This is a genomic window from Luteibacter sp. P1_D3 (assembly GCF_056406135.1).
Map to the genome: position 1 here is coordinate 1 of NZ_JBFUAT010000019.1, position 83259 is coordinate 83259.

General features: G+C 64.9%; 81 protein-coding genes, 1 tRNA gene and 1 pseudogene. 43 read left to right on the plus strand and 40 right to left on the minus strand.

The window, feature by feature from the left end; genetic code table 11:
* From AC1DYM_RS13120 to AC1DYM_RS13145, 6 genes are all read left to right on the plus strand, one after another.
* A partial coding sequence (locus tag AC1DYM_RS13120; RefSeq protein ID WP_477338965.1) for a serine hydrolase domain-containing protein occupies window positions 1-729 on the plus strand: 729 nt, incomplete at its 5' end.
* Between the two features lie 173 nt (window positions 730-902).
* Window positions 903-1553, plus strand: coding sequence for a hypothetical protein (locus AC1DYM_RS13125; protein WP_477338967.1), 651 nt, complete (start codon window positions 903-905; stop codon window positions 1551-1553).
* 176 nt (window positions 1554-1729) lie between these two features.
* A complete protein-coding gene (locus tag AC1DYM_RS13130) occupies window positions 1730-2821 on the plus strand; it encodes a sensor histidine kinase (protein WP_477338969.1) in 1092 nt (363 codons plus the stop codon).
* Entirely contained in the window at window positions 2818-3558 is a 741-nt protein-coding gene (locus tag AC1DYM_RS13135) for a LytR/AlgR family response regulator transcription factor (protein WP_477338971.1), read from the plus strand. The genes AC1DYM_RS13130 and AC1DYM_RS13135 overlap by 4 nt, the downstream gene beginning before the upstream one ends.
* A gap of 128 nt (window positions 3559-3686) precedes the next feature.
* Window positions 3687-4664, plus strand: coding sequence for a TolB family protein (locus tag AC1DYM_RS13140; RefSeq protein WP_477338973.1), 978 nt, complete (start codon window positions 3687-3689; stop codon window positions 4662-4664).
* 73 nt (window positions 4665-4737) lie between these two features.
* The gene (locus AC1DYM_RS13145) at window positions 4738-6210 is read left to right on the plus strand and encodes a mechanosensitive ion channel domain-containing protein (protein ID WP_477338975.1); all 1473 of its coding nucleotides are present in this window, start codon (window positions 4738-4740) and stop codon (window positions 6208-6210) included.
* A gap of 24 nt (window positions 6211-6234) precedes the next feature.
* Here AC1DYM_RS13145 and AC1DYM_RS13150 read toward each other — a convergent pair whose 3' ends face one another.
* Together AC1DYM_RS13150 and AC1DYM_RS13155 are read right to left on the minus strand one after the other, a co-directional pair.
* On the minus strand, window positions 6235-7359 hold the full coding sequence (locus tag AC1DYM_RS13150) for a fatty acid desaturase family protein (RefSeq protein WP_477338977.1): 1125 nt from the start codon (window positions 7357-7359) through the stop codon (window positions 6235-6237).
* Window positions 7360-7367: 8 nt separating this feature from the next.
* On the minus strand, window positions 7368-8438 hold the full coding sequence (locus tag AC1DYM_RS13155) for a ferredoxin reductase (protein ID WP_477338979.1): 1071 nt from the start codon (window positions 8436-8438) through the stop codon (window positions 7368-7370).
* Window positions 8439-8532: 94 nt separating this feature from the next.
* Between AC1DYM_RS13155 and fabR the strand changes: the two genes are divergently transcribed.
* From fabR to AC1DYM_RS13170, 3 genes are all read left to right on the plus strand, one after another.
* On the plus strand, window positions 8533-9183 hold the full coding sequence (gene fabR / locus AC1DYM_RS13160; protein ID WP_046967561.1) for an HTH-type transcriptional repressor FabR: 651 nt from the start codon (window positions 8533-8535) through the stop codon (window positions 9181-9183).
* Between the two features lie 100 nt (window positions 9184-9283).
* Complete coding sequence (locus AC1DYM_RS13165) at window positions 9284-9538, plus strand: hypothetical protein (RefSeq protein ID WP_477338981.1); 255 nt, start codon at window positions 9284-9286, stop codon at window positions 9536-9538.
* A gap of 78 nt (window positions 9539-9616) precedes the next feature.
* Complete coding sequence (locus AC1DYM_RS13170) at window positions 9617-12589, plus strand: sensor histidine kinase (RefSeq protein WP_477338983.1); 2973 nt, start codon at window positions 9617-9619, stop codon at window positions 12587-12589.
* 13 nt (window positions 12590-12602) lie between these two features.
* On the opposite strand, the gene AC1DYM_RS13175 is transcribed toward AC1DYM_RS13170, so the two are convergent.
* Both AC1DYM_RS13175 and AC1DYM_RS13180 read right to left on the minus strand, forming a co-directional pair.
* Window positions 12603-13289: a YoaK family protein gene (locus AC1DYM_RS13175; protein ID WP_477338985.1), complete on the minus strand. Its 687-nt coding sequence runs from the start codon at window positions 13287-13289 to the stop codon at window positions 12603-12605.
* Between the two features lie 5 nt (window positions 13290-13294).
* Window positions 13295-13999: a pirin family protein gene (locus AC1DYM_RS13180; RefSeq protein WP_477338987.1), complete on the minus strand. Its 705-nt coding sequence runs from the start codon at window positions 13997-13999 to the stop codon at window positions 13295-13297.
* A 181-nt stretch (window positions 14000-14180) separates the two neighbouring features.
* Between AC1DYM_RS13180 and AC1DYM_RS13185 the strand changes: the two genes are divergently transcribed.
* On the plus strand, window positions 14181-15308 hold the full coding sequence (locus tag AC1DYM_RS13185; RefSeq protein WP_477338989.1) for a hypothetical protein: 1128 nt from the start codon (window positions 14181-14183) through the stop codon (window positions 15306-15308).
* On the opposite strand, the gene AC1DYM_RS13190 is transcribed toward AC1DYM_RS13185, so the two are convergent.
* A complete protein-coding gene (locus AC1DYM_RS13190; protein ID WP_477338991.1) occupies window positions 15291-15668 on the minus strand; it encodes a hypothetical protein in 378 nt (125 codons plus the stop codon). The genes AC1DYM_RS13185 and AC1DYM_RS13190 overlap by 18 nt on opposite strands.
* Before the next feature lie 176 nt (window positions 15669-15844).
* Here AC1DYM_RS13190 and AC1DYM_RS13195 point away from each other — a divergent pair, with 176 nt between their 5' ends.
* The 3 genes from AC1DYM_RS13195 (at window position 15845) to AC1DYM_RS13205 (ending at window position 19016) form a co-directional block, all read left to right on the plus strand.
* Complete coding sequence (locus tag AC1DYM_RS13195) at window positions 15845-16966, plus strand: sensor histidine kinase (protein ID WP_477338993.1); 1122 nt, start codon at window positions 15845-15847, stop codon at window positions 16964-16966.
* The gene (locus AC1DYM_RS13200) at window positions 16963-17739 is read left to right on the plus strand and encodes a LytR/AlgR family response regulator transcription factor (RefSeq protein ID WP_477338995.1); all 777 of its coding nucleotides are present in this window, start codon (window positions 16963-16965) and stop codon (window positions 17737-17739) included. Before AC1DYM_RS13195 ends, AC1DYM_RS13200 begins: the two co-directional genes overlap by 4 nt.
* 83 nt (window positions 17740-17822) lie before the next feature.
* A complete protein-coding gene (locus AC1DYM_RS13205) occupies window positions 17823-19016 on the plus strand; it encodes a DUF2252 family protein (protein ID WP_477338997.1) in 1194 nt (397 codons plus the stop codon).
* 13 nt (window positions 19017-19029) lie between these two features.
* Here AC1DYM_RS13205 and AC1DYM_RS13210 read toward each other — a convergent pair whose 3' ends face one another.
* A complete protein-coding gene (locus tag AC1DYM_RS13210) occupies window positions 19030-19440 on the minus strand; it encodes a DUF3224 domain-containing protein (RefSeq protein ID WP_477338999.1) in 411 nt (136 codons plus the stop codon).
* Between the two features lie 116 nt (window positions 19441-19556).
* On the opposite strand from AC1DYM_RS13210, the gene AC1DYM_RS13215 reads away from it, so the two are divergent.
* The 3 genes from AC1DYM_RS13215 (at window position 19557) to AC1DYM_RS13225 (ending at window position 23186) form a co-directional block, all read left to right on the plus strand.
* Window positions 19557-20510: a quinone oxidoreductase family protein gene (locus tag AC1DYM_RS13215; protein ID WP_477339001.1), complete on the plus strand. Its 954-nt coding sequence runs from the start codon at window positions 19557-19559 to the stop codon at window positions 20508-20510.
* Between the two features lie 89 nt (window positions 20511-20599).
* On the plus strand, window positions 20600-22702 hold the full coding sequence (locus tag AC1DYM_RS13220) for a catalase (protein WP_477339003.1): 2103 nt from the start codon (window positions 20600-20602) through the stop codon (window positions 22700-22702).
* A 28-nt stretch (window positions 22703-22730) separates the two neighbouring features.
* Entirely contained in the window at window positions 22731-23186 is a 456-nt protein-coding gene (locus tag AC1DYM_RS13225; protein WP_477339005.1) for a nuclear transport factor 2 family protein, read from the plus strand.
* A gap of 15 nt (window positions 23187-23201) precedes the next feature.
* Here AC1DYM_RS13225 and AC1DYM_RS13230 read toward each other — a convergent pair whose 3' ends face one another.
* The 3 genes from AC1DYM_RS13230 to AC1DYM_RS13240 form a co-directional block, all read right to left on the minus strand.
* A complete protein-coding gene (locus AC1DYM_RS13230) occupies window positions 23202-23564 on the minus strand; it encodes a hypothetical protein (RefSeq protein ID WP_477339007.1) in 363 nt (120 codons plus the stop codon).
* A 121-nt stretch (window positions 23565-23685) separates the two neighbouring features.
* Entirely contained in the window at window positions 23686-24693 is a 1008-nt protein-coding gene (cydB, locus tag AC1DYM_RS13235; RefSeq protein WP_477339009.1) for a cytochrome d ubiquinol oxidase subunit II, read from the minus strand.
* Window positions 24694-24700: 7 nt separating this feature from the next.
* On the minus strand, window positions 24701-26125 hold the full coding sequence (locus tag AC1DYM_RS13240) for a cytochrome ubiquinol oxidase subunit I (RefSeq protein WP_477339011.1): 1425 nt from the start codon (window positions 26123-26125) through the stop codon (window positions 24701-24703).
* A 169-nt stretch (window positions 26126-26294) separates the two neighbouring features.
* On the opposite strand from AC1DYM_RS13240, the gene AC1DYM_RS13245 reads away from it, so the two are divergent.
* From AC1DYM_RS13245 to AC1DYM_RS13265, 5 genes are all read left to right on the plus strand, one after another.
* Window positions 26295-26642 (plus strand): hypothetical protein, encoded by a 348-nt coding sequence (locus tag AC1DYM_RS13245; protein ID WP_477339013.1) that lies wholly within the window; start codon window positions 26295-26297, stop codon window positions 26640-26642.
* A 147-nt stretch (window positions 26643-26789) separates the two neighbouring features.
* Window positions 26790-27968, plus strand: a complete 1179-nt coding sequence (locus tag AC1DYM_RS13250; RefSeq protein WP_477339015.1) for an MFS transporter — start codon at window positions 26790-26792, stop codon at window positions 27966-27968.
* Between the two features lie 75 nt (window positions 27969-28043).
* On the plus strand, window positions 28044-28721 hold the full coding sequence (locus AC1DYM_RS13255; protein ID WP_477339016.1) for a helix-turn-helix domain-containing protein: 678 nt from the start codon (window positions 28044-28046) through the stop codon (window positions 28719-28721).
* Complete coding sequence (locus AC1DYM_RS13260) at window positions 28718-29341, plus strand: response regulator transcription factor (RefSeq protein WP_477339017.1); 624 nt, start codon at window positions 28718-28720, stop codon at window positions 29339-29341. Before AC1DYM_RS13255 ends, AC1DYM_RS13260 begins: the two co-directional genes overlap by 4 nt.
* 42 nt (window positions 29342-29383) lie before the next feature.
* Entirely contained in the window at window positions 29384-30265 is an 882-nt protein-coding gene (locus AC1DYM_RS13265; RefSeq protein WP_477339019.1) for a glyoxalase, read from the plus strand.
* A gap of 113 nt (window positions 30266-30378) precedes the next feature.
* On the opposite strand, the gene AC1DYM_RS13270 is transcribed toward AC1DYM_RS13265, so the two are convergent.
* The 4 genes from AC1DYM_RS13270 to AC1DYM_RS13285 all read right to left on the minus strand — a co-directional run bounded on the left by AC1DYM_RS13270 (window position 30379) and on the right by AC1DYM_RS13285 (window position 35902).
* Complete coding sequence (locus AC1DYM_RS13270) at window positions 30379-32592, minus strand: TonB-dependent receptor (RefSeq protein WP_477339021.1); 2214 nt, start codon at window positions 32590-32592, stop codon at window positions 30379-30381.
* Between the two features lie 139 nt (window positions 32593-32731).
* On the minus strand, window positions 32732-33316 hold the full coding sequence (locus AC1DYM_RS13275; protein ID WP_477339023.1) for a fasciclin domain-containing protein: 585 nt from the start codon (window positions 33314-33316) through the stop codon (window positions 32732-32734).
* Window positions 33317-33411: 95 nt separating this feature from the next.
* Window positions 33412-34401, minus strand: a complete 990-nt coding sequence (locus AC1DYM_RS13280) for a zinc-dependent alcohol dehydrogenase family protein (RefSeq protein WP_477339025.1) — start codon at window positions 34399-34401, stop codon at window positions 33412-33414.
* A 202-nt stretch (window positions 34402-34603) separates the two neighbouring features.
* Window positions 34604-35902, minus strand: coding sequence for a carbohydrate-binding protein (locus AC1DYM_RS13285; RefSeq protein WP_477339027.1), 1299 nt, complete (start codon window positions 35900-35902; stop codon window positions 34604-34606).
* A gap of 335 nt (window positions 35903-36237) precedes the next feature.
* Between AC1DYM_RS13285 and AC1DYM_RS13290 the strand changes: the two genes are divergently transcribed.
* Entirely contained in the window at window positions 36238-36765 is a 528-nt protein-coding gene (locus tag AC1DYM_RS13290; RefSeq protein ID WP_477339028.1) for a hypothetical protein, read from the plus strand.
* Between the two features lie 30 nt (window positions 36766-36795).
* On the opposite strand, the gene AC1DYM_RS13295 is transcribed toward AC1DYM_RS13290, so the two are convergent.
* Entirely contained in the window at window positions 36796-37122 is a 327-nt protein-coding gene (locus tag AC1DYM_RS13295) for a hypothetical protein (RefSeq protein ID WP_477339030.1), read from the minus strand.
* A 29-nt stretch (window positions 37123-37151) separates the two neighbouring features.
* Window positions 37152-37874 carry a CHAD domain-containing protein gene (locus tag AC1DYM_RS13300; RefSeq protein WP_477339032.1) on the minus strand — a complete coding sequence of 241 codons (723 nt, stop codon included), beginning with the start codon at window positions 37872-37874 and terminating at the stop codon, window positions 37152-37154.
* Between the two features lie 833 nt (window positions 37875-38707).
* Here AC1DYM_RS13300 and AC1DYM_RS13305 point away from each other — a divergent pair.
* Window positions 38708-40294: an inorganic phosphate transporter gene (locus AC1DYM_RS13305; protein WP_477339034.1), complete on the plus strand. Its 1587-nt coding sequence runs from the start codon at window positions 38708-38710 to the stop codon at window positions 40292-40294.
* 75 nt (window positions 40295-40369) lie between these two features.
* Here AC1DYM_RS13305 and AC1DYM_RS13310 read toward each other — a convergent pair whose 3' ends face one another.
* Complete coding sequence (locus AC1DYM_RS13310) at window positions 40370-41284, minus strand: bestrophin family protein (RefSeq protein WP_477339036.1); 915 nt, start codon at window positions 41282-41284, stop codon at window positions 40370-40372.
* A gap of 14 nt (window positions 41285-41298) precedes the next feature.
* Entirely contained in the window at window positions 41299-41655 is a 357-nt protein-coding gene (locus tag AC1DYM_RS13315) for a 2-hydroxyacyl-CoA dehydratase (RefSeq protein ID WP_477339038.1), read from the minus strand.
* Window positions 41656-41841: 186 nt separating this feature from the next.
* Between AC1DYM_RS13315 and AC1DYM_RS13320 the strand changes: the two are divergent.
* Window positions 41842-41949, plus strand: a pseudogene (locus tag AC1DYM_RS13320) (AraC family transcriptional regulator); the annotation flags it as partial.
* Window positions 41950-41983: 34 nt separating this feature from the next.
* Window positions 41984-43057 (plus strand): alpha/beta hydrolase family protein, encoded by a 1074-nt coding sequence (locus AC1DYM_RS13325; RefSeq protein ID WP_477339040.1) that lies wholly within the window; start codon window positions 41984-41986, stop codon window positions 43055-43057.
* 105 nt (window positions 43058-43162) lie between these two features.
* Here AC1DYM_RS13325 and AC1DYM_RS13330 read toward each other — a convergent pair whose 3' ends face one another.
* From AC1DYM_RS13330 to AC1DYM_RS13345, 4 genes are all read right to left on the minus strand, one after another.
* Window positions 43163-43684, minus strand: a complete 522-nt coding sequence (locus AC1DYM_RS13330; RefSeq protein ID WP_477339042.1) for a hypothetical protein — start codon at window positions 43682-43684, stop codon at window positions 43163-43165.
* Between the two features lie 15 nt (window positions 43685-43699).
* Window positions 43700-44071, minus strand: coding sequence for a BON domain-containing protein (locus tag AC1DYM_RS13335; protein ID WP_477339044.1), 372 nt, complete (start codon window positions 44069-44071; stop codon window positions 43700-43702).
* A gap of 73 nt (window positions 44072-44144) precedes the next feature.
* The gene (locus tag AC1DYM_RS13340) at window positions 44145-44876 is read right to left on the minus strand and encodes a 2OG-Fe dioxygenase family protein (protein ID WP_477339046.1); all 732 of its coding nucleotides are present in this window, start codon (window positions 44874-44876) and stop codon (window positions 44145-44147) included.
* 21 nt (window positions 44877-44897) lie between these two features.
* Window positions 44898-46625 (minus strand): L,D-transpeptidase family protein, encoded by a 1728-nt coding sequence (locus AC1DYM_RS13345; protein ID WP_477339048.1) that lies wholly within the window; start codon window positions 46623-46625, stop codon window positions 44898-44900.
* A gap of 152 nt (window positions 46626-46777) precedes the next feature.
* On the opposite strand from AC1DYM_RS13345, the gene AC1DYM_RS13350 reads away from it, so the two are divergent.
* Together AC1DYM_RS13350 and AC1DYM_RS13355 are read left to right on the plus strand one after the other, a co-directional pair.
* The gene (locus AC1DYM_RS13350; RefSeq protein WP_046968020.1) at window positions 46778-47500 is read left to right on the plus strand and encodes a murein L,D-transpeptidase catalytic domain family protein; all 723 of its coding nucleotides are present in this window, start codon (window positions 46778-46780) and stop codon (window positions 47498-47500) included.
* 52 nt (window positions 47501-47552) lie between these two features.
* Window positions 47553-47888 (plus strand): hypothetical protein, encoded by a 336-nt coding sequence (locus AC1DYM_RS13355; RefSeq protein WP_477339050.1) that lies wholly within the window; start codon window positions 47553-47555, stop codon window positions 47886-47888.
* A gap of 77 nt (window positions 47889-47965) precedes the next feature.
* Here the strand turns inward: AC1DYM_RS13355 and AC1DYM_RS13360 are convergent, their stop codons facing one another.
* On the minus strand, window positions 47966-48616 hold the full coding sequence (locus AC1DYM_RS13360; RefSeq protein WP_477339052.1) for a glutathione S-transferase family protein: 651 nt from the start codon (window positions 48614-48616) through the stop codon (window positions 47966-47968).
* Between the two features lie 92 nt (window positions 48617-48708).
* On the opposite strand from AC1DYM_RS13360, the gene AC1DYM_RS13365 reads away from it, so the two are divergent.
* On the plus strand, window positions 48709-49275 hold the full coding sequence (locus tag AC1DYM_RS13365) for a TetR/AcrR family transcriptional regulator (RefSeq protein ID WP_477339054.1): 567 nt from the start codon (window positions 48709-48711) through the stop codon (window positions 49273-49275).
* Between the two features lie 71 nt (window positions 49276-49346).
* Here the strand turns inward: AC1DYM_RS13365 and AC1DYM_RS13370 are convergent, their stop codons facing one another.
* Both AC1DYM_RS13370 and AC1DYM_RS13375 read right to left on the minus strand, forming a co-directional pair.
* Window positions 49347-50126: a 4'-phosphopantetheinyl transferase family protein gene (locus tag AC1DYM_RS13370; RefSeq protein WP_477339056.1), complete on the minus strand. Its 780-nt coding sequence runs from the start codon at window positions 50124-50126 to the stop codon at window positions 49347-49349.
* A 22-nt stretch (window positions 50127-50148) separates the two neighbouring features.
* Window positions 50149-52689: a mechanosensitive ion channel domain-containing protein gene (locus AC1DYM_RS13375; RefSeq protein WP_477339058.1), complete on the minus strand. Its 2541-nt coding sequence runs from the start codon at window positions 52687-52689 to the stop codon at window positions 50149-50151.
* 151 nt (window positions 52690-52840) lie between these two features.
* On the opposite strand from AC1DYM_RS13375, the gene AC1DYM_RS13380 reads away from it, so the two are divergent.
* Window positions 52841-53989, plus strand: a complete 1149-nt coding sequence (locus tag AC1DYM_RS13380; protein WP_477339060.1) for an alpha/beta hydrolase — start codon at window positions 52841-52843, stop codon at window positions 53987-53989.
* A 2-nt stretch (window positions 53990-53991) separates the two neighbouring features.
* Here the strand turns inward: AC1DYM_RS13380 and AC1DYM_RS13385 are convergent, their stop codons facing one another.
* Together AC1DYM_RS13385 and AC1DYM_RS13390 are read right to left on the minus strand one after the other, a co-directional pair.
* Window positions 53992-55857 carry a beta-ketoacyl-[acyl-carrier-protein] synthase family protein gene (locus AC1DYM_RS13385; protein WP_477339062.1) on the minus strand — a complete coding sequence of 622 codons (1866 nt, stop codon included), beginning with the start codon at window positions 55855-55857 and terminating at the stop codon, window positions 53992-53994.
* 82 nt (window positions 55858-55939) lie between these two features.
* Window positions 55940-56839, minus strand: a complete 900-nt coding sequence (locus AC1DYM_RS13390; protein WP_477339064.1) for an alpha/beta fold hydrolase — start codon at window positions 56837-56839, stop codon at window positions 55940-55942.
* A gap of 182 nt (window positions 56840-57021) precedes the next feature.
* Here AC1DYM_RS13390 and AC1DYM_RS13395 point away from each other — a divergent pair, with 182 nt between their 5' ends.
* Entirely contained in the window at window positions 57022-57405 is a 384-nt protein-coding gene (locus AC1DYM_RS13395; protein WP_477339066.1) for a nuclear transport factor 2-like protein, read from the plus strand.
* A 15-nt stretch (window positions 57406-57420) separates the two neighbouring features.
* Here the strand turns inward: AC1DYM_RS13395 and AC1DYM_RS13400 are convergent, their stop codons facing one another.
* A complete protein-coding gene (locus AC1DYM_RS13400; protein ID WP_477339068.1) occupies window positions 57421-58500 on the minus strand; it encodes a permease in 1080 nt (359 codons plus the stop codon).
* An 82-nt stretch (window positions 58501-58582) separates the two neighbouring features.
* On the opposite strand from AC1DYM_RS13400, the gene selD reads away from it, so the two are divergent.
* Complete coding sequence (gene selD / locus AC1DYM_RS13405) at window positions 58583-59623, plus strand: selenide, water dikinase SelD (protein WP_477339070.1); 1041 nt, start codon at window positions 58583-58585, stop codon at window positions 59621-59623.
* A gap of 17 nt (window positions 59624-59640) precedes the next feature.
* On the opposite strand, the gene AC1DYM_RS13410 is transcribed toward selD, so the two are convergent.
* The 8 genes from AC1DYM_RS13410 to AC1DYM_RS13445 all read right to left on the minus strand — a co-directional run bounded on the left by AC1DYM_RS13410 (window position 59641) and on the right by AC1DYM_RS13445 (window position 70584).
* Window positions 59641-59736, minus strand: a tRNA-Sec gene (locus tag AC1DYM_RS13410).
* A 13-nt stretch (window positions 59737-59749) separates the two neighbouring features.
* On the minus strand, window positions 59750-61681 hold the full coding sequence (selB, locus tag AC1DYM_RS13415; RefSeq protein ID WP_477339072.1) for a selenocysteine-specific translation elongation factor: 1932 nt from the start codon (window positions 61679-61681) through the stop codon (window positions 59750-59752).
* Window positions 61678-63102, minus strand: coding sequence for an L-seryl-tRNA(Sec) selenium transferase (selA, locus tag AC1DYM_RS13420; protein WP_477339074.1), 1425 nt, complete (start codon window positions 63100-63102; stop codon window positions 61678-61680). The genes selB and selA overlap by 4 nt, the downstream gene beginning before the upstream one ends.
* A gap of 11 nt (window positions 63103-63113) precedes the next feature.
* The gene (gene fdhE / locus AC1DYM_RS13425; protein WP_477339076.1) at window positions 63114-64100 is read right to left on the minus strand and encodes a formate dehydrogenase accessory protein FdhE; all 987 of its coding nucleotides are present in this window, start codon (window positions 64098-64100) and stop codon (window positions 63114-63116) included.
* Window positions 64097-64759 (minus strand): formate dehydrogenase subunit gamma, encoded by a 663-nt coding sequence (locus tag AC1DYM_RS13430; protein ID WP_477339078.1) that lies wholly within the window; start codon window positions 64757-64759, stop codon window positions 64097-64099. The genes fdhE and AC1DYM_RS13430 overlap by 4 nt, the downstream gene beginning before the upstream one ends.
* Entirely contained in the window at window positions 64756-65673 is a 918-nt protein-coding gene (gene fdxH / locus AC1DYM_RS13435; protein ID WP_477339080.1) for a formate dehydrogenase subunit beta, read from the minus strand. The genes AC1DYM_RS13430 and fdxH overlap by 4 nt, the downstream gene beginning before the upstream one ends.
* 10 nt (window positions 65674-65683) lie before the next feature.
* Window positions 65684-68797, minus strand: coding sequence for a formate dehydrogenase-N subunit alpha (fdnG, locus tag AC1DYM_RS13440; RefSeq protein WP_477339114.1), 3114 nt, complete (start codon window positions 68795-68797; stop codon window positions 65684-65686).
* A 278-nt stretch (window positions 68798-69075) separates the two neighbouring features.
* Window positions 69076-70584, minus strand: coding sequence for an arylsulfatase (locus AC1DYM_RS13445; RefSeq protein WP_477339082.1), 1509 nt, complete (start codon window positions 70582-70584; stop codon window positions 69076-69078).
* A 159-nt stretch (window positions 70585-70743) separates the two neighbouring features.
* Here AC1DYM_RS13445 and AC1DYM_RS13450 point away from each other — a divergent pair, with 159 nt between their 5' ends.
* The 3 genes from AC1DYM_RS13450 to AC1DYM_RS13460 are packed head-to-tail and all read left to right on the plus strand — an operon-like array spanning window position 70744 to window position 72172.
* Window positions 70744-71133 carry a DUF1622 domain-containing protein gene (locus AC1DYM_RS13450; protein WP_477339084.1) on the plus strand — a complete coding sequence of 130 codons (390 nt, stop codon included), beginning with the start codon at window positions 70744-70746 and terminating at the stop codon, window positions 71131-71133.
* Complete coding sequence (locus AC1DYM_RS13455; RefSeq protein WP_477339116.1) at window positions 71133-71843, plus strand: MarC family protein; 711 nt, start codon at window positions 71133-71135, stop codon at window positions 71841-71843. Before AC1DYM_RS13450 ends, AC1DYM_RS13455 begins: the two co-directional genes overlap by 1 nt.
* Before the next feature lie 14 nt (window positions 71844-71857).
* On the plus strand, window positions 71858-72172 hold the full coding sequence (locus AC1DYM_RS13460; protein ID WP_477339086.1) for an EF-hand domain-containing protein: 315 nt from the start codon (window positions 71858-71860) through the stop codon (window positions 72170-72172).
* A gap of 16 nt (window positions 72173-72188) precedes the next feature.
* Here AC1DYM_RS13460 and AC1DYM_RS13465 read toward each other — a convergent pair whose 3' ends face one another.
* Window positions 72189-73337, minus strand: a complete 1149-nt coding sequence (locus AC1DYM_RS13465; RefSeq protein ID WP_477339088.1) for a hypothetical protein — start codon at window positions 73335-73337, stop codon at window positions 72189-72191.
* 210 nt (window positions 73338-73547) lie between these two features.
* Between AC1DYM_RS13465 and AC1DYM_RS13470 the strand changes: the two genes are divergently transcribed.
* Together AC1DYM_RS13470 and aqpZ are read left to right on the plus strand one after the other, a co-directional pair.
* Window positions 73548-74312, plus strand: a complete 765-nt coding sequence (locus AC1DYM_RS13470; RefSeq protein ID WP_477339090.1) for a bestrophin-like domain — start codon at window positions 73548-73550, stop codon at window positions 74310-74312.
* Between the two features lie 23 nt (window positions 74313-74335).
* Window positions 74336-75085 carry an aquaporin Z gene (gene aqpZ, locus AC1DYM_RS13475; protein ID WP_477339091.1) on the plus strand — a complete coding sequence of 250 codons (750 nt, stop codon included), beginning with the start codon at window positions 74336-74338 and terminating at the stop codon, window positions 75083-75085.
* A 15-nt stretch (window positions 75086-75100) separates the two neighbouring features.
* Here aqpZ and AC1DYM_RS13480 read toward each other — a convergent pair whose 3' ends face one another.
* Window positions 75101-76024: a LysR family transcriptional regulator gene (locus AC1DYM_RS13480; protein WP_477339093.1), complete on the minus strand. Its 924-nt coding sequence runs from the start codon at window positions 76022-76024 to the stop codon at window positions 75101-75103.
* Between the two features lie 99 nt (window positions 76025-76123).
* Here AC1DYM_RS13480 and AC1DYM_RS13485 point away from each other — a divergent pair, with 99 nt between their 5' ends.
* From AC1DYM_RS13485 to AC1DYM_RS13515, 7 genes are all read left to right on the plus strand, one after another.
* Entirely contained in the window at window positions 76124-76552 is a 429-nt protein-coding gene (locus AC1DYM_RS13485; protein WP_477339095.1) for a DMT family transporter, read from the plus strand.
* A gap of 10 nt (window positions 76553-76562) precedes the next feature.
* Window positions 76563-77030 (plus strand): DMT family transporter, encoded by a 468-nt coding sequence (locus AC1DYM_RS13490; RefSeq protein WP_477339097.1) that lies wholly within the window; start codon window positions 76563-76565, stop codon window positions 77028-77030.
* Between the two features lie 137 nt (window positions 77031-77167).
* Window positions 77168-78877, plus strand: a complete 1710-nt coding sequence (gene kaiC, locus AC1DYM_RS13495; RefSeq protein WP_477339099.1) for a circadian clock protein KaiC — start codon at window positions 77168-77170, stop codon at window positions 78875-78877.
* Entirely contained in the window at window positions 78874-79212 is a 339-nt protein-coding gene (locus tag AC1DYM_RS13500; protein ID WP_477339101.1) for a circadian clock KaiB family protein, read from the plus strand. The genes kaiC and AC1DYM_RS13500 overlap by 4 nt, the downstream gene beginning before the upstream one ends.
* Window positions 79209-79541: a circadian clock KaiB family protein gene (locus AC1DYM_RS13505; protein ID WP_477339103.1), complete on the plus strand. Its 333-nt coding sequence runs from the start codon at window positions 79209-79211 to the stop codon at window positions 79539-79541. The genes AC1DYM_RS13500 and AC1DYM_RS13505 overlap by 4 nt, the downstream gene beginning before the upstream one ends.
* 2 nt (window positions 79542-79543) lie before the next feature.
* On the plus strand, window positions 79544-81634 hold the full coding sequence (locus tag AC1DYM_RS13510; RefSeq protein ID WP_477339105.1) for an ATP-binding protein: 2091 nt from the start codon (window positions 79544-79546) through the stop codon (window positions 81632-81634).
* A gap of 148 nt (window positions 81635-81782) precedes the next feature.
* Complete coding sequence (locus AC1DYM_RS13515; protein WP_477339107.1) at window positions 81783-81965, plus strand: hypothetical protein; 183 nt, start codon at window positions 81783-81785, stop codon at window positions 81963-81965.
* Window positions 81966-81986: 21 nt separating this feature from the next.
* Here the strand turns inward: AC1DYM_RS13515 and AC1DYM_RS13520 are convergent, their stop codons facing one another.
* The 3 genes from AC1DYM_RS13520 to AC1DYM_RS13530 form a co-directional block, all read right to left on the minus strand.
* Window positions 81987-82283 (minus strand): hypothetical protein, encoded by a 297-nt coding sequence (locus AC1DYM_RS13520; RefSeq protein WP_477339108.1) that lies wholly within the window; start codon window positions 82281-82283, stop codon window positions 81987-81989.
* A 94-nt stretch (window positions 82284-82377) separates the two neighbouring features.
* The gene (locus tag AC1DYM_RS13525) at window positions 82378-82773 is read right to left on the minus strand and encodes a hypothetical protein (protein WP_477339110.1); all 396 of its coding nucleotides are present in this window, start codon (window positions 82771-82773) and stop codon (window positions 82378-82380) included.
* A gap of 273 nt (window positions 82774-83046) precedes the next feature.
* On the minus strand, window positions 83047-83259 hold a 213-nt coding region (locus AC1DYM_RS13530; protein ID WP_477339112.1), incomplete at its 5' end, for a hypothetical protein.

Consider the following 83259-nt stretch of genomic DNA (forward strand, 5'->3'; position numbering starts at 1 on the left):
CTATCGGCCTATCCGGACGTCACCGTCGACCAGTTGCTTCGTATGGACAGCGGCCTGCCTTTCGACGAGACCGACGGTCCGCTCAACTCGATGACGCGCATGTTCTTCCTGGAAAGCGACATGGCCAGGTACGCGGAAACCGTACCCCTGATCCACACGCCTGGCACCGCATGGGCGTACAGCAATCTCGGCTACGTGCTGCTATCGCGCGTCGCCATGGATGCCGCCGGTGCCCGCGACGCCGTGGCGGCCGAAACCTTCGTTCGCAACGAGCTCTTCGCGCCGCTGGGCATGCGTCACGCGGTCATCGAGACCGATGTGGCCGGCACCCCGGTCGGGTCGAGCCATGTGTACGCGTCTACCCGTGACTTCGCCCGCTTCGGCCAGCTCTATCTGGACGACGGCGTCGTCGAAGGCCGGCGGATCCTGCCCGAGGGTTGGGTGGCATACAGCCATTCGCAGACGCTCGATACCGGCTATGGCGCGGGCTTCTGGACGAACCTGGTCGGGGAGGGCACCGTGCCGGTCTGGGACGCGCCCTGGGGCCTGCCCGAACTGCCGAAGGACATGTTTTTCGCCAGGGGCGCGTTCGGCCAGTACATCGTGATCGTGCCGTCGGAGCACCTGGTGGTCGCGCGCCTGGGCATCAGCGTCAACGGCGGCACCGGCATAGGCGAAGTGGTCGCACGGATCATCGCGGCCCTGCACGGGCGCCGGGCGTCGCAGTAATCCTTGCGACATAGCTCGCCGTATCGGACTTTTGGGTGCTACCGGCGGGGCCGGATCGTCGCTAGGCTCGTCCGTGGCACTTAGCCCGGGGATAAGGAATGAGCAGCGTCGACATTGGCCGGACCTCGTCGAGGGTCGTGCGGCCACCGTTTTACCTTGTCATGTCGCTGGCGATGGCGGCGGTGATCATCGGCGGATTCTCCACGACGGTACCGGACGATGTCGCGGCCGGACCGAAATTTCCGCTGCTTCTCGCCATTCACGGCATGGTATTCACCCTGTGGATCGTGCTCTTCGTCGCGCAACCGGCGATCGTCGCACGCGGCTCGCTCAAGCTTCATCGCCGGGTTGGATGGATCGGAGCAGGACTTGCCGCCGCGATGGTGCTCATGGGGCTGGCGGCGACGTTCTACGCGATCCACTCCAATCACATGCCTTCCTTCTTCCCGGCGCCGCTGTTCCTGGTGATGAACACGATAGGCATCGCGGTCTTCGGCGGCCTGGTTGCGGCTGGCGTGAAGCTGCGCAAGAAAGCCGAGTGGCACAAGCGGCTGATGCTCTGCGCGACCATATCGATTCTTGGCCCGGGCCTCGGAAGGCTGTTGCCGATGGAATCGTTCGGCCGCGCGGCGCCGATGGTGATGTTTGCTGCGATCCTGGCGTTTGGTCTGGCCGGGCCGATCTACGACGTCATCATCCGCCGCCGCGTGCACCCGGCCTACCTCTGGGGCGTCTCGACGATCATGGTCAGCATGGTGATCACCGGGCCGATCGCGTTCACCCCGGCGGCGAGCGGGTGGGTGACCTTCATTCGTTCGCTGTAACGGTAACCGTTCGACACGGGTTTCGGACCGCTCGTCCCTCGGACGGTGCCGTCCATCCTGTCGCGCACGACGCGAAGGGGCGTTTGACGTAGCGTTCGACCATGCACCCGACTGACGGCACTGTTCTCGACGTGGAGCGACTCGCATACTTGGCGCGCTCCGCCGGGAAAAACGTCGTGACCGATCCCATGACATGGCCAACGTGGAAAAAATGGACGCTGGTGTGGGCCGTGTGGACCGTGCTGGCGGTTTCCTATGCGGCCAGTTCGGTCGTCTCCGCCCGCGCTGAAGGCCATCCGGGCGGCTGGTTCCGGCCGCTCGTGTGGACCTTTCTCGACTTCTACCTGTGGATGTTCCTGACCCCCCTGGTCGCCTGGCTCGGTCGGACCGCGGCGCGAGGGAGCTGGGGAAAGTTCTTCGCCATCCATGTGCCGGCAGGGCTGATGCTGGCGACGATACAGGTGTCGCTGACCCTGTCGCTTTACTGGGCGATCTGCGGGCCGTCGGCGTCGATGAAGGACATGACGTTTGCCGCCTTCGTGCGCATGCAGTTCGTCTACAACGCCCATCTGGGCTTCATCACCTACGGCGTCTTGCTCGTGCTGCTTCGCGCGATCCATTCGCAGCAGCGCCTGCGCGATGAGCGACTGCGTAACTCGCATCTGGAGACGCAGCTGGTGCAGTCCCAGCTGCAGACCCTGCGCGTGCAGCTGCAACCGCATTTTCTCTTCAATACCTTGAACGCCATCTCCGCGCTCGCACTTGCCGACCCGATGCAGGCACGACTGATGATTTCGCGCCTGAGCGATTTCCTCCGTCTCACCCTGGAAGAGCGCCACTCGCAACAGGTGCCGCTCTCGCGTGAGATCGAGTTCCTCGAGTGCTATCTCGGCATCCAGCAGGTGCGCTTCCAGGATCGTTTGATCACGCATATGGATGTCGCAGGCAATACCGTTCACGCCCTCGTGCCGAACATGATCCTGCAGCCGCTCGTGGAGAATGCGCTGCGCCATGGGTTGCTGGACAAACCGGAGCGCGGCACCCTGCATATCCTGACGCGCCGGGATGGCGACGATTTGCACGTGCAGGTCGACGACGACGGGCTTGGCCTGCCACCGGAGGGCCCTACAGACGGCATCGGTCTGGGCAACACGCGAACCCGCCTGGACATGCTCTTCGGCGGCTCGGCCACGTTGGAGCTGTCGCGGCGACCCGACGGCGGTACGCGTGTCGAAATGCGCTTTCCGTACCGGGAGCAGGCGGCATGAGCACGCCCGCTATCCGCGCGCTGCTGGTCGACGATGAAGTGCTGGCTCGTCTCGCGCTGCGCCAGGCGCTCGCCTCGCATCCGGACATCGCCATCGTCGGCGAATGTGGCAATGCCGCCGAAGCGAAGCAGGCGATCGCGGCGCTCGAGCCGGAGCTCTTGTTCCTGGATATCCGCATGCCGGGGATGGACGGCTTCCGGTTGCTGCATGGCATGCAACGCAGCAGCCTGCCCATGGTCGTCTTCGCCACGGCGTACGGGCAGCACGCCTTGCGGGCGTTCGATGCGAATGCCATCGATTATTTGCTGAAACCGATCGACCAGGCTCGCTTCGACCAGGCCATGTGCCGGGTGCGGCAGCATTGGCAGGGCCTGAACATGGCGCCGACGCCTGCACCGACGGTGTACCTGCAACGCATCAGCGTTCCCAGCGGCGAGCACATCCGCATCATCGCGACCTCTGACATCGACTGGATCCGTGCCGATGGCAACTACGTACGCATCCATGCGGCGGGTACCTCGTACCTGCACCGCGAGCCACTGACCGGCCTGCTGGCGACGCTCGATCCTGCGCGGTTCCTCCGCATCCACCGTGGCATCGTGGTGAACGTCGATCGCATTGCCGAGGTCCATCCCCTGTTCCAGGGCAGTGCCGAAGTCGTGCTGCATGACGGTACGCGACTCAACCTGAGTCGTCGCTTCCGCGCCAGCGCACGCCATGCGCTCGGCATGAGCTGACCGCTCGCACCACGTTGCCCACCGCTCGTCCCTGACCGCACACCATCGATCACATTGTGCATGCGGAGTCGTTCGTGCAGGCGCATCGTCGACAGGGTCAAACCCACCTTGCGACAAGGAACGCAGTCATGCGATCGAGCACGTACATCCTGACGACCACCCTCTTTCTCGGCCTGATCGGCGCCACGGCGATGGCCGGTGAATTGCTCGCCCCGGGCATCGTTTCCACGGGGCTGCAAGAAACCTCGGCGGCGATGATGCCCGATGGAAAGACCGTGTATTTCATGCGTTCCGACTTCGCCGAGAAGGACGACACGATCCTGGTCTCGCATCGTGACGGGAAACAATGGTCGCTACCGAAGGTCGCGCCGTTCTCCGGTCAATGGCACGATTCCGAGCCGGCGATCTCGCCCGACGGCAAGCGCCTCTACTTCGTGTCGAACCGTCCGGTGAAGGCAGGCGACGCGTCGCTGGTCGCCGAGATAGACGGCAAGCCATTCCCCGGTACCAACCTGTGGTACGTGGAACAGCAAGCCAACGGCCAATGGGGACCGGCCACGCACGTGGATGGCGAGCTCAACGACGGCGCGCAGATCTACAATCCCTCTATCGCGGCAAACGGCAACATCTATTTTTCCGCGCACCGTGCGGACTCGGGCAAGTTCTACCAGGTGTACGTGGCGCGTCGCACGGCGTCGGGATACGCGGCGCCCGAGCGCCTCGATCTGGGCGACGCGACGAAGAATCGCATGGACCCGGGCATCGACCCCCAGGAGCGCTACCTCGTCTACTCCGGGAACGAGGGCGATTCGGTCGGCAGTACGGATATCTACATCAGTTTCCGCGGGGCCGATGGTCAATGGGGCAAGCCCGAGCGGCTGCCGGGCGACATCAACAGTGCCGCCCTGGATATCGCGCCCGCACCCGGCCGCGTGTTCGGTGAGCTGTATCTTTCGAGCAATCGCTCGGACGGTCCGCGCTATCCCAAGGCGCGGGACGACCTGGCTTCGCTGCAGCGCCGCCTGTCCTCACCCGAGAACGGTTCGCGCAACATCTGGCGCTTCGATATTTCACTGACCCTGAGGGATCACGGGCTGGATCACTGAACCATTCCGTGAAAGGATGGCTGAGCCAGTCTCAAGGCACGGACGCCGCCATCCAAGCCCAGGTGCATGACACGTGACCTTCCTCGATAGCGCGATGCTGCTCGGCGTCGGTGTCCTCGTCCTCGACTTCCTGTCGTGGCGCTTCCTTCGCTTTGGTGGCCGCAAGGGACACACGTTCGTACGGATACCGCTGTTTCTCCTGCTGTCCTATGTCCTCTGGACCCACGGCATGGTGCCGTTCGCCGAGGCACCGTGGAAGGACGATCCGTTCCGGCACTTCCTGGCCCAGGTGCTCGAGCTGACCTGGTGGTTGCAGTTCGCGCAGATCGCCACCGCGCTGATGAGCGCCTTCATCCTGCCGCAGGGACTGCGCGAGAAACTCTTTCGTGACGTGGTCCAGGCGCTCACGTTCACCGGCGCGCTGGTGGCCGGCCTGGGCTTCGTCGTCAACATGCCGATCAGCGGCCTTCTCGCCACCTCGGGTGCCGTGGCTATCGTGATCGGCCTCGCCGTGCAGAGCACGCTGGCGGATGTCTTCTCCGGCGTCGTGCTCAGCGCGACCGAGCCTTTCGGCATCGGCGACTCCGTGACCATCGGCGATATCCAGGGCGAGGTCATCGAGAGCAATTGGCGGGCGACGACCCTGCTCAATGGCGACGGCAATACCGTCATCGTCCCAAACAGTTCCGCGGCCAAGTCCAATATCATCAACCAGAGCCGCCCGGAAAAGACGCACGGTGTGGATGTGCCTGTCCAGGTCACCACCCACGCGCGACCGGCGACCGTCATCGCCGCCCTGACGGATGCCGTGACCAGCACTCGCGGCATTCTCGTTACGCCTGCGCCGACCGTCACCGCTGTCGGTCTGCGCGGAAAACACGTCGATTATCGCGTGGTCGTCTACGTCGATGCGATGAGTGCGAAGGTCAAGGTGCGCAATCAACTGATCGACCAGATCCACCGGCATTTCCTCGCCAACGGCATCCCGCTGTCGTCGGGCGAGCCGGTGCACGATCTTTCCCGTGACGCGGTGAGCCTGCTCCGCGAGATCGACATGTTCCGGGCGCTGAGCGAAGCGGAGCTGACGCAGCTCGCCGAAGCGATGGAGCGCAAGCAGTTCGAACCGGGCCAGATGATCTACGAAGTGGGCACAACCTGCCCGGATGAGCGCCGCGCGCTATACATCGTCACGTCCGGCGTGGCCTGTCTCCTGGCCGAGCACGCCGGGCGGTACGTCGAGATTGCGCGCCTGTCGCCGGGTGATGCCGTGGGCAGGGCGGGCATCCTCACCGGTGAGAGCGTGCCCATCAAGCTCTGCGCTATCGGTCATGTCTCGGTCGCCTGGGTGCCCAAGGCGGCACTGACACCGATCCTGCAGGCCAACCCCGCAGCGGGGCAGGACATGCTGGACGGACTCGTCGCCTTCCAGGCGATCGCGTCCGAAGCGTTCAAGGACCTGCCGGTGCATGCGGATTCGCATGCGGATATCTTCCACCGCCTGTTGGCGAGCATGCGTCGCCTGCACAGCCTGACGCCCAGGCATTGATCATGGTCTCTGCCTGGGTAGCGCTCAGCCGCCCTGAAGCGCCGGCTCGCTCGCCCGCAGCTTCCGGCCGGGACGGCTGGGCAGCGCGTGCCGCCAGATGCGCCAGATGACCTGGCCGAACTGACGGGGTAGGGAGCCCGTGTTGTAGTTCTGCCCATAGCGCGCACAGATGTCTTTCACTTCCACGGCGATCGCGGCGTAACGATTGGCCGGCAGGTCGGGGTAGAAGTGGTGTTCGATCTGGTGGCTGAGGTTGCCCGACAACACATTCAGCAGCTTGCCGCCGGCGATGTTGGACGAGCCGCGTAACTGCCGCAGGTACCAGTGGCCGCGCGATTCATTACGAATCGACTCTTTCGGAAACACCTCGGCCTCGGCGGTGAAATGGCCGCAGAAAATGATGACGAAGGTCCAGATGCTGCGCAGGGTGTTGGCGAGCATGTTGCCCAGCAGGACGGGCAGGAAGAACGGTCCGGCCAGCAGCGGGAACACGACATAGTCCTTGAGCAGCTGACGACCCATCTTGCGGCGCACCGGGCGGAAATCCTCGCGCATCTGCGCCGTCGACTTCTTGCCGGCGAACCAGCGACCCACGCGAAGCTCCTGTATGGCCACGCCCCACTGGAACAGCACCATGAAGATCATCGCGATCAACGGCTGCATCAGGTAGAACGGGCGCCACCGCTGCTCGGGGAAGATACGCAGCAAGCCATAGCCGATGTCGTCGTCCATGCCGCGGACGTTGGTATAGGTGTGGTGCTGGAAGTTGTGCGTCTTGCGCCAGTTTTCGCCGGTCGCGACGATGTCCCACTCATACGTATGGCCGTTGAGCTTCGGATCGTTCATCCAGTCGTACTGGCCGTGCATGACGTTGTGGCCCAGCTCCATGTTCTCGAGGATCTTGGACAGCGCCAGCAGTACGACGCCGGCGATCCATGCGGGGATCAGCACGCTGTGCACGAAGGCCCCGAGGAAAAGCAGTGCGCGGCCGGCGACGCCGCACCAGCGCACCGAGGCGACGATGCGTCGGATGTACTTCGCATCGCGCTCGCCGATGTCGGCGGTGACCCGGGCACGGATGGCGTCGAGTTCATCGCCGAAAGCCTGGAGCTCGGCGGACGAGAGGGGGCGGTTGCGGACACGGCTCATAAGGATACTCAGAGGTCCAGGATCAGGTCGGTGCTCGGCGCGCTGATGCACAAGCGCACTTGCGAAGAAGGTTCGCTGCTGAGGTCACCGGTAAGGAGTTGACGCGTGGTGCCGGACTGACGGCCACAGGCGCAGGTATTGCAGATGCCCATGCGGCAGCCGTGGGGCGGACGAATGCCCTGCGCCTCGAGGCCTTCCAGCAGGGACCTGCCGCGAGGCAGGCTGAGCGTGCGGCCACTGCGTGCGAGGTGCACCTGCACCTCGCCTTCGTCACCGTCGACGCGAGCCGGTACGCTGAAGGCTTCGGCTGCGAAATGCGCGACCTGACCCTCGAGGCGGCTGCGAGCCGCCTGTACGAAGCCGCCGGGACCGCAGGCGAGGACGCGACGTCCGGCCAGCGCGGTGATGACATCGAGCGAAACGGTGTCGATACGTGAATCGGGCGAGACGTCGTCGCGGGTGATCAGGTAGCTCACTCGCAGGCGTGGGTGCGCCGCGGCCAACGCGTCCAGCTCGTCGACAAAGCACAACTCGTCGCGTCGGCGCGCCCAAACCATCAGGTCCACATCGACCGGCATACCACGCCCGGCCAGCGAACGAAGCAGGGCGCGCATGGGCGTGATGCCGCTGCCGCCCGCGAGGAGCAGCAGGTTGTCGGTCTCGCTCGGGAGCACCATGTCGCCGAAGGCCGTATCCAGCGAGACCACCGTGCCGATGCGCGCATCGCGCGCCAGATGGCCGCTGACCAGGCCACCAGTGATCGCCTTGACCGTGATGGCCAGGCTGCCGTCGTCCAGGACCGTCGGGCTGTAGCTGCGCTGCAGGCGCCTGCCTTCGATCTCCACGCCAAGATTGACATGCTGGCCGGCATGCATGCCCTGCCAGTGGCGATTGGGCCGCAGCACCAGGGTGACCGCGTCCCGACTGGCCTGCACGCGGGAAACGAGCCGGGCCAGCGGCTGCTCCAGCGTCCACAGGGGATTGATCCGGGTCGACCAGAAGTCGAACAGGGCCGGTGAGACCACGCGTCGGGCCAGGCGGACGGGCCACAGGGGCCGGGGGGCGAGGATCGCATTCATGGGATCACTATACGCATGCACGCACACCTGTGTATACAGTTGTGCATTCTCGGCATCGGGTTATGATTCAGGCCACGCCCGCTGCCGCCCTCCCATGACCTCGATCATCCTGACCCCGTCATCCGACCTCCCGCCGCCGCGGAAAACGGCGATCGCGCGCGAGGACCTGATCGTGGCGGCCCTCAAGCTGATCGGCCCGCATCGCAGCCTGTCGACGGTGAGCCTGCGCGAGGTGACGCGGGAGGCCGGTATCTCGCCTAACAGCTTCTATCGTCAGTTCCGCGACATGGACGAGCTGGCCATCGCCCTGATCGACCTGGCCGGCCGCTCTCTGCGCACGATCATCGGCCAGGCCCGCGAGCGCGCGACGTCCACCGATCGCAGCGTGATTCGCGTCTCGGTCGAGACCTTCATGGAACAGTTGCGTGCGGACGACAAGCTGTTGCACGTGCTCCTGCGCGAGGGCGCGGTGGGCTCGGACGCGTTCAAGCAGGCCGTCGAGCGCGAGCTCAGCTACTTCGAGGACGAGCTGCGGGTCGACCTGATCCGGCTGGCCGCCGCCGAAGGCGCCAGGCTCCATGAGCCCGCGCTGGTGTCCAAGGCGATCACGCGCCTGGTCTTCGCCATGGGCGCCGTGGCCATGGACCAGCCGCCCGAGCGCGATCCGGCGCTGATCGAGGAGATCTCGCAGATGCTGCGCATGATCATCACCGGGGCCAGGGTGCTGGACAGCTCGCTCTCCTGAACCAGGCCGTCGATCCCAGCGCAAATTCGGCAATTTCCCGGAAATGCCTATATCGGGTCCTCCCGCCGACGCCATGATGGCCTAGGGACAGGGAGAACGTATGCCAGAGCAGCAGCGATCACAACGCGACGCCGATCACAAATCGCCGTCGAACTCACTCGACGAGCTGGATGTCGCCACGCTGCGCCAGCTCGACGACACCCGCTTTCTCGCTGTCGGTCACCTGGACTGCGCCGCGTGTGCCCGTCTGGCCCGGCTCGGGCTGGTGGTCAGGGAGGCGGACGAGTACTGGAAGATCACGCCGGCCGGCCGGCGCATCGCCCGCGCCAACCAAGGCGCTCGCGCCAGCAGCTAGTGGCAGACGAGCACGGGAGTGTCCGTGCTCAGCAGGATTAGCCGCTATATTTCAGGGCCGGCTACCCAGAGATCGTCGATGCCCCTGAACGTGCAGGCCCTGGCGAACCGTTCGCGGTTTGTATGGCGGGTGGTCGTGCTCTTCGCCGTCGGTTGCCTCGTTACCACGGGCAGTATCGCTCGACCGTTCCTCTCCCTCGATCAGTGGGCACACACGACCTTTACGACGAAGGATGGCGCGCCCCTGGGCGTTCGCGCCATCGCGCAGGATCGCGACGGCTTCCTCTGGTTCGGCAGCGAGGAAGGCCTGACTCGCTTCGACGGGGTCCGCTTCGTCCGCATGTTTGCCGACCAGCTTCCGGCCACGCCGATCACGGCCCTCTATGCGGCCAGCGACGGCTCGCTCTGGACCGGCGATCGCTACGGTTCGGTAACGCATATCGCCCGGGATGGTGCGGTCACCACGTACGCGCCACCGACCCTTCTGCGCGCCACCGTGATGTACCTGTCGCAGACCCGCGACGGCACGCTCTGGGTGATCACGGTCTCCGGCGCACAAAGCTTCCGAGATGGGACATGGCGGCGTTACACACCTGAGGCGGACGGCACGCCGAAGGAGCCGCTGTTCCAGGTGTATGGCGACCGGCACCAGAGGATCTGGCTGCTCACCGAGCAGAAGGCGTATCGCCATGACCCGGGCGCCGCGCGTTTCGTTCCGGATACGCTGGAGGCGGCGAAGGACGCGATGCTGGACCGGCCCGGAACCTCGTGGCGTCCCACCGACCTGACCAGCGACGAGCAGGTCGATGCCGAGGGTGCCCTGTGGATTCCGACCTTTCGCGGCCTCGTGCGTTTGCACTGGCCGGTGGATACGCCTGCCGCGGAAGCGCCGATCGAGGAGTGGGTCAAGCGCGAGGACGGACTCACCGGCCAGGAAGCCGAGAACGCGTTCGTCGATCGGGACGGTGCGATCTGGGTGACGACAAGCGGGGGTATCGACCGTTTCAGGGTCGGCAAACTGGTTCCCCTGGCCCTCCACCCGGCGGCGTATACGCCGTCCATTCTCGCCGACGCGACAGGCGGCCTCTGGATCGATTCGCTCTCGGACATGCCTGTCGTGCGCTACGAGGAGGCTGCCGAACCTCATCGGGAAGCATCCCGTCGGGACCTCGGTAGCCGCGTGCAGCGACTCGCGGTGGCGACGGATGGGGCGGTCTGGGGTCTCGGGCCTGAGGGGCTGGCGCGCGTGTACCGCGGCGCGGCGACGGCCGTGCCGCTTCCGCCGGACTTTGCGCTGCTCAAGTCCATGCGGGTAGGAAGCAACACGATGGCCGTAACCGACGGTGGCGTGCTGTGGCTCGGCTACATGGGAACCTGGCGCCTGGATCACGGCGCGTGGCTCAGCCAGAAGCAGATTCCCGGACTACCCGGCCACGAGGCGCCACCGACGGCGATGGCTGCGAAGGGCGACACGGTATGGATCGGCTACACGTCGAACCGGCTCGCGCGCGTCAACGAGCCCGGCATGACGGTGTCCGTTCTGGGCCAGGCCGACGGTCTGGCCGTCGGTAACGTCCTGTCGTTGCACCCGACCTCCGCGGATAGCGTCTGGGTCGGTGGCGAGCTCGGCGTGCAGCGGTTGAATCATGGACGGTTCGCCACGCTCACGGGCGCGGGCGGCGAGCGATTCAGCAACGTCTCCGGCATCTGGCAGCGGGCGGACGGCGAACTCTGGTTGAACGCCGTGCGTGGCCTTTACCGGGTCTCCGCGGACGAGATGCGCGCATGGTCCACGTCGCCGACAACGAGGGTGCGGTTCGAGCGCTTCGACGACCAGGATGGAAGGCAGGGCATCACCAAGGCATACAGCGGTCCGTCCCTGGCCAGTACGGATGGCCACACGCTGTATGTGGCATCGGCGCGCGGCGTGTCCCGGATCGACACCCTGCGCGTGGCCCGCAACGATGTCCCGCCCACGCCGGTGATCGATGCGATCAACGAGGTGCCGGTGAGTGCGCAGGCACTGCTCTTGCCAGGCACGACGCGACGCGTGGATATCGATTTCACCGCTGCGGTGCTGGACCGGCCGGGCGAAGCGCGCTTCATGCTGCGTCTTCTCGACTCGGGTTCCGACGCCTGGCAGGAAACATCGGACCGGCGCATCAGCTACGCGAACCTCGCGCCGGGTTCCTATCGCTTCGAGGTCAAGGCGGCCAACGGCGACGGCGTCTGGTCGACGACCGTGGCATCGGCCGATTTTTCGATCGCACCGGCGTTCTACCAGACATGGTGGTTCCGGCTGCTGGGTGGTGTCGTAGCCGCCGCGCTGCTCTGGCTGCTTTACCGCATCAGGGTACGAAGCCTGCGCATCCTCATGAGCGCGCGGTCGATCGAGCGCGAGAGCATTGCGAGGGACCTCCACGACACCTTGCTGCAGAACCTGCATGCGCTGCTCCTGCGCGTGCACCTGGCATCGAAGGCCGTAAGCGACCCCGATGCGCGGTCCAAGCTGCAAAAGGCCATGGAAGTCACCCAACTGGCCGTGGAGGAAGGGCGTGACAAGGTCTCCCGGCTGCGTGACGAGCGAGCGCCCGTCCACGATTTTCCCGAACGTATCCAGCGGCTCGCCGCGGCACTGGGCGATGGCCAGTCGAGCCGGTTGGTTCTCGACATCCGTGGGATCGCGCACGCGCTTTGTGCCCCGGCTGAAGAAGATATCTACGCGATCGCCTCGGAACTGCTGAGTAATGCGTTCCGTCACTCGAATGCGCTCACGGTGACGGTCACGCTGGATTTCCATGCGCGGTACTTCGAGCTATCGGTCCGCGACGATGGCGTGGGCATGCCGGTCGACAGCGGCGAGCCGCAGGATCAGCGATCTGGGTGGGGCCTGGTTGGCATGCGCGAACGAGCCGGTCGACTGGCCGCCGACCTGCGAACCTCGAGCGCGCCAGGGAAAGGCACCTTCGTCCGTCTGCGCGTGCCGGCGCATCTCGCCTACTGGAAACCGCCCGGCATCCTGGCAAGGATCCGGTCGTGGCTGCGCCGCTGATACCTGGTTAGCGTCAACCCTGCACTTCGTCCTTTGCGAGGGTCAGTGTAAAGATCAGTACCGTCGCACCAGCCAGCGCGAGCGGTGGCGCAAGCCCCCATCGCAGCACCATGAAGGCGCCCAGTGCCGCACCGGCGAACAAGGCTAGGATCGCGCGCAACCGGCGACCGAGATTGCGCCCGGGCCCACCGGCGAGACGTGAGTCGGCGGCCAGCCCGGTAATGGTCCGGGTGACCACGGTGGTGGTCAGGTCCGGCACATTCAGCTGGCGCACCGTCGCGTTGCGTGAGCCCATCGCAACGGCGACCAGTGCGATAAGCAGATAGTGCAGCCAGGCGGCGGCGTCCGACGGCGCGGCAAACGCGCAGGCGGCTGCGGTCCACAGCAGACCGGCTTCGACCGCGGCCGCGATGACGAGCCAGCGGCGACGACTGCGCGCGATGGGCGACCTGCCGAGCCGTCCGGACGCCACCGCACCGAAGCCAAAAGCAAGCAGGGCGAGAACGTACAGTTCCCAGTGGAATCCCGGGGCGCCCGCCGCCGCAAAACCCAGGAACACCACGTTGCCCGTCATGTTCGCCACGAACACCTTGCCGAGGCCGAGCACGCTCGTCGCATCGACGATGCCGGTGCTGAGCGACAGCAAGGTGAGCAGGACGACCAGCGGGTCGCGATCGGTCATCGGTGCCGGTGCGGGCATAGGCGTCAGTCCAGTGGCGCCATGTCGAACAGCAGGACTTCGCCGTCGACGCCGTCACTGAACACCACGCGATCCTCGGCGGTGATCTTTGCCGCATCGCCCGCCGACAGCRGATGGCCGTTGACATGCACCGTGCCACGTACCACATGCACGTAGACCAGGCGCTCGTAGTCGATCGTGTGATGCGCGGTTTCGTCCGGACCGAACAGGCCGGCATAGATGCGGACGTCCTGGTGCACGGTCACCGATTCGTGCTCGCCACGCTGGCTGGCGACGAGGCGGAGCTTGCCGCGCTTCTCGCTGTCCGGAAATGTTTTCTGCTCGTAGCCGGGCTTGAGGTGCAGCGCGTTGGGGATGATCCAGATCTGCAGGAAGTGGGTGAGCGTGTCGGCGTGATTTTCCTCGGCGTGCGTCACCCCGCTACCCGCGGACATGATCTGCACTTCGCCGGGGCGGATCACCACCTTGTTGCCCATGGAGTCGCTATGGGCCAGCTCGCCTTCGAGCACGTAGCTGATGATTTCCATGTCGCGATGGGAATGCGTGCCGAAACCGGCACCGGCGGCGACGCGGTCTTCGTTGATGACGCGAAGCGGCCCGAAGTTCATGTGGTCCTCGTCCCGGTAATCGGCGAACGAGAAGCTGTGGTGCGAATCGAGCCAGCCGTGGTTGGCGTGGCCACGGTCGGCGGCATGGCGAATGACGAACATGGGGAGCTCCGGAGCAGGGTGGGGACGGCCGGGTCGTGGCCCAGCATACCTTCCCACGCTAGCGTGGCGCAGCCATAACCTCTTGCACAAAGCGCCACTGACGGCGCTGGGTCGTGACTCACCCGCCCGAGTGTCACGAACCGGGTCTAGACTGGGTCGTCTTTTGCTTCAGGTTGCCCCGGTGACGTCCCAGGAACCGATTGTCTCGTCTGGCGAGCTGACCGCGCTGCGGTTGATCGACATTGCTTACACCATCGACCTCGTGCAGGCCGAAACCCTCTGGGCCGCCCGGGCCAGCAGTGCGTTCAGTCGCTCGCACCTGAGCAGCACACCGCCCAAGGCCGTGGCTTTCGGCGTGGCCCCCCTGTGGCTTGCCCTCGGCCAGACGGAGCTGGCGCTGGGCTCGACGGCGGTGACGCTCGATCTTTCGGTCCGCCTCTACGACTTCGGCGTGGCGGCGCTGGCGGCGCGCGTCAAGGTCAAGGACCAGCCGTGGAACCAGTTCGTTGCCGATTTCGACGGCCTCGACCGCCTGCTCGGCGCCGAGGCGCCGGCCACCTTCTGGACCGATCTGCTCGCCCGTGTACGCGACATCATCTCGCCTGCGCTGGATCGTCCCGCCATCGATGCGTCGCTCGAAGAGGACTACCTGATCGGCACGGTGCATGCGTTCGACGAGCCGATGGACGTCACGGCGCTGAAGGAGCGCGTCGACCTGACCAGCCTGCTCTCCGGCGAGAAGCGACGTCTCTCACCGGCGGCACGCAAGGAACTGATGTCGCGCAGCTTCTCCTACTACGCGGACGACTTGGTGGTGCTTACCTGGGACCGAGCCTTCATCTACGAGCCCCGCCGCGATTCGGACGTCGCCGATGTGATCGAGGTTGCCAATGCCCAGCTGGTCGAATTCCGCTACTACGACACCTTGCTCGACGACGAGCTGCCGCGCATGTACGACCGCGTGGAAAACGCGCGCGGCGCTGCCTCGGTCTTCGCCTCGCGGCGCTTCGCCAACCTGGCGCGCCGGTTGTACACACTCGTCGCCGAGGTCACCGAGTTGACCGAACGCGTGGACAACGCCTTGCAGGTCACCGAGGACGTGTACCTGGCGCGCGTCTACAGCACCGCATTGGGCCTGTTTCGCGTGCCGACGCTCGGCGCGTCGGTGGACCGCAAGCTCGCGATCATCCGCGACACCTACGCCGCGTTGTACGAAGAGGCATCCAGCCGCCGCGTGGAGCTGCTGGAGATCGCCATCGTCGTCCTGATCATGCTGGAAATCACGATCACCCTAGTGCGCGGCTGGTAGGCCGTGGGCGGACAGGCGAAGCCCGGTCGACTTACAGACGTCGATGGCGCGGTAGACCTCGGTTCGTCCGTCACGAAACGTCGCTCGCACATCACGGAGGCAGGCGCCGTCGGGTAGCCGTACCGTGGTCGAGGTGAGCCCGCCCTGGAGTGGCTCGCCCAGATGGATGGGTTGGTAGCCACTGGCTGAATCGTCGGCGATCTCGAGCGCGGTGACGCTGTCGAAGCTGGCATTGACGATGCGAAAGAGGCGGCCAGCCTGTTCGCGGGGCTGGCGGTCGGCGGCCAGGGCTGGTGCCGCCGCAGTGAGGACGGCCAGCGCCATGAGGGCGAAGACGAGTTGGACCGGATACGTGCGCATGAGGGCTCTCCGTGGCTGTGGGAGGCCTCAGGGAACGTTGCCGACGACTCCTCGAAAAGACTTTTGTGATGAATCGTCGTGACGCGCGGACCAATCGTAGTGGGCCATACGTCACGCTTCCCGCCATCCGGGGCGGGGCCTACCATGGGTCGCTATCTCCGCCCGGACGCATCGCCATGAAGGTTCGCCTCGGCAGCACACAGATCGGACTCGCCCGTTACGTCGGCCTATGGACGATCGTGGCGGTGGTCTTCGCGCAGCAGCGCTACCTGCAGGACGAACTCACYGGACACACCTGGGGTGCCTTCGACTATCTGCGCTGGTCGCTCATCCAGTGGTACACCTGGGCCGCGCTGGCGCCGCTGGTCTTCCGCCTGGCGGCGCGCTATCCCATCCGTCCGCCGGTGCGCCTGCGTGGCCTGGGCATGCAACTGCCACTGAGCCTGGGCGTGACGATGCTGGCGCAGGTCGCCGGCGCCTTCGTTTCGATGTTCACCGAAGGAAGCTCGCTGGGCGAGCAGCTGAACCAGTTCGTCGGCCAGCACTTCGCGACGGGCTTGTTGACCTACTGGGCCCTGTTCGCGATCCAGCAGGCCATGCACTACCACGACGAGAAGACGCGCCGTGACGTCGAGGCAGGCCGTCTGGCCACCGAACTCGCGCAGTCGCGGCTGCAGGCTTTGAAGTCCCAATTGCAGCCGCATTTCCTGTTCAACACACTGCATGCCATCGCGACCTTGCTCAAGGAAGACGCACTGTCCGCGGAAGACATGTTGCTGCGCCTGAGCGACCTGCTGCGCGCCTTCCTCGAAGATTACGACGGCCAGGAAATCAGCCTTCGGCGGGAGCTGGTGCTGCTGGATCTTTACCTCGGCATCCAGCAGATGCGTTTCAAGGATCGCCTGACGACGCGCATCTACGTCGCGCCCGACACGCTCGACTGTGCCGTGCCCAGCCTGATCCTCCAGCCGATCGTCGAGAATGCGATCCGTCACGGTATCGGTGAGCGCCTGGGCGTCGACTGCGTCGAGATCGAGAGTCGTCGCGATGGCGACACCTTGCGCATCGAGGTGCGCAACCGCAACAGCACGCTGGAAAAGGACGGGCAGTCCGTCGGCAAGGCGAACGGGCACGGCATCGGGCTGTCGAATACGGCGCTGCGCCTTCGTGAGCTCTACGGCGACGCGGCCCAGGTGCGCCTGGACATGATCTGGCCGGAGGGCGTGGTCTGTCGCATCGCGTTGCCGTATCGCGAGATCGAAGAGATCGACGACGCGCCCGAGGTCGTCACGGCATGACGGTCACCGCCCTGGTCGTCGACGACGAGCCGCTGGCCCGCAGCGCCATCGTGCGGCTCTTGCGAGACGACACGGATATCGAGGTACTCGGCGAATGCGGTGACGGCGTATCGGCGGTCAAGGCGATACGCGAGCAATCGCCGGATCTGGTCTTTCTCGACATCCAGATGCCGGGCATCCACGGCATGGACGTGGTGGCGACCATCGGCGCGGCCCGCATGCCGGCCACCGTTTTCGTGACGGCCTTCGAGCACTACGCCGTCAAGGCCTTMGAAGCGAACGCCGTGGACTATCTCGTCAAGCCCTTCAGCCGGCAGCGTTTCACCGAGACCTTGCAGCGTGCGAAGGCGCGACTCTCTGCTGCAGCCGTCCAGGCGGCAGGAGGCTCCGGCATGCAGCAGGTACTCGACGCACTGCGTCAGCGCGATAACTACCTGGAGCGCATTCCCGTACGTACCGATGAACACGTGGCCTTCGTCGATGTCGGCGATATCGTCTGGATCAAGGCCGATGGCAATGTCGTTCAGATCCACCTTGCCGACCGCCAGTACGAACTACGCGAAACCATGGCCGGTCTTGCCGAACGCCTCAACCCCAACCAGTTCGCGCGCATCCATCGTTCCGCCATCATCAACGTCCGCCGCGTGCAGGCTATCCATCCGTGGTTCAACGGCCACCACGTCGTCACCATGGACACGGGACAGAAGCTGCGCATGAGCCGCTACCAACACGAAGCCTTCCTCCGCCTGGTCTCCACCCGCCCCCCCAACTGATCGCAGCAACTTCACGCCTCCCACGACACGCTTTCTCGTTATCCGCGCTCACCACCGATGCGCAAGAACTTACGAGGCGCGTCATGCCAGCCAAGGGAATCGTCGAACCACAGGACCGCGCAGAAAATCTCACCGCGCTACGCAATCTGAAAATGGCGCGCTCCGCGCACGCCTTCGTCCGCGGCAATACCATCCAGTTCTACGACTGGCTGGAGCAAGCCGGCCGCACGCTGCCAACGGGTCCGGACATCTGGATCTGCGGCGATTGTCACGTCAGCAACATCGGTCCGGTGGCCGACAACAACGGCGGCATCGACATCCAGATCCGCGATCTCGACCAGACCGTCATGGGCAATCCCGCGCACGACATCGTGCGGCTGGCAGTCTCCCTCGCCACCGCCGCGCGCGGCTCGGATCTTCCCGGTGTGATAACGGCACGCATGGTGGAGCAGTTGATCGACGGCTACGAACGGGCCATGGGCAGTGGTCGCAAGGAGTACCGGCTCGTGGCGCGTCCGTCCTGCATCAGCCTGGTCATGAAGGCAGCGACCCGGCGGCGGTGGAAACACCTTGCCGCCGATCGCATCGAAGGCGCAAAACCGACGATTCCGTTGGGCCGCCACTTCTGGCCCGTCACCGACGAGGAGCGCGCCGAACTGGAGACGCTCGCCTCGAGCGACGGCATGCAGAAACTGGTCACCCAGCTCGTGCACCGCGCGGACGATGCCAGGGTCGAACTGGTCGACGCGAAGTACTGGGTGAAGGGTTGCAGCTCCCTGGGACGACTGCGCTACGCGCTGCTGATGCGGGTCAGCGGCCGTAAGGAACTCTGCCTGGTGGACATCAAGGAGGCCCTGCGTGCTGCCGCACCACGAAGCGCGACCGCCGATATGCCGCGAGACAACGCCCTCCGGGTGAAGGAAGGGGCGCTCCATCTCGCCCCCAATCTCGGCCAGCGCATGATGGCCTCGCGTATCCAGGGAAAGACGGTGTTCGTTCGTGAACTGCGCCCACAGGATCTCAAGATCGACCTCGAGCAGATGGCGCCCGACGATGCGATGGAGGTCGCTCGTTACCTCGGCAACGTGGTCGGGCGAGCGCACGCCGCCCAGTTGAGTCGCGAGCAGCGCAAGAGCTGGCTCGCCGAACTGGCACGCAACCGTCCGCAGAATATCGACGCACCCTCGTGGCTATGGCGCAGCGTGGTCGAGCTGGTCCAGGCGCATGAGGGTGGGTATCTCGAACACTGTCGCAAATACGCCGGCGCCCTGGCCTAAGAGCATTTGCCTCCTACAGGGAATAGGCGAACTCATAGTGGTGCTTGCCGTCGGCGATGATGATCTTCATCGAACCGCTGAGCCCCTTCAGCTCGTCCATACCCGATTCGGGAACGACATCGATGGTCCATTCCGTCGGAACGCCGCCGACCATGAGGGCGCGATGGATCATCACGAAGCTGCCCTTGCGGCCGCCCAGCGTGCCGCTGATCTTTTCCAGCGCCACGTAGCCGCCCGCGGTCTTGCCATCACCGGCCGCCAGCATCTCGCCCTGGCTGCTACCGTCGATGTCACCGTGAAACTGCTTCTGCAGGGAAAGGCGAGCCAGCCCGGACCCCTCGGCGGCGGGGTTGTCCGGCGTCTGCGGCTTCACCTCGACGTTGAAACTTCCCCTGGCGTGCTGCAAAGAGGCATGGCTGTTCATGGAATCCCCAGGCGTGGCGATTAGGAATGTTTCCCGGGTTATACGCCGGCCGGGCGCGCGGAGCGACATCTGCCCTAACATACCGCCCACGTCCCGTCACAAGGCTCCGGTCCACCATGCAAGCCCTCCTGTTCGACCGCTTTGGCGGCACCGACGTCCTCCGCTGGGACAGCATCGCCGACCCGGTTCCCGGGCCCGGGCAGGTACTGGTTCGCACGCAGGCCGTGGGCCTGAACTTCGCGGACGTGTATCGGCGTAACGGTACCTACCATCTGTCGGGGCAGGCGCCGTGGATCCTGGGCTATGAAGGCGCTGGCGTCGTGGCCTCGCCGGGCAGCCCCTACCCGCAAGGTTCGCGGGTGGGCTTCGCGGACATGCCGTTCGCCAACGCGGAGCTGGTCGCGGTCGACATCGACAAGCTGATTCCCTTGCCGGATGACATTGCCTCCGAAACGGCCGCGGCGGTCCTGCTCCAGGGGCTCACCGCGCAGTACCTGGTGACCGTTAGCTCCCAGCCGCAGCCGGGGCAGATCGCCCTCGTACACGCAGCGGCAGGCGGCGTCGGTCTGCTACTCGTGCAGATGCTGCGCGCGAAGGGTGTCCTGGTGATCGGTGTGGCTTCGTCGGACGCCAAGCGTGACGCGGCGCGACGCGCCGGCGCGGACATGGTCATGGGCTACGACGACCTCGTCGAGCGCGTGCAGGACGCCACCGCAGGCGCTGGCGTGCACGTGACCTACGACTCGGTAGGCCGCACGCTTGGCGAAAGTCTGGCGGCGACACGTACGGGCGGCACGGTGGTCTTCTATGGCATGGCCGCCGGCGACCCGGACCCTGTCGATCCGCGCCTGTTGATGGACCGCTCGCTCACTCTCACCGGTGGCGATCTGTGGAACGTGCTGGTCAGCGCCGAGGTTCGCCGGCAGCGAGCCGCCGAGTTGTTCGAGCTCATCCGCAAGGGCACCCTCGTGCCGACGATCGCCGGCACGTTTCCACTGCGTGACGGCGCGAAGGCGCATGCTTTCCTTGAAAGCCGCGGTGCCATCGGCAAGGTCGTCATGACGCTCTGATGCGCCATGGCGCGGCCGGTTCACACCGGTGAAGGCTGCTTTGACGGCACATGGTGCATCTTCGGCGTTCAACCTAGCTGAGGTGTGCCATGGCCAAGAAATCCCCGACGGCGGCAGATACTGCCGCGCCGAAAGCTGCCGTTGCCAAAGACCGGCGTGGGCAGGGCGATGAACTCCACCAGACGGCGGGCGGCGAGCACGCGCCGCTGACGACCAACCAGGGCCTGGTCGTCGGCGACAACCAGAATTCGCTGAAAGCCCACGCGCGCGGCCCGACGCTGCTCGAGGACTTCATCCTCCGCGAGAAGATCACCCACTTCGACCACGAGCGGATTCCCGAGCGCATCGTCCATGCGCGGGGCTCGGCGGCGCATGGTTTCTTCGAGCTGACGGCATCCCTGGCGGAGTACACCACGGCGCGTGTCCTGACCGAGGTCGGTGAACGCACGCCCTTGTTCACGCGGTTCTCGACGGTCGCCGGCGGCTCGGGCTCGGTCGACACCCCGCGCGACGTGCGCGGCTTCGCCGTGAAGCTCTATACGAAGGAGGGTAACTGGGACTTGGTCGGCAACAACATCCCGGTGTTCTTCATCCAGGATGCGATCAAGTTTCCCGACCTGATCCACGCGGTGAAGATGGAGCCCGATCGCGGGTTCCCGCAAGCCGCGAGTGCGCACGACACGTTCTGGGATTTCATCTCGCTCACCCCCGAATCGATGCACATGATCCAGTGGGCGATGTCGGATCGCACCATCCCGCGCTCGCTGCGCATGATGGAAGGTTTTGGCATTCATTCGTTCCGCCTGCTGAATGCGAAGGGTAAGTCGACCTTCGTGAAGTTTCACTGGCGTCCGAAGCTCGGCCTGCAGTCGACCGTGTGGGACGAGGCGGTGAAGCTGGCCGGTGCCGATCCGGACTTTCACCGTCGTGACCTTTTCGAGGCGATCCAGGCGGGCAACTTCCCCGAATGGGAGCTCGGCGTGCAGCTCTTTACCGAGGCACAGGCAGCGACGTTCCCGTTCGACCACCTCGATTCGACCAAGCTCATTCCGGAAGAACTCATTCCGCTGAAGATCGTCGGCCGGATGGTGCTCGATCGCTGGCCGGACAATTTCTTTGCCGAAACGGAGCAGGTCGCGTTCTGTCCCTCGCATCTCGTCCCCGGCATCGATTTCAGCAACGATCCCTTGCTCCAGGGGCGTCTGTTCTCGTATCTGGACACGCAGCTGTCGCGCCTGGGCTCGCCCAATTTCCATCAGCTCCCGATCAATGCGCCGAAGTGCCCGTTCGCCAACCAGCAGCGTGATGGCCACATGCAGACGCAGGTCCCCAAGGGCCGCGTCGCCTACGAGCCCAGTTCGTTGCAGGCGGACTCCCCGCGGGAGGACCCGGCGCGCGGATTCCGAAGCGCGGCCGTGCAGGAAGAGGGCACGCGCGAGCGCGTGCGTGCCGATACCTTCGCCGACCACTACAGCCAGGCGCGGCTGTTCTTCACCAGCCAGACGGCCTTCGAGCAGGCGCATATCGCCTCGGCCTTCGTCTTCGAGCTGTCGAAGGTGGATGCGGTGCACGTACGCGAAGCGATCGTCGGCCATCTGCTTCATGTCGATGAGGATCTGGCGAAACGTGTCGCCGCCGGGCTGGCCATGTCGCCCTTGCCCAAGGCGCCGAAAGCGGCCGCGCCGGTCGTGCCGATGAAGCCGTCCCCGGCTTTGCAGATCATCGGCAAGATGAAGGCGACCCTGCAGGGTCGCGTCGTTGGCATACTGGTCAACGACGGCTCGGATGGCGCCGCGGTGGCGAAATTGCGCAAGGCCGTTGAAGCGGCCGGCGCGACCGTAAAGATCGTTGCCCCCAAGGTGGGCGGGGCAAAGCTTGCCGGCGGCCAGCTACTCGTCGCCGACGGACAGCTGGCCGGTACGCCGTCCATCAACTTCGATGCGGTTGCCGTCCTGCTTTCGACGGAGGGTGCCGCTGCCTTGACGAAGGAAGCCGCCGCGATCGACTTCGTTCGCGATGCCTTCGGTCACCTGAAGGCGCTTGCCCTGGATGACGGCGGCCGCGCGCTGTTTGCCAAGGCGGGACTGGACGCCGACGCGGGCGTAGTCAAGGCGTCGGACGCCGAGGCCTTCGTCAAACTCGCGTCGACCCGGCAGTTCGCGCGGGAGGCGAAAGTGCGTACGCTAGCGTGAGCTCCCACCACCACGCCAAGGGTCGCCCATGAAAGCAAGGTCCCTCGCTGCCGTCGCCATGACCGTCCTCGGTCTGGCGACGGCCATGCCCTCGTCAGCCGCCGATACGGATGAACGCGCCGTGCTCGTGCCCGTCCAGGCCTTCTTCGATGGCATGGCGAAATACGACAGCGCCGCCATACGCGCCACGGTGCAGCCGGAGGGCAGCGTGGCCTTGCTGCGCAAGGGCAAAGTGGTGCGCATGACGCTCGGTGAGTTTGCCGACCACATGAAGCCGGCGAAGGATCGCATCGAGGAGCGGATCTACGATCCGCTGGTTCGCATCGATGGTGACATCGCCATCGTATGGGCGCCGTACGACTTCCTGGTCAACGGGCAGGTGAAGCACTGCGGCACCGATGCCGTGAACCTCGTGCGCATCGACGGGCGCTGGCTGATTACCGGCATTGCGGATAACAGTCGGGATACCTGTCCGGCCCGTTAGGCCGGGCACGAGGATTCAGGCGTCGCCGAACACCAGGTCGATCTCGTTGGAGATGGCTACCATGGCCGCACCGTAACCCGGCTGCGGCTCGCTGCCGGGTGGACCGAGCAAGCGGCTGAGTTGATAGGCGGCTTCGGCGATCCCGTCGAAGCCTTCGGGTGCGGCGAGCGACGCGATGCGGCGTGCGCGGAAACGGCTTTCGTCAAGATCGCCCGCCACCGCGGCCTCGTTCATGGCCACGGCGTCGAAAATGATGTCACCCATGGTGAGGCTATCGGTTTCCTGGCGGTGCACGTCGTAAGTCTCTGATTCGGCCCGGGAGAAGGATACAGCGGGCGCGCGGCCGCAGGCGTCATCAAACTGTGAAATGGCCCACAAGGCGATGCTCAGTGCGGTACCAGCAAGCGGAAAAGCCCTGCGACACACGCTACCGCGGCGACGCCTCCCAGATAAAGCGCCAGGAACCAGGCGGCCTGCCGCAGACGCGAACGCTTCGCCATCAGTGGTAGCCCTCGTCCCCCGGCCGCACTTTCCCGCGAAACACCCAGTACGCGAGGACGGTGTAGGTCAGGATGATGGGAATGACGATAGCCGCGCCGACCAGAGTGAACACCTGGCTCGAGCGCGGCGCGGAGGCGGCCCAGATATCGAGCGAGGGCGGAATGATGTTGGGAAAGATGCTGATCAGCAGGCCGCTGTAGCCAAGGAAAACGATGGCCAGGGTGAGCAGGAAGGGCAGTCGCTCCGCGCCGCGCTTTACAGTGACGAGGATGCCGATCACACAGGCAAGGACCAGCAAGGGCACCGGCAGGAAGAACAGCAGGTTGGGCATGCTCAGCCAGCGTGCGGCCACACTGGGCTGGCCGAGCAGGGTCCAGACGCTGACGATCGCCACCGTCGCGGCAAGGCACAGTGTGAGGGGCCGCATCAGCACGGCCATCCGCCGTTGCAGTTCGCCCTCGGTCTTCATCAACAGCCAGCCGCAGCCCAGCGTCGCGTAGGTCAGCAGAAGGCCGATGCCGGTGAACAGGTTGAACGGCGAGAACCAGTCGAAGGGACCGCCGACGAACTTGCCGTCGCGCACGTCGATGCCCTGCAGCAGGCTGCCGAGGATCACGCCCTGGGCGAACGTGGCCACGCCCGACCCGGCGATGAAGGCGAGGTCCCAGAGGTGTTGTGTACGCCGTGCCTTCGCCCGGATCTCGAAGGCCACCCCGCGGAAAATCAGGCCGCAGAGCATGGCGATGATGGGCAGGTAGGTCGCAGGGAGCAGGACGGAATAGGCGACGGGAAACACGGCGTACAGGCAGGCGCCGCCCAGGACCATCCAGGTTTCGTTGCCGTCCCACACCGGGGCCACGGTGTTGAGCATGACCTCGCGCTCGCCTTCGCGGTCGAAGAACGGGAAGATCAGGCCGATGCCGAGATCGAATCCGTCGAGCATGACGTAGAGGAAGACGCCGAAGCCGATGATGGCCGCCCAGATCATGGGCAAGTCGATATTCATGGCGTGGTTACTCGTCGATGGGATCGGTGGGACGAGACAGCGGACGATGGTCGAAGCGATCGCGACCCAGGCCCGTGTCGCCAGAGGACGAACCTTCGGCTTCGTCGCGCGGCAGGTTCGGACCCTTGGCCATCAGCTTGAGCATGTAGTAGATGCCGGTGCCGAAGACCAGGAAGTACACCATGATGAAGATCATCAGCGAGGTGCCGACCTGGTCCACGGTCAACGCCTTCGACACCGCGTCGCGGGTGCGCATCACGCCGTAGACGACCCACGGCTGGCGACCGGCTTCGGTAGTGATCCAGCCGGCCAGCAGGGCGATCAATCCACTCGGACCCATGAGCAGGGCGAAGCGCTGGAACCATCGCGCTTCGTAGAGTCGCGCGTTGCGCCTCAACAGCAGGCCGAGCACGGCGAGCAGGAGCATCAGCAGGCCCATGCCGACCATGATCCGGAAGCTCCAGAAGACGATCGTCGAATTGGGCCGGTCTTCGCGGGGGAAGGATTTCAGCCCCTGGATCTCGCCGTCCCAGGTGTGCGTGAGGATGAGACTGCCCAGGTGGGGCACCTTGATGGCGTAATGCGTGGTCTCGTTCTCCATGTCGGGCCAGCCGACGAGGTTGAGCGAGGTACCGCCGTGTTCGGTCTCCCAGAGACCTTCAATGGCGGCGATTTTCGCCGGCTGGTGTTCGCGCGTGTTGAGGCCGTGCGCGTCGCCCGCGGCGATCTGGATCGGCACGACGACGAGCATCATCCACAGTGCCATGGAGAACGACTTGCGGATACCGGCATCGCGTCGGCCACGCAGCAGATGCCACGCCGCGCAGGCGCCGACGAGCATCGCGGCGACGATGAAGGCCGCCAGCGCCATGTGCACGAGCCGGTAAGGGAAAGAAGGGTTGAAGACGATCTTCAGCCAGTCGACCGGGACGATCCGTCCGCCGACCACTTCATAACCCTGTGGGGTCTGCATCCAGCTATTGGAGGAAAGGATCCAGAAGGTCGAGATGAGCGTTCCGGTGGCCACCATCAGCGTGGCGAAGAAATGCGCCTTTGGGCCGACCCGCGTCCAGCCGAACAGCATGATGCCGAGGAAGCCGGCCTCGAGGAAGAACGCGGTCATTACTTCAAAAGCGAGCAGGGGGCCGGTGACCGACCCGGCGAACGCGGAGAAACCCGACCAGTTCGTGCCGAACTCGTAGCTCATGACCACGCCGGAGACGACACCCATGCCGAAGCCCACGGCAAAGATCTTCGACCAGAAGAAGAACAGTTCCTTGTAGACGACCTTGCCGGTCTTCAGCCACAGGCCCTCCAGCACGGCGAGGAAGCTGGCCAGCCCGATGCTGATCGCCGGGAAGATAATGTGAAAGGACACGGTGAAGGCGAACTGCCACCGGGCAAGGAGAAGCGCCGTGTCGGATACGTTCACTCGAGAGTCCGTGCGTGGGAGCCGGCCCCTAGTGTCCCAAGTCCCGGAGCCGCTGGATTGGTCAAATCGGCCACCGCGGGCGCGACCGATCGTCGCGCCGATTCGGCAGGCTCACTTAACTTTGCAGGTCGCCGGCCGATGATCCTGCGACCTTGCACAAGGAATGCCTGTGAAGCTTCGTCTCCTGCGGCTCGTTTCCCCCATCGTCGTCCTCCTTGCAGGCTGCATGGGTGACGACTTCCATCTCTCGGGCAAGTCCGCCGACGGCGCCGACATCGTCCTGGAAGGCCAGCGGGGAACGGTGAGCTGGCACTGGGGGCCGAAGGCGTATTCGCAGCCTTTTACGCTGGACAAGAAAGACCTGTCGCACGCTCCCAGCGGTTGGGACGGCACGTTGGACCTGACACTGAGCGGCGGCCGACGTCTGACCCTGGCCGGCGAACACGGCACCTTCGTCTGCAAGAAGGGCTGCGACGACCTGCACCTCCCCCTCGTCTGGACCGTCGCCGACAAATAACCCGGCCACCACAAACGACGCCACGCTACTCCTGTAGGAGCCGATTCATCGGCGATCCACGTCGCCGGAACGGCCCAACGTGCGTATCCTTCAAGCCCCAGGTCGCTCCGTGCGGCACAGTCCGCAAAACCCCGGAGCCGCAACACGATGGACAATCCCACCCCGTCGCGAGTCCTGACTCGCGGCACGCTTTACGCCATGGCCCTCGCTACCGGCCTGGCCGTTGCAAACATCTACTACAACCAGCCGATGCTCGGGATCATGTCGCGCGATCTGCACGACGGCGCCGTGGAGCGCTGGATCCCGACGCTTACCCAGCTGGGCTATGCCGCTGGCCTGCTGTTTCTCGTTCCCTTGGGCGATGCGCTGGAACGGCGCCGCCTCATCGTCGTGCAGTTCGTCGTGCTGGCCATCGCCATGGCGGCGGCCGCGCTCTCGCCCGGCCTGGCCACGCTCGCGGTCGCCTCGGTGCTGGTCGGCGCGATGGCCACCGCCGCACAGCAGATCGTGCCGTTCGCCGCCATCCTCGCCGAGCCGTCGAAGCGTGGCGCGGCCGTTGGCACGGTCATGAGCGGCCTGCTCACCGGCATCCTGCTCAGTCGCACGGTGGCGGGCTTCGTCGCCAGTGCGGCAGGGTGGCGCGCGATGTTCTGGCTGGGCGTACCCATCGCCTTGATGGGCGCCGTGCTGATGCGCATGCGCCTCCCCGAGCACCATCCCACGCGTCGGGTGAGCTACGGCGAACTGATGTCGTCGCTGGTCGCCCTGTGGCGCCGCGAGCCTCTGCTGCGCCGTGCGGCGCTGACCCAGGCGGTGATCTTCGCGTCCTTCTCGGCGTTCTGGACGGTGTTGGCACTGCGTCTCGAACAGCCACCGCTGAATCTGGGCGCCGCCTCGGCGGGTCTTTTCGGCGTCGTCGGGGCGGTTGGCGTGGCCATGGCACCGCTGGCCGGGCGCGTCGCCGATCGTCGAGGGCCGTGGCGGGTGATCGCGGCCGGCGCGCTGGCGACGGTACTGGCCTGGGTGGTCTTCGCGCTGTGGCCGACGCTCGCCGGGTTGATCGTCGGCGTCATCCTGCTCGACTTCGGCGTGCAGATCGCGCTCGTTTCCCACCAGCATGTGGTCTACGGCCTGCACCCCGAGTTCAAGAGCCGGCTCAATACCCTGTTCATGACCACGATGTTCCTCGGCGGTGCGACAGGCTCGTTCGCGGCTGCCGAAGTGTGGCGACGTGCTGGCTGGACGGGCGTGTGCGTCCTCGGTGGCGGCCTCGCCGCGATCGCGCTGGTGTCGCGTTTGTTGCATCGCGTGCCGGCGACGCACTGAGACCCCCCAAACAGGGGGTCACCGCCTGCGTGGCGCTGTCTAGCATCCGGGTCGTCTCCCGTTGCGAGCCACGCCATGAACTTCGCCCAGATCCCGGCGCCGGTCCTCACGCGCCGGGTCCCGCATCCCACCGCCGAGCGCGTTCGTGGCCTGCTGCGGAAGGCACTGCAGCAGATCGACGCGACCGATGCGCCGGATCGCGACGCGTGCGCGCGCTACATCGTGCTGGCCCTGCAGATTCACACCAACGCGGTGCCGGTGTCTGCCGACGTGGTGCCCAGTGGGCTCGCCGCCTGGCAGATCCGCGTGGTCCACGAGATGGCGCTGGCCAACCTCGACGCGGCCTTGTCGATCAGGGAACTCGCTGCCGCATGCCGGCTGTCGCGTGGTTATTTCACACGCGCCTTCAATGCCACCTTCGGTGTCAGTCCGCACCGCTGGCGCCACGGCCACCGGCTCGACCACGCACGGACCTTGTTGCGGACGACCGACGGACCGATCGCGGAAATCGCGATCAGCTGCGGCTTCAACGACCAGGCCCATTTCACCCGCGCCTTCAAGACCGCCACGAACGTTACCCCCCACGCCTTCCGCCAACAATGTAGGAGCCGATTCATCGGCGATCCCGCGCCAGCGGGCCAGCCCGCCGCAACACCCATCGCCGCTGAAGCGGCTCCCACACAGAGCACAGCTCCGACACAGAGCACAGCTCCGACACAGAGCGCGGTCTCTACCGGTAAGCTCGATCCATGACCCCCGAGCCTATCCGCGTCCTCATCGTCGACGACCACCCGTTGTTCCGCGCGGGCGTCGCAGCGATTCTCGACGACAGCCCCGGGTTCGACGTCGTCGGCCAGGCGGGCACGGGCCACGAAGGCATCGAAGCCTGGCGCCGGCTGCTGCCCGACGTGGCCCTCGTCGATCTGCAACTGCCCGATATGGAAGGCACGCGCGTCATCGCCCTCATCCGCGCGCATACGCCAGCGGCTCGCGTCATCGTGCTGACGACGTACGGTGGCGATGGCAACGCGCGCCGGGCGCTGGCAGCTGGCGCCAACGGGTATCTGCTGAAGACCTCGCTGGTGGACGACCTCGTCGGAACCATCCACGCGGTGCATGCCGGCCAGCAGCGCATTGCGACCGAGGTGGCGCAGGACCTGACCGAGCACTATGGCGACCAGGCACTCTCCGAACGCGAGCTCGATGTATTGCGTGGCGTGGCCCTGGGCCTGGAAAACAAGCAGATCGCCGCACGCCTCGGCTTGTCCGCCGAGACGGTCAAGGAGTACCTCTCGAACGCGATGGGCAAACTCCGCGCAAGCAACCGTGCGCATGCCATCGCACTGGCCATGGAGCGCGGCTTCCTGCGTTGATCGCGCAGGGTTTCATCCCTCTTACCCTGCAGGAAAATGTCCATGCGCTTCCGTTCCTTGTTTCTCGGTATCGCACTCGTCGTTGCCGCACCGACTTCAGTGCTCGCCGCTACCACGCCGGATTTCTCCGCGGGGCCGCAGTACGACACCACGCACGTTTACCTGGCGCCACAGGACGTCGATGCCTTCGTTCGCAGTTTCGCCGCCACGTTCGAAGGCCAGTCGACGAAGCAGGGCGTCGCTACCGTGACGCCGACGCCGTCGAGCACCTCGACCCAGGTGGTGCAGAGTCCGTCGGGCGCGGTGTCCGTCTTCGGCTTCCGCACCCCGGTGCCGTATCCCTTCGGCCTCGAGCGCACGGGCTACCTGGTGACGGACCTCGACGCCGCGATCAAGGCGGCGGAACAGGCGGGTGCGGCCACCGTGGTGGCTGCGTTCGACGATCCGATCGGCCGTGATGCCGTGATCAGCTGGCCGGGCGGGGTGAACATGCAGCTCTACTGGCACACGAAGACGCCGAGCTACGAACCGCTGCGTCATGTACCGGAGAATCGCATCTACCTGCCCGCGGCCAGCGCGGCGAAGTTCGTCCAGGCATTCACGCGCTTCGCCCACGGCAAGGTCGTGTCCGACGATGCGAAGGCTTCGCTGACGGAGCTGGGCGGTACGTCGGGCACCTATCGCCGGATCCGGATCGAGTCCGGTTACGGCAAGGCGACCGTGCTGGTCACCGATGGGCACCTCGTCTGGCCGTATGGTCGCGAGGTGACCGGCTACGAGGTGGACGATCTCACGGCGGCGCTGGCGCGTGCCATGCAATCCGGCGCGCAGATCGTGGTGCCGGCACACGACGAAGGTGACCGCCACGCCGCGATGCTGCAGTTCCCCGGCGGCTACCTCGCGGAAATCCACGCCGCAAGGTAACCGTTACTCAATGTAGGAGCCGATTCATCGGCGATTGGGTGCTCGCAGCACCCCGGCCCGCTGCCGCGGGATCGCCGATGAATCGGCTCCTACCTTCGATCGAACGCGTTCGATCAGAAGTCGAACGAGGCCGAGACCAGGAACGTCCGCGGCGTGCCCTGGGTCAGGTAGCTACCCGTTGACGCAGCTGCCCAGTAGCCCTTGTTGGTGATGTTGTGCACGGTGAGGCGGAAGGTCACCGGGACGCCGTCCAGCGTGCTGGAGGCGCGGGCACCGACATCGAACGTCGTCCAGGCCGGGATGTCCAGCGTGTTGGTCACGTTGACGTACTGCTTGCCCGTACGAACGGCGCGGGCGCTGAGCGTGATGTCCGGCGTGTTCGGGATGTCCCATTCCGCGCCGAGGTTGGCCTGGAAGCGCGGCACGCCGATGGCGTCGTTGCCGTTGTTGGTGCCACCGTCGGTCTTGGTCAGCTCCGGCTGGATGTAGTTGGYACCGCCGAGCACGCGAACGCCCTGGGTCGGTTCACCGAAGAAGCTCCACTCGGCACCACGGTTACGCTGCTCGCCGGCGACGACGTAGGTGTTCGTGGTCGTGTCGACATAGCCACTCGGCTGCTTGATCTGGTACAGGCCGAAGGTGCTGCCGAACGCGCCCGCATCCCACTTCACGCCCACTTCGTTCTGCTTCGACTTGAACGGCGAAAACACCTTGCCGGCGTTGGTCAACACGGCGTCGCCGAACTTGATCGGCGCGGTATCGCCTTGGGTGAGCGCTTCGATATGGTTGGCGTACACCGAGAACTGTTCGTTGATCCGGTAGTTCACGCCGAAGATCGGGCTGTTGGTGTACTGCTCGTACTCGGCGTTCTTTGCGCCGCCCTGATTGGTGTAGTCGTAGCCAATGACGTGCATCTTCTGGCGACGAACGCCTGCCGTCACCTGGAGCTTGTCGTCCATGAAGCCCAGCGTGTCGGACACGGACAGGCTTCGTGTGATGGTGCGTCCGGTGATGTCGGGCGCGCCGGAATCGCCGATGTACTCGGGGCGCGACACGTCGATGGGATCGTAGATGTTCGTGGCGAAGGTGCCCGAGTACTCATAGGCAACCTTCTTCCGGGTGTTGAGCGCGGAGAAGCCGACCGTGACGCGGTGCGTGACGTCGCCCGTGTTGAACTTCGCATTGAAACCGGCTTCGCCCGTGGCCGTGTTCGCCACATAAGGCACGGTAAAGCGCGACTCGGTCGCGTCACCCGCCGCATTGCTGACCGTGGGGCTGACGTAGTCGCCGAACTCGTTGCCATGGTGCGCACCGGCGGCTACGTAGCCCGTCAACCAGTCCGTGATGTCGTATTCCGCGCGGACGACGCCGAAGGTGTCTTCCAGCTGGGAGCCGGACCACGACTGGGCGTAGTTGGTCTTTGCCGAAGGCGCCTTCGGAACGACGCTGCCGACGAAGACGGTCGAGCGACCCCCATTGATGGTCTGCTTCTGATAGCCGAGATCGGTCGTGACGCGCAGCCGATCGCCCGTGTAGTCGAAGCCGATGGCGAGGGCGTTGACGCGATGGTTCTCGCCGTCGATCGCGGTACCGCCGTTTCGTGACACCGCGTTGACCCGCACGCCGAACTCGTCGTTCGTACCGAAGCGGCGCCCGATATCCGCCGTGGCCCCGATCTGGCCGTCACTGCCGTAGTCCACGCCGACGCGGGTGATCGGGTCGACCGTCGCGCGCTTGGGCGCGATGTTGATGCTGCCACCGATACCGGATCCGCCCGGCGAGACGCCGTTGAGGAAGGCGCTCGCGCCCTTGAACACTTCAACGCGGCTGACCAGCTCGGGAGCGAGCAATTGGCGGGGAAGCAGGCCATAGAGGCCGTCGAAGCCGATGTCGTCGCTATACAGCTGGAACCCGCGGATCACGAAGGTCTGCGAGTAGTTGCCGTAACCGAAGCCCGTGCGCACGGCCGGATCGTTGGCGACGACGTCACCCAGGGTATGGGCCTGCTGGTCGCGGATGAGCTTGTCGGTATAGCTGGTCATGGCGAACGGCACGTTCATCATGTCCTGGTTACCGAGGACACCAAAGCGGCCACCCTGGGCCACCTGGCCACCGGCGTACGCCGCCGTAGGCGCCGCGACGTCGGCCCTGACCTGCACGTCGGACAACGTGGTCGTGTTGTCCTGGGGCCTGCGCTGCGTATCTTCGTTCTCGTCGGCGGCGTGGGCCGCACCGGCGATCAGGAGGGTTCCCAGCACGGCGGCGCGGATGGAAAGGGTCAGACGGCGACGAGCCGGAAGGGCGGTGTGCATGGTGGTCCTGGGCATGGAAGCCTCGATCAAAGGCGAATAGAAATGAGAATCGCTCGTATTATGATCGAGATTGCAGCAGTCGCCTAGGGGCAGAGCCGGCCCGGACAGCCAGCAGGCGTGTCCGAGCCGAACCCTTCCACCGATTCGAAGGGAATTACGGCATCAGGACCTTATCGACGACATAGATCACGCCGTTCGACTGCATCACGTCGCCGATGGTGACGTGCGCGACGCCGCCCTTGGCATCGGTCACATCGAGCGTCTTGCCTGACTGGCTGACCGTGAGCGGCTCGCCTTCGACCGTCGTCAGGCTGGCCTTGCCGTTGCCCTTGCTCACCAGGGTCATGAGATCGGACGCGGTGTAACGACCCGACACCACGTGATAGGTGAGGATCTTGGTCAGGGTGGCCTTGTTCTCGGGTTTGACCAGCGTGTCGACGGTGCCTGCCGGGAGGGCGTTGAACGCTTCGTTGGTCGGCGCAAAGACGGTGAACGGACCCGGGCCCGAGAGCGTGTCGACCAGGCCGGCCGCTTTCACTGCGGCGACGAGGGTGGTGTGATCCTTCGAGTTGACCGCGTTCTGGACGATGTTCTTGGTGGGATACATCGCGGCGCCGCCGACCATGACGGACTTCTGCATGGCCATGGCGTCGTCGGCGAAGGCGACGTCCACCGCGCCAAGGGCAGCGGTAAGGGCAAGAGCGATGTGCAGCGTGCGGGAAAGCGTGCGGCTGGTCATGGCGAATCCTCGATCCCCGTGATTGGGGTATCAAGTCATACGCAGCTTTTCCGCGTCCGGATGCAGCGGACGCGGAAAAGCGTGGTTTCAGCTCGTCACACGGTGACGACAATGCGGCCGACGTGCTCGTTTTTTTCCAACGTGCGGTGAGCCTCGACGATGTCGTCGAAGGCGAAATTTTGCGCAATGCGCGGCTTGAGTTTGCCGCTGGCCAGTCCCTCGCTGATGAAGGCCACGGCGCGCGCCTGGCGCTCCGGGTCGGTCGTGGTGCCGAACAGGTTGTAGCCGCGGATCACCGGCTCGTTCGGAATGATGTCGAGCAGGGGCAGGGGCGTGACCTCATCGCTCAAGGCGCCGTAGACAAAGACCGTCGCACCGTGCGCGAGCGCGGCGAGCAAGGTGGGGAACTGCGAGCCACCCACGGCTTCGAAAGCGAACGTCGCGCCTTTGCCGTCGGTGAGGCGCTTCACCTCGGCGACGAGATCCTGTTCCTCGGTCGCGATGACATGCTTCGCACCAGCGGCAAGCAGCGCGTCGCGTTTCGCGCTGCTGCGGGTGAGCGCGATGGGCGTGGCGCCCAGCATGTTGATCATCTCGATCGCACCGAGGCCGACGCTGCTCGATGCGGACGACACGAGTACGACATCGCTCGTCGTCAACGGATGGCGCTCGGCGAACGCACCGTACGGCGTGATGTACGGGTTCCAGATGGCCGTGGCTTCTTCGAAGGAAAGGCCGGCGGGAATCGCCACCACGGCATGCGCGGGTGCGAGCACGACCTCGCCATAGAGACCGTAGTCGTTCTGAGAGAACGAGGGGATGGTGGTGACCGCGTCACCGGGTTTGACGTGAGTCACTTCGGAACCAACCGCGTCGACGATGCCGGCGACTTCGTAGCCCAGGCGCGCAGGCAGGCGAACCTCTTCCACGTAGCTGCCCTTGCGCCACATGGATTCGGCGCGATTCAGGCCGATCGCGCGTACCTGGATGCGGACCTCGCGCGGCCCGGGTGCGCCAACCTCGACCTCGCGGAACTGGAGAACGTCGGGAGCGCCGTAGCTTTCGAACTGGACAATGCGTGACATGAAGGAACCTCGGACAGAAGAGAAGGCGGGCGGCACGTGGCCGCCACGCCCCCAAACGTGTGTCCGGGGCGAGAAGAAAGAAGCCGCTGCGATGTCCGAACACTTCGGACATGGACGGCCGGGCCTGAAACAAAGGTGCCCCTGGTTCCGTAGTGGGATCCAGGGGCACACGCGCTGGCCATGAGGGCTGGCCGGGTTGCTATCAGCGACCGAGATCGCTCAGGAAGCGCTTGGTGTACTGCAGCGGCGTGGTGCTGGGCACGGAATTGCAGGTCGGCGAAGCCGAGCCGCCCGCACACGGCGTGTCGCGATCGAGCGACCAGAAGTGCACGCCGGCGAGCTTGTTGGTCGACGCGTAGGCCGCGATCTTGTCGACGTTGGCCAGGCTGACGATCTCGCTCGAGGCATCGTTCACCCCAATCATCGGCGTGATCTCGATCTTGCTCAGCGGAATGCCGTAGGTGTGCTGAAGATTGGTCACGGACTGGATCGCGGACTGACCCATGTCGCAGGTGCCATTACTGACCACGCAGATACCCGCGCTCGCTCCGGAGCCATAATCCATGGCCATCAGGTTGATCGTGTAATTGACCAGCGCGGACGCCTTGACGGCGCGGACCACCATGTCACCGGTAGTGTTGACGCCACCATAGCTACCGTCCGACGCGGCGAGCGTGGCCAGGGTGAACGAGAAGCGCAGGTTCGGATACTGGCTCTGCGCAGCAACGGCGCCGGCGATCAGCGAGTTGATCTGCGCCGGTGTCTGGCCCGCTTCGATATCGAAGTCGACGCCGACCATGTGTGGGCTCATGTACGTCGAAATGAACTTCGCCATGCCGGCGTTGCTGCCGCAGGTGAAGCTGCCGGCCTGCCCGCCGGTCGAGACCACGTAGTTGATGCCGGCGCTGTTCAGACGGCTGATGTTCGCACTGGCGAAGGACGCGGCAGGCAGGCCGCCCCAGTTCTCGCTGCCGCATTCACCGGTCGCGAAGGCGAGGGTGATCGCGCCGAGGTTGGGCACCTGGGTCGAGACGAGGCTGCCACTGCCGACCACCGGAATACGCGTACCGGTGACCAACGTCGACATGATGTTGGTGTTCCAGTCGAGGTTGATCGTGATGTCCTTGTAGGGACTGAACAGCAGGTCGCCAGCGGCCGGCGGCGGATTGGTCGGCGGCGGGTCGACCGGGGGTGGCGTGGTGCCGCCCGTACAGGAGCCCTGCGATGTCCACGGCTGGCCCGAGCCACTCGCGCCGCTATGCGTCGCCGGGTCGTCGCCCTGGGTCCACCAGTTGGCGAGGTAATTCACCCCGTTCTCGCTGGCCGTGCTGCCGCCCGTATAAACCGAGCCGGCATTCCATGCCGCGGCACATGCGCCAGCGGCGTGCGCCGTCTGCACCGGTACAGCGGCGGAAAGAGCCAGCGCGACCGCTACACCGAGTGTGCCGGAGCAGCCGCCGAGCAGCGCATGGGACCGAACCTTTGTCGTCTTCGTGAACATCGAACGCCTCCTGCCTTGGGTTGGTGGCGTTGATTTAGTCCTCGATGACAACGTTGTCTATTTGCCATTTGGCGAAGTGTGACGCCGGACGTGAAGGCTGATTTAACAGACAATGCGGCGCTGCAACGCCCTAGGGCGCCATTCCCGCCGACAACGCCGGGAAGTCGCCAAAGCGGCTTGATGCATCGCGGCAGGCGCGAAAAAATGTCTTGTCTCGTCCGGATGTCTCTCATGACAACGAAAGCCACCGGTTTCACCTCCCGGGTAGGCGCGACTCATGGGATATGTCACCGTTAAGAGATGCCGGGACCCGATCCGGCCAGGAGCAAGAACGCATGCTGTCCCGTTTGAAGATGATCGCCCTGGGTGTTTTCGCGACCGTTGCCGCCACCACGGCGATGGCACAGAGCGCGGCACCGGCGCCCGCCCCGACCAAGGGCGCGCCCGCCGCCCAGGTGCCCAGCGATCCCCAATTCGAGGCGGCGAAGAACTTCGTGTCCTTCTACACCTTCAATCGCCTTGCCTATAAGCAGGTCTGCGACAAGCAGGCGGTCGACGTGGGCACCTTCGTGACGACCTTCGTCAACGAAAACGCGGGTGCCTACGCCAAGGCGTTGTCCGTCCTGCAGGCGCATGGCCTCTCCGAAGCGAAGGTGTTGGCCAAGTTGCAGCCAACCATCGCCTCGTCGGAGCCGGACGTGCGGCAGGCGTTGCAGGACAGCGCGGCGAGGGAGAATGCGGGCTCGACGCCGCTCGACGGCTGCAAGTTCCTCGCGACGCATGGCGAGAAACTCGCGGGTGATCTCGACCTGCGGAAATCGCACCCGGAAGTGATCCAGGCGCTCAGCGGCAACAAGCCCTAAGGAGAGGTTGTAGCGCCTGGAGCGAAGGCCTCAGGCCTCCGGGTTCGCCGCCAGCCATGCCGTGACATAGGCCTCGAGCGAAAGTTTCGTCGGAACCTTGAGCGCAGCCTCGCGGACGAACCGCGTCGAGGCGGTGAGGAAGGCCTGTTTTGCCTGGTTGCTGGCCTGGCGCACGCGCGCCTGGCTCTGGCGAACCTGCACCAGATGCGGCGAAGGCTGGCCGGGCTTGGCGAACTTCTGGTAACGGCGCAGTTCGTCGGCCACCGTCGCGGTGTCCGTGGCGGCCTGTTTCATGGCCTGGGCGGCCGTGCGTACGTCGATCAGGGCCGTCGATGCGGCCGGGGAGAGGTTGGTCATCCAGCGAGCTTAGAGCATCGTAGCCACGATCAGCGGATCTTTCGGTGCGCCTTGAGCTCGTGGGCGATGCGTTCGAGCAGGGGATCCAGCGCGAGCGGCGCCTTGAGCGAGCGCAAGGTGGCGCGGAGGGCCCTCAGGTCCTGCTTAGCGCCAAGCGCATCGGAGATCCGTGACATGCCATGCACGGCTGCCTTGTCGTGCGCGCTGCGCTTGTGCGCCGACTTGCCCGTTGCCTTCAACACCTTGCGCCAGAATTCCAGCTGCATGCGCAGTCGCCTGGCGCGTCGGCGCCAGCGGTGCAAGTTGGCTACCGAGCTGTCCTTGCGTACCCGTTTTTCGGCCCTCGCCACCCGTCGCTCCGAGGTGGCTATCGCCTGTTCGATCGTGCGTCGGGTAACAGCTTTCCAGGGCAGGACTTCGATGGCGTCGCCGAGGTCGCGGATCTGATGGCGGCGTTTGAGGAAGCGCGGGTCCTTCGCTAGCGCGGCCGCGAGGCGGCCGTCCCGACGGTTCTCCAGGGCATGGATGGCTGCCTGCCACTCGGGCGACGGGCCTGGACCGGCAAGCACCTGGGCGGTATGCAATGCCACATGGGCATCGCGCAAGGGGGAGAGGCCCACCGCGAGCTTGCCGATGCGTGCGGTAAGGGCAGGCAGCTGTGCGGCGAAGGGTTCCGCGCCGAGCGTCAGAAGGCTCTTGAGTCGGCGTAGGGACTTACGAGCTTCGTGGATGCCGCGATGCCGGTCCTTCACGTCAGCCAGGGCCCGCGCCGCTCCTCGACATTCACGCCCAGCCAGAGCGGCGAGGGCGGCTTGGATGCTGGGTGGAGGCGTGTGTGGCATTGGCACTAAATACCACGAGATGACCCGGCAAGCTCTTGTTGTTTGCCGAATGCGCGTCCTCTACCATGCCGCACGCTTAAAAGGACGTTCTGCATGGATGAGAGTATGAGTCCCCGCGACTTTCGCCGAATGAGAGGAAACGGCGGACGCACGCCAGGAAGGTTTTCGCACGGCTTGAGCTCCTACGTGCTTATCTCATGCGCGCTTCAGTGGTACGCGGGAGCTGATCTCATGTTTCCGATGATGACGATCGCGGCTTGTGAACTTGTTTTGTACTTCACTCTTAACGCGTCACGTACGCGACTGATCTCCACGCTGAGCGTTCAAGCTGGCCCGATCATCTGGCACCGCTTGGCTATRTCGATAGCGGGAGCCATGGCTCCGTTGCACGCGGCCATGCTTCCGTCCAGCATGGGTCTGTTGGGGCTTGGTTACTTGATGATCAGGCCAGGCAGGCTTCCGTTGTACATGCTCGGAACGTACCAGTTATGCGAGGTCATCCCGGAGCTCTTGCAACTTGCACAAGCGCCTTGGGACACCGAGCTTTCAAAACAGCTTGTAGTGAGTACGACGTTGCGGCTCTGGGCGCTTTTTGTCATGGGCCGGCTTCATCAAGAATTGCTCAAAGCACCTTCCCCCACTGGGGCCAGTACCTGATGCCTGTTCAGGTTGATTTTCACTGACTGACATAAGACGGTCACACCGCCTTGTTACCTCTGGTCTGTCTTAACCGGAGGCGCACCATGAACAGTACGGTTTTGAGCGAGCCGAGTGCCGGCTCACCGCTTACCCGCTACCTGAGCCTGGGGGTGTTCGCCGCCGTCATGCTCGTCGCAGCGATCTACGTCGGTTCGCAGCTGAGCCACGACCTCCACGTCGCGCCCACCAGTCCGACCTTCGAATATTTCCTGCTCGGCATCGCGTTGCTGATCGCCCTGGGCTTCGAGTTCGTCAACGGATTCCACGACACTGCCAATGCGGTGGCGACGGTGATCTATACACGCTCACTGCCGGCGACCTTCGCCGTCGTGTGGTCGGGCGGCTGGAACTTCGTTGGCGTGATGATTTCCAGCGGTGCCGTCGCTTACGCGGTGCTGCAATTGCTGCCCATCGCCCTGGTGCTCAACGTGGGTTCGTCCGTTGGCTTCGCCATGGTGTTCGCCTTGTTGCTGGCGGCGATCATCTGGAACCTCGGCACCTGGTACCTCGGGCTTCCTTCATCGAGTTCGCACACGCTGATCGGCTCGATCATCGGCGTGGGCTTGATGAACCAGATGTTGAACGCCGGCAACGCCAATGCGGCAGTGGACTGGAGCCAGGCCCTCAGCGTCGGCAAGTCGTTGCTGTTTTCGCCACTGATCGGGTTCGGTCTCGCGTTCGCCTTGTTGATGGTGCTCAAGCGCTTCGTCAAGGCACCGGAACTCTACGCGGAGCCACATGGCGACCAACCGCCGCCGTTCTGGATTCGCAGCCTGCTCATCCTCACCTGCACCGGTGTGTCGTTTGCGCACGGCTCGAACGATGGGCAGAAGGGCATGGGCCTGATCATGCTGATCCTGATCGGTACGGTACCGAGCGCGTATGCGCTGAACAAAGCCGTGACGCCGGGCGAAACGCAGACGTTCGTCTCGGTGGCTCACCATGCCAGCGAAACGCTGACGAAGTACGCGACCGGTGCGCCGGCCGTGGCTTCGCCGCGCGATGAAATCGAGCACTACATCCAGACCAAGCAGGCCACGCCGGCGACGTTCTCCGCGCTGGTCGCGCTGACCGATCGCATCGGCGACCAGGTGGCCCAGCGTGCGTCGCTCGCCGACGTGCCGCAGGGCGAGATCAACAACGTCCGCAATAGCATGTACCTGAGTTCCGAAGCCTTGCGCTTGATGGCGAAGAGCAAGCAGCCGCAGTTCGCGCCGGAAGACCAGGCCGTGCTCGACAACTACCACGGCCTTCTCGACAAATCGACGAAGTTCATCCCGACCTGGGTGAAGGTTGCCGTGGCGATCGCCTTGGGCCTGGGCACCATGGTCGGCTGGCGTCGGATCGTACGTACGGTGGGTGAGCGCATCGGCAAGCAGCACCTTACTTACGCGCAAGGTGCCTCGGCGGAAGTCGTGGCCATGATCACCATCGGCGCGGCCGATCGATTCGGCCTGCCCGTGAGTACCACGCACGTGCTGTCGTCGGGCGTCGCGGGTGCGATGGTGGCGAATGGCTCCGGGCTGCAGTGGAGCACCGTGCGCAGCATGCTGATGGCGTGGGTGCTGACGCTGCCTGTGTCGATCGCGCTGGCGGCCGGGTTGTTCTGGATGCTGCTGAAGGTGTTCTGACCGCCGAGCTATCGGACCGATAACAGCAGACCGGTAGGAGCCGATTCATCGGCGATCCCGCGGCAGCGGGCGAGGTTATCGCGGAGCCATCGCCGATGAATCGGCTCCTACAGGAGCGGTGTCCAGCAGGGCTAGCAGGTCGGTTTTTACCGTGGTGCAGTAGGCATCCAGCGGCAGATCGTTCGGCAGGATGTCGAAGGGGTCCTCGATCTGGTCACCCAGGGCATCGAGGCCGAAGAACGTATAGGCAAGGACGCCGACGAGTAGCGGCGTGAACCAGCCGACCAGGGCGACCAGGCAGAACGGCAGCAGGAAGCAATAGATGTGCACCGTCCGGTGTAACAGCAGCAGGTAGGCGTAGGGCAGGGGCGTGCCCTGGATCCTCTCGCAGCCGCCGAGCACGTGGGACAACGTCCCCAGCTCCTTGTCGATGGCGGCCAGCAGGATGGGGCTGGCACCTTCGGCGCGTGCGGCTGTGGCGTAGGCCACGCCGATGTGCGCGAGCAGGGCGCTCGGCCGGTTGGGTGCCGCCATGACGGCGGCCAGTGTCTGCGGTGGCAGCCACGGTGCCAGGTCGGCCGAGGGATCCTTGGCCCGCAGGTAGTGCCGCATCGCATACGCGTAGGCGATCAGCGACTGCACGAGCTCACGCCGCGTATCGGCGCTGGCATCGGGCAGGAAGGACAGGGTCTGCCGGGTGAGGTTCCGTGACGCGATGATCAGCTCGCCCCACAGCGTGCGGGCTTCCCACCAGCGCTGGTAGGCCACCGTGTTGCGGAAGCCGAGGAAGATCGCCAGCGTCAGACCCATCAAGGTGAGCGGCGCGGCATTCAGGCCGACCTTCAGGGTATAGAGATGAAAATCCGCCCAGACCACGACGACCGACAACAGGATCGTGTACAGCACGCGCCGCCAGATCACCGGGACGATCGACCCGTTGAGGGTGAACAGGATGGAGCGGACGGTCGGGGTGCGCGAGTGGACGGTCATGGAGCGGCGACTTCTTACTCGGCGTCCGGCGCGGGCTTGGACCTTGGCTTGCGCGGCTTTGGCTCCGAGCTGGCAATCAGCGACTGCAGGTAGGCGATGCCTTCCTCAGGCGGGAACCAGGCCACGACGTCGGCGACGCTGAGGCCATAGCTCACGCGCAAGGCGTTGAAGGCGGCACGGGCTTCGGCCAGCGGGTCGACCTTGGGTGGACGGCCGCGGCGTGGCTTCTCGACAGGCTTGGCCGGGGCTACCTCGACGGGCTTGGCGACAGGTGCGGGCGGCGCAGGTGGCTTGCTCGCGGCATTCTGTCGGTCGAGCGCGGCGAGTTCGTCCTGGAACTGCTTGAAGTCATATTTACCGGACGAATTCATGGCACTACTTCGGTCGAAAGTGAGGCCATTGTCGCACGGTGGCCGCAATGATTCGTGTCACAAACCCCCGCAATCGCAATCAAGTGCGGTATCCGACACGGCGCTAGGATTGCGCCTACTTCGACAGGGACCGCCTCATGGCCGCCGCGCAGAAAGCCCTCTGGTACATCGAAAGCCACTTCGGCGTCGGGACTTGTGGCAGCCGACGCGCCTGACTTCGAACGCTACGATGCCGACTTCGACCCCCGGACTGGCATGGGTGGCGTCGAGATCTGGGTACCCCTGGTGCCCTGAGCATCCCATCCGTCACCAAGAGAGGGGAAACACCATGTCGATCCTTACCCGTGCCTGCCTGGCGCTGGCACTCACCTCGACCCTCGGCGTCGCCTCGGCGGCCACCGTGGGCGAGACTCACCGCAGCACGACGACGCCGACCGCCGCCATGCGTGACGCCTCGCACTCCGATGCGCTTGCCATCACGGTGTGGTACCCGGCGGTCGACGGGGCGAAAGAAGAACCGTTGGACATGGGCCCGCCGGGCCATCCGCTCTTTCTGGCCGGTCACGCCGCACAGGAGGCGGCCTTCGCGCCGGGACGTCATCCGGTGGTGTTGCTATCGCATGGTTTCGGTGGCACGGCGCGCATGATGAGCTGGTTCGGCACGGAACTGGCGCGTGCGGGCTATGTGATCGTCAGCGTGAATCATCCGGGCAACAACGGCATGGGGCCGATGACCGCGGCCGGTGCGGCGATGTGGTGGGAGCGCGCTGAAGACCTCAAGGCGGCGTTCGCCGCTGTTCGGAAGGACGGGGTCATCGCGGCCCACATCGATCCGTCACGTCTTGGTGTCGCGGGCTTCTCGGCGGGCGGATTCACGGCCTTCCTGTTGGCCGGCGCGCGCACCGACATTCCGCGCCTGAAAGCGTTCTGCGACAGCCATCCCGACGATGGTGTGTGCAAACCACAGAAGGAAGCGCCCGACATCAGCGGGCCCGCTCTGTATCACAAGGCTTACGACGATCCCGCTATCAAGGCGCAGATCGCGCATGCCGGTGACGATCATTCGATTCCGGGGGTGAAGGCGGTCTTTACCCTGGCGCCTGCGCTCGTCCAGGCCATCGCACCGGACAGCTTCGTGCGGATCCGAGTGCCCACGGCGATCATTGTCGGCGATAGCGACAAAGTGGCGGAGCCGGTGACTAATGCGGACATCGCGGTGAAGGCGATTTCCGGCGCGACCATCACGCGCCTGCCCGGAGTGGGGCATTACGATTTTCTGAGCACGTGCACGGATGCCGCAAAGGCGAGCGTGCCGATCTGTGCGGACGTGAAGGTGTCGCAGGCACAGACGCATGCCGAGGCGTTGGCGAAGGCAAAGACGCTGTTCGACGGAACGTTGTAGGAGCCGATTCATCGGCGATGGGGTGCTTGCGACACCCTTGCCCGCTGCCGCGGGATCGCCGATGAATCGGCTCCTACCAAAAAGCGACCAGCGCGGAGCTTTTGGTCAGGACGGGACGCTGGCTTCCGCGCCGCTGGAGATGTCGTCGGCGTTGTTACGTTTGAAGACATCCTTGGCGACATCGCGCTGGTGGCTGCTTTCGGTGTGTACCGAGATCAGGATGCTGCCTTCGCGGACCTTGGCGTCGTAACGCTTGGCCTCGAACTCGGGGATGCCCATGCCGACGAGCGCACCAATGATCCCGCCCGTGGCCGTGCCGACCGCGGCGCCACCGAGGGCGGCCATGATCGGGCCTGCGGCGATGAACGGACCGACGCCGGGAATGGCGAGTGCGCCGATACCGGCGAGCCAGCCGAGACCGGCGCCCACGCCGAGGCCGAGCACGCCGCCGGTGGTCGCGCCTTCGGGGGCCTTCGTGTGGTGTTCGTGGGCGAAGTCACGCGTACCGCGGCGGTCCGGGAGCAGCGCCGAGATATCGTCGCTGGTGAAGCCGGCCTGCTTGAGTTCAAGGACGATGTGTTCGGCCTGCTCGACCGTACGGGTGGTGCAGTAGACGGATGCTTTCATGAGGGGCCTCGCGGGTCAGTGTTTGGTATCGAGCTGGTTCTGGACGGTCGCTACACCGGGCACGCCTTTGACGATCGATTCCACGCGTGCTTTTTCGGCGTCGTCTTTCACCGGACCACGCAGGGTCACGGTGCCGTCCGAAGCGATGAACTTGATGTTGTGCGCGCTCATTGAAAGCGAGCTGTCGCCGACGATGGCCTTGCGCACGGCGGCGGCAACCTTGATGTCTTCCGCATCGTTGGGCTGGTCGAAGGGCGTCGTTTGCCCGCCATGCTGGTCGCGCTGGTTGATCTTGGTGTTGTCGACCTTGGGTGCGGCGTCCTGGGCGAACGCGGTCGTGGCCGCCAGAGCGGTGACAAGGAATAGAGCGGTGGTGCGTGTGGACACGGGGAGGCTCCGTGGCTGCGGTGCGCGCAGTACGCCTCAGATGCCGTGAAAGCCGGTGCAGCCGGCGCGACGATCAGGTTGCCCGGAAGGTCACGACCAGCACATCCCGGTGGGAGGCCTTGTTCTGATCCAGTGGCGTGACCGGCGTGACGCCGTGGAATACGCGGGGATCGTGGATCAGGGCGGCGTCGAACGCGTGGGCGAGCGTGAACTCGCCCAGGGAACGCCCGTCCGGCGCGTGGATCGTCGTCGTGCCGCTGGCGATGTTTTCGCGGTCGATCAGCAGTACCAGCACGTAGTCGACGCCATCGCGGTGACTGCCTTCGGGCGTCGGTTCACCGGCGGCGCCGGCCGTGGCTTCGATACGGAACTGGTGGACTTCCACGTGCCACTGGGCCACGTCCGGTGAGAGGCCACCGAAGAAGTCCCGGCAGAAATCGAGAATCGCGAGCAGGGTCGTGCTCTGCGCGATTTCCGGCAGCACCGGTGCGAACCAACGCTCTATGTCGCCTTGCAGCGTGTTGTACGACAGCGTCTGGAAGTGTGCCTGGTGCGGCCGGGCTTCCACATGGCCGAATCGCGACGCGGCGAAGACGGCATGGCGGCGGCGGCGAAACCGTCCGGTCGCAGCCAGGTAGGTGTCCGGCTCCAGCGCGTTCCAGCTGGAGGCGAAGGCCTCCCAGTCGGACAGGGGCGCGAGGTGCTCGACCAGCCGGCGCATGTCGCCGCCGTGCACGAAGGCGAAGCCCTCGTCCCGCACCTGGTCGTGGAGGGTGGCTTCGTTCGCTTCGAGGGGCACGTTCATCCGCGAAGTATACGGCCTCGCTCAGGGCGTATGCAGCGGCTGTGGCTTGTCCAGGGCGGCAAGCAGGGCGCCGTCGCGCTGGTAGACATCGGGCTTGTAGGCCAGCTTGCCGTCGTCGCCGATGTCCACGGTCCAGTAAGCCAGCAGCACCGGCACCGAGGTGGGTAACGTCACGTTCTGCGTCTTCTTCGTGGCGATGCGGTCGTCGATGGCCTGGCGATTCCACTTCTCGTCGTCATTGAAGAGCAACTGCACCAGCTCCAGCGGATGCTCCACGCGAATGCATCCCGAGCTGGTGTCGCGCTTGGCCTTGGAGAAGAGGTCCTGGTGGGGTGTGTCGTGCAGGTAGACCGAGAACGAGTTGGGGAAGCGGATCACCACCTGGCCCAGCGAATTACCCGGCCCGGCATCCTGGCGCAAGGTGATCCCACGCGGGTTGGACCAGTTCACACCCGACGCGGAAATCGTGTTGCCCTTGCTGTCGAGCACGCGAATGCGGTTGTTGGCCAGGTAGCTGCCGTTGGCGCGGACCTTGGGCAGGATGTCGTTCTTGAGGATCGTCGGCGGGACGGTCCAGGTCGGATTGAACGTGATGTAAGTGATCTGCGAGCGGAAGATCGGCGTGCTGCGATAGGGCTTGCCCACCTGCACGCGCGACTTCCACACCGGCTTGCCGTCGCGATAGAAACTGATCTTGTAACCCGCTACGTCGACGACCACGAAGGTCCCCTCCAGCGCGTGCAGCAACCAGCGTGCCCGCTCCAGGTTCACGCGGACCTGGCCGATGCGTGTATCGATCGGCACGTTGAGCGCCGTGAGCGTATCGGCACCCACGCTGCCATCGGCATCGAGGTATTGATCGGCCTGAAAGCGCTTCACGGCGTCGGTCAGCGGCGAATCGTAGTGATCGCCATGGGCGAGGGTCGGGTCGAGATAGCCGCCGGCGACCAGTCTCGCGCGGAGCGCGGCGACGCGGGGATCCTTCATGCCCGGCTTCAGCGACGGACCTTCGGGGACGGTGGGCCAACCGCCTTCTGCGGCGGTGGCCCGCAGTTGCTTGAGTGCGTCGCGCAACTGCGCGTAGAGCGGGTTCTGCGGCCGGGCCATCGCGAATGCCTGGTCGACACTCCCTTCGTCGATCGACGTCTGCAGCATGGACATGCCTTGCTGCGGGTCGAGCGCGGCGGGATCGAAGTTCCATGTCGGGTCGAGACGCACGGGATCGACCTTGCCGCGGGCGAGTTGGACGAGGGCCGTGATGTAGGCACCGGTCGCCGCCACGTCGAAGTCGGCGCGCTGCTGGGGCGAGGCGGTCGCCCAGTCCGCTGCCGCCGTGGTGGCCTGGAGGGCAGGGAGGTCGTAGTCGGCCGGAAGCAGGCCGTCGCTATCCAGGGAAGCCAGCCCGGCCAGCAGCTGCTGCACGTTGGCGGGATTCGCCCAGGCGGCCGTGAAGTGACGCTGAGCGTAGAAGTCGCTGACCGCCTTGCCCAGCGCCGCGTCGGGTCGGCTCAGAGGGCCGCCCTGCAGCGGTGTCATCTGCAGGACTCGGCCGTAGATAGCCGTGGCGACCAGGTCGTCGGCGGGTGGCGGCGTGGGTGCCGCGACCGTGGCTGTGCTCGCCGGAATCTGGGCGACGATGGGTGGCGGTGAGGCGGCGGAAGCGGCGGAAGCGGGCGTTGGCGGTGTCTGCGCCGCCGCGGTGAAAGGCACGATGGCAGCCACGAGCCATAAGTAAAGGCTACGTCGCAAGCATTTTTCCATAGTCATTATCAATCGATTCCAGATTCGGTGGCGGTGCTGCACGCTTTCACCTATATCAAGGGCAGGGATGTGACGGTGTTGTGGTCAATAAATGATCATCGCGTTAGGATGCCCCGTCGCAACACCACCCGGCTTACCGCATGATTCGATCGCTCCGTACGCTTCTGGCGTCCGCGCCGCTGCTCAGCGCCGCTCTTTTCTTCCCCGCCCAGGCCCACGCTGCCGACACGCTCGGCGATGCACTGGCCAGGCTGGCTCCTTCCGCCGACCCCAAGGTCATTGGACTCGCCGTCCAGGCCTCCGAGTGCGCGCAGACGCAGGGTGGTACGCCGTCGGACCGTCTGGCGGTGATCGATTATTCGAAGCCGTCGTCGGAGCCGCGCCTGTGGGTATTCGATACGGTGAAGCGAAAGCTGTTGTTCCAGGAACTGGTCGCGCACGGCAAGAACAGCGGTGACGCCAACGCCACGCGATTCTCCAACGCGCCGGAAAGCCTCGCATCCAGCATCGGCCTGTTCCGCACGTCGGATACCTACATGGGCAAGAACGGGTATTCGCTGAGGCTGACCGGGCTCGAGCCCGGTGTGAACGACCAAGCGCTCGCGCGCGCCATCGTGATCCACGGCGCCGCTTACGTGAATGAGGCGATGGCGAAGGTTGCCGGTCGTATCGGTCGCAGCTGGGGTTGCCCGGCCGTGCGCACAGCCATCGCGCATCAGCTGATCGATGCCCTCAAGGGCGGTCAGATGGTGTTCTCGTACTACCCGGACAAGCGCTGGCTCGCCTCGTCCGGCTACCTGAAGTGCACCAACGGGCAGCTGGCGCACGTCGAGGCCAACACGATCGCTCGCGCCGGTGGCTGATGGCGAGCGCCCGAACCCGCTAGAATCCCGAGACCTAACCGTGGAATCCAGCATGAAACACGTTCTTGCGATCGCCGCCGCCGTCCTCCTCGCTGGTTGTGCCACCAGCGGCATGAAGGACACCTTGCCGAAGCTCAGCAGCAAATCGAGCAAGACCGTGCCGGCCTACGTGCAGTGCGTGGTGCCCAAGTGGCAGGCCCTGAGCCCCGACGCCAAGGGCGATGCCAAGGACGACAAGGGCACGGTTACTGCCAGCAAGGACGGCGCTCACGAGCGCCTCGAAATTCGCGCCAACGGCTCGGGCGCGCAGGTCGTGATGTACGAACTGCAGAAGGTCAAGGGCGACTACAACAGCAGCTACCGCGACGAAGCGATCTCCTGCCTCTGATCGCCGGGCGCTCCGCCTCAATCGGTTGACTCGATGGGCCCGACTGGTTCGGGCCCATCGGCTATAGAGGCACGCGGTTAGCCGGCCGATGCCAGCTTCACGCTTTGCCTCGCATCGACGCGATCTTTCCACGCCCTCAGTGCCACGAGCGATTCGGGCACGGGGATCTGCGCGTAGGCCGCGAACAACAGGCCGCCGATGACCGTGGTATCGGCCATCGAGAACGTCTCACCCGCGACGTACGGCTGTGTCTTGAGCACCTCGTCGAAGTAGCGCATGCCGGCCTCGGCCTTCTCGCGATGCATCTGACCCCAGTGTGCGCGTCCTTCCCATTCGGGGCTCTTGTAAGGTAGGAGCGCATCGCCCAGGCCCGCCGTGGCGTGATGGAAGTAGATGCCGATAGCGTCGATCAACTCCGACTCTGCACGCTTCTGCATCATGTGGATCGTGGCTTTGCCAAGCGGCGTGGTGCCGGTGAGCGTGGGATGGCCGTCGAGGTTGTCGAGGTATTCGGTAATCGCTGTGCATTCCGACAGGTAGGTACCGTCGTCGAGCTCCAGCACCGGCACGGTACCGGTCGGGTTGATGGCGAGGAACGGCGGTTGCTTGTGTTCGGCAGCCGGCAGATCGACCTTGACGAACTCGACCTTGTCGAGAAGGCCCTTTTCGGCGAGGACGATGCGGACGCGGAGCGGATTGGGGAAGCCGGGGATATCGTGGATTTTCATAGCGTACCTATCTAGTGATAGATAGATCGTGAACCTTGCAATTGCGACTGTCAACCCCTATCAATCGGTAGATAGCTAAGAGGACGTGCCACATGAGTTCCCCCGACACCCGCCAGACCATCCTTTCCGTGGCTCGGAAAATGGTCCAGTCACGCGGCTATTCCGCGTTGAGCTTTCGCGATATCGCCGCGTCCGTGGGGGTGAAGAGTGCGAGCGTGCACTATCACTTTCCGACCAAGGGATCGCTGGGCTCCGCACTGGCCCGCGAGTACACCGATGAGATGGCGGCTTATCTGGCAGGGGTGCTGGAGGCGAGCAAGGACGCCGCGGGTTTCATGGCGAAGTACGTCGACATATTCCGTGGCGCGCTGGTCAACGAGAACCGCATGTGCATGTGTGGCGTCATGGCCGCCGAGCGCGACGAACTGCCGGAAGAAGTGCAGGCCGAGGTCGAGCGTTTTTCCGATACCAATGTCGCATGGTTGGCGAAGGCACTCGAGCGCGACGGCGTGAAGGTGTCGGCGAAAGTGAGGCAGGGACGGGCACTGGCGATCTTCGCTGGGGTCGAAGGGGCGCAACTCGTGGCGCGCAGTCGTGGCAGCGCGGCGGTTTACGATCAGGCGATTGCGGCGATGCGGGTAGCCGGGCTCATTCCGTGAATCAATAACCAGGGAAGGCACGGATAGGGATTCGTTGGGTCTCGCGTGGCCGGTCGGCGCGATGGCTGGCCTCACCAGACGAAACTGGTGAGGACGGTGTCTGCATCGAGGCATTGCGTGCGAAGCGTGTACCGCCGTCCTTGGGGGRGCGCAGGTGCAAGCGAGCGTGTGAGGACCAACTCGATCGTGCCAGCCGACGTATCCAGCGCCACCAGCTCTACGGCATCGAAGTCGAAATACGCACCGACGCTGGCAAAGCTGCCCTTGAAGAAGCTCTCCTTCGCCGAAAACGCGAGGGTCAAGAGCATGTCGTAAGGCAGTTCGGCGTCCATCGTGCGGAGAAAGGATTGTTCGGCAGCGGTCACCACGGTGGCCTCCACGGATTCACGTGTTTCGGGCGCGATCCGACGCTCGATGTCGATGCCGATGCCGTGGATGCCGTCGCTTGCGACAGCGCGGGGTGATTGAGCGACGACCGCAGCCGCATAGCGGCCTGCATGTGTGATGCTGCCAACCATGCCGTGGGGCCAGATCGGCTGCCGCATGTCGCCGATGCCGATCGTCACAGCGCCGCCCATCGCTTCCCGAGCCGCCAACCGCCCCATCAAGAACTCAGCCTGACGCTTCCGAACACTTCGCCCGATATGCTCAGGCATCGCCACGCCGAGTCGCTTGAAGGCTTCGACGTCAAAGGCCTCGACATCGTAGGCAATCAAGACCGCAGGCGGTACCGAAGGCCGTTTCCATCCCAGGTCGACGGAACATACGTCCACCAGGCCGGATGCCCGCCATTCGTCGGAAAGCGGGTGCCTGTTAGGCGTCATGCGAGGATCGGGCTCGATGTGGCTCATGGAGCAAGAGCTTATCGCACTATCACGCCGACTCCGGACCGACCGGCTTCGCTTCCAGAAGCAGGCTGCTACGCGGATTCGAGATGACGATACCGACTTCCCGGAAGCGCTCCAGGATGCGACGGTTGAGTTCACGCTGGACGCCCCAGCGCCCCTTGTCCGTGCAGCTGATCTGTCCAGCCAGGGCGAACATGCCGCCATCCACCGCGTCCACGCCCCAGACTTCCATATCGGCAAGGATCTGCGGCGCGAACGCCGGATCGGCGCGCAGGCCCGCCCCGATGGCCTTTAGCTCGGCGATTGCACGCGCAACATCGGTTTCGTACGCGACGGCGACGCGCATGGCCGCATTACCGATGCCACGATTGGTGTTGTTCACCGTGGTCACCGAGCTGAAGGGGACGATGTAGAGCGAGCCGTCGCCGCCGCGCAGGCGCACCGTGCGGATCGAAAGGTACTCCACGGTGCCCGACACATCGCCGACCGTCACCGTATCGCCGACCTGCATCGCGTTCTCCATCAGCAGGAAGATCCCGGTGATGAAATCCTGCACCAGCTTCTGCGAGCCGAAACCGACGGCGACGCCGATGATGCTCGCGCCGGCCAGCAGCGGTGTCGTGTTGACGCCGATCTGGTTGAGTACCGTCAGGCCGACGATCAGCACGATGGCAACGAGCAGACAGGTGCGCAGCATCGGCAGCAAAGTGCGCAGGCGTGCGGCGCGAACGATGTCGCCGGCTTCCTTCCAGCGCGAGAGTCGGCGCTCGACACTGGTATTCGCCGCTTCCCACACCACGACCGCGATAGTCGCAGCGACGAGGATCGTGACGAGCGCTGAGGCGAGACTGCGACCGATGGTGCCGCGCGAGAACCAGTCGAGCGCATCGACACCCCAGACCTGGAGCAGGGCGATGACGGAGCAGGCGACCAGGATGGCCGTGACGATGGCACGTACGAGCGGGTAGTAGCGTTGCGCGTGCGCCTTTCGCGCCGCCGCCTTGGCCGCGTCGTCGCCTGCCTCCGCGCCCGGAGGCTGGAAAAGGTGGCTAACGCCACCGAGCACCAGTACCGCGACGATGCGCGCGCAGATCACGACCGCCGCGGTCACACCGACGAAGTGCAGCAGTTTGGGAAAGCCATCTTCCACGCCGAGCGCCCAGACGAACCAGGCGCCCATGACCACCACGGCGGCCAGCACGGGCCAGACCTCCGCCAGCCAGTGCCTCAAGGTAGCGGCAGGGCCGGCGACCGTCGATGAGCCGGCGATGGCGACAGCCACCGGGCGCCGGAGCTTGAACAGCAGCACGACCAGCATGACGTGTATCGCCAGCGAGATCGCCTTGATGAAGACGAGGCGTTGTTCGTCGGACGCGCCAAACTGCGCGAGTGCGTTGGCCAGCGCGAAGCCGACGGTGCCCACGATCAGGATGGCGCGGAACCAGCCGATCATCAGGCCCGCCGTCCGCTCGCCGACCCGAATCAGCCGCAGCCCGTGCCCGACGGGCGATACCAGCAGACGAAGTACCGACATGCCAATGCGTGCCGTGACATAGCCGTCGACGAAACCGCTGACGACGCTTTCGACGCGCGCATCGTGGTTCATCCAACGAAGCAGCAGGCCGGCCACGATGAAGAACACCACCACCGGGACGAGATCCAGAAACAGGGTCGCCAGGGCAAACGGAAGATGGTGCAGCGTGCGCCAGTGATCCGCGTTTTCGTGAGTCTCGGTGCGGGCGGTAGCGGCAGCGCGGGAGGTATCGGACGGAGGCTCGGCGGCAGGTGGCCCGCCAGCGGCACCCTGGCCCGCTTCGACGGGAACGGCCTCGACGTGTTCGATCCCTTCGCGCTGCGTCCTTACCAGGGCGACATCTGCAGCGACAGGCTGAACAGCGGCATCGGAGACGGTGACCGCGGCGTCTGGGTGCAGGCTTGGCGACGGCGCCGGAGGCGCAGCGGAGAGCGCCGCACGTGCGCGTTCATCGGCATCCTCCGCGTGGGCAAGAAGTCCGCGTCGCGGGCGTGCGAGCAAACGAAAGAGGCCCCACTCGCTGGCCAGACCCAGGCAGAAAACCAGGGCGAGCACAAGTACCAGCTGTCCCAGCAAGGCACGCTGCTCCCCGCGCGCCGCATTGCTGGCGGTCTGCCGGGCTGCTTCCGGCAAGGTAGCGACCACACGCCGAAGCTGGGCGAGCTGACTGCCCAGACCCTCCTCCCAGTGGCCGACGCGGCGAAGCATGCGGGCGATGAGCCCGTCTTGTTGCAGTGGGATGGCGGTGGCCGTCGTGGCGGGCGCTGTTGCAGCGGCGGCGCTCGACGTTGTGGCTGCCGGGGATGGTGCCACCGGGGCGGCGACGGCTCCGGGCGCTCCTGCCGCAATCGCCTGCAGGGTGCGAATTGCTTCGGCACGCTTATGTTCGTCCTGCAGCACCTCCGCGGCGCGGCGTGCATCGGATGGCGAGAGGGTGGGCGTTGTCGCCGCATCCTGCGCAAAAAGCGGGGTTGCGGCGAGTGTGACCAGCAAGAGGCAGGTCTTGGCGAGATGTACGGCGATACGGTGCATGTGATGAACCGGAACAGGGGCAATACCCTCAACCCTCGGCGAAGCGAGCGGCATCGTCAATCGAAGCTGTGTGAAAAGCCATGAATGACTTCCAGCAGGTCCCTGGCGTCGGCCATGTCCCGATACTCGGCCTAAGAAGGGGGTGTTCACCATGTTCGGAAAGGTACTGCTTGCCGTCATCATGATTGCCCTGTGCGCTCCGGCAATGGCCGCGAACGACATGGCGAAGAGTTCCCCGTTCAAGTTCACCGAAGCGCCTGGTCCGCACACCGTTGGCTTGCGCGTCGTCGATCTGCACGACGCATCGCGTCCGTTCGGCAATGATCGCAGTCGTCTGCTGCAGACGCTGGTCTGGTACCCGGCCAAAACGAATGCGTCCTCACCGATGACCGTCGGCGATTATGTGCGACTGACGCTGACCGAGCCGGAACTTCATGCAAAATGGATGTCCCGTGTGGGCTCGTCGCTCGCGACACCGCTGCGTGCGAATCGCGATGCAAGCGCGGCGGCAGGACGGTATCCCGTGGTCATCTACGCGCCGAGCGATTCATCGGTGTCGTGGGAAAATGCGGATCTTTGCGAGTACCTTGCAAGCCATGGCTACGTGGTCATCGCCAGCCCGAGCATGGGCGCGAAAACCCGCGACATGACCGACGACCTGCCTGGAATCGAAGCGCAGGCACGCGACATTTCGTTTCTGATCGACTACGCGAAAACCCTTTCCGACACCGACATGTCGGTCGTCGCGGTTGCATCATTCAGTTGGGGCGGCATCTCCGATGTGTTCGCCGCCGCGAAAGATGATCGCATCGATGCGTTGATATCACTCGACGGAAGCAAGCGTTACTTCCCGGGACTGGTGAAGCAAGCAGGCTACGTCCATCCCGAAAAGCTGCCCATTCCGCTAATTGCCTTCACGCGCGGGGAGATCACGCTTGAAACCGTGGCCAGCCAGTTGAGCGCCCCGGACAACATCGGGCCCAGCGTGCTCAATGCGTGGACGCATGGCGACCTCCTGACCGTGGAAATGGTTGCCATGGCGCATCAGCAGTTCAGCTCGATGCTCGAGCGGCGCCCCACGCACTATCTCGATGACGAACTCCCTGGGTATACCTGGGATGAAGGCAGCGCCGGTTATCGTTGGGTGGCGCGTTACACGCTCTGGTTCCTGGACGCCTATCTCAAGCACGATGCATCGTCGCTGGCACGGCTCAAGGCCGCCCCAGCGACGAACGGTGTACCACGTCATGTCATGAACGCATCATTCCGTGCGGCGAATACGCCGAACGCCGTGCCCTGAGCTCAGTCCAACCCCGCCCAGCGATGCTTCTCGGCCATCGCCAGGGCCAGCTTCGGTCCGCGTCGCGCTGCACGCTCACGCTTCTCGCGCTCGCTGCGAAGGGTCGGCCATGCCGCGAGATAGGCGGCCAGCACATCGGCATCGCACTGGTAGCGTGCAAACGCTTCGGCCGTGGCCGAACGTAGCGCGACGGCGCCGTTGTAGCCGCCAAAGCCCTGGGTAGCGCAGATCGCGCCGCCATTGGCGTTGCCAGGCGACGGCTCGGCCTGCAGATGGAAGTGACTGGCGATTTCAGCGAGATCCGGATCCAGGCGGCGTAGCGTGGGCACGCCCGGCGCGGTGCGACCGAGCACGAACTGCACTGCCTGCGACATGGCTTTCAGGCCGGTCTCGCCCATGGTGTGGCCGTCGCCGACCGCCTTGGGTGTGCCGACGAAGAGACGCGGCAAGTCATCGGTGTGGCCCTGACGCTGCGCGGCACCACGCAGGCCTGCCAGCGCCGTGCCGAGATCCGTCTTGGAATTGGTGCGCGTTCCGGTGGCATGTGCCGCGAGGTACTGGAAATCGCCGACACCGTAGTCGTGACCCTTGAAGGCCATGTCCAGTGCCTGGACCAGTGCATTCTCGCCGCCGAAACCGACGCCGGCAAAATGCGCCTTGCCGCCGGCTTCGCCACTCTGGCCCCAGCCGACGATGATCGAGGTGATGTCCAGCTGGTTGCGCAAGGCGAACTCGAGTGTCGTGACCAGCAAGCCCGAGCCACCGTGGCCGACCACGGTACCGTCCGCGTCGATGTCGAAGGGGGCGAGCGAGTCGTGCACGCTGCGCACGTTGCCATCGGCATGTGCGGCGTTCTTCGTGGCCAGCTTGTCGCCGGTCATGAGCGCGCCGCCACCGAAGGCTTCGAGGATGCCGTAGCGCGGTTGCAGGGCGGCATCGGCTGCGGTGAGCAGCACCATCTGCGGCTTGTGGAAACCGGGGTAGTCGAACAGCATCTGCGGTGCGATATCGGCCAGCGCGATGAGGCTGGATGCGCAAGCGCCTACGGCGGTCATCGGCGCCTGCGGCACGCGGGTGTAACCCACATCTTCCGAACGCAGCGATTCGCGCAGCTCGGGATTCTYGAGTACGCGGCTGATGCTGAAGCTCGGCGCGAGCATGGTCGAGACCAGCGCTGGCCCGTGCGAGCCGAGCGAGTGAGCAAGGCGCACCGCGAAGGTGTCCTTGGGGATGCCGCCTTCGGGCAGGGGTGCATCCGGACGCAACCATTGGCCCAGCGCATCCATGCCACCGAAGGCCGTCGCCGTAGCGACGCGGAAGTCGAACGGGTTAGGGACCAGTTCGGACAGCGGACGCGGCAGGCCGGCGAGCGCACCCAGGGCACCGTAGGCGAAGAGTTGCGCCTGCAGCGAAGGGCTGAGGAGCGGGTCGTCCTGGAACAGGCCGTGCATATCCTTCAGCCCGGAGCCACGGATGTCCTCGTAGCGCAGGCCGGCCAGACGGCGCAGACCGACGGTTTCCAGATCGTGCGGCAGCGGGGCGGCGATATCGGTCACCACGCGTGGGGCCAGCTCGCGCACACCGGGCACATGCCGGATACCGCTGTTGGCGCGGAGGGCATCGCCGTGCAGGCGCTTGAGCTCCTCCAGCGTGACCGGCGTACCAGCAAGGTCGCCGGTGGCCCAACGCATGCCGTCGGCGGCGCTGGCGGCCTCGGGGTCGATCTCCACCAGGCCGGCGTCGAACGCGGCAAGAGGAAGGAATTCGTCCGACTGGGCCACGAGGGCCTGGTAGGTTTCCGTCGAGCCCACGGCCGAAAGGGTGCAGGCCGTGCCGACGGTGACGAGAACTTGGTCGCTTCTCAACATGTTTTTGGGTACGTAGTGAAACAAACGAGTCACATAGTATATGCGTCGGGCCCCGCCTCTGGCGCCCCGGCGCGTTCGGTGTTCAGCGAGCCTGCTTGTCCAGGAAAGCGAGCACCAGCGCGGCGATCTCGTCGTTCTTCTCGTCCCACGGGAAATGGCCGGCCTCGAGCAGATGTACCTCGGCGGTCGGCACGTCACGCTTGTACGCCTCGCCGCCCGGGCCGATGAACGAGGGATCGTTCTTGCCCCAGACCACGAGGGTCGGCGGCTTGTGCGCGCGGAGCCAGGCCTGCYAGGCGGTATAGCAGGCCACATTGGTCCGATAGTCGTACAAAAGCGCCGACTGGATCTCGCGCTGGCCGGGGCGCGACAGGTGCGCGAACTCATCGGTCCAGGTGTCCGGGTTGTAACGCTCCGGATGCGAGCTGCCCGCGGTGTGTCGCTGCTCCGTCGCCGTCTGCGAAACGAAATTGGCGAAAACCTCCGGGTGCGCCTTCGGGTCCTTCCAGTATTCGGCGATGAGCGCCCACTTCTTGCCCAAGCCCTCCTGGTATGCGTTCGCGTTGGAGACGATCAGTGCCTGCACGCGTTCGGGATGCTTGACCATGATGCGGAAGCCCACCGGGCCGCCGTAGTCGTGCAAGTAGAGCGAATACTTCTTGAGGCCCAGTTGTTCGAGCAGCCCGTTAGTCGTCTCGGCCAGATGATCGAAGGTGTACGAGTACGTCGACGGGTCCGGCGCGTCGCTCTGGCCGAACCCGGGATAGTCCGGTGCGATCAGGTGATAGCGCGTGGCCAGCAGCGGGATGAGGCTGTCGAACTGGCGCGACGACGAAGGAAAGCCGTGCAGGAGCACCAGTACCGGCGCATCCTTCGGGCCGGCTTCGCGATAGAACACGCCCACACCATCGACGGTGACGCGATGGTAGGTCGTCGTGGCGTTGCTGGAAGGAAGTGGATCGGCGTGGGCAAGGGAAGCCATGATCATTCCGGCGGCAAGTAAGGCGAGGGTCTTCATATCGGCGTTCTCTTCGACATACCTCCGCAGTATCCCTCCGGATAGCCGCTCGCGGAGCATTTTCAGGCCATACCTTGGGTTGATGTCCGCGATGACCGGAAAGTGCTAGCGTCGGGCGAGGCAGTTTCCGTCTTGGGAGGTGCGGGATGAACGAGCTCGACATCCGCTCGGCGATCGACGAGCACTGGGCCGCCTCCGCGGCAGGCGATCAGTTCGCCGAACACCTGATCTACCACGACGATGCCATCTGCGAGTACCCGCAGTCGGGAGAGATCATCCACGGACGTCACAACCTCCAGGCACTTCGCAGCCACCATCCGGGCAAGCCCTCGGGATTCAAGGTGCGACGGATCGTCGGGCAGGCGCACCTCTGGGTGACGGAGTACATCATCACGTACGAGGGCAAGTGCGCCTTCACCGTGAGCATCATGGAGTTCCGCGACGGCAAGGTGGCGCACGAAACGCAGTATTTTGCGGATCCGTTCGATGCGCCCGCGTGGCGCAGTCAGTGGGTTGAAGTGCGAACGTAACTTGGCGAACGCGAATCAACGCATGCCGAGGCCTGCGGCGATCAACCCGGCCAGCACGCCGAAGGCAACGACGGCCGCGGCAAGCGACAGCAGCAGGCGCAAGGGTAGGGAACGCGCCAGCATCGCCATCGACGGCAGGCTTACCGGCGGCAGCGTGAACAGCAGGGCCGCCGCTGGCCCCACGCCCATGCCCAGGGCCAGCATCGCCTGCACGATCGGCACTTCGCCGGCGGTCGGAATGACAAAGAGCATCCCTGCCACGGCGAGTGCGAGGATCCAGAACCACTGCTCACCGACGGCCGGCCCGACGTGCGGGAACATCCAGGCGCGTGCGGCACCGAGTAGCAGCACGATCACGATGTATTCGGGGATCAGGCGCACGGTCATCCGCACGAAGACGGTGAGCCACCGGCGACCGATCTCGGCCAGGGACTGGCCTTCGTTGTCGGACGCCAGGTGGTCGGATGCCCGGTCGACAGGCGCCGTCGTGGCGTGCATCGTGCTGTCGTCGGTGACGAAGCGATTCGCCAGATAGCCCAGGCCGAAGACCATCGGCACGCTCAACACGACACGCAGCAAGGTCCAGTTCCAGCCGAGTACGAAGCCGGTGAATACCAGCGTCGCCGGGTTCAACATCGTATTGGCCAGCCAGAACGCGACAGACGGTCCGGCCGCCGCACGTTGCTTGCGCAATCCCACTACGACGGGCGCGGCGCAACAGGTGCACATCATGCCGGGGATGCCCATCAGGCCTCCGGCCACCGTGCCGGCAAAGCTGGAACTGCCCAGCGCGCGCTGCACCCAGCTCGCCGGAATCAGGGCCTGCAGGGCCGAGCCCAGCAGCAGGCCCAGGACCATGGCCTTCCAGATGGCCTTGCCGTAGGCCAGCGCGTAACCGAGCGCGGCGCTCCACGACGGGTCGGGTGCGCTCGAGGCGTCGCCCATCAGGATCGACTTGCCGATGGAATGGTGCGACGCGGCGTCGAAGGCGCGTCCGTARTAAGGAAACCACTTCACGTAGAAGAGGCCAGCGATGGCCAAAAGGAGAAAGACGGACCAGCGCACGGTACGGGTACTACGCACAGCGACAGGCATGTCATCCTCCCAGACATTCGTCTATGGTTATGCTGCCGCAGAATCCCTCCGTCGCGCCACCGCGACTTTGGTGGAGTTGTCCATGACTTGTACGCGCTTGACTGAACTTGCCCATGGCGGCGGATGTGGCTGCAAACTCGCACCCTCCGTGCTCCAGCAATTGCTTGCCGACAAGCCGGCTGCGATGCCGTTCGCGCAACTGCTCGTCGGCAACGAGTCGAGCGACGATGCCGCGGTGTGGCAGGTCGACGAAAATACCTGCGTGATCGCCACGACGGACTTCTTCATGCCCGTGGTCGACGACCCGCACGACTTCGGCCGCATCGCSGCCRCCAATGCGCTTTCCGATGTCTATGCCATGGGCGGAAAGCCGATCATGGCCCTGGCGATTCTCGGCATGCCCTTGGGCAAGATCGAGATCGATACCGTACGGTCGATTCTGGCCGGCGGCGAATCCGTCTGTGCCGAGGCGGGCATTCCCGTCGCGGGCGGGCATTCGATCGATTCGGCCGAGCCCATCTACGGGCTGGCGGCGATCGGGATCTGCGCGCCATCCAACGTCCGCCGGAACACGGGCGCCAGGCCGGGCGACGTACTGATCCTCACCAAGGCGATCGGTGTCGGTGTCTATTCGGCGGCGTTCAAGAAGCAGGCGCTCCCGACCGACGCCTACGACGAGCTGATTGCGTCGACCACGCTGCTCAATCGCGTGGGTCATGAGCTGGGCAAGCTGGACGAGGTTCACGCGATCACCGATGTCACCGGCTTCGGGTTGCTCGGCCATGCGATGGAGATGGCGCGGGGCAGCGACGTGCGGATCGCGATCGACGAGGCTCGTGTGCCGTTCTTCCATCAGGCGAAGGCGCTGGCCGAAGCGGGTTTCATCACCGGCGCGTCGAAGCGTAACTGGGACAGCTATGGCGAGGGCGTAACCTTCGTCAACGAGTTGCCCTCGTGGCGTCGCGACCTACTGACCGATCCGCAAACTTCGGGCGGCCTGCTGGTGGCCTGCCAGGCCGAACGCGCCGTCGCCCTGCGCGACATGATCGAGGCCGCTGGATATGCGCGCGCCAGCATCATCGGCAGTGTCATGGCGGGGAGCCCGGGAATCGAGGTCAGCTGATACGAGGTCGGGTGAGATGGCGGAAGAGCATGGGAGTCGAACCCACCCGAGACAGACTGGCTGCCTCACCCGGATTTGAAGTCCGGACGCCCCACCGGGGACGATGCTCTTCCATGAAGGGGAACGCTACGTGGTCGGGGCGAAAAGATCCAGATAACGCGGCTGGATCCGTCGCAGCGTGCCGCGCTTGAGCATCACGCCGTGACGGTCGAAAAACTCCAGGATGAGGATGGCCACCTTCCTGCCGCAATCGAGCCGGTCGCGGAACGGCGCGGCGGTCAGCCATCCCTCCACATCCGTGGCCTCGATGTCCGCGGCGACCTGCAGCAACTCGTGCACCGTCGTGCGCAGGAAGAAATGATCGTGGCTGACCTCATCCACATCGCCCATGCGCGCGGCGAGCTTCAGCAGCTGCCGAACGTCCGCCTCCGGTATCGACAGTTCGCGGCCGATGTCGCGCACGCGCGGCGGCCGGAAGCGTGCCTCACCGCCGAGCAAGGGCGCGACGGCAGCCCACTGGCGCTCGTGCGCCGGGCTCAACTGCATCACGTGGCTGGCGAGGCGAACGAACGCACCATCGAGCCGCACCCGCCCTGAAAGATCGGCGTGCTGCAAGGCCATGGCGAAAGCGGAGGGGGACAACTCCGGCTTGACGACCTTGCGCAATCCCTCGCGCGCCATGCCTTGCCGGTCGGGGTACGCCGCGTGAAAGCCTTCCAGACGTTCGATCACGGCGGTGACGAAATGCTCCCATGATATCGCCCCGATGGCGACACGCGCGTCGCCGGTCTCGAAGACCAGCGGTGAGAGGCTTGCAATCACGGCCTCCAGTGTTGCTGCCGACAGCGCCCGGTCGCGAGCGAACGCGTCGAGATCGCGCGCCGTCGACGAGGCGTCGAGCAAGGCCGCGAGGCTTCGTTTCGGATCGTCGAGGCGCATCGCAGCACGCTCGGCTTCGCGCACCGGGGTTCGTCGATGCCTCTCGGGCGCACGCAGATCGATCAACTGGCCACCGCCGATCGTGCGCCGGGCCGAGACATCGCGCAGCACGAAGCGGTCGCCGACCGCGGCGGCGAGCGGACGGTCCAGCACCAGTTGCACGTCGGCTGTCCGGCCGGGGCGCAGATGCTGGCCTTCGAGCGGAACGACATGCGCGCCGACTTCCGCGGCGCCGTGATGCAAGCGCACGGCGAACCAGGGCTCGATCAGCTTCGACTCCGACGCGAGCAGGTGCAGCCGGGCATCGAGTCGGCCGGTCGGGGCATGAAGGAACGGGTCGACGACCATGTCGCCGCGATGGATCGCCTCCTTGGCGAGGCCGTCGCCGGTCAGGTTGAGCGCGCAGCGGTCACCGGCGCGGGCAGTCTCCACGGGACGGTTCTGCGCGTGCAACGAGCGTACGCGCGCGCCAAGGCCGGACGGGCTGATCGTGACGGCATCACGGACACGCACGACGCCTGAGAGCACGGTTCCGGTCACCACCAGTCCGATGCCGGGCAGGGTGAAGACGCGGTCGATCGCCAGTCGAAAGCGTCCCGTGTCGCTCCGAGCCTCCAAAGAACGCGCTTCGGCGATGAGTCGCTCACGCAGCGCGTCAAGGCCGTCGCCGGTGGCCGACGAGACAGGCAGGATATCGGCTGCCGCCAGGGCGCTTGCCTTCGTGACGTCACGAATCTGCCCTGTGACCTCGGTAACGCGATCGGCCGTCACCATGTCGATCTTGGTCAGCGCGATCACGGCGCGCCGGGTGCCGAGCAGGTCGAGGATCGCCAGGTGCTCGCGCGTCTGCGGCATCACCCCATCGTCGGCCGCGACCACCAACAGCGCGATGTCGATGCCGGCGGCGCCCGCGACCATGGTGTGCACGAAGCGCTCGTGGCCGGGCACGTCGATGAAGCCGAGGATCTGGTCATCCGCCAGTGGCAGGTAGGCGAAGCCGAGATCGATCGTGATCCCGCGGACTTTCTCTTCCTTCAGGCGATCGCCATCGACACCGGTAAGCGCCCGGACCAGGGACGTCTTGCCGTGGTCGACGTGACCGGCCGTGCCGACGATCATGGCCGGGCAGCGAGCAGGGCGCTGGTGTCGAGCTCACCCAGTGCGGCGAGGAAGGTGGCTTCGTCCGCCTCATCCAGGCAGCGCAGATCCATGAGCAAGGCACCTTTGGACACGCGGCCGATCACTGGATGCGACAGCGCACGCAGTGCGGCGGCCAGGGGTTCGAGCACCTCCTGGCTTCCGTGCGGGCGAAGACGTAGCGCCACGCTGGCGAGCGTATCCAGGGGCAAGGCGCCGGAGCCGATCTGGCTCTGGCATTCGCCGACGTCGACCGCGAAGGCGGCGCCGACGATCTGCGCGACGGCGGGTAGCAGGCGTCGGGCCTGGGCGTCGATGTCGACGGGGGGCCGGGCGAGGTAGCGCAGCGTGGGCAGTCGTTCGGCGAGGCGCTCCGGATCGCGGTAGAGCGCGAGGGTGGCTTCGATCGCTGCCAGCCGGATCTTGTCCACCCGCAGCGCGCGCTTCAGCGGATTGCGGTTGATCTCGGCGATCAAGGCGCGGTCGCCGACGATGAAGCCGGCCTGCGGGCCACCGAGCAGCTTGTCGCCGGAGAACGTGACCAGCCGCGCGCCTTCGGCCACGGCCTCACGCACGGTCGGTTCCTTCATCAGGCCGTAGCGCGACAGATCGACAAGGCTGCCCGAGCCGAGATCGTTGAGCAGCGGCACGCCTGCCGTGTCCGCGATGCCGGCCAGCTCGCGCGCACCCACTTCCGCGACGAAGCCCTGGATCCGATAGTTCGAGGTATGCACCTTGAGCACGAGCCCGGTACGTTCGTTGAGGGCGTTGCGATAGTCGGCCGCGTGCGTGCGGTTGGTCGTGCCGACTTCGACCATGTCGGCACCGGCACGCAGCATGATGTCGGGCATGCGGAACGCGCCGCCGATTTCGATGAGTTCGCCGCGCGACACGATCGCCTCACGACGCAGGGCGAAGGTATTCAGGCACAGCAGCACCGCAGCGGCGTTGTTGTTGACGACGGTGGCGTCTTCCGCACCGGTCAGCTCGCGCAGCAACCCGCGCACGTGATCGTCGCGCTCACCGCGTGAGCCGCTGTCGAGGTCGTATTCGAGGGCGACGGGATGGCGCATCGCGTTCGCCGCAGCGTCGACCGCGGCATCGGCCAGCACGGCCCGGCCGAGGTTGGTGTGGAGCACGGTACCCGTGAGGTTGAACAACGGCCGCATGCCGGGCGCTTTTGCCGCGAGACGTTCGCCTGCGCGTACGGCGAGTTCATCCGCGCCCGGCGCCACCGCTGGGGTGGCGCGCAGCGCATGGCGAGCCTCGTCGATCACCTGGCGAATCGCCTCGGTGGTGGCGACACGCCCGTGGCGTTCGACCAGGGCGGCGGCACCGGTGGTCGCCAGGACGGTGGCGACGGCGGGAAGGTGGCGAAGGGCATGCGACGCGGGCTCGACCATGCCCCGAGTATTTACCCGATATCGTCCTCGCTGTCTCCCGTCAGCAGGAAGGGGTTGGGCGCATGGCGGGCAAAACCTTCCTCGCTGACCAGCAGGTCCAAGCCGAACGAGGCGAGATCGTCGGCGACGGGGTCCAGCTGCGTGTCGTGGAGTTGGTAGAGGAGCTTGCTGTACGTGTGGCATTCCGCACAGACCTCGGCCTTGACCACGCCACCGTCGTCCTCGATGCCCCGCAGGGAAAGCTTGCGCGTACCGGCGCAGGTCACGCAGACGGTGCGCGTGTGGTTCCACGCCGTCGAGCACATCGAACAATGCAGATAACGCGTGCCGGGAATGATGCCGCTGGCGGTGATCACGCCGGCAATGGATGGCGAGCCGCAGCAGGGGCAGAGCGAGCGTTCCTGCAGCAGCCGAAGGTCGGCGGCGGACAGGCGCGCCGCGGAGCCGGTGAAGTAGATCTGCAGGGCGGCGACGATGAAGACCGTGGCGCCGGTGTCGGCGGCGGGGATGTGGCCGCGGAGGAACTGGGTGGCGAGGGTTTCGAGGGTGGTGGGATCGGCGGTGCGGAGGGTATCTATGAGGGCGAGGGTGGCTGGGGGGAGGTCGTTGCCTTGGAGGCTGTTCGCCGATGAATCGGCTCCTACAACCACTAGGTGGTCGAGGAGGCGGATCAGGCCGTCACGCCAGCTAGGGGTACGTGGATGGCCGTCGGCGGCGAGGGGTGGGAGGCGTGCCTCGGTGGCGCGCGCCAGGTCGTCGGGACTCAGGGTGGCCGCGGGGGCGAGGGTCGTGGCGACGACGTGCTGGGCACGGGCGAGGCGGGCGACGAAGCGCAGCCAGGGCTCCATGGGGTGACCGGGAGCGAGGTGATCCAGGCGGGCCGCCGTGACGGCGAAACGGCGGGCGAGGTCCGGCATCACGATCGGGGCGGGCGATTTGACCCCGGCGTGGGTGGGGCCGCTCCATGCCTTGTCGGGTGGTGCCTCGGCTTGCTTCACGGGTTCTTCCTGGGTGTGGTCTTGCTGACGCGACGGCTCGCAGCCAGTTGGTAGAACCACTTGCGATGATGGTGCCACGCCCAGCCGGGCGTCACATACCCCTGGGTCATGCTGCGCACGGAATCGCGGATCCAGATCGCTGCGTAGACGTGGACGACCCAGACCAGGATCGCGCAGATCGCCGCCGCGCTATGGATCAATACGGCTACACGCTGCACGGGGATGGACGTGGCTTCACCGAAATAGACCTCCCAGATCAGCAGACCGGTGACGAAGAGCACCGGGATCAGCAGGGTCATCGACCAGAACACCAGTTTCTGTCCGCTGTTGTTGCGACCGATCGGCGGGACGTGCTCGTCGTCGTTCTTCACCACGTGGACGATCGCCTTCGACCAGGCGATGTCATCCTTCGACGGCAGGTTCGATCGCCAGAACTGGATGATCATGCCGATCCAGCTGATCACCAGCGACACGCCGAACCAGGGATGCGCCGCCCGCGCCCACTGGCCACCGCCGAACAGCTCGGACAGGAAGAACAGGATCGGATGGAACATCGACAGTCCGGATAACACCAACAGAATGAACAAGCCGGCGTTGATCCAGTGATTGACGCGGTTCGAGGTGGTGTAGCGGGTGATGGCACGATCGGGGCGGGTCATGTCGACTCCTCCTTCTCTTCCTCGCGCAACACGCGATCGGCCTCGGCTTCGTCCGCGTCGGTCACCTCGTTCGGACCGATGGTGACCCAATGGAAGAAGGCGCCCACGGCARCCAGCGCGATGCCGATCACGGCAAGCGGCTTGATCACGCCCTTCCACAGTTCGACCACCGGGCTGATGCGTGGTTTGTCGGGCAGGCCGGAATACAGCGACGGCTTGTCCGCGTGATGCAGCACGTACATCACGTGCGTGCCGCCGACTTCCGGCGGATCGTACAGGCCAGCATTCTCGAAGCCGCGCGACTTGAGGTCCTCGATGCGCTCGCCGGCCCAGTTCGTCATGTCGGTCTTGGAGCCGAACATGATGGCGCCGGTGGGGCAGGCTTTCACGCAGGCCGGTTCCAGACCGACGGCGACACGGTCCGAGCACAGCGTGCACTTATACGACTTGTGATCGGTCTTACTCACGCGCGGAATATCGAACGGGCAGCCCTTGATGCAGTACCCGCAGCCGATGCACTTGTCGCTGATGAAGTCGACGATGCCGTTAGCGTACTGGACGATCGCCCCGGGTGCCGGGCAGGCCTTGAGGCAGCCCGGGTCTTCGCAGTGCATGCAGCCGTCCTTGCGGATCAGCCATTCGAGATTGCCTTGCTCGTTCTCGTACTCGGCGAACTTCATCAGCGTCCATACGCTCGGCCCCAGGTCCATGGGGTTCTCGTAGGAGCCTTCGAAGTGGCCGATCTCCGGACGCAGGTTGTTCCATTCCATGCACGCGGACTGGCAGGCCTTGCAGCCGATGCATCGGCTCACGTCGATCAGCTTCGCCACCTGGTCCTCGTGGCTTCGCGTCATCGGTGGCGTCATCGTCGAGGCGGAGCGACGGATGTAGTCTTGCGATTGCATATCCGACATGGCGTTCGCCTCAGGTGACCGGCGCGGCGGTGGGTTCGACATTGACCAGGAACGCCTTGAATTCCGGCGTCTGCGTGTTGGCGTCACCGACCGAGGGAGTCAGCGTGTTGGCGCCGTAACCCTTCCGCGCCTGCCCGGTGAAGCCCCAGTGCAAGGGCACGCCGATCACATGGGTCGGCTTGCCATCGACGGTCAGCGGCTTGATGCGCTTGGTCACATAGGCCTTGCAGATCACCTCACCGCGCTTGGACGAGACCTTGACCCAGCCGCCTTGCGCGATGCCTTTCTCCTTCGCCAGTACCTCACCGATCTCGACGAATTCCTCGGGCTGGAGGATCGCGTTGATCAGCGCGTGCTTGGTCCAGAAGTGGAAGTGCTCGGTGAGGCGGTACGTGGTCGCGACGTACGGGAAGTCGTTCCGGTGTCCGAATGAAGCGCGATCGTCGGCGAAGACGCGTGCCGCCGGGTTGTTGCTCACCTTGGGATGAAGCACGTTCTCCGAAGGCGATTCGAACGGTTCGTAGTGCTCCGGGAACGGACCCTCGGCCATGAGGTTGAGGGCGAACAGACGTCCGAGCCCCTCGGCATTCATGATGAAGGGGCCGACGTTGTCGGAAGGCTTGGTCGTGGGGATGTAGTCGGGCACATCGATGCCCGTCCAGCGCGTGCCGTTCCATTCGACGATCGGTTTCTTCGGGTTCCAGGCCTTGCCCTCCAGGTCCGCGCTGGCGCGGTTGTAGAGGATGCGGCGATTGGCCGGCCACGCCCAGGCCCAGTTCGGCGCGATGCCTTGCTCGCGCGGATCGGTGGCGTCGCGACGGGCCATCTGGTTGCCCTTCTCGGTGAACGAGCCGGCGAAGATCCAGCAGCCCGAGGCCGTGGTGCCGTCGTCCTTGAGTTGCCCGAAGCCGTCGAGCAGGGTCCCGGCCTTCGCGGTCACCGCGTTGGTGACCGGATCGGTCTGGTCGGCCAGGGCACGCCCGTTCATTTCCTTCGCCAGCTCCTCAGGATCCGGCGCGCGTGGATCGGTGTATTTCCAGCTGATGTTGAGGATCGGGTCGGGGAAGGCACCGCCGTCTTTGCGATACATCTCGCGCAGACGGTGGAAGATGCCGCTCATGATCCAGATATCGGACATCGCCTTGCCCGGGCCTTCGGCGGCCTTCCAGTGCCACTGCAGCCAGCGCGCCGAGTTCACCAGCGAGCCGTTCTCCTCGGCAAAGCACGTCACCGGAAGCTGGAACACCTCGGTCTGTATCTCGCTCGGCTTGGCCGGGTTCTGCGGGCCGAAATCCTGCCAGAAGCGCGAGGTTTCGGTATCCAGCGGATCCATGGTGACGAGGAACTTCAGTTTGCTCAGGCCGCGGCGGATCTTGCCGCGATCCGGGAAGGCCTGTAGCGGGTTGAAGCCCTGGCAGATGTAGCCCGTCATCTGGCCGTTGTTCATCATCTCGAAGGCCTTGATGATGTCGTACAGCGGTATGTCGAGCTTGGGCAGCCAGTCGTATCCCCAGTTGTTCTCCTTCGTCGCCGCATCGCCCCAGAGCGCTTTCTGCAAGCTGACGACGAACTTGCCGTAGTTCTGGTAATAGCTGGTCTGGCCCGGACGCAGCGGCTTGAACAGCTTGGTCTTCATGTAGTCGTCGAACGTGGCTTCCTTGTCCGTCGGCAGGCTCAGGTAACCCGGCATCTGGTTGGACAGCAGGCCGATGTCGGTCAGGCCCTGGATGTTGGAGTGCCCGCGCAGCGCGTTCATGCCACCGCCGGCCACGCCGATATTGCCCAGCAACAGCTGGACCATCGCCATCGCACGGATGTTCTGCGCGCCGACCGAGTGCTGCGTCCAGCCGAGCGCGAACAGGCTGGTCATCGCCTTGTCCGGCGCCGCCGTGCTGGCGATCAGTTCGCATACGTGCAGGAACTTGTCCTKCGGCGTGCCGGTGATCCGCKMGACCATYTCCGGSGTGTACCGGGMSACGTGCTGCTTGAGCAGGTTGATCACGCAGCGCGGGTTCTGCCAGGTGTCGTCGGCTTTCGCGAAGCCCTGCTCGTCGAGATCGTAGTTCCAGGTCGCCTTGTCGTAGCTGTTGGTTTCCGCGTTGAAGCCGCTGAAATGGCCGTCCTCGAAGGCGAAGCCGTCCGCCACCAGCAGGCTGGCGTTGGTATACGCACGCACGTAGGCATGCTGGATGGCGTCCTTCTCCAGCAGGTAACGCATCACGCCACTGAGGAACGCGATGTCCGTGCCGGGACGGATCGGGGCGTAGTAATCCGCGACCGAGGCCGTGCGCGTGAAGCGCGGGTCGACCACGACGAGCTTCGCGCCGTTCTCGATCTTCGCCTCGATCACCCACTTGAAACCGCAGGGGTGTGCTTCCGCGGCGTTGCCACCCATCACGATGACGACGTTGGCGTTACGGATGTCCTGCCAGGTGTTCGTCATCGCACCACGACCGAATGATGGGGCCAGACTGGCCACCGTCGGTCCGTGTCAGACGCGCGCCTGGTTGTCGAACACCACCATGCCGAGGGAACGGGCGACCTTCCAGGTGAGGAAGGCCGTTTCGCTGGACGACGCCGACGCCGCCAGCATGCCCATGCTGGTCCAGCGGTTGACGGTGGTGCCGGCCGCGTTCTGCGTGATGAAGTGCTTGTCGCGGTCCTCCTTCATCAACTTGGCGATGCGGTCCAGGGCGAAGTCCCAGGAGACTTCCTCGAACTCGGTCCCGCCCGGTTTTCGGTATCGCGGTGCGGTCAGGCGGGTAGGGGCATGCACGATATCGAGCAGCGCGGAACCCTTCGGGCACAGCGTGCCGCGGTTCACCGGATGATCCGGATCGCCCTCGATATGGATGATGTTGGAGAGGGCGTTCTTGGCCCGGTCACCCATGCTGTAGATGAGGATGCCGCAGGCGACCGAGCAGTACGTACACGTGTTACGTGTCTCGGTGGCATGGGCCAGCTTGAAGGGTCGCACCGCGGCGGCTTGCGCCACCCCGGAGGCACCGAAGCCGAGCATGCCGAGACTGCCGGCAGCCAGGCCCACGCCTGTGACCTTGAGAAACTCGCGACGCGTGAGAGGCATGACGTGAAGCTCCCTCGAAACCTGGCTTGGCGATGCCATCCGCGGGGCGGACGGCGACTTGGCTCGGATCCACGCGAAAAACGTAGCACGAAGGGGTTGGCTGGGTCGATGACGTTTCACGCCTGTCGATCGGGCGCGCTCGGCGCCGGGAGGTGCTCAGCACTTGGCCGTAGCGACGTCAATAGAATCAGGGCGAGAAATGTCTCATAAGTTCATGACTGTACGTAGAATATCGACGTGACGCGGACACGGGACGCCAAAGCGAACGGCCCGATCCAAGGGTCGGGCCGTTCGCTTGCCGCACCCATGACCGGACCTCAGGCCCCTGACGACGTCTCCCTCATCTTCTCCAGGACCTGGTCCAGGCTGAAGCTGGCCGCCTTCTGTCGGGGCGGAAATTCCTTGAACGTCCCGAGGAACTCGGCGATGACCGCCTGGGCGGGGACGAGCAGGAAGATGTGCCGGAACATCCAGTCGTAGAACGTGTTCGAGGTGATCTGCGCCTTCTCGTACGGGTCCATCCGCATGTTGAAGATATAGGGCGCACGCAGGACGACGAACGGGTCCTGCCAGATCTTCAACGTGCCGGTGACACGCTGCTCCATGAACATGATCTTCCAGTTGTCGTAGCGAAGGGCCGCGACATCGCCGTCGTCGGTGAAGTAGATGAAGCCGGGACGCGGGCTCTTCTTCTCCTTGCCGGTCAGGTAGGGAAGCAGGTTGTAGCCGTCCAGATGGACCTTGAAGGTCGTCTTGCCGATCTTGTGACCCTTCTTGAGCTTCTCCTTGATATCCGGCTCACCGGCGAGCGCGAGGATGGTGGGAAACCAGTCGAGATGGCTGATGATCTCGTTGGATTCCGATCCTGCGGCGATCTTGCCAGGGAAACGAACCATGGCCGGCACGCGATACGCACCTTCCCAGCTCGAATTCTTCTCGTTGCGGAAAGGCGTGGTGCCGGCGTCCGGCCACGTGTTCATGTGAGGACCATTGTCCGTGCTGTAGCTGACAAAGGTGTCGTCGGCGATACCGAGCTTGTCGAGGAAGTCGAGCATCTCGCCGATGCACTTGTCATGATCGATCATCACGTCGTGATACTCGGACTGCCAACGGCCTGACTGGCCACGACTCTCCGGTTTGACGTGCGTCCACGCGTGCATGTGCGAGGTGTTGAACCAGACGAAGAAAGGCTCATCGGCGTCATGGGCAGCCTTGATGAACTTCTTAGCGGCGGCAAGGAACTCGTCGTCGCAGGTTTCCATGCGCTTGGTCGTCAACGGACCGGTGTTCTCGATTTTTTGTCCGCCCTTGCCATCCGCCCAGCAATGTAAAACACCGCGCGGCCCATACTTCTTCTTGAATTCCGGGAAGTCCTTCACGTTCGGGTAGTCGACTTCCTCGGGCTCTTCCTCGGCGTTGAGGTGGTAGAGGTTGCCGAAGAACTCGTCGAAGCCGTGCGCCGTCGGCAGGTGCTCGTCGCGGTCGCCAAGATGATTCTTGCCGAACTGTCCCGTGCGATAACCGAGCGGCTTGAGCGCTTCGGCAATCGTTATGTCCTCCGGCTTGAGGCCCAGATCGGCGCCGGGAAGGCCGACCTTGGTCATGCCGGTTCGGAGGCCGCACTGGCCGGTGATGAACGAAGCGCGCCCTGCGGTACAGCTCTGTTCGGCATACGAGTCGGTGAAGATCATGCCTTCGTTGGCGATGCGGTCGACGTTCGGCGTGCGATAGCCCATCAGGCCCCGTGTGTAACAACTCAGGTTCGACTGGCCGATATCGTCCCCCCACATCACGAGGACGTTCGGTTTTTTCGCTTTCGTCGCCATGGAGATATCTCCACTCAATGGGTGATTCGAAGAGGAAAATTCTTGCGCGAACGACGACTTACAGCGTCCGTAGTTTTACGGGGTGGGGCTCCGTATAAGCCCTGACGCGTTGCAGCCGACGGACAACGACAATGACCCTCACTTCGGCGAGGAAGAGTCATGGAAACCGGCAATGCCCATGGCCTCATCGAGATCGCCGCGCTGGGCATTGAACTGCTCGCGACGGCCCTGATCATCGTTGCCATCATTGCCGCCACGGCGATTTATCTCGTCGGACTGATCCGGCGTGTGGCCAACCCGCCGGCCCACTACACGCAGTACAAGCAGCGTCTCGGTCGCGCGCTGCTGCTTTGCCTGGAGATTCTCGTCGCCGCTGACATCGTGCGAACCATTGCGCTGGACAGCTCGGTGCAAAGTGTTATCTCCCTGGGACTCCTCGTCGTCATCCGCACCTTCCTCAGCTGGTCGCTGATTCTCGAAGTCGAGGGACGCTGGCCATGGCAGGGTGAAGAGAAGGCGAGCCGCGACGTTCCACCGGAGCTCCCGTGATGACACTTCTTACGTTTCTTCAGGAAGCGGTCTCGCTCGCCACCGAACCACCGCGAGCGACACAGATCCTCGGTCTCTCCGAAGCGTTTACCTTGCTGTTCGTCGTCATGGGGCCGCCGCTGAAGACGCCCGCCGTGTACTTCGCCCGCATGCATGCGTTCGACGCCTCGACACGCAGGGAAATCGCCTTCAAGACGTTCCTCCTGGCCACGGTGACGGTGCTTATCGGCGGATTCGTCGGACTCGCGCTACAGCACAAATGGCAGATTTCGTTGCCGGCCATGCTCATCGCCGGAGGGCTGATTTTTCTCCTGGTGTCGTTGCGGACGGTCCTCGAGCAGTACGCGCCGGAGCCCGTCGCGAGCCATGCGCCCGCAGCGGCAGCTTCCGTCGGGGCCACGGTGCCGACGGCCTTCAGTCTCGCCATCCCGATGATCGTCACACCGTACGGCCTGGCGGGTTTCATCGTGCTATTGGCGTCGAGCCACAGCACCGAGCGCACCCTCGGGTTGGTCGGTGTCGTCGTGCTGGTGCTTGTCCTGCATCTATTAGCGATGCTCTCGGCCGGCCCGATCATGCGCACTATCGGCCCGATGCCATTCAAGGTATTCGGCACCATCATCGGATCGTTGACCGTGGCGCTCTCGGTCCAGATGATGATTTATGGCGGCCGACTGTTGCTCGCTGCCTTCGCCGTGCCCTTGCCATAGTCCGGAGAATGGTCATGACCAACCGACACGTGACGATCCTTGCTTGGGTGGTCGTAGCCTCATTGACCTTCACGTCACTGCCCGCGTTCGCGCAGAACGGTGCGGGTTCGGCGCTCAACAGGGCGACCAAGGCGCTCCACCAAAAGTTCATCCGGGCGGATACCGACAAGGACGGTTATGTGACGCTGGCCGAAGCTGAAAAGGGCAATATGCCCACCACGGTGAAATACTTTAGCGAGATCGATGTCACCCACCGCGGCAAGGTGTCCGAGGCGGAGATCAAGCGCTTCATGGTGCAGCGCGCGGCGGAGCACGCAAAGACACCGTAAGCGTGGCGCCATCCCGTCAGAACAGCGAACCGACGAGATGATCGACGATGGTCGAGAAGGGAATGGCGGAAAGCCAGATCGGTGCGAACGGCAGGGCGGTTGCAACGACAATGGACAACAGGCCCTGGATATCGTAAATCGCCGTGCGCATTGCGTAGACGTTCGCCACGACGGCGTAGAGATCGGTGGTCGACGAGAAGTCGGGGCGCTCCAGCAGGTCGGCGTCGAGTTTCTGCTCCGCGGCAAACCACCGGGCCTCGAAGGCCTCACCGGCGCGGGCGGCAAGATCGCCGTAACGGTAGACCCCGATGCGCCAGGCCACGAGCAGCGTGCGGGTGAAGACCAGGGGCGGCGTGCCGAACAGCAGGAGCATCACCGCCGCGGTGACCTCCGGTGTGGTCTCGTGCCCGATGGGCGACGCGCCCGCGATGACTTTGTTGGCCAACAAGCCGGCCACCACGATGCTCATGGGCAGGGCGAGGGTGGCGAGGATCCGTGGCGAGTACGCGAGAAACTGCAGGCCGCCTGCCTGATCCGGATGCGCCGCGACCAGATACAGACCCATCCGCGCCGTGCGCCACAGGAAGCGCACCCAGACGCCGAGGCGCCATAGCCACGCGAGGATGAGGCCGAGGAGCAGCGGCAGGCTGATCGCCAGATGCCACCAACCCGCCATCGACAGTTGAAGCGGGAGGGTCCCTCGTTGCCAGAGGGGAATGACGTCGTAGGGGACCATGGCCGCGAGCAACGCGACCAGGGCGTATACGGCGACGACCAGGAAGCCAGAAGGCCACACGCCCGTGCTGAGGCGGCGACTGCTGGCGAGCAGGGCGTCGTACTCCGCCATTTTCGACGGGGGAATGAGGTTGGTGACGGCGAAGTACTGCGCCATCGAGTCCAGGCGAGGGAGCACGACGTAGTCGGCAGCGATGAAGAGGGGCACGGCGAGCAGGAAGCGGGCGTGTACCGCCGCGTCCTTCAGAAAGGGCAGGATGGACGCGCCGTTCGTGCCGACGAGCGACAGTATGAGCAGCGGAATCCACGCGATGGCGATAGCCACGGCGACCCGTATCGTCGCTTCGCGCCGGTCGTCGAGGCGGATCAGACGGAGTCGCCTCAGCATCTCGACGTGGGTGGCTTCGCTGAAGAGCAGTCCCGCGCGCATCGAGCCCTCGGTGGCGCAGGCGCCAGCATCCGGTCGTGGCGACAGGTTAGGCGAGCCGGGCCTCAGGCCCAAGCGAAAGCTTACCTAGGGCCGCTTGCGTATTTGTACGCACAGCGCAGGCACTGCCCCTTCTAAGTAGTTCTTCGCTGGTGGCCCGCCGGGCGACAGGGCAAAGCTTGGCCATCTACACACACTCGGGGTAGTGGGCACATGTTCACGTCGACACCCCCATGGGTAGTTAGCCTCGGTCTGCTGGTCCTGATGCTGATCGGACGGGAGATCGGCTACGCGCTGCATCGCCGCCATGCGCGACGGGTCACACCGGGGGAAGACGACGGCAAGGCGGAGTTTGCTTTGAGCGCCGTCCTCGGCCTGCTCGCCCTGCTGATCGGATTCACCTTCTCGCTGGCCCTGGCGCGCTATGAAACACGACGGGAGCTCGTGGTTTCCGAGGCGAATGCGATGGGGACCACCTGGCTGCGCTTCGACTTGCTGGACGCTGCGCAGCGCGATCGTGCCCGTGACCTGATGAGGCAGTACGCCGTCGCGCGCCTGGCGTATGGACTGGCCGACGGCCCAGGCGAGGTGGTGCTCGCATCCCAGAAAGCCGACGCCATCCAGGCCCGTCTGTGGGCGGAGATTGCCACGGACATGGTGCCGGTTCGCACCACGGCCCTGGCGCCGCTATTGCTCGGCCCCGCGAACGAGATGATCGACATCGCCGGTGAACGCACGGCCGCTGCCGAAGCGCATGTCCCCGCTCGGTTGGCCGGCACGTTGGGCCTCTACTGCTTTGTCGCCGCGGGCCTGATCGGCTACCTCCGCGGGCGCTATCGCACGGCGACCACCCTGGTCTTCCTTCTGGTCGTTCTCGCGCTAGGTCTCGTCGCTGATCTCGACATGCCGACGAAGGGCCTGGTTCGCGTGCCACAAGAACCTATCGCGGCTTTCATCCGCAGCATGGATGCCAACTGACCCCCACCGTTAGGAGTCGTCCCATGTCCAAGCGTCTACTCGCCGAGTGCCTCGGTACATTCTGGTTGGTGTTCGGAGGTTGTGGCAGCGCGGTACTGGCTGCTGCCTTCCCCGAACTCGGCATCGGCTTCGCCGGTGTCGCACTCGCCTTCGGCCTCACCGTCCTGACGATGGCCTATGCCGTGGGCTACATCTCAGGTGCCCACTTCAATCCTGCCGTCACTGTCGGCGTCTTCGCCGGAGGGCGTTTTCCGGCGAAGGATGTGATTCCCTACATCGTCGCCCAGCTGGTCGGTGCCATTGCCGCAGGTGGTGTGCTGTACATCATCGCCAGCGGCAAACCGGGGTTCGATGTCGCTTTGGGCTTCGCCACCAACGGCTACGGTGAACATTCACCCGGTGGCTTCTCGCTCGCCGCCGCGGCGGTCGCCGAGTTCGTGCTCACCGCGTTCTTCCTGATCGTCATCCTGGGCGTCACGCACAAACGCGCGCCGGTGGGTTTCGCGCCCTTGGCGATCGGTCTGGCACTGACCCTCATCCACCTCATTTCGATTCCGGTCACGAACACCTCGGTCAACCCGGCACGGAGCACGGGTGTCGCGGTGTTCCAGGGTGGTTGGGCGTTGAGCCAGCTGTGGCTGTTCTGGGTGGTGCCGTTGCTTGGTGGCGCGGTAGGGGGATGGATTTATAAGGCGCTGCTCGAAACCGCACCCGAGCCGCTCGAGGATATCGAGGGTGGTCGGCGGCCGAATGCCGAGCCACCGACGAGATAGCGCCTGTCGCGCCTGTCAGACCCGGTCCCAGTAGGGTGGGGCGCCGATGCGCTCGAGCAGGAAGTCGGTGACGATGCGAACCTTCCTCGAGCGCGAGCGGTTCTCTGGCGACACCAGATGGATGCCCGGCGGTTCGGCTTCGACGGATGCTTCCCAACCGGTCAGCAGCTTCACCAAGCGGCCCTTCCGGAAACTCCCGGCCTGGAACAACCAGGTCGGGAACAGCACGAGTCCCAATGAGGCTTCCGCCGCGGACACCAGCGTTTCCGCGTTGTTGCTCTGGAAGCGACCCGTGACGTCATAGGCGTCGTAGCGCGGTGCTCCCGGCGGGCGGAAATACCATCGCTGCGCGCCCCACTGGCCGCGGTAGACCAGACAGTTGTGCTCCGCCAGCTGTTCGGGGGTCTCGGGTATGCCGTGGGTGTCGAGATAACCGCGGCTGGCGCAGAGGATGTAGCGCTGCGGCGCAACCAGGCGCCCGACGAGGCCGGAGTCCTCCAGTCGCCCGACACGCAGGGTGATGTCCGCGCCCTCCTGCACCGGATCGATGAAGGCATCGGTGAGGGTGAGCTGCACGGACAGGTCGGGGTAGTCCTTCTGAAGATCGTTCAACAGCGGGGCGATGTGCAGGCGACCCAGGGCGACCGGCGCATTGACCCGGATCAGGCCCTTGGGTTGGGTGTCCTTGTCGGCGGCCTGCTCGGCGGCCATGTCCAGCAGGTCCAGCGCCTCTCGCACCGTGAGGTAGTAGCGCTCGCCGGCATCGGTCAGCCGGACCGCCCGGGTGTGCCGGTAAAGCAACTGCTGGCCCACCTCACGTTCGAGTGCGGCGATCTGCCGGGACACCGACGATGCCGGGACGCGGAAGTGGCGCGCCGTGGCGATGAAGCTTCCCGTTGCCGCCACCATGGCGAAGTAGCGCAAGGCGTTGAGCTGCATCGAGTTGTCCAAAAAGCAATGATGTATTCCAGTTTGGCCTAATTGTTCCGATATGGGCAGTCCCCCAACCTTGGCCTGTCTATCCACGGAACCTGTCGCGTGAAACACATCTGGTTAATTCCGCTGATCGTCCTGGCCGGCATGGGCCTGTCGATCGAGGCGGGTCTGTTGGGCCCTCTGGGCACGGAAGTCGGCCACGGCTGGGCCGTGCTCGGCATCTTCGCGGTGGGGTCGTTGCTGCTGACTTTCGGGCTGGTCTTTGGCCGCCCACGTCTCGCCCTGATGTTCGCGCAGCCTCGCTGGCTGCTCACCGGCGGTGTTCTGGGGCCTCTTTACGTGGCCGCGCTCACCCTCGCCACACCGTTCATCGGTGTGGGCCTGACCATGGTCGGCATCCTCTTCGGCCAGGTCGCCGCCAGCCTCGTCATCGACCACTTCGGCTGGCTCGGCAGCGCGCGGCGTGCCGTCGACGGTTATCGCGCCGGCGCGCTCGTCGCCATCCTCGCCGCCCTCTGGCTGATCCACTAAGGAATCCCCCGTGCTCATCCTCATGATTCTCGTCGTCGTCGCCAGTGGCGCGATCCTGTGCGCGCAGTCGGCGATCAACGGCCGGCTTGGCGCCCACGTCGGCGTGCTCGAAAGCGCCTGGCTCACCTTCACGCTCGGCGCCTTGCTGAGCTTCCTGTACGCCTTCTTCTTCGAGCCGCATCACGACCTGACCCTGTTCACCGCCCCACGCTGGCAGGTCACCGGCGCATTTTTCGGCGTCGTTTACATGCTGGTCATCGTCTTCGCGATGCCGCGGGTGGGCACGGCAGCGGCGACGGTGTCGGTGATCAGCGGCCAGCTGCTGATGAGCCTGCTGATCGATAACTTTGGTTGGCTGAGCAATCCGGTCATTCCGCTGGGCGGTGCGCGCTACGCCGCGATGGCCCTGCTCGCGTTCGCCCTGTTCCTGATCTACCGCAGCAACACGCGGCAGGCGGGCAGGGAAGGGACGCCCTAGACCCGCGCGGGCCGGGCTGGACGCCGCCCGATCACCGCCACTTCACGCGCTTTGGATACCCTTTCCCGGCATTTTGCACACGGGGCGCTATAGCGCCTCGACGTTTTTTTCACCCGCCTGCGAAAGAAAGGTATCGCATGACCGACCAGGTCTCCCTCAAGGACCAAGGGGCCCATAAGGCGCCCTCGCTGCAAAAGACGCCCACCGGCATTTCCGGGCTGGACGCACTGACCTTCGGTGGCCTGCCGGAAGGCCGCCCGACGCTGATGTGCGGCGCCGCCGGCTGCGGCAAGACGCTCTTCGGCATCACCTTCCTAGTCAAAGGCATCGAAACGTACGGCGAGCCGGGCGTCTTCATGAGCTTCGAGGAGCGCCAGGAAGAACTTTCCACCAACGTCGCGTCACTGGGTTTCGATCTCGACGCGCTGGTCGAGCAGAAGAAGCTGGTCGTGGACTACGTGCGCCTGGAGCGCGGGGAGATCGAGCAGGCCGGCGACTACGACCTGGAGGGCCTGTTCGTGCGCCTGGGTCATGCCATCGACACGATCGGCGCGAAGCGCGTCGTGCTCGACACGGTCGAAGCCCTGTTCGCCGGACTCGAAGACTCGGCCACGCTCCGTTCGGAACTGCGGCGCCTCTTCGCCTTCCTGAAKGCCAAGGGCGTCACGGCGATTGTGACGGCCGAGCGCGGCGAAGGTCAGCTCACGCGCTACGGTATCGAGGAATACGTGTCCGACTGCGTGATCCTGCTGGATAACCGCGTGATCGACCAGGTGACCACGCGCCGCCTGCGCGTGGTCAAGTATCGCGGCTCGTCGCACGGCACCAATGAATATCCCTTCCTGATCGACGAGCAGGGCGTCACCGTACTGCCGATCACCTCGGCCGGACTCGCGCACGAGGTCTCGCAGGAAGTGGTCTCCGCCGGTGTCCCGGGCCTGGATGCCATGCTGGGCCTCCACGGTTACTACCGTGGCTCGAGCGTGCTCGTGTCCGGCTCGGCGGGTACCGGCAAGTCGACGCTCGCCGCGTCGTTCGTCGACGCCGCCTGCGCGCGCGGCGAACGCTGCCTGTATTTCGCTTTCGAGGAATCCGCCGCGCAGGTGACGCGCAACATGGGTTCGGTGGGCATCGATCTGCAACGTCACCGGGATGCCGGGCTGCTGAAGATCGAAGCGGCTCGCCCGAGCCTTTACGGTTTCGAGATGCATCTGGCGCGCATGCACCGGGACATCGACACGTTCGACCCGGCGGTCATCGTGGTCGATCCCATCTCGGCCTTCCGTGGACCGATGGTCGAGGTCAACGCCACGCTGCTGCGGCTGGCCGATATCTGCAAGAGCCGGGGCATCACTGCGCTCTTCACCTCGCTTTCGTCGTCGGGTGACTCCATGAGCGACAGCGAACGAAATGTCTCGTCGCTGATGGACATCTGGATCGCCCTGTCCGACGTGGAGTCCAATGGCGAGCGCAATCGCGTGTTGTCCCTGCTCAAAGCCCGCGGCATGAACCACTCCAAACAGCTGCGCGAATACCGGTTGACCGACGAGGGCATCGAGATGGCGCCCATTTACGTTGGGCCCGAAGGCGTGCTTACCGGTACGGCACGCGTGGCCCAGGAGGCTCGCGAGCGCGAAGCCGAGCAGGCCAGGCAGGACGCTGTCGCGAGCCGCCGTCGCGTACTCGAACGCCGGCGACTCACCGTCGAGCGCCAGATTGCCGAGCTTCAGGCCGAGCTGGAAAGCGAAGAAGCCGAGGTCAGCCGCATGAGCGAGCAGGACGAGGTCCATGCGACCAACCGCGACGCCAACCGCTCCATGATGTCCACCCTGCGAGGTGACCTATGACCGTCGCTGAAGACATTCCTGTGTTCGACGACGAACAGCCAGGCGACGACGGCCAGGTCCACCTGCGGCTTTACGTGGCCGGGCAAACCCCGAAATCGCTGGCTGCCATCGCCAACCTCAAGCGCCTGTGCGAGGAACATCTCGCCGGCCGCTACACGATCGAGGTGGTCGATCTGCAGGTTACCCCGCAGCTGGCGGCCGGCGACCAGATCGTCGCCGTGCCCACGCTGATCAGGCGGCTGCCGCCACCGTTGCGAAGAGTCATCGGCGACTTGTCCAATGCGGAGCGCGTGCTGGTCGGTCTGGACATGCGTCCTCGGCTATCCAGCACATGACGGCGACGCCTCCCGAGTCCACGCCGCCTTCCGTCGATTCGCCGCACTACCAGCTGCGGCTGTTCATCACTGGATCCACGCCGCGCTCGACACGCGCGATCGAGAACCTGCGCAAGATCTGCGAGGAAAAGCTCGACGGCCGCTACGAACTCGAGGTGATCGACGTGTACGAGCGTCCGGAAACCACGCGGGACCTGCAGATCGTCGCTACGCCGACCCTGGTCAAGGTGCTACCCGAGCCGCTGCGCCGGATCATCGGCGACCTGTCCGATGAGCTCAAGGTGCTGGCCGGTCTCGACCTCGCTCCGCGGCCACCGCAACAGGATTGATCGTGCGCGCTGATGATCATGCTGAAGAAGACCTCCCCAGCCGCGAGCTTCTCGAGCGGCTGCGTGAGGCGGAAGAAACCCTGGATGCCATCCGCCGGGGCGAGGTGGACGCCGTGGTCGTCCATCATCCGGACGGCCCAAGCATCTACACGCTGGAGAGCGCCGACCGGCCATACCGCGTGCTGGTCGAACACATGCAGGAAGGCGCCGTCACCCTGACCGGTGAGGGCGTGGTGCTCTACTGCAACCAGCGCTTCGCCGCCTTGCTCGGACTGACGCGTGAATCGATGATCGGGCGTTCCGTGGTGCCCTATCTGGAACGCGCTGACGCACTGGTGATGGCCGCCTTGTTGTCGCCGGGCGCCGATGCGGGCAGGGCGGCGGAAGTCACCTTGCATCGCGTCGATGGCCAGTCCATTCCCGTCACGTTGTCTGCGGTGGACCTGCCGTTTGAACCCGGCATGCCGCGGCTCATCTGCATCATTGCGACAGACCTGACCCACGCGCGTCAGCGCAGCCACGAACTGGCCGCGACCAACGCGCAGCTCGCCGGCGAAATGGCCGAGCGTCGCAGTGCGGAAGATCGTCTGGCCGTGGCGCTCGAAGCCGCCGGCATGGGTAGCTGGGACATCGACCTGGTGTTGGGAGCGGTGACTATCTCGCGTCAGGCCGAGGGGATCCTGGGTCTGGAGGACATCGGTTCCACCGCACGAACCCTCGATTCGCTGGCGCTGCCGTTCCTGGCGAACGAGCAGCCCGAGGTGCGTGCCGCTTTCGAACAGGCGATGACGACGGGACTGCTGGATTTCGAGCGTCGAGTCCGTCCTGCGGTGGAAGGTGGTGCGCATCGTTGGGTGCACGTCATCGGCCGCACCTATCAGCGAGATGGCGTGCCGTCACGGCTGGTCGGCGTGGTCAGCGACGTGACCGAACGCCGTCTGATGGAAACCCAGCTGCGCCAAGCGCAGAAGATGGAAGCGGTCGGCCAGCTCACCGGCGGCATCGCCCACGACTTCAACAATTTGCTGATGGTCATCGGCGGCAGCCTCGACGTGCTTGAAAGCGCGTTGCCCGAAGACAATCCCAAGGCGCAACGTTTCTTCGCCGCAGCGAAGTCCGGTGTGGAGCGCGGCGCGAGTCTCAACCAGCAGTTGCTGGCGTTCTCGCGTCGACAGGACCTGCAGGCACAGCCGGTGTGTGTCGACGATCTGTTACGTGGCTTTGCCACGCTGCTCAGCCGCGCGCTGGGTGAAACGGTGTCCCTGGAGCTGCCGCAACCAGCCCGGCGCTGGTACTGCCGCAGCGATCCACACCAGTTGGAAACCGCGATCCTCAACCTGGCAATCAACGCGCGCGATGCCATGCCGCACGGCGGCCGCCTCACGATCCTTACCTCGCTTACGACCCTGACGCCACGCGAAGCTCTGGCGATGGCCGCCGAGCCCGGCAGTTACGTGGTGATTCGCGTGCGTGACAGCGGCACCGGCATGACGCCCGAAACGGCGGCGCGCATCTTCGATCCGTTCTTTACCACCAAGGCGATGGGCAAGGGCACGGGGCTGGGACTCARCCAGGTCTACGGCTTCGTGCGCCAGTCCGGCGGTTTCGTGAGCGTCACGAGCGAACTGGGGCAGGGCACGACCATCGACCTGTGCCTGCCGCACACGGACGAGGTCGCTTCCGCCGCACCAAGTGCACCGGCCGCCCCAGCCGCCGGTGACGGCCGCGTCCTGGTCGTCGACGACGATATCAACGTGCGCGAGGTCTCCGTCGCCATGCTCAGCGCGCTCGGCTATGTGACGCTGGAAGCGGGAGACGCCGCCCAGGCGCTGGCGATCCTGGCTAAGCGCAACGACATCGACATGGTCTTCAGCGACGTCATCATGCCCGGCGAAATCAACGGCCTCGATCTCGCCCGCCAAATCCGCGAGACCTATCCCAACGTCGCAGTCGTCCTAGCCTCCGGCTACACCGCCCAGCTCCAGGGCGACAAAGGCGCCCCCGCCGACGTGGAAGTCCTGCGCAAACCCTATTCCCGCGCCGCCCTAGCCACCGCCCTAACCCAAGCCAAAGCCCCCAAAACCCACCCGTAACCCGCTCCTGGTAGGAGCCGATTCATCGGCGAAGCTCCTATGCCTCCTGTGGGAGCCGATTCATCGGCGAAGCTCTCCTAAACGCCCCCGCCACCCACCCTTCACCCCAAACATCGCCTCATGGACCTCCGGACACCAGGAGCGCCCCATGACCCACGACCGCCAAGACGTAAACCACCCCGACCACGGCCAACCCTCCCACGCGGAAACCGACGCGGAGAAGAAAGCCCGCAAGGACAAAGCCAGCGAGAACCAAGATCAGGCGCTGGAAGAGACGTTCCCGGCAAGCGATCCAGTGTCGCCGTTCGTTCCGGCTAAGGCGCCTGAATGACGTGGGCCGACGTCGAACGGGTCAAAAGGCCCGTTCGGCTTCAATGACGATGTCAGGAGCTATTGCGCTTAGGACAGGGCCGAGTCGTCTAAGCGATGGCGACTCAGGTCCGCCCCGCATCCGGATGACTTCGAAATCGACGCTGTTGGCGTTCGGTAACATCCTGACGCAAACGATATAACCACGCCTTGCCAGCATCTCGAACGCTTGAAGTGGTCCGACGAAATCTTGTTCCGGTAGCGTCATATCGGCGACGTCTGCCTCAAGCACGCGCGTGAGCGCTTCTTCGAGGTCGCTGGAATCCATGCTCGAAAACATCGACGTCTTTCGTTGGCCAGTTCACCACCGTCTAGACCTTGYCGCATCCCTGACGCTTCTCGATTAGGAGAGGTGAAGGGGAAGGTGACGAGGTTCATCGAGGGATGAGTGCGACCTTGCCGTCTACAGGAGCATTTTCGAGATCTAGTCCCGTAGCACTGCAAAGGCCAAGACGAATTGAGTCTCCACTGCGCACGTCGGCGCGAAAAACACCTTGGAGATGTACATGTTTTCCGTTGTAGTCCTTTTCCCGCTCATCTAGCGCTTCCCCGTTAATGACGGAGAGGCAAGTCGCTCCCTTTCGCCACATTGTGTAATCGCGTGGCTGAGCGACGATGTACCGCTTTTCATCGTCGATGACGATCCAACCAGAAACTGTGACTCGCAACCCATCAAACTTTTCGGGCGACGAGTTCAACTGTTGGATAGTGACCTGCTGCGGGCTCACCGAGCCAAGCAGAAAGACGGCAAGGGCAGCGACATTAGTCATGCTTTCACCTAGTGGTTGAGGAACTGTTCCTGTTGGTCATTCAGGCTCTTCTGAAGGTCGATCTGCTCGGTATGAGTCATCTTTCCGTCCAACATTCTCACCTGAAGTCTGCCGTCCACAAGTTCCCACGCGGCGAGACGACCGCTGCTCCCAATGTCGCCGTCGTCCTGGCCTCCGGCTACCGCCCAGCTTCAGGGCGACAAAGGCGACGCCGCCAAGTGTCCGTTCGTGCCGGCTAAGGGGCCTGAATGACGCGGGCTGACGTCGAACGGGTCAAATTGCCCGGTCGGCTTCCGCGATGATCTCGGGAGCTATCGCACTCAGGACTGGGCCGCGCCGCCGCACCACTCCAGACGTAGGTCCACCTTTCGTCGAGATGACGTCGAAATCAACACCAACCGTATTCGGCAAAAGCTCGACTAGAACGATATAGCCGCGCCTTGCCAGCAACTCGAATGCTTGAAGCGGACCGACGAAATCTTGTTC

Coding starts and splice junctions, on each gene's coding strand:
- AC1DYM_RS13470 (WP_477339090.1), top strand. CDS start 73,548: ATGTTCACGTCGACACCCCCATGGGTAGTTAGCCTCGGTCTGCTGGTC.
- AC1DYM_RS13325 (WP_477339040.1), top strand. CDS start 41,984: ATGTCGATCCTTACCCGTGCCTGCCTGGCGCTGGCACTCACCTCGACC.
- AC1DYM_RS13275 (WP_477339023.1), bottom strand. CDS start 33,316: ATGACCAGCCGCACGCTTTCCCGCACGCTGCACATCGCTCTTGCCCTT.
- AC1DYM_RS13505 (WP_477339103.1), top strand. CDS start 79,209: ATGACGGCGACGCCTCCCGAGTCCACGCCGCCTTCCGTCGATTCGCCG.
- AC1DYM_RS13255 (WP_477339016.1), top strand. CDS start 28,044: ATGAACTTCGCCCAGATCCCGGCGCCGGTCCTCACGCGCCGGGTCCCG.
- AC1DYM_RS13210 (WP_477338999.1), bottom strand. CDS start 19,440: ATGAACAGCCATGCCTCTTTGCAGCACGCCAGGGGAAGTTTCAACGTC.
- AC1DYM_RS13365 (WP_477339054.1), top strand. CDS start 48,709: ATGAGTTCCCCCGACACCCGCCAGACCATCCTTTCCGTGGCTCGGAAA.
- AC1DYM_RS13135 (WP_477338971.1), top strand. CDS start 2,818: ATGAGCACGCCCGCTATCCGCGCGCTGCTGGTCGACGATGAAGTGCTG.
- AC1DYM_RS13295 (WP_477339030.1), bottom strand. CDS start 37,122: ATGACCAACCTCTCCCCGGCCGCATCGACGGCCCTGATCGACGTACGC.
- AC1DYM_RS13515 (WP_477339107.1), top strand. CDS start 81,783: ATGACCCACGACCGCCAAGACGTAAACCACCCCGACCACGGCCAACCC.
- AC1DYM_RS13520 (WP_477339108.1), bottom strand. CDS start 82,283: ATGTTTTCGAGCATGGATTCCAGCGACCTCGAAGAAGCGCTCACGCGC.
- AC1DYM_RS13525 (WP_477339110.1), bottom strand. CDS start 82,773: ATGACTAATGTCGCTGCCCTTGCCGTCTTTCTGCTTGGCTCGGTGAGC.
- AC1DYM_RS13455 (WP_477339116.1), top strand. CDS start 71,133: ATGACACTTCTTACGTTTCTTCAGGAAGCGGTCTCGCTCGCCACCGAA.
- AC1DYM_RS13125 (WP_477338967.1), top strand. CDS start 903: ATGGCGGCGGTGATCATCGGCGGATTCTCCACGACGGTACCGGACGAT.
- AC1DYM_RS13480 (WP_477339093.1), bottom strand. CDS start 76,024: ATGCAGCTCAACGCCTTGCGCTACTTCGCCATGGTGGCGGCAACGGGA.
- AC1DYM_RS13155 (WP_477338979.1), bottom strand. CDS start 8,438: ATGAATGCGATCCTCGCCCCCCGGCCCCTGTGGCCCGTCCGCCTGGCC.
- AC1DYM_RS13500 (WP_477339101.1), top strand. CDS start 78,874: ATGACCGTCGCTGAAGACATTCCTGTGTTCGACGACGAACAGCCAGGC.
- AC1DYM_RS13350 (WP_046968020.1), top strand. CDS start 46,778: ATGATTCGATCGCTCCGTACGCTTCTGGCGTCCGCGCCGCTGCTCAGC.
- AC1DYM_RS13175 (WP_477338985.1), bottom strand. CDS start 13,289: ATGCCCGCACCGGCACCGATGACCGATCGCGACCCGCTGGTCGTCCTG.
- selA (WP_477339074.1), bottom strand. CDS start 63,102: ATGGTCGAGCCCGCGTCGCATGCCCTTCGCCACCTTCCCGCCGTCGCC.
- aqpZ (WP_477339091.1), top strand. CDS start 74,336: ATGTCCAAGCGTCTACTCGCCGAGTGCCTCGGTACATTCTGGTTGGTG.
- AC1DYM_RS13280 (WP_477339025.1), bottom strand. CDS start 34,401: ATGTCACGCATTGTCCAGTTCGAAAGCTACGGCGCTCCCGACGTTCTC.
- AC1DYM_RS13225 (WP_477339005.1), top strand. CDS start 22,731: ATGAAAGCAAGGTCCCTCGCTGCCGTCGCCATGACCGTCCTCGGTCTG.
- AC1DYM_RS13395 (WP_477339066.1), top strand. CDS start 57,022: ATGAACGAGCTCGACATCCGCTCGGCGATCGACGAGCACTGGGCCGCC.
- AC1DYM_RS13170 (WP_477338983.1), top strand. CDS start 9,617: ATGCCCCTGAACGTGCAGGCCCTGGCGAACCGTTCGCGGTTTGTATGG.
- AC1DYM_RS13140 (WP_477338973.1), top strand. CDS start 3,687: ATGCGATCGAGCACGTACATCCTGACGACCACCCTCTTTCTCGGCCTG.
- AC1DYM_RS13215 (WP_477339001.1), top strand. CDS start 19,557: ATGCAAGCCCTCCTGTTCGACCGCTTTGGCGGCACCGACGTCCTCCGC.
- AC1DYM_RS13445 (WP_477339082.1), bottom strand. CDS start 70,584: ATGGCGACGAAAGCGAAAAAACCGAACGTCCTCGTGATGTGGGGGGAC.
- AC1DYM_RS13220 (WP_477339003.1), top strand. CDS start 20,600: ATGGCCAAGAAATCCCCGACGGCGGCAGATACTGCCGCGCCGAAAGCT.
- AC1DYM_RS13250 (WP_477339015.1), top strand. CDS start 26,790: ATGGACAATCCCACCCCGTCGCGAGTCCTGACTCGCGGCACGCTTTAC.
- selB (WP_477339072.1), bottom strand. CDS start 61,681: ATGATCGTCGGCACGGCCGGTCACGTCGACCACGGCAAGACGTCCCTG.
- AC1DYM_RS13430 (WP_477339078.1), bottom strand. CDS start 64,759: ATGACCCGCCCCGATCGTGCCATCACCCGCTACACCACCTCGAACCGC.
- AC1DYM_RS13310 (WP_477339036.1), bottom strand. CDS start 41,284: ATGACCGTCCACTCGCGCACCCCGACCGTCCGCTCCATCCTGTTCACC.
- AC1DYM_RS13190 (WP_477338991.1), bottom strand. CDS start 15,668: ATGCGCACGTATCCGGTCCAACTCGTCTTCGCCCTCATGGCGCTGGCC.
- AC1DYM_RS13450 (WP_477339084.1), top strand. CDS start 70,744: ATGGAAACCGGCAATGCCCATGGCCTCATCGAGATCGCCGCGCTGGGC.
- AC1DYM_RS13340 (WP_477339046.1), bottom strand. CDS start 44,876: ATGAACGTGCCCCTCGAAGCGAACGAAGCCACCCTCCACGACCAGGTG.
- AC1DYM_RS13265 (WP_477339019.1), top strand. CDS start 29,384: ATGCGCTTCCGTTCCTTGTTTCTCGGTATCGCACTCGTCGTTGCCGCA.
- AC1DYM_RS13205 (WP_477338997.1), top strand. CDS start 17,823: ATGCCAGCCAAGGGAATCGTCGAACCACAGGACCGCGCAGAAAATCTC.
- AC1DYM_RS13165 (WP_477338981.1), top strand. CDS start 9,284: ATGCCAGAGCAGCAGCGATCACAACGCGACGCCGATCACAAATCGCCG.
- AC1DYM_RS13290 (WP_477339028.1), top strand. CDS start 36,238: ATGCTGTCCCGTTTGAAGATGATCGCCCTGGGTGTTTTCGCGACCGTT.
- AC1DYM_RS13375 (WP_477339058.1), bottom strand. CDS start 52,689: ATGCACCGTATCGCCGTACATCTCGCCAAGACCTGCCTCTTGCTGGTC.
- AC1DYM_RS13380 (WP_477339060.1), top strand. CDS start 52,841: ATGTTCGGAAAGGTACTGCTTGCCGTCATCATGATTGCCCTGTGCGCT.
- AC1DYM_RS13355 (WP_477339050.1), top strand. CDS start 47,553: ATGAAACACGTTCTTGCGATCGCCGCCGCCGTCCTCCTCGCTGGTTGT.
- AC1DYM_RS13285 (WP_477339027.1), bottom strand. CDS start 35,902: ATGTTCACGAAGACGACAAAGGTTCGGTCCCATGCGCTGCTCGGCGGC.
- AC1DYM_RS13460 (WP_477339086.1), top strand. CDS start 71,858: ATGACCAACCGACACGTGACGATCCTTGCTTGGGTGGTCGTAGCCTCA.
- AC1DYM_RS13150 (WP_477338977.1), bottom strand. CDS start 7,359: ATGAGCCGTGTCCGCAACCGCCCCCTCTCGTCCGCCGAGCTCCAGGCT.
- AC1DYM_RS13305 (WP_477339034.1), top strand. CDS start 38,708: ATGAACAGTACGGTTTTGAGCGAGCCGAGTGCCGGCTCACCGCTTACC.
- AC1DYM_RS13330 (WP_477339042.1), bottom strand. CDS start 43,684: ATGAAAGCATCCGTCTACTGCACCACCCGTACGGTCGAGCAGGCCGAA.
- AC1DYM_RS13360 (WP_477339052.1), bottom strand. CDS start 48,616: ATGAAAATCCACGATATCCCCGGCTTCCCCAATCCGCTCCGCGTCCGC.
- AC1DYM_RS13315 (WP_477339038.1), bottom strand. CDS start 41,655: ATGAATTCGTCCGGTAAATATGACTTCAAGCAGTTCCAGGACGAACTC.
- AC1DYM_RS13465 (WP_477339088.1), bottom strand. CDS start 73,337: ATGCGCGCGGGACTGCTCTTCAGCGAAGCCACCCACGTCGAGATGCTG.
- cydB (WP_477339009.1), bottom strand. CDS start 24,693: ATGAATATCGACTTGCCCATGATCTGGGCGGCCATCATCGGCTTCGGC.
- AC1DYM_RS13260 (WP_477339017.1), top strand. CDS start 28,718: ATGACCCCCGAGCCTATCCGCGTCCTCATCGTCGACGACCACCCGTTG.
- fabR (WP_046967561.1), top strand. CDS start 8,533: ATGACCTCGATCATCCTGACCCCGTCATCCGACCTCCCGCCGCCGCGG.